This is a genomic window from Mesorhizobium sp. WSM4815 (assembly GCF_055811575.1).
The window spans coordinates 1-112516 of sequence record NZ_JBVVQS010000099.1 but is presented as its reverse complement, the minus strand read 5'-3'; the positions used below and the strand labels follow the sequence as shown (position 1 = coordinate 112516).

Below are 112516 nucleotides of genomic sequence, written 5' to 3'. Positions count from 1 at the left end.
CATCTTGCGCTCGGCCTTCGGCTTGCCTGCCAGCCGCATCGAAAAGGCGATGTTTTCGAACACCGTCATATGCGGGTAGAGCGCGTAGCTTTGGAAGACCATCGCGATGTCGCGGTCCTTGGGCGGCATGTCGACGACGTCGACTCCGCCGATCCGAAGGCTGCCGCTGGTGATGTCCTCCAATCCCGCGATCATTCGCAACGCGGTGGATTTGCCGCAGCCGGACGGCCCGACGAGAATCAAGAACTCGCCGTCCTCGACCGATAGGTTCAATTGGTCGATTGCGCGAAAATTGTTACCGTAGGTTTTGCAGATATTCTCAAGGATGACTTCTGCCATATTCCTCCCTCCGCAAGTATAAGCCGCTGATTTTTATAACCCTCCTCGGAGCATGTTCACCTGCGAAATATTTCATCGTATAGTTTCTAGCTATGTTCCAGTATTGACATGCGTTTTTTTCAATTCGACTGCTGACGGCGCGTTCGTCGATGCCAGGAGTTCCTTAACCTGGTCGTCGGTTGGAAGCGCCTCGCGCCCGCCACGGCCCGTTATCGAAAGGGCTGCCGCCGCGGCCGCGAATGCCACCCGGCCTGCGGTGCCGGCTCCGCGCGTCAACGCATGGGCATAGGCGCCATGAAAGCAGTCACCCGCACCGGTCGAGTCGACGACCACAATCCTGTGCGGGGGCAGGTGCCAGAGACCTGTCTCTTCACGCCCGCGATAGTACACGCCCCTGCCACCGTCGGTCAGAACCACTGCGGACCGCGACGGCAACCACAATGTATCGAGCATCTCGGCGGGCGATCGGCACCCCGTGGCAGTCCGCGCAAAGCCGAGTGGAAGAATGAGATGGTCGCAGAGCGCGATCAGCCGCTCCGTGGCTGGGCCGCTGCTCCATTCGATATCGCCGAGGATCGCAAGGCCGAGATCGCGAGCCCGAGCCACGACATCCAGGGACCGGATCGCGTAGCTATCGACGATCAGGACGGTTGCGCGGCTGAGGATGTCGTCCGGAAAATCCGGAGCGGTGCCCAGCATCGCATCGTCGTCATACGCGATGAACCGTTCCCCGTCCGAGCCGACGGTGATCCGCGAGCGTACCGGGCGCGCGTCGGGGTGGCGCGGCGCGAATGCGGTTTCAACACCGCTCGCAACGAGATCGCGCAGCACGGCGTCGTCCGCGGCACTGCCCAGCCATCCGGCGAACCCGGCGGTTCCGCCGAGTCGCACGACGGCGGCCAGCGCCGTCGCAACATTTCCCCCGAAAGCGCGGGCACTTTGCAGAACCTTCCCCTTGCCCGCCGACAACGGCTGATCGACGTAAACGATGTCGTCGATCGCAATAGCGCCGAAGCCGAGGATCGCGGGGACGGTGGGCATCGTTCAGGCACCTGCCTTCGCCAGGGCGTCTTGCGCCGAAAGGCCGTCATGGATGACGCCCCGAAAGGCAAGCGCTGCCTTCTCCGGATCGCCATGCCCCCAGAGATTGCGGCCTACCACGGCGCCGCGTGCGCCGGCACGGATGGCGTCCGCCGTCTGCTGAAGCGCGCCGAGCAGCGTATCGGTCTTCGGACCACCCGCGATCACAACCGGCACCGGGCAGGTCCGGACGGTCTCTCGGAACGACTCGAAATCGCCCGTGTAGCCGATCTTGATCACGTCGACGCCGGACTCGTAGCCGATGCGCGCCGCATAGGCGATCTCGTCGGGGGTGAAGACGATTTTTGCTCCGTCGGTGAAATCGCGAGGGTAGATATGCGCCACCACAGGCATGCCGTAGCGGGCCGCTGCATTCACCGAATCGGTCAGCCAGCGTATGTATTTGCCCTCGGTCGCGCCTCGCACCGGAATGGCCACGGCCAACGCATCGGCCCCCGCGCGCACCGCATCCTCGGGCGTTGCGATCAACTCGCTGATGCGATCGTCCGGAGTGAAGCAGCCCGCCTGAATCACCAGGGAAGCTTTGCCCGCATATTGCGGCCACAGATGGCGCGCGGTGCCAGGCTGGATGCTGACGTAGTCGGGTTTGCCCACCATGACGCGTGCGAGCGCACCCGGCAGATCGGCAAGGCCGCCTTTGCGCACGTCGCCATAGCCGACGAAGTGGTCGACCGCGCCGCCAAAAAGTTTCCCCGATGGATGCGAGAAGAGGCGCGCAAGACGCACCTTGGTTCCTAGGCTCATGAGTGCAAAATTCCCCAATCGTTTGATTTCAAAATCCTGGACCCAGTGTTTCCGAAAGAAACAAGAAATACAATCTTTCGAAAGCTTTCGAATTTGCATATTTTTGGTAAGCTGAGCCGAGGCCAGAGCGGTTGCTTGGCGCAGGGAAGGGCAGGGCAATGTTGTCGGAGCAGAGACGCCAATCGATTCTGGGTGAGGTGCAGCGCAGCGGACAGGTGCGCACGAAGGACCTGTCAGACGGGTTTGGCGTGTCGGAAGTCACGGTGCGCTCCGACCTCGAGATACTGGACCGCAAGGGACTGCTGACCAAGACCCGTGGAGGGGCGGTGACCCGGACCACCGATTCGACGACGGCCGCGTTCGCCCGGCGGATGCAAACGAACCTCGACGCAAAGAAGCGCATCGCCCGGGCGGCGCTAGACCTGTTCGAGGACAACCAATCGGTCATCTTCGACGGCGGCTCGACATTGATGCAGGTTGCCATGCAGTTACCGCCGCTCAGCAATGTCGTGGTCGCGGCCACGGCCATGAATATCGTGCAGCATCTTATGCATCGTCCCGGGCTCGACGTTCATATGATCGGCGGCCGGGTCTATCCCGACACGGTGAGCACGCTGATCACCGATGCCGATACGGCTCTCGGCGGCTTGGTAGCGCATCAGGTCTTTGTTGGAGCGCATGCGATAGACTCGTCACTGGATGTGGTCGACGTGAACGAAGACATGGCGCGAACGAAGCGAAAGCTCGTTCGCATGGCCCGGCGCGTTGTCCTCCTCGCCGATTCGAGCAAATGGGGCGTCAGCGGGACCTCCAAGGCATTTTCGCTGTCGGCCGTCGATGTGGTGATCACCGACGATGGCCTGCCCGGTCCAATACGCAGCCAGCTTGAGATGACCGGGGCCAGGGTGATCTATGCCTGAACCCATCTCGGTTCCTGACCGCGACGGAAAGATCCAATGCGCGCATGACGCACGGGATTCGCATCGGCTGTTGGCCGTTTTTTCATGTCAGTCATGTTCTCCTCCTCAAGGCTGGCGGCCTCCAATGTTGCGCCATCATTTTCGCATGTTCCATAATAATTTTACGCGCGTCAACATTTAAAATGCTGTAAAGCGGCTTTCGAATGTGATCCGTTGCTGGTGCAATGATTCAACCAGAGCGTTGCGACGTCGGGAGGTAGAGTGGAAAATGCCAGGAAAATCAGGAGCTAAGCTCGGCATCGGCGTTGTCGGGTGCGGCAATATCTCGATGACCTATTTGCGCAATGCGGCCCTGTTCGGCGAGGTCGAGCTACGCGCCTGCGCCGACATTTCGCCCGATATGGCTGTGCTGCGCGCCAAGGAATATGGCATCCGCGCGCTCGGCGTCGACGCGCTTTTGGCCGACCCGAACATCGACCTTGTCCTCAACTTGACCATACCGGCGGCGCATTTCGACGTTTCGCTGTCGGCGCTTTCGGCGGGAAAGCACGTCTTCACCGAAAAGCCGCTGGCGACCTCGGCCAAGGACGGCAGGCGGCTTGTCGCCGAGGCGGCGGAGCGCGGGCTGCTGCTGGGCTCGGCCCCGGACACCTTCCTTGGCGCCGCCGGACGGCGGGCACGCCGCTTCATGGACGAGGGTGCGATCGGCCGGCCGGTGACCGGCACCGCTTTCATGATGGGGCGCGGCATGGAGCACTGGCATCCCAATCCGCAATTCTACTATCAGCCCGGCGGCGGACCGGTCTTCGACATGGGTCCCTACTACCTGACGATGCTGGTCAATTTGCTCGGGCCGGTGGCCCGCGTGATGGCGATGGCGACGCGGGGCCAGGAGGAGCGGCTGATCACCGCCGAAGGCCCCTACCGGAACACCAGCTTCAAGGTCGGCACACCGACCAACATCCTGTCGCTGCTGGAGTTTCGCTCAGGCGCCACCGTCACCTTCGGCGCCTCGTGGGATGTCTTCAGGCACTCCAACCACCCGATCGAGCTGCATGGGACGGAAGGCTCGCTCAGGCTGCCCGATCCGGATACGTTCGGCGGCACCGTCTCGCTGTCGGAACGAGGGGCCGACTGGGCCGACTTCCACAGTGAGAGCGAACTCTATGGCGCGCGCAATTGGCCCTTCGCCGCGCCCGACCGCGCGAATTACCGCATGCTCGGCGTTGCCGATCTTTCGCGCGCGCTGACAACAGGAAGAAAGCCGCGGGCGTCCGGCGACCTTGCGCTTCATGTGCTGGAAATCATGGAGGCGATCCTCGCTTCGGGTGAGAGCCGCGAGTCCGTCGCCGTCAACGCAACGGTCGATCAGCCGCCGCTCTTCAAGGACGCCGAAGCGGCGAGCCTGCTCGCCCTGATATCGGAGGGCTTACGATGACGACATTGCTTTCACCCTTGCTCGATCCGGAGGCCCGGCATGTGCTCGACCTTGACCGGCAGGCGGCAGCCCCGCCATTCGAAGCCGGCACGCCTGAAGAGGCGCGCCGCGCCTATGAGGAGGGCTTTCCGGCACTCCAGGGCGAGCGCGAGCCGGTCGGCTCATTGACTGAGCGCACCATCACCGGACCCGGCGGCCCGTTGACGCTCAGAATCTATCGCGGACAGGGCGCGGTCGGGGCCGCTGCCCCGGCGCTGCTCTATCTGCATGGCGGCGGCTGGGTGATCGGCAATCTCGAGTCGCATGACGAGATCTGCCGCTGGCTTGCGAATATGGCGGCCTGCGTCGTCGTCTCTCCCGACTACCGGCTGGCGCCGGAACACAAATTTCCGGCGGCCATCGAAGATTGCCGCGCCGTACTTTCCTTCATGCAGGACGGCGCGGGCGATCTCGGCATCGACGCCGAACGGATCGCTGTCGCCGGCGACAGCGCCGGCGGCAATCTCGCTACCGTCCTTTGCCTGCTTGCGCGCGGCGACAAGAAGCCGCCGGCGGCGCAGCTGCTGTTCTATCCGAACACGGACGCCTCGCAGGCGGCGGACAGCTATCGCCGCTTTGCCGACGGTTATGGCCTGACTTCGGCGACCATGGCCTGGTTCCGCGACCACTATATCAACCATGCTGGCGATATTGATGACTGGCGCGTGTCGCCGCTCAAGGCCGCAAGCCTTGCCGGCGCAGCGCCGGCTTTTGTCGCAATCGCCGGCCATGATATCCTCGCCGACGAAGGCGAGGCCTACGCGAAGCGTCTGGAAGATGACGAGGTGCCGATCGTTCTGCGGCGCTGGCCCGGCCAGATCCACGGCTTCGTTTCGATGGGCCGCCATGGTCCGGCGGCGCGGCAAGCGGTCGGCGCGGCAGTTGCCGCATGGCGCGGCTTCGATCCTGTGTTTGGAAACGCTCAGGCCGACTGACGCATGACCAGCGTCGCGTCGAGACTGACCTTGGCTGCAACTGTCGCGTCGTCCTCGTCCAGCAAGGCCAGCAGCGTCTCGACGCTGCGTCCGGCCATGGAAGCGAAGTCCTGCGCCATGGTGGTGAGGGCAGGGCAGGTGTAGCGGCTCAGCGGATGGTCGTCATGGGCTGCGACCCGCAGGTCGCAATCGCCCTTGCGTCCGACCCTGCGGCCCTGCGAGTAGGCGGCAGCCATCACGCCGAAGGCGAGGCGGTCGTTGGCGCACAGAATGGTCTTGCCCGGCAGGCCGCCACGGACGAGCATCGCTTCCATCTGCTCATAGCCGATCCGTTCGAAATCCCAGCTGTAGTCATAAGGGGTGCCGATGAGCACCGGCTCATGCCCGAGCCGCTGCATGGCGCCGACATAGCTGTTCAGGCGCTCGCGCGAATTGTGGTTGACGTGCGGGATATCGAAATAGACCGGGGCATCGCCGGAGCGGCAGAGATAATCGACGATGGTCGAGACGCTCTGGCTGTTGTTATTGCCGACGAACGGCGTGTCGCCCTCAAGATAAGTGTCGAAATAGACGATCGGTATGGTCTGCGTCAGCTTCTCCAGCGTGCGCTGGTCTGAGCGCAGGCCGAGCGGCGCGATCAGCGCGCCGGAAACCTTTAGCGAAAGAATGGTTCGCGTCGCTTCCACTTCGAGCTCGCGCGAGCCGTGCGAGGAGATCACGATCGGCCAGTAGCCTTCGTCGCGCAGCCTGAGTTCGATTCGGCTGACCATTTCCGAATAGAAGGGATCGGCGAGCGTCGGCACGACAATACCGATGCTGCGGGTCCGCTTGCGGTTGAGGTTGCGTGCAAACAGATTGGGCTGGTAGTCGGACGAGCGCAGCGCCACTTCGATCCGCTGACGTGTCGCCGGCTTGACGCTGGTCGGATCGTCGAAATATTTCGACAGTGTCGGCCTGGAGACGCCGCAAGAGCGAGCAAAATCCTCCATCGTCTTGTGCGTCATCGACATCAAAGCCCTCGAATGCAAGGTGAAACTTTACAGTGAAATTGTGTAGTTTCCATGCGTAAATTTATTAATTGACGCGAAAAAGCACAAGCCGTATTCACTTGCAGTAGGCGAATTCGAGGGATTCCGCGAGATGAAGAAGCTGGTCGGTGCCGGCGAGATTCTGGTCGAGATCATGGCCGAGCGGATCGGCCAGAGCTTTCTCGAGCCTGGTCCGCTGCTCGGGCCCTACGCGTCAGGCGCGCCCGCGATCTTCATCGGCCAGGCGGCGGCGCTCGGCCAGCCGGCCGGCCTCATCGGCGCCGTCGGCGACGACGATTTCGGCAGGCTGAACATCGATCGGCTGCGGGCACTTGGCGCCGACGTGTCGGCGATCGCGGTTCACCCGGGCCATGCGACGGGCACGGCCTTCGTCACCTACCGGGCCGACGCCAGCCGGCATTTCGTCTTCAACATCCGCAACAGCGCCGCCGGCCTGATCGAGACAAACGCGGCGGCGACAAAGCTGCTCGCCGGTGCCGATCATGTCCATGTCATGGGCTCGTCGCTGTTTTCCGACCGCGCCATCGGGGTGGCGCTATCGGCGATCGAGACCGTCAAGGCCAAAGGCGGAACCGTGTCCTTCGATCCGAACATCCGCCGCGAGATCATGCAGGCATCCGGCATGCGCGCAGCACTCGACCAAGTGCTGGCGCGAGCCGATATCTTCCTGCCGAGCGGCGAGGAGCTCTTCCTGTTTTCGTCCGCCAGGGACGAGGAGGGTGCAGTCGACGAACTGCTGGCCCGTGGCCTGTCCTGCATCGTCCTGAAGAAAGGCGCCGCCGGCGCCGTTTATCATGATCATCACGGTGCGGTCGCCTCGTCCGGCTTTGCCGTCGACGAGGTCGATCCGACCGGTGCGGGCGACTGCTTCGGTGCTGCTTTCGTCTCGTTCTGGCTGCGCGGGGCGGCTCCTGCCGACGCGCTGCGGATCGCCAATGCCTGCGGTGCGCTTGCCGTCACCCGCAAGGGCCCGATGGAAGGCATTTTCCCGCTTGAAGCGGTCGAGGCCTTCATCGCCACGGGGAACACGCAGTGAGTGGCGCGACGCGAAGGTTTGCGAACATTGCGGCGAGGCGCGCCGCAGGCGAGAGAAGCGGCATCGCCTCGGTCTGCTCGGCGCATCCGCTGGTCATCGAGGCTGCCCTGCGCCATGGCGCGGCGCGGCGCGCGGATGTGCTGATCGAGGCCACCTGCAACCAGGTCAACCACGACGGCGGCTACACCGGGATGACACCTGCGGGGTTCCGCAGCTTCGTCGAGGCGCAAGCGCACAAAGTCGGCTTCCCCGTCGATCGCCTGATCCTCGGCGGCGATCATCTCGGGCCGAATCCCTGGAAGCACATGGCTGCCGCCGCCGCGATGAAGAAGGCTGCGGCGATGATCGATGCCTATGCGAGCGCCGGCTTCACCAAGATGCATCTGGATACGAGCATGGCCTGCGCCGACGATCCAGCCGTGCTTACCGATGAAACGATCGCCGCGCGCGCGGCTGAACTAGCTGAAATCGCCGAGGCGGCGGTCGAGCGGGCAGGCGGCGAAAAACCGGTTTACGTCATCGGCACCGAAGTGCCGGTGCCGGGCGGGGCGCTGGAGGCGCTCGACCACCTGCATGTGACGGCGCCGGGGAATGCCTTGCGGACCGTCGAGATCCACGCGCGAGCGTTTTCGCGCGCCGGCCTCGAAGCCGCATTTGACCGTGCGGTCGGTGTCGTCGTCCAGCCCGGCGTCGAATTCGGCAATACCGAGATCGTGCCCTATGCACCCGCCAAGGCGACTGAACTGGTAGCTGTGCTCGATCGTATGCCACAATTCGTTTTTGAGGCGCATTCGACCGACTACCAGCCGACTGAGGCGCTCAATGCTCTCGTTCACGACGGTTTTGCCATCCTCAAGGTCGGCCCCTGGCTGACCTTCGCGCTTCGCCAAGCGCTGTATGGGCTCAGCCATATCGCTGATATCCTCGCGCCGGACTTTTCGCGCGAAAGCCTGCCTGCCGCGATGGAACGCATCATGCTGGCGTCGTCGGACAATTGGCAGCAATACTATCCGGGCACGCCGGACGAGCAGCGCATGCAGCGGCATTTCTCGTTCAGCGACCGCATCCGCTATTATTGGCCGACGCCGGAGGCGCAGCGCGCAACACGGACGCTGCTGGACGTATTGGGCGAGAAGGATATACCCCGGCCGCTGATCAGCCAGTATCTGGGGCAACTCGACGCCGAGGTTGCCGCACGGCGGGTCAAGCCCCTCGCTCACGAGCTTCTGATCGGCAGCATCACCCGTGTCCTCGATATCTACGCGGACGCGACGGGACAGTAGGGATCGCGTTGCCGGAAAGACGGCAGCCGCCCAAATCCGCATCATATATTCGTCCGATGTCGACGCCGTGTTCGAAAAGCCCCTCCGCAATTTACAACTAACATGTTAGTGTGCTAGGAGTGCTGCACATCGACATCTGGAGAGAATAGTGGTCTCGCGCTTTGGTCTTTCGGTTGCTCTCGCCACGCCTTTCGATGCGTCCGGGCAAATCGCCATCCTTCCCATGGTCACGCAGGCCCAGGCTTGCCTTGGCGCCGGCTGCAGCAGCGCCACGCTCTTCGGCACCACCGGGGAAGGCGCCTCCGTGGGCACGGCGGAGCGGCGGATTGTTACCGAGGCCATGCTGGCCGCCGGCATCCCGGCACATCGGCTCGTTGCCGGCGTGCTGGTCGATGCGGCCGAAGACGCCGCCGAACAGGCGCGGCATGCCTTGCAGTGCGGCGTCCGCAACATCCTGCTGGCTCCGCCGAGCTACTTCAAGAATGTCGGCGAGGACGGGCTGTTCGGATGGTTTTCTGCCGTCTTCGCTGCGCTCGGGCCGCTGGCTCGCGGCATCCTCCTCTACAACATCCCCTCTGTCACCATGGTGCCGCTCCCGCTTACCCTGATCGGTCGGCTGTGTGCGGCCTTCCCCGGCGTGATCGCCGGTGTCAAGGATTCGGGTGGCGACTGGAGTTACAGCGAGGCGCTGCTAAGAGCCCATGGCGACATGGTGATCCTGATCGGCGACGAGCGGCACCTGGCCAGAAGCGTGCGCCAGGGCGGGCAGGGCGCCATTTCCGGCATGGCCAATTTCGTCACCGGCGAAATCCGCGCCATGGCCGAGGATGGGCGCGACGATGCCCGTGTCGAGAGCTTCGTGCTCGAATTGCTTAAATATTCGGTCATCCCGGCGGTGAAGGTCATGGTGGCGCGCAAAACCGGGGACGAGCGCTGGCTGGCGGTCCGTCCGCCGCTGGAGCCGATCGGTTCGCAGGGGCGGCAAGAGCTTGCTGCCGCCTACGACAGGCTGTTTGCGACAGAGCCGGCCTGACCGGCAAAGGGAAGCGCGCTGAAATGGACGACAGCAGCGAACCGGCAACCCTCAGGGAAAGAGCTTATGCCAGCTTCACGCGGCATTTGCTGGCCCGCGATCTCAAGCCGGGACAGTTCGTGTCGCAGCGCGAACTGGTTGCCTTTACCGGGCTGCCGCTAGGCGCCATCCGTGAGATCGTGCCGCGTCTCGAGGCCGAGGGGCTTTTGACGACCATCCCGCAGCGCGGCATGCAGATCGCCCATATCGACATCAACCTGATCCGCGAGGCCTTCCAGTTTCGCCTGTTCATGGAGCGTGAGGCGGTGGCGCTGTTCACCGTCAACGCCTCCGACGCCGTGCTCGCCGGCCTGCGGCGCGAACATGAGGACATGCTGGCTCAAGCCTTGTCGCAGACGCCGACGCCGGAAATGGAAGCCAAGGCCCAGAACATCGATTGGGCCATGCACGACACCTTCATCGATGCGCTGGGCAACGAGATCATCGCCAAGGCGTATCTGGTCAATTCGGTAAAGATCAGACTGATCCACCAGGAGCGTTTCCGCATCGATGGGCGCGTCGTGCCGGTGATGCAGGAGCACCTGACGGTGATCGAAGCGCTCGAGAGCCGCGATCCGCAAAAGGCGGTTGAGGCGATCAGCCGGCATATCGACAATGCGCGCCGGTTGGCGCTCCAGATCTGAGGACGTATGGTTCGCGGCTGCCGCGACACTATCCACAACGACAGCAACCCAAGGGAGGAAGAAATGTCGTCCAATCCGTTCAAGCCAACAAGAAGGCAAGTCCTTGCAGGAACCACGGCGCTCGCCGCCGCGGGCATGGCCGGCCTTCGCCCGAGCTTTTCCGCCAGCGTCGACTGGAAGCGCTTTGCCGGCACCACGCTCGACGTCAATCTGGTGAAAAGCCCGCGCAGCGACACCATCCTGAAATACATCGCCGAATTCGAGGAACTGACCGGCATCAAGGTCAATGCCGAGGCGACGCCGGAACAGCAGCAGCGGCAGAAGACGGTGATCGAGCTCAGCTCCGGCAGGCCGAGCTTCGATGTCGTGCATCTCAGCTATCACGTGCAGAAGCGCCAGTTCGAAAAGGGTGGCTGGCTGGCCGACATCGCCGGCTATCTCGCCGATCCGACGCTGACCGATCCCGGCCTGGTCGAAAGCGATTTCGCCGAGGCCGGCATGCTTTTCGCCAAGGACAACCAGGGCGTGCTGCGTTCGCTGCCGTTCTCGGTGGACTACTGGATCGTCTACTGGAACAAGGAGCTGTTCGAGGCCAAGGGCGTAAAGTACCCTGAATCATTCGAGCAGCTGGTGGCCGCCGCCGAAGCGCTGACCGATCCATCGACCAACACGTTCGGCTTCGTCGCCCGCGGCCTCAAGAATGCCAACACGCCGGTGTGGACGTCGCTGATGCTCGGCTACGACATGACGCCGCTCGACGACAAGGGAAAGCTGCGCACCGAAACGCCCGAGGCGATCGAGGCCGCTGCCCTCTACCAGAGGCTGATGACCAAGTCCGCCCCTCCGGGCGTCACCGGCTTCAATTGGGCGGAAGCGCAGTCCGCCTTCCTGCAAGGCAAGATCGGCATGTGGTTCGATGGCGTCGGTTTTGCCCCGCCGATGGAAAATCCCGAAAAGTCGCGCGTGGTCGGCAAGGTCGGCTACGGCGTCATGCCCAAGGGGCCCAAGGCGCATGCCTCCGGGACGTTTGGCGACGGCCTCGGCGTGACCGCCTCCAGTGAAAAGAAGGAGGCCGCCTATCTGTTCTGTCAGTGGGCGGTTTCCCCGGCGATGGGCGCGCGCCTGCTCCAGGCCGGCGCCGGCGTGCCGTTCCGCAAGTCGGTGCTGGAAGACCCAAAGGTGCGCGAAGGCGTCACCATGCCGGCAAGCTGGCTCGATGCGGTGGTTCAGTCCGGCAATATCAGCAGACTGGCGCTGCCGGTGATCATCCCTGTCACCGAGTTCCGCGACATCTACGGCGTGGCGTTGACCAACATGATTGCCGGTGCCGATCCTGCCGAAGAACTGAAGAAGGCCACCGCGCAGTTCCAGCCGGTTCTCGACAGGAGCGAGCAGGGCTGATGTCCGCCATCGCCCCTGAACGCACCGGGGTGACGACGCAAGCCATCGAAGGGAGCCAGACGATCCGGCTGGCTCCCAACTACTGGCCCTTCGTCGTTCCGGCGCTCGTTGTCGTTAGCGCCGTGATCGTCTTTCCCTGGGCGTTCACGCTCTGGATGAGCGTCAACCGCTGGACGCTCGGCCAGTCGCGGAGCTTTGCCGGGATGGAAAACTATCTCCGTCTGGCCAGCGACCCGCGATTCTGGGAATCGCTTGTTCATACATTGACCTACACCTCGCTGTCGGTGGCAGCGCCGATGTTGTTGGGCACCGTCGCCGCCCTGATCTTCGACGCCAGGTTTCCGCTGCGAGGCCTGCTGCGCGGCGTCTTCGTCATGCCGATGATGGCAACGCCGGTTGCCGTGGCGCTGGTCTGGACCATGATGTTCCATCCCCAGCTCGGTGTGCTCAACTACCTTCTGTCGCTGGTCGGCATCCCGGCGCAGGAATGGATATTCAACGCCAACACGGTCATCCCTTCGCTGGTCGCGGTCGAGACCTGGCAGTGGACGCCGCTGGTGATGCTGATCGTGCTGGGCGGGCTGGCCTCGGTGCCGCGCGAGCCGTTCGAGAGCGCCGAGATCGATGGCGCCAATGCCTGGCAGCAATTCCGCTACCTCACTTTGCCGATGATCGCGCCGTTCCTGATGATTGCGTTGATCATCCGCACGATCGATGCGCTGAAGAGCTTCGACATCATCTATGCGATGACCCAGGGCGGGCCGGGCACGGCGTCCGAAACCATCAACATCTATCTCTACAACACCGCCTTCTCCTATTACGACATCGGCTATGGCTCAGCCATGGCCGTGGTGTTCTTCATTGTCATCGTGGCGCTGTCCTTCATCCTCCTGATGCTGCGCCAGCGCTCGCAGTGGAACGACGCGGAGGGCAAATAGATGAGCTCACGATTGCTCAACCAGATCGGCCTGTTTTTCGCGGCACTGGTTATCGTCTCGCCGGCGATTCTTTTCTTTCTCTGGATGATCTCGCTTTCGCTGAAATTCGAGATCGACAACGGCGCCTATCCGCCGATCCTGATCCCCGAACGCTTCGCCTGGTCGAACTATGTAAAAGTGTTCGAGGAGAACAATTTCCTGCTCTATCTCTGGAATTCGGTTCTGGTCACCGGCACGGCGACACTGCTGGCGCTGCTGATCGGCGTACCGGCCGGCTATGGCATAGCGCGGCTCAAGGCCGAAAAATCGGCGGTCGTCATCATGATCGCCCGCATGACGCCGGGGCTGTCCTATCTCATCCCGCTGTTTCTGCTGTTCCAATGGATCGGGATACTCGGCACGCTCTGGCCGCAGATCATCATCCACCTGGTGGTGACGGTGCCGATCGTGGTCTGGGTGATGATCGGCTATTTCGAGACCACGCCGATGGAACTGGAAGAGGCGGCCAACATCGACGGGGCCAGCTCCTGGCAGGTGTTCCGGCTGGTCGCCCTGCCCATCGCCAAGCCGGGCATCGTTGTCGCCTTCATCCTGTCCGTCATCTTTTCGTGGAACAATTTCGTCTTTGGCGTGGTGCTCGCCAGCCGTGAGACGCGGACGCTGCCGGTCGCCGTCTACAACATGCTTTCCTATGAGCAGGTGAGCTGGGGGCCGCTCGCCGCCGCCGCACTGGTGGTGACGCTGCCGGTGCTGGTGCTGACCATGTTCGCGCAGAAGCAGATCGTCGCAGGACTGACCGCCGGCGCGGTTAAGGGCGGCTGAAGACGCATTCCAGCTCGACAACACTCTTCTCCCGGAGAAATCCAATGGCATCGGTAACCATCAACAACGTGCAGAAGGCTTTCGGAGCCACCAAGATCATTCACGACGTCAGTGTCGATATCGCCGACGGCGAATTCGTCATCCTGGTCGGCCCGTCGGGATGCGGAAAGTCGACGCTGCTGCGCATGATCGCCGGACTTGAAACGATCTCGGGCGGGAAGATCACCATTGGCGAACGCATGGTCAACAATCTGCGGGCGCGGGACCGCAACATCGCCATGGTGTTCCAGAATTACGCGCTCTATCCGCATATGACCGTGGCCGACAACATGGGCTTTGCCCTCAAGATCAAGAAAGCCGATCCTGCCGATACCGCTGGCCGCGTCAGGAATGCCGCCAGCATCCTTGGCCTGGAAAAGCTGCTAGAGCGCTATCCGCGTCAGCTCTCAGGCGGCCAGCGCCAGCGCGTCGCCATGGGCCGCGCCATCGTACGCGACCCGCAGGTCTTCCTGTTCGACGAGCCGCTCTCCAATCTCGACGCCAAGCTGCGCGTCCAGATGCGCGGCGAGATCAAGGCGCTGCACCAGCGGCTCGGCACCACAACCATCTACGTCACGCATGACCAGATCGAAGCCATGACGATGGCCGACAAGATCGTCGTGCTGCATGACGGCCTGGTCGAGCAGATCGGCGCGCCGCTCGACCTCTACGACCAGCCGGCCAACCTCTTCGTTGCCGGCTTTATCGGCTCGCCCGCCATGAATTTTATTGCCGGGCGCATCGAGGAAGGCGTGTTCCGCAGCGCCGGCGGGCTGATCCTGCCGCTGCCGGAAGGCGCCCGCCCGACCGACGCTGCAGGACGCGAACTTGTCTACGGCATCCGTCCCGAGCACATCCGCGCAACTGCCCAGGGCATGCCGGGCACGGTCACGCTTCTGGAAGCCACGGGTTCGGAAATCTTCGCCAAGGTCGACTGCGCCGGCGAGGAAATTGCCTGCCTGTTCCGCGAGCGGCTGCCGCTCAAGCAGGGCGCGGCGATAGGGATCGAAGTCGATCGCGCCTGCGCCCACCTGTTCGACGCGAAAACCGGTCGGCGTATGTGATGGCGTGGCCTGCGCGGCGGGTTCGCCGACGCGAAGACGATATTCACGCAAAAGCGCCGCAGTACCAATTGCGGCGCCTGTCGCCACACGCGTTTCCATCGACGTGCAACAACCGATGGTACTGGACAGAACGGTGTTGCGCGAACTATCGGCCGCTCGAGAGCCTTGTGAGAAGCGCGACCAGCTCCGACTGCCGATGCGTCTGCGTCTTCGCGAAGACCGATTTCAGCTGGTTGCGCCCGGTCTCATAGGAAACGCCAAGTTCGTCGGCTGCCGCTTCAACGCCGTGTCCCGCGCAAATCTTTCTCGCCAGCCTCGCTTCTGACGCTGTCAGCCTGAAGCAGGACTGCAGCACGGCTTCAGGAGGAGGAGGCCTCGCGTCAGGATCAATGAGCATGACGATTGCCTGGCACGGAGCGAGCGCGTTGTAGGAGACGTTCGGCAGTCGCAACGGATAGGCAAGGAGCGGCCGCCCTTGCAGTCTGGGCAGTGGCACGGGTGGCATCGATGCGGCCGTGTCCGGCGAACACAGCAGTGCTTTCAGCGATCGGTCGAGAGCATCTGTCGCGGTTCGGTCAAAGGAAACCAAACGCCGGCGCGTAATCTGCAGACCCCGCCCCAGAAGCCTTTCCGCCGGAGCGTTGGACCGGAGTACATTGCCACTTCTGTCCAACATGACGGCAGGCGTTTCGGTGGCGCTAAACGCATCCAGTGCCGCGTCGGCCCTCCCGAAACCTATTGCCCGCGCAACTGCGGCTACAGAGCCCAGCTGTCTTGAAAGGTCCGCCAGCTGTCTCATTTCGTCTGGCGTGAACGGACCCTGTTGGATCGACCTCTGCAGCGACAGTGCCCAGAAGTCGTCGCCTGCAGCGATCTTGACGGCCGCGCACCATCGCAGGCGGAAAGGCGCGAGGAATTCCTGGTAGTATGGATGCTTGGCGATATCGTCTGACGTCAGGAGGTCGAACTCCGAGGTGACCCCTTTCCGATCGAGGAAGTTGATGAGGCGATACCCGTCCCGGTCAATCCAACCATCGCGGACGTAGGTGTCGAGAGCCGGGGCCATGGTGCGGCTGCAAGGCACGAGTGGCAGATGTCCCTTTTATGTCGAAGAGCAGCGCTCCGGCGCTCCCGGTGGCCTTTTCTGCCACCTCCATCGCGGAATCCCAGCGTGATGGATCGAGGGCTGCCTCGGCAAAGGCAACACCGATCGCGTCAAAATCGAAAGCAGCGCCCACCGCCAGCCCCTTGGTAGGCACCTATCTAAACATACTGAATCTTGGATAGCGAGTCGGACCGCCTCGGGGCCGCCCGCGATCGTGATGCAGCTTGGCGGCGCTTGCTGCCAGGAGAATTAGTGTTTTTTGGGCGATGTTGAAGAGCGATGCCTGAACCGGAACGGCGACCTCATCTGCTTTGGCGACCTTATCGCCGCAGCCCGCTGCGTTACCGGCCCTCGCCACTGCTCCTCCGACGCGGCGGTGAACTGCGGGGCCTGCATTCGCCCAATGCACCCAGTCTTCAGCTTGCGTCTGGGGTTCGCCAGGAAATCGGCGACAACCTCCGATCCGCAAGGGTCGGAATCGATCACATCGTGCCCAATCCCGCGAAGCACGACGACCTGCCCAAAAGGAAGGCTTTTGGCCGCACGATATGCCCAGTGAGTCGGGGTTGCCGGATCATACTCGCCCGACAACAGCAGTGTCGGGATATCCAGGCGGCGGGGATGCTTTTGCGAAACCGTCATTCCCTGGGGAAACCAAAGCGGGCAAACCCAGGTATAGTCGGCCTCTCCGATCCACTTCGTCCAGTATTCGAGGTGCTTGTCAGGCAACTCGGATCTGTTGGTCTCAGAGCAAGTGACCGAAAAATCCATGCCCTGGGCAACCTCGGTATCGTCATGCTCAAAGATCATACCCGCAAGCGGTCTGAAATCGTTTTCGTATGTTTTCTCGACTAGCTTTGGAAGATCTTCGATAACGTAACGATCATATAGCAGCCCGAATATAAGCTCAAGAAAATCCGCGCCGGAGACATATCTGTACTGAGCGGGATCGTTTTCCCTGTCGTCGCTCCGCAAAAGCACCGGCTGTTTGTCCAGCTGCTTTACGATCGCTCGCACCGCGTTTCCCAGTCCGCGCATGCAATTTTTCGATTTTTGGCAATCTCGTTCCAGCAGGCGCAAAGAACGATCCAGATTTCGCTCATCTTCCTTGAGGTAGTCGATATCAAGGGGAAGAACGGAATCCAGAATGCTCGCCGAGACGCCCTCTGGATGCTCGTTCATCACTTCCAAGGCAACTCTTGTGCCGTAAGAGACCCCGTAGAGTACCCACTTCCTTATGCCAAGAGCCATGCGAACGTCGTTGACGTCTGCTGCATTTTCGGCGGTGTTGTAGGCGAAGAGGTCAATGCCCTTTGCTATCAGCCCGCTTCGGCACGCGACCACCTCATCTCTCATGAGCTTGTCAAAGCTGATTTCAGCATCGACGCTTAGCGAAATGGAGTTCCAATGATCGGCCTTGAAGTATCGCGAACAGCTCAGCCTGGGAATTGACTTTCCTATCCCTCGTTGGTCGACCACGACCACTCGGCGCCCGATCATCCAATTTTGATCACTTATGAACTGCCACCACGCCTCGATGTCTTCCCTGTCGCCAATATCGGTGGGCTGGCCAGGCCCGCCCGTGAGAAACACAATGGGCTCATGCCGCTCGCGGTCGGGTTCGAAGACCACCACCGATAGAGTGATTTCAGTCCCAGAAGCTTTTTTGCGGTTTTCAGGGACATTGAGAGTCCCGCACGTCATTCCACGGTCGCGCGGAACCTCGAACCAGCAATTCGTTTTCTTGAACTCTCCGGCATGGATATCCCCGCTCCACGCGCAAAAGAGAAGTACAGCTGAGGCGAGCTTAAGGAGTACTCGATCCAGATTGATGAACATACGTCGAAAAGAGGCGCGCATGTTGCCCTCCAGCATGAAGCAAGGCCTGAGGCATTCGCGCGCCACCCACTGAGCTTTGACATCAGCGCGGTCGTAGGAATGATCGTAGTTTCCCCCTGCCCCACCAATTGCCAAGTGCGATTTTGCTCGCAGCAAGCTACCCCTCATCGATAATAGAGTGGTTCCATGGGCCGCGCATGACCCATTTGGGTATAGGATCATGGCGACCGTGGCGTCAGGGCAGTTGTCACCGTTGCCGTACCCCTGAGCCTGTGGAGCGCGCCGACTTACTCCGTCGGGCCGCGGCAGCGATCCAGGACTATCGTGACGAGATCGCCATCGCATTCGGGTTGGCGCATGCCGACGAGATCGTCGGCAAGCACGCGATTGCGAATCCCACAATGCGCTTTGCCTGGAACGCTATCGCGACGGGCATAAGAGGAAGAAATGCCGCAGCGATGGAACGACCAACAATTATCGTGATCACAACCGTTTCACGTTAACCGTTAGGAAACGACAGGCTCGTTAAATGAGTCTCCCCAAGGGGCATAAATATGGCACTTCACCTTTCGGCGGATGCGATTCCTGTGGCGGCGGCCCCACAGAAGTATCTTTTTGGTCCAGTCGCTGACTTTCTCATGCTTGGCGGGAGCGCGTTGCTCATCCTGCCGGTCTTGTTTTTTGTCCCTCTTAAGTACGAAGGTTTCGTGGGCGCAACGATGTTGTTGCTGGCTCATCTGATAAACCATCCGCACTTTGCCCACTCGTATCAATTTTTCTATCGCAATTTCGGGCGGAAGGTGCGCGGAGACGGATATGACAAGAACCTTCAGGTCCGTTACATCTTCGCGGGCATTGTCGTCCCGCTGATCATGGGCGGTTTTTTTGCTTACGGTTCAATAGCGGGGAATGCGCGCCTGCTGGGGTATGCTGGCAATGCGATGGCCTTTTTTGTGGGCTGGCACTATGTCAAGCAAGGCTACGGCATGCTGATGGTGGACGCCGTATTGAAGCGCAGGTTCTTCAACGAGCAAGACAAGAAAGTGCTGCTGTTCAACGGCTATGCCGTATGGCTGTTCGCCTGGCTTCAGACAAACGCGGTGATCACCGAAAGGCAATTCTGGGGCTTGGACTACTACACATTTGCCGCCCCCTCATGGGTCACCAATATTGCCGTATTTGCCGCCGCTGCTTCCACGGCAGCCACGGTCGTGATGCTGATCAATCGCTGGCACAAGCATGGTGGCACGCTACCGTACAACGGCGTCGTCGCTTACGTCGTGTCTCTATACGCCTGGATTCTATTTGTGAGGATAAACCCGCTCTGGTTGCTTGTGGTGCCGGCGCTCCATTCGTTGCAGTACCTGGCGGTGGTCTGGCGTTATCAGACCAATGTAGAGCTCGACCGTTCAGATGCTGTTATAGAACCCGAATTCAAGGTCCTGTCTATTATTGGTCCGATGTATAGGTTGCGAGTGCTGGGCTTTATCATCATTGGTAGTGTTCTTGGGATTCTCGGTTTCTGGCTGGTCCCGATCGCGTTGTCTGCTTTGATTCCTTATAATAAAGAGGTGCTCGGCTCGTCGCTGTTCCTCTTCATAGCGTGGATATTCATCAACGTGCACCACTACTTTCTGGATAACGTTATGTGGCGACGAGGCAATCCAGAGGTATCAAAATATCTGTTCCGCTAGTCACTTGCCGCGGCAATCTTGTGATGGCCATAGATAGCCGGCCGGACCGCTCGCCACGCGGAGGCCAGCGTCGGAAAACGGTTCGGCCATACCTGCGTCAGCCGCTTGGTGGGCTTCAATAATGTTCGAGATAATCGATCTGAAAGCGATTCTGATCGTTTTTATGATCTTCGTTCCGCTGGAGCATCTGGTGCCGCTGCATGAGGGGCGACGGTACCTGCGACGGGCGTTCGTAACCGACCTCCTTCACCTGCTGGTGACCGGACTGCTGTTCAAGATCGGATTTCTGATCTTTGTCGGCGCCTGTATGATGGCCATCAATTCAGCCGTTCCGAGTATCATCGGCCAAACGGTGCGGGCGCAGCCCATATGGCTCCAGACGATCGAGGTGATCGTTATCTCGGACGTTGGTTTCTACGTCGCACACAGGACGCTCCACTCTGTGCCGTTCCTTTGGCGTTTTCACGCGATCCACCACAGCATCGGAGAACTGGACGCCCTGGCTGCCCACCGTGTTCATCCCCTCGACCAACTCTTCGTCAAGGCGACGTCGCTCCTACCGATCTACGCCCTCGGCTTTTCGGTCTGGCCAACCATCATCGCTGGGCTGATCTACCAATGGCAGGCGCTACTAATTCACTCGAACATCAGGATCGGGTTTGGGCCGTTCAAGTGGGTGGTCGCCTCACCGCTCTTTCATCATTGGCACCATGCTAACGAGCCAGCGGCCATCGACAAGAACTTCGCCGGCCAGCTTTCTATCATCGATGCGATATTCGGCACGATGTACATGCCCAAAGCGATGCCGACGAAATACGGGACCGACGAGCCGGTGCCAGATGCCTATTTGGGACAACTCGCCTATCCGTTCACCACGCCTAAAAGGCCCATCGCATCAGACTTGCAAATGGCGGAGCTGAATCATGACCAGTCGAATTGAAGACTTCGCCGGCCAGGCCGCGATCCTGGCTATTTTCTCGGCGCTGGTAGTGCTGGAAACAGGTACAATTGGCGGCATATTCAATGCGCGCGAGAGTCTCGAAGGATGGTCGCTAGTATTGATCTCTCGGATCGCTGCCTTAATCTTCATGGCTATGTCGCTCTTTTTCACGCTGGTGAGGCTGCCGGCCAAGGCCAGCGCGTCGGGCCTTGCACCGCGCATAGTCTCGATCGCGGGAACCTTTGTGATGTTCTTGCTGGTCGTACTCCCGGTCGGAACCGTTCCAACAGAAGTTCGACTGTTTGGAACCGCGATGATCGTGGTGGGCACGATCCTTTCAGCCTACTGCCTGCTTTGGCTTGGACGGTCATTTTCTATAATGGCGACAGCTCGAAAGCTCGTGATCGCCGGCCCCTATAGCATCGTCAGACACCCGCTTTATGTTGCGGAGGCGATCACAATCAGCGGTGTTATCATCGCCAACTGGTCGATCTCGTCGGTTGCGGTCGGTGCCTGCTGGTTTATGCTTCAGTTCCGGCGGGCCGTGAACGAAGAGCGCGTGCTGCGCGCCGCGTTCCCCGAATACCAGGAATACGAACGGCGAGTGCCAATGCTGCTACCATTTCGAGTGGTCAAGGCAGCCCGCTGATCGTTTCCGGCGCCACCTGGTTAGGATCGAGATAGAGTATCTTGTTGGGCAACGGCGTCAGGCCATATGCCGTGCGGAATTTCCCGTTGTGGCGCTTCTTTCGACGCTCGCCTGAGGACATGAGCTACAAGGCGTTCCCTTCTAGTTCTTCTGACGAATTGAAGCGTTGCGACCGGAACGGAAACAGGCGTAATGACGTAGCGTGTCTCGAAGCAGGGCGTGGTCCAGGAGCCAGGGGTTTGGCAAACTATTTGGTCTCGTCATCTGTTTTGTCTTCTTCCTGAGTGCACTGCACGTTGCGGATGAAAACGGTGTCTGGCTGGCACCAAGCGCACACCAGGCGCGCTACGACCACAACGTGTACAAAGTTCGCCATACAAAATCGCAGAAAAAAGTACGGCGATGGCTCCCTAAGTAATTGAAAACTATGGTGATCCCGACAGGAATCGAACCTGTGACCTACAGATTAGGAATCTGCCGCTCTATCCTACTGAGCTACGGGACCACGCGGCCCGACACATAACTGCTTCGGACCGTTTCGCCAAGAGGCAAGCTTGACGCAATCGGCCGGTCACGAGTGGACCGCAAAGATGAGCCGGAAATAGCGGAACTTCGGACCACCGCCGCGCTTTAGTGTGCCGAAGGAGAGACCCGCATGAGTGCCACGAAAGAGTTCTTCGAAACCTGGCTCCAGGAGAACGTCGGTAACCTGCCCGCGGAAAGCGAAGTGAGCGTGGCCGTCCTGGTTCAGCAATTCGAGCAGGATGCCGATGCGGCCGGCTATGGTCACGAGGTGCGCCAAGACGAGATCGGCGACATCGAAGAGGCCATTGAGAAAGCTCTGAACGGGGCCCGGACAGGCGAACAGCCGCGGGCTGACGATCCGGCCGAAGAGAGTGATCTGGCGCCCGTCATGGAGGCGCTGGAGGTCGACGACCCGAAGAGCGGGCCGTAGCGATCCCAGGCAACATCGGATGGCAGCCTACCAGCGGTTGCAGCTCTCCCCTTCCACCCTAAATGACCCGGCATGATGGATGCCAAACACATCACACTCGGCGTTGTGATCGGCGTGGCTATCGGTGTCGCATCGGACAATATCATTGCGGGTATCGGAATCGGTATCGCCCTGGGCATTGCCTTGGGTCTTGCGCGGAGGCGGTCCGGTCGGAAGTGACGATCGGAGCATCGCCACGTCCCGGGCCCGACCGCCTTGTAGCCATCCCAATCGCAGCGCACCCCTCGGATCAAGCCGCAGGGCGGTTTTATGGCCGATGCATCAGGTAGCCAGCGCCGTCTCCGCGAGTTTCACCCAATAGCTCATGCCGTGCGGGATGACCTCGTCGTTGAAGTCGTAGGCAGGGTTGTGGAGACCGGCGGTGTCGCCATTGCCGATGAAGATGAAGGCGCCCGGCCGCGCCTCCAGCATGTAGGAGAAATCCTCGCCGCCCATCACCGGCTGGATGGCGCGTTGCACCTGTGCCTCGCCGGCGATTTCAGCGGCGACATCGCTGGCAAAGACCGTCTCCTCCGGATGGTTGAAGGTGACGGGATAATTGGCTTTGTAATCGACCTCGATCGTTGCGCCGAAGGCCGCGCCCACGCCCTCACAGATGGCGCGCACACGCTGCTCAGCCTTCCTGGCGACCTCCTTCTTCAGCGTGCGCACGGTGCCTGCGATCTCGGCGCTCTCGGGAATGACATTGTAGGCGTCGCCGGCGTGGAATTTCGTCACCGACACCACGACAGCCTCGACCGGATCGGTGCTGCGCGAGGCGATCGTCTGCAGAGCGCCGACGAGCTGGCTGGTGATGACGATCGGGTCGATCGTGCCGTGCGGCATCGCCGCATGCCCGCCCTTGCCCTTGACCGTGATGGTGAATTCGGCTGTCGCCGCCATGATCGGGCCCGGCTTGATGGCGAATTGTCCGACCGGCAGGCCCGGCATGTTGTGCATGCCGAACACCTTGGAGATGCCGAAGCGCTCCATCATGCCGTCCTTGACCATCTCGTTGCCACCGCCGCCGCCTTCTTCGGCCGGCTGGAAGATCACTGCGACGGAGCCGGCGAAATTGCGCGTCTCGGCAAGGTATTTGGCGGCACCGAGCAGCATCGCGGTGTGGCCGTCATGGCCGCAGGCGTGCATCTTGCCCGGAATGGTCGAGGCGTAGGGTTTCCCGGTGATCTCGTTGAGCGGCAGCGCATCCATGTCGGCGCGCAGGCCGATGCTCGTGCCTTCGCCCAGGCGGCCGCGGATGATGCCGACGACACCGGTCTTGCCGAGGCCGGTCACCACGTCGTCGCAACCGAAGGCCTGCAGCTTCTCGGTGACGAAGGCGGCGGTCTTGAAGACGTCGAAATTCAGCTCTGGCGTCTGGTGCAGATGGCGGCGCCAGCCGGCGACCTCGTCTTGCATTTCGGCGGCGCGGTTCAGGATCGGCATGATGTTCCATCTCGCTGTTGGAGCAGACGGATTCAGCCTGCTGCTTTGCAATTGTGCCTGCTGTTTTAGAATTGTCATTCAGGCACTTTGCCATCTTGACGTCACATAGGCTAAATAGCACCGCAAGATAGTGATCCGGATAGAGGGACCGGATCACCATGCTGGCGATCGCGTAACAAATCTTACGGAGCCAGAGGCGACTGCGGCAAGAGGCGATTTCGGATTCCACCATGCGGTACAGGCGTTTCCTCAAATTGTTGCTCGCGGGCGCCGTGGCGCTTGCGGCGCTGGCCGGCCCGGCTCTCGCCAATCCGACGATCGTGTTCGACCTGGAGAATGGCAAGATCCTCCAGCACCAGGAGGCATTCAAGCGCTGGTATCCTGCCTCGCTGACCAAGCTGATGACCGCCTATGTGGCGTTTCGTGCGATTGCCGCCGGCGAGGTCCAGGTCGATTCGCCGATCAAGGTGACGAAGCGTTCCGCCAGCGAGCCGCCGAGCAAGATGGGCTTCAAGCCCGGCTCGGTCATGCGGCTCGATAACGCGCTGAAGATGATACTGGTAAAATCGGCCAACGACGTCGCCATGGCCGTCGGCGAGAACATCGCCGGTTCGCAGGCCGCTTTCGCCGAACGCATGAACGCCGAGGCGCGCCGGCTCGGCATGACCGGATCGCATTTCGTCAACCCGAACGGGCTGTTTTCGCCGGACCAGTATACGACTGCGCGCGATCTCGGCTTGCTGGTGATGGCGATCCGCACGGAATTTCCACAATATGCCCCATGGTTCTCGATCGAGGGCCTGGCCGTCGGCAAGAAGCAGATCCCGAATTACAATCTTCTGATCGGCCGCTATCCCGGCGCCGACGGCATGAAGACCGGTTTCGTCTGTCCCTCGGGCTTCAACATGATCGGCTCGGCAACACGCGACGGGCGCACGCTGGTGGCGGTGGTGCTTGGCGAGAAGTCGGCCATCACCCGCGCCGAGACCGTCGCCAGGCTGCTCGACCACGGCTTTGCCACGCCGACACCGGGCTGGCTGACGGTGGCCGCGCTGCCTTCCTATGGCGACACCACATCGATCAACAACCTGAATGACGAGATTTGCAGGAAGAAGCCGGCTAAGGAGCAGTCGGAAGCTCCCCCCGTCGGCGATAAGAATGCGGCAAAATCTCTCTATCGAAAAAAACTCGATCACGCGCCGACATTGGTCGCAGTCGGCCTTGGCGGCGCCACCGGGCCAATACCGAAAGCCATGCTCGATGCATCGGGCCAGGAATATGCCGACGTGCCGCTGCCGAGCTGGCGGCCCGACCTGCCGCCGCCGCCCGGCGCCGAGCCGGCAGTGATCGGTTCCGCCACTGCGGCCCAGGAGCCCGCCAAGGCGGTGAACTAGCCTGATGAGCAGCGGCTTTCCCATCGCCGTCTCGGTGCTGACCGGTTTTCTCGGCGCCGGCAAGACGACGCTGCTCAACCGGCTGCTCAGGGATCCCGCGCTCGCCGACACCGCGGTCATCATCAACGAGTTCGGCGAGGTGGCGATCGACCATCTCCTGGTCGAACAGGCCTCCGACGGGATCATCCAGCTTTCCGACGGCTGTCTCTGCTGCACGGTGCGCGGCGAACTGGTCGACACGCTGGCCGACCTCGTCGACCGGCTGCAGACCGGCCGCATCGCCAGGCTTGCCCGCGTCGTCATCGAAACCACCGGCCTCGCCGATCCGGCGCCGGTGCTGCAGTCGATCATGGCCCATCCGGCGCTGGTCGAAGCCTTCCGGCTCGACGGCGTCATCACGCTGGTCGACGCGGTCAACGGCGATGCGACGCTAAACGCCCATGTCGAGGCAGTGAAGCAGGCGGCGGTCGCCGACCGCATCGTGCTGACGAAAACCGATCTGGCCATCGATCCGCGCGACGTCGAGGCCTTGCGGGCGCGGCTGCGGCAGATCAATCCGGGTGCCGAACTGCTCGATGCGGCTGACAGAAGGACCGATGCAGCGGCGCTGTTCGATTGCGGCCTCTACAACCCAGCCACCAAGTCCGCCGACGTGCGGCGCTGGCTGGGCGAGGAAGCCGCCCATGATCACCACCACCACTATGGTGACCACGGCGACCATGACCACGATCATGACCATCGGCACGATTCCCGGGTGCGCTCCTACTCGCTCGTTCATGACGGGCCGGTGCCGTTTTCGGCGATCGAGATGTTCCTCGACCTGTTGCGATCAGCACATGGCGAGCGCCTGTTGCGCATGAAGGGCGTCATCGAATTGCTGGAAGACCCGTCACGGCCACTGGTCGTCCACGGCGTCCAGAAGATCCTGCATCCGCCGGCGCGGCTGCCGTCCTGGCCGGACGGCCAACGCGGCACAAGGCTGGTGCTGATCACGCTCGACATGCCGGAAGATTACGTCCGCCGGCTGTTTGCCGCCTTCACCAACCGGCCGTCGATCGACTCACCGGACCGCGCAGCGCTGGAAAACAACCCGCTGGCCATCGCCGGGCGGTAGGGTTCTCGTCTTGCAGACGTAGCGCTGCCCCTCACCTGCCTGCCGGCCCCCTCTCCCCGTATAGTGACGGGGAGAGGGGGCGCTCTCACCGACGCTTTCGCCAATCAGCAACATTGCAGAAAGAGCGCCAAGGTTGCGGCCAGCTTCTTTCCTCCCCGTTTACGGGGAGAAATGTCCGGCAGGACAATGAGGGGCAGCGCAGACAGAGCGAAATTGCTCTCAGCCGCCGCCGCGCTCGACCAGAAAGCGATGGCCGCCGGAAACCGCTGCCGTTTCGATCAATCGATGGCCGCTCTCGGCGCAGAAGGCGGGAATGTCGATGACGGCGAGGGGGTCAGTGGTTTCGAGCCATAGCCGGCTGCCCGGCCGCATTGTGGCCAACCGCTTTTTTGCCTTGAGCACGGGCAACGGGCAGTTCAGGCCTTTGAGGTCGTAGACAGGGGCGGGGGCGGGGCTGGTTGAGGGCCTGTCTTCCTGGGCCCCATCTCCGTGTTCAGGCATGAAGCTCAGCCGCCGAACATGCCGAGCAGCTTCTTCTTCAGCCTTGTCGTCCTGCTTTCACCGGCATTCGCCGCCTGCGTTGCGGCCGGGGCGGCATCGGGGGACGACGCGATTGTCGCGGTAGCGACAGGCGCTTCGGCAGCGGCCCTGGCCTCCTCCTCTTCGGCCAGCGAATTGATCCTGGCCGTTTGCTTTTCGGCCAGAGCCTGAGCCCTGGCCGCCTCTTTCGCGGCCTTGGCCGCTTCTATAGCGGCAAGCCTTTGCTCCTCGGCCTTCTGCTTGGCGGCCTTCTCCGCGTCGAGCGCGGCCATCTTGCGGCCCGCCGGCGAATCGATGCGGCCCATGCGCGCCGTCTCTGTCACCGAGCCGTCGGCGTTGAACGAAGGCGGATCGATCGGCACGCGTTCGCCACGGGCGCGTTTCTTCGACCACTCGGAAACGATGCTGGCTTCCTTGATCCCGCCGATGGTCGGCTTGGGCGCCGGCACGCTGGCCTTGACCGCGCCGCTGAAAGCCGCCTCGTAGGTGCTCTGGTAGGCATTGAAGGCGCTCTTCAGCGAATCCGGCTGCGTCGTCGCGGGGCAGGCGCCGGTCGGATCGAAGGTCTCGCCGTCAGGCGCGACCTGGTTGAAGACATAGCGCTTCTCGCAGACATCGACCTTCGGCGGCACTTTCGTGATCTCGAAATTGTCGTAGCCGACCTTCAGCATCTTCCAGAATTCGTAGTTCGGATCTTTGCGATAGCGCGCCATGTTGGCGGCGGTCATGCGGAACGGAAAGGCCTGGATCTGGAACTCGGTCTGCCCGCCCTGGAAAGCGTCGCGGCCGAAGGCGTAGATCTGCTCGATCTGCGCGTCGGTCATCGAATAACAGCCCGACGACGAGCAGGCGCCATGGACCATCAGATGGGAACCGGTGCGGCCATTGGCGCGGTCGTAGACGTTGGGATAGCCGATGTTGAAGGCAAGGTGGTAGCTCGACCGCGGATTCATCTGCGCCGGACGGACCGTATAGAAGCCCTCCGGCGCCTGGCGGTCGCCTTCGGTGTATTTGGGACCCAGCTTGCCCGACCATTTGCAGATGTCGTAGCTGGCGACCAAGTCATAGCGACCGTTGGTCTTGGCCTTCCAGATTTCGAGCTTGCCCTCTTCCTTGAAGATGCGGGCCATCACCGGCGAGGTGCGGGTCATGCCCTTGGCCTTCATGCTGGCCAGGATTTTTTCGGGCAACGGCTTGTTGGCGTGGGGGGCAAAATCCTTCATCGAAGAATCGTTGCAGCCAGCGACGCCTATCGCGGCAATCACAAGTGCGGTGCGGGCAAGCTTGGCAAACATGGCTATGTCTTTTCTTTCGGACCGCAGGCATCAGGGCAGACAGGCCCAACCCTAAGCCCGTTAACCTTGAAAATTCCTTACCGCAGCGCCGGGCCTTACGGCAATCCGATTGAAACGAGCGCAGCGGCATTTTTGTGGCGAAGGTGCTTAATCTCGCCACATTGCGGCGTCGAAACCGTCCGGCGGTCCGTCCGACTGAAATCGGCCGGCCTGAATCCTCTTGTTCGACCACGCCTTTTGCGAAAACCGGTACCCACTTTTTGCTGCGCTGAGCCTCGGTTCGGGATCATAGTCTAGAGGTTTCGCCCCATAGCCAGATATTTCTCGCGGCGCTGCTCACGAAAATCGGTGTTGGCGCCGGAGAATTCCTTCATCGTTTTGGCGATGAGATCGCCGGTGGCGGCAATCACCGTATCCGGGCCACGATGGGCGCCGCCGAGCGGTTCGGGAACGATGGCGTCGATGATCTTGAGCTCCAGCAGATCCTGAGCGGTGATCTTCATGTTGGTCGCCGCATCCTTCGAGCGGGTGGTGTCGCGCCACAGGATCGAGGCGGCGCCCTCCGGCGAGATCACCGAATAGATGGCGTGCTCGAGCATGTAGACGCGGTTGGCGGTGGCGATCGCGATGGCACCGCCCGAGCCGCCTTCGCCGATGACCACCGAGATCGACGGCACCTTCAGGCGAAGACAGGCCGAGGTCGAGCGGGCGATGGCTTCGGCCTGGCCGCGCTCCTCGGCATTGACGCCGGGATAGGCGCCGGCCGTGTCGACCAGCGTCAGCAACGGGATATTGAAGCGGTCGGCGAGTTCCATCAGCCGCACCGCCTTGCGATAGCCCTCCGGCCGCACCGAGCCGAAATTATGCCTCAGCCGGCTGGCCGTGTCCGAGCCCTTTTCCTGGCCGATGATCGCCACCGGCTCGCCGCGGAAGCGGGCGAAGCCGCCGACGATCGCCTGGTCCTCGCCGAAATTGCGATCACCGGCAAGCGGCGTGAAATCGTTGAACAGGCCCTTGATGTAGTCGACGCAATGCGGCCTGTCCGGATGGCGCGCCACCTGCACCTTCTGCCACGGGGTCAGTGCCTTATAAGTGTCGCGCAATGCGTCGCGCACGCGTTTCTCGAGCCGGCTGATCTCATCGCCGACATCGACCGCCTCGCCATTCTCGGCGAGCTTCTTCAACTCGAGGATCTTGCCTTCAAGATCGGCGACCGGCTTTTCGAAATCGAGGTAATTGTACATTCTTGAGCGGACCGATAAGCCGGGAGGCAATGACAAGCCGGGAGGCAAAGACTGGCGGAACCTGGGAAATAGAGGCTCCGGGCGGTGGAACGTCGTCCTCACATAGCGATATGACGCCTAGTCGGCAAGCGGATGATGATCGTTGACCAGCCGCACCAGCCGCTCCTCCAGAACATGTGTGTAAATCTGCGTCGTTGAAATATCGGCATGGCCAAGCAACTGCTGCACCGCCCTGAGATCGGCGCCGTTCTGCAGGAGATGACTGGCAAAAGCATGGCGCAGTACATGCGGCGATATTTTCGCCGAGGCGATGCCGGCCCGCGCGGCAAGGCCCTTCAGGTCGCGGGCGAAGACCTGCCTGGAGAGATAGCCGCTGTCGCTTGCCGCCGGAAACAGGAACGGGCTGTCTGCCAAAGCCGGCACCGTTGCCCGGGCAGCGAGCCAGGCCCGCATGGCCACGCGCGCCTTTGCCGATAGCGGCACCATGCGTTCCTTGTCACCCTTGCCGCGCACCATGAAGAAACGATCGTCGCGCAGCGCCACCGTCACCGGCAGGCCGACCAGTTCGGAAACCCGCAGGCCGGTGGCGTAGAGCACCTCGACCAGCGCATGCAGGCGCAGCGCCGCCAGGCCGTCGCCATCGTTCAGCGAGGCGCCAGCCGCCTCCTGCGCCGCACGGTCGATCAGCCGGCCGGTATCGGCCTCGCTCATCGTCTTCGGCAGCGGCCGGCCCTTCTTCGGACTGTCCAGGGTTCCGGTCGGGTCGTCGCCGCGCAGCCCCTCGGCGTAGAGGAACTTGAAGAACTGGCGCATCGCCGACAGCTTGCGTGCCTGCGAGGTGGCGGCAAAACCGCGTGCGGCTATATCGTCGAGATAGTTGCGGATATCGGTGGCGGCGGCACCAGCGAGCCCGCCGTCGATCTCCGCTGATGCGTCTTCGAGGTCGCGGCGATAGCTGGAAAGCGTGTTTTCGGCAGCGCCGCGCTCGGCGCTCATCATTTCCAGAAAGGCTTCAATGCGGGCCGCGCTGTTCATGTCTCTCAGTTTTTCTTGGGAATGAGCTTTTCGGGAGGGATGCGCACGCTCATTTCGGCCTTTCTCGGCTCGACGAACATCGCCAGAGCGAACATCGCGCCATAGACAATGCCGGCCAGAATCGTGAGCGTCACGACAAAGCGGAACAGTGTCGGCATCAATTCTCGCCCGTCTTGTTGTTCTGCGTTTCCAAACCCAGTGCCCTTATGAGACGCCAATCCGGCCAATTCAAGGGCGAAGCGCGGACGACGTGCGGCGGCGCCACGCTTGACGCAATCAGGCTTTTGATGTCGATACGCCGGCAAAGAGGGGTCTAAGCAGGCATTCGTGGGCTAGCCCGAAAATGCCTGCCTGGATTCTTTGGCTTGTCGCAGGTTCTGTCGCAAAACCTGGGATAGATTTGCGGAACCTGCTTAGAAACATCATGGTGTCATGAACGCGTTGCCAGCCAATCCTCCCGATGAGAGCCATGCCGCGCTGCTCGGCCGGCTGGGCAGCCGTTCCATTGTCTTTGTCGGCCTGATGGGCGCCGGCAAGACGGCGATCGGCCGCAAGGTGGCGGGGATGCTGGGACTGCCTTTCATGGACAGTGATCAGGAAATCGAAAGCGTGTCGCGGATGAGCGTCCCGGAACTGTTCGAACGCTATGGCGAGCCCGAGTTCCGGGCGCTGGAGCAGCGCGTCATCCTGCGCATATTGGAACACGGCCCGCAGGTGCTGTCGACGGGCGGGGGCGCCTTCATGAGCGCGCCGACGCGGGAGGCCATTGCCGGCCATGGCGTGTCGGTATGGCTGAAGGCCGAGATCGACCTGTTGATGGACCGCGTTTCCAAGAAGCAGAACCGGCCGCTCCTGAAAAGCGCCGATCCCCGTGCCGTGATCGAGCGGTTGATGGCCGAGCGCTATCCGGTCTACGCAACCGCCGATGTTACCGTGCCGACCCGCGACGATCGCAAGGAGGTCATCGCCGCCGAGGTGGTGAACGCGCTTTGCGGGTATTTCGGCGTGGCAGCCGCGACAGGCGAGGTGGGCTCGTGAAAAGCAACGCGACAGTCACCGTCGAAGTCGGGCTCGGCGATCGCGCCTATGACATATTGATCGGCTCCGGCCTGCTGTTGCGCGCCGGCACCGAGATTTCGCGCCGCCTGCCCGGCACGCGCGCCGCGGTGGTCACCGACGTCAATGTCGCCGCCGCCCACCTCGAGACGTTGAGGGCCGGCCTTGAAAAGGGCGGCATCCGGCCCGCCGTCATCACGCTGCCGGCGGGGGAAAAGACCAAGAGTTTCGCGCATCTCGAAGAGGTGGTGGACGGCGTGCTCGCCGCAAGACTGGAACGCGGCGATGTCGTCGTCGCGCTCGGTGGCGGTGTCATCGGCGATCTGGCCGGATTTGCCGCCGGCATCGTGCGCCGCGGCATGAATTTCGTGCAGATCCCGACCTCGCTGCTGGCGCAGGTCGACTCTTCCGTCGGCGGCAAGACCGGCATCAACAGTGCGCGTGGCAAGAACCTCGTCGGCGTCTTCCATCAGCCGAAACTGGTGCTGGCCGACACCGAAGTGCTCGACACGCTGCCGATACGGGAATTCCGCGCGGGTTATGCCGAACTCGCCAAATACGGGCTCATCGATCGCCCCGACTTCTTCGCCTGGCTGGAGGAAAACTGGGGCAAGGTGTTCGCCGGCGGCCCGCAGCGGGCCGAGGCCATCGCCGAGGCCTGCCGCGCTAAGGCCGATGTCGTCGGCCGCGACGAGTTCGAGACCGGCGACCGCGCGCTGCTCAATCTCGGCCACACGTTCGGCCACGCGCTCGAGGGCGCCACCCAATATGACAGCGCCCGTCTCGTCCACGGCGAGGGCGTCGCCATCGGCATGGCGCTGGCTTATCGCTTTTCGTCACGCCTCAACCTGGCAAGTCCCGACGATGCGGCGCGCGTCGAGGCGCATCTTCGCGCCGTTGGCCTGCCCTGGCGCATGGCCGATATTCCGGGTGAATTGCCTGACGCCGAAGCGCTGCTTGCCTTCATCACCCAGGACAAGAAGGTGTCGCGCGGCGCGCTGACCTTCATCCTGACGCGCGGCATCGGCCAGGCCTTCATCGCCAAGGACGTGCCGGCGTCGGAAGTGCTGTCGTTTCTGAGGGAGAACCATCCGGGTCAGCAGGACAGCCGACCGGGTCAGCCGAGAGGCCGACCGGGTCAGCAGAACAGCCGACCGGGATGAGCGAGGCCGGCTGGATTGTCGCTGCTGTCCTTGCCGGGCTCGGCCTGCTCGCCTGTGTCTTTCGCGCGCGCCTGCTCGCTGCATTCGGCTATGAACTGCAGCGCATCGAGCCGCAGCATTCGAACCATGACGAATCGCGCAGCGCCGTCGACGATTTTCGACGCGACGGCCAGGTGGTGCGCGAGGGTCGCGCCCGCATCGGCCGCCTGTCCGATCTCGACGAGCTCGAAGTGTCCGATGTCATGGTCCACCGCACCAACATGCGCTCGGTCAATGCCGACAATGGGCCGGAGGCAGTGGTGCGCGAGATCCTGCAGAGCCCGCATACCCGCATGCCCTTGTGGAAGGGCTCGCTCGACAACATCGTCGGCGTGCTGCACGCCAAGGACCTGCTGCGTGCGCTGAACGATGTCGGCAACGACTTTTCCAAGATCGACGTGATGAAGATCGCTTCAAAACCGTGGTTCGTGCCCGATACCACGACGCTGCAGGAACAGCTCAACGCCTTCCTGCGGCGCAAGGCGCATTTCGCTATCGTCGTCGACGAGTATGGCGAGGTCGAGGGGCTGGTGACGCTGGAGGACATCATCGAGGAGATCGTCGGCGAGATCGCCGACGAGCACGATATCGACATGCAGGGCGTCAAGCAGGAAGCCGACGGCTCCGTCGTCGTCGACGGCACTGTGTCGATCCGCGACCTGAACCGGGCGCTCGACTGGGACCTGCCGGACGAAGAAGCCACCACCATTGCCGGTCTCGTCATTCACGAGACGCAATTGATCCCGGACGAGAAGCAGGCTTTCACCTTTCACGGCAAGCGCTTCGTCGTCATGAAGCGCGACAAGAACCGGATTGCAAGGCTGAGGATCAGGCCGGCCGGCGAGATTTAGTTCTGATAGGTTCTTTCGCGGCTAATCAATCCTGGACGCTCGCCGCGCCGGCGTGCACTTTCGACCGGGCTGTCTGGAGGTGACGGTGATCGATCGGCGAACCCTGCTTTTGATGTCGATGGCTTTGTTGACGGCCAGCGCTTCGGCGGCGTCGCGCCGGCTTTCGCCATCTCCGCAAACTATCGACTACGGTCCGGCCAGGCTCGATATCTACGCGCGCGCCGGCGCCAACTCCCTGCCTGTGATCGTTTTCATCCATGGCGGTGCCTGGCGAGCCGGCAATCGCACCAACGTCGACGTCAAGCCGGACTTCCTGCTCGACAATGGCTTCTGCTTCGTCTCGATCGACTACCGGATGCTGCCTGAGGCTGATGTCGCCACCCAGGCCAACGATGTCGAGCAGGCCTATCGCTACGTGCGCGCCAACATCGCCGGATACGGCGGCGATCCGAACCGGATTGCGGTGATGGGCCATTCGGCCGGCAGCCATCTCGCCGCACTGACCGGGCTGCGCGGCGGTCTGCCCGGCGTCGCGGCGCTGGTTCTGAACGATACCAGGGCTTATGACCTCGAGGCGCTTGCGAGGAGCGGCGGCATGACACGGGCCTATGCAAAGGCCTTTCCCGACCCGGCGCAGTGGCGAACGCTGTCGCCTGCCACCCATGTCGGGAGCCGCAAACATCCGGCGACCTTCATCGCCTATTCGCGCGCAGCGGGTCGTGCGGCAGCCTCATGGGCCTTCGCCGAGCGCCTGCGGGCGACTGGAACGGAGGTGACACTGTTCGATGGCAGCGCCTATTCGCACATGTCGATCAATCGCGATTTCGGCGACGAAGGCGACGCGTTGACCCGTGCGGTGATGATTTTCCTGAAGGCAGCGCTCGGATAGAGCGGTTCATCGTTTCACGGAAACGCCGAACCGCTCTATCTCTTTGTTTTTGCGCAACTCCCTAGGGAAAGCGCTATGCGCTTTTCCCGGGAAAACCGTTTCACACTTTTCCTGGAATTGCTCTGAGGTCTACCACCTGGTCTTTTCGTCCGGCGCGGCCGGCTCGATCGCCAGCGCATGGACACCAGCCTTCAATTCGTCGGCCAGCAATGCGTTGACCGCGCGGTGGCGCTCGATGCGACTCATGCCGGCAAAGGCTGAGGAGACGATGCGGACGCGGAAATGCGTCTCACCGGTGCCGTCATAGGTGCCGTGATGATCGGAGTCCTGATGGTGATGGCCGGCATGGAGATGGCTTTCGTTGATGATGACCAGCCGCTCCGGCAAAAACGCCTTCTTCAACTTGCCTTCCATCGTCGACTGTATGGACATTCGTACTTCCCTTCACCACATATGGCTGGCGCATGACCCCCGAAAATCGGTGTCGTTTGCGCGTCCGGAAGGACGCGCGGCGCCGCCGTCGCGACAAAATTCGCCGATCGCCCGCTTTATGCCGCGATTCAGCGGTTAGGGCGATCATCGCGAAAATGTCAATTCTTGTTTCGCACCGGCGAACAGCCCATAAATGGGTGAGATGAAACCGTACCCCAAATATTTCGAGAAAATCCGCATCCGCCCGGAGAAGGATGCGGAGCTGAAGTCTCGTTCGCCGATCTGCCAGTGGGACGGTTGCAAGGAGGCCGGCACCCATCGGGCGCCGGTCGGGCGCATGAAGGAGGGCGAGTATTTTCAGTTCTGCTTCGATCATGTGCGCGAGTACAACAAGGGCTTCAATTATTTCTCCGGTGTCCCCGATACCGAGATCGCCCGCTTCCAGAAGGAAGCGATGACCGGCCACCGGCCGACATGGAAGATGGGCGTCAACGGCGCCTCGACGCGCTCCTCGCCCGATTTCGCCCAGCAGCGTTCCGGCCGCGCCGGCTACTACAACCGCATGCGCGATCCGTTCGACCTGTTCAAAGGCCCAAAAGATCCGCGCGAGGCGCGTGAGCGCAAGGCCAAGCCGCTTGAGGCCAAGGCGCTGGAAACGCTTGGCCTTGATACAAAGGCGACTGGCAAGGACATAAAGGCGCGTTATAAGGAACTGGTGAAACGCCACCATCCGGATGCGAATGGCGGCGACAGAGGTTCGGAAGACCGGTTCCGCGATGTGCTCCAGGCCTATCGCGTGCTCAAGCAGGCAGGATTGTGCTGAGCGACCTCCGTGTCGTTTTCCAACTTTCATAAGGTTGGAAAAGGCTCTAAGACCGCCCCCGGACAAAATCGATTGCCGGCGAAATCAGGCGCTTCGCCCGTGGAGACGTTGATAAAGATGAACAAGGTCGATCGCGACATCGCCAACCTGCCCGACACCACCGTGCCGGTGAAGGAGAAATTCGGCTTCGAGTCCAAGATGGTGGTGCCGGCCTATTCCGTGACGAGCGAGCATGTGCCCGACATCGATCCGGACTATCTGTTCGACAAGAACACAACGATGGCGATCCTCGCAGGCTTTGCCTACAACCGCCGCGTCATGGTGTCGGGCTATCACGGCACCGGCAAGTCGACGCATATCGAGCAGGTCGCCGCCCGCCTCAACTGGCCTATGGTGCGTGTCAATCTCGACAGTCATGTCAGCCGCATCGACCTCGTCGGCAAGGACGCCATCGTCGTCAAGGAAGGGCTGCAGATCACCGAATTCCGCGACGGCATCCTGCCCTGGGCCTACCAGCACAATGTCGCGCTGTGCTTCGACGAGTACGATGCCGGCCGTCCGGACGTGATGTTCGTCATCCAGCGCGTGCTGGAATCGTCGGGACGGCTGACGCTGCTCGACCAGAGCCGGGTCATCCGCCCGCATCCGGCGTTCCGGCTGTTCTCGACCGCCAACACCGTCGGTCTCGGCGATACCACCGGCCTCTATCACGGCACCCAGCAGATCAATCAGGCGCAGATGGACCGCTGGTCGATCGTCACCACGCTGAACTATCTGCCGCACGACAATGAGGTGAACATCGTGCTGGCCAAGGCCAAGCACTATCGCGATGCCAAGGGCAAGGAGATCGTCAGCAAGATGGTGCGTGTCGCCGATATGACGCGTTCGGCCTTCATCAATGGCGACCTGTCGACCGTCATGAGCCCGCGCACGGTCATCACCTGGGCCGAGAATGCCGAGATCTTCGGCGATATCGGCATGGCGTTCAGGCTGACCTTCCTCAACAAGTGCGACGAGCTGGAACGCTCGCTGGTCGCCGAGTTCTACCAGCGCGCCTTCGGCCAGGACCTGCCGGAGAGCGCCGCCAACGTGGTCCTGGGCTAAGCATGGCTCGATTCCGATTTTCGGGGTCATGCTCCAAGGAATGATCGATGGCGGGTCCAGGCGACAACACGCGCAACAAGTCGAAGACGGGGTCTGAAGCCGACAGCTTCAAGCGCGCCGTCACCGTCTGCATGCGCGCGATTGCCGGCGACAAGGACCTCGAAGTCGGTTTCGCCAAGGATCGGCCGGCGCTCGCCGGCAGCCGCGCCCGGCTGCCTGAACTGCCGAAGAAAGCCTCGAAGGCCGACATCGCCATCACCCGCGGGCTCGGCGATTCCATGGCGCTGAAGCGCGCCTGCCACGACACGCGCATCCACACCAGGCTGGCGCCGGAGGGCAAACAGGCCCGCGCCATCTACGATGCGGTCGAGCAGGCCCGCGTCGAGGCGATCGGCTCCCGCGCCATGCAGGGTGTCGCCGACAATATCGGCTCGATGCTCGAGGACAAATACGCCAGGGCCAACCTCATCGATGTCAAGGACAAGGCCGATGCGCCGATCGAGGAGGCGCTGGCCCTGATGGTGCGCGAAAAGCTGACCGGCCGCACTGTCCCGAAGAGCGGCGAGCGGCTGGTCGACCTCTGGCGCCCTTGGGTCGAGGAGAAGGCAAGTGCCGATCTCGACGGACTGTCGGCAAAGCTCGACGACCAGCAGGCCTTCGCCCGCGTCGTGCGCGAGATGCTGGCTTCCATGGAAATGGCCGAGGAACTCGGTGACGACCAGGAGACCGAAGACTCAGAAGACAATGACGAAAACCAGCCGCAAGGCGAGGAGCAGAGCGAGGAGGGCGGCGAGGACGATTCCGGCTCCGAGCAGTCGCAGTCAGACGACACTGAGGCGTCGTCCGACGACGAGCAATCGGCCGAGACCGAGGCATCCGATGCTACCGCCGACGACCTGTCCGACGATGACGACGCCGATGCCGAGACGCCCGGCGAGGCGCGCCGCAACGACAATCCCTTCACCAATCTGTCGAAGGAGATCGACTACAAGATCTTCACCACCGCCTTCGACGAGACGGTGGGTGCGGAGGATCTGTGCGAAGAGGAAGAGCTGGATCGGCTGCGCGCCTTCCTCGACAAGCAGCTTGCCAACCTGTCCGGCGTCGTCGGCCGGCTGGCCAACCGGCTGCAGCGCCGCCTGATGGCGCAGCAGAACCGGTCCTGGGATTTCGATCTCGAAGAGGGATATCTCGACCCGGCGCGGCTGGTGCGCGTCGTCATCGACCCGATGCAGCCGTTGTCCTTCAAGCAGGAGCGCGACACCAAATTCCGCGACACGGTGGTGACGCTGGTGCTCGACAATTCGGGCTCGATGCGCGGCCGGCCGATCACCGTCGCCGCCACCTGCGCCGACATTCTGGCGCGCACGCTGGAACGCTGCGGCGTCTCGGTCGAGATCCTCGGCTTCACCACCCGCGCCTGGAAGGGCGGGCAGGCACGCGAGAAATGGCTGAAGGAAGGCAAGCCGCCCAATCCTGGGCGGCTCAACGATCTGCGCCACATCATCTACAAATCCGCCGACCATCCGTGGCGGCGGGCGCGGCGCAATCTCGGCCTGATGATGCGCGAGGGCCTGCTCAAGGAAAACATCGACGGCGAGGCGCTGCTGTGGGCGCACAACCGCCTGATCGCCCGGCCGGAGCAGCGCAAGATCCTGATGATGATCTCGGACGGCGCGCCGGTCGACGATTCGACGCTGTCGGTCAATCCGGGCAACTATCTCGAGCGGCATCTTCGCGCCGTCATCGAACTGATCGAGACGCGCTCGCCGGTCGAGCTCCTGGCCATCGGCATCGGCCACGACGTTACCCGTTACTATCGCCGCGCCGTCACCATCGTCGATGCCGAGGAACTGGCCGGCGCCATGACCGAGCAACTGGCCTCGCTGTTTGGCGAGGAAAGCATGCGCGACACGCGACGCGGCGGCATGCGGCGCGCCGGATGATTTTTTCGCGGGGCGGCTTTCGGCAGACGCTTTTCGCCGCCACAGCCCTGTTCGTTGCCGGCATCGCCTTGTCGGCTCCCATCGCTGCCGGCACCGTTGCGGTCGAGCCGATCGAAATCTCGGCACGGCTGATAGACCGGTTTCATATCGGCGGTGACGAAAAGCGGTTCGGCCCGCTCGAATTCGTCGGCGGGCTGGAAATGACCTCGCCGTCACGCGATTTCGGCGCGCTGTCGGCGTTTCGTTTCCGCAAGCCCGGCAGTGATTTCATCGGCGTCGCCGACACCGGTTTCTGGTTCTTCGGCACCGTCACCCATGATGCCGACAAGCGCCCATCCGGCATCCGGAATTTCCGTATGCAGCAGATGGCCGACGAGGCGGGCCAGCTGATCGCCGAGAAATGGGAGGTCGACGCCGAAGGCCTTGCGCTCAAGGACGGCATTGCCACAGTCGGCTTCGAGCGCGATCACCGCATTGCACAGTTCAAGATCGAACCGGGCGACATGAAGCCGCCGTTCAGGCAGCTCGACTTCCTGATTCCAGCCTGGGAGCTTCGCCGCAATCGCGGCTTTGAGACCGTCACCCACGCCAATCCTGACGGCCAGCACCAAGGCGGGCTGGTCGTGGTCTCGGAAAAGAGCCTCGACAAGGCAGGCAACATCTATGCGGCCGTTATCGAAGGGCCGCACAAGGGCGTCTTCACCGTCAAGCGCAACGGCAATTTCGACATTGCCGACGGCGCCTTCCTGCCGGACGGCGACCTCTTGCTTTTGGAGCGCAGCTTTTCGATGGCCGGCGGCGTCAAGATGCGGCTGCGGCGCATCTATGGCGAAAGCGTCGAGAAGGGCGCGGTTGCCGACGGGCCGGTGCTGATGGAAGCCGACATGGGGTACCAGATCGACAATATGGAAGGGCTCGACGTCTGGACCCGCGACGACGGCGCGCTGATGGTGTCGCTGGTCTCGGACGACAACCACTCGATGCTACAGCGTAATCTGTATCTGGAATTTGTGCTGCACGAGGATTGAGAGGCGGTCGGCAAAGGACGGCCGATAACAAGCTACAGCTTGGCGCCGGTTGCGGCAGGCCGGGGTCCGTTGCTCGCGATCCAGATGATTTGGCGTGCCCCGCGCTTGCCATTGGCTCGCACCTTGGCCTCCTCGACCGCGAAGCCCGCCTGCTTGAGCCGGCGGGTAAAGCCGCTGTCGGGTCCCTGCGACCAGACCGCCAGCACGCCGCCGGGCTTGAGCGCTGCTCTCGCGCTGATCAGCCCGGCTACGCTGTAAAGGGCATCGTTGGCCCTGTGGACGATCCCTTCCGGCCCATTGTCGACGTCGAGCAGGATGGCATCCCAAGCCGAGGCTTCCGATCGTATGATCTGCCCGACATCCGCCTCGCGAATGGTCACGCGCGGATCGTCGAGACAGCCGCCGAACAGCGAGGCCATCGGGCCGCGCGCCCACGCCACCACGGCGGGCACCAACTCGGCGACAACGATGCCGGCATCGGCGCCAAGCTCGGCAATCGCGGCGCGCAGCGTGAAACCCATGCCCAGCCCGCCGATCAGGATTTTCGGCTGCCTGCGGCCGGCAATCCTTTGGCAGGACAGCCTCGCCAGCGCTTCCTCAGAACCGCTCAGGCGGCTGTTCATCAGCTCGTTCGAGCCGAGCATGATCGAGAATTCGGCGCCGCGTTGTTTCAGGCGCAGCGCGTGGTCGCCGTCAGGCGTTTTCGCGGTATCGAGTTGGACCCATGGGATCATGCTCGAGAACCTGTGGGCATGATCTTTTCTCTATGCCGCCAGTGCCGGCTGGCTCCAGCGGGCGGCAAGCAGCCGGTAGGGGATCAGCGCCACCACGGCTATGATCAGCTTCACGCCGAGGTCGCCGAGCGCCCATGACACCCAGCGCATGGCCTCGACCGGCAGCACGCCCATCAGCGGCGCGGTTTCGAGCGCAAAGCCATCGTTCGGGCCAGCGAAGGCAAAAGCCGCCGAAAAGGCGATCGTGAAGAACACCGCGGTGTCGAATACCGAGCCCACCAGCGTGCCGACGATCGGCGCCCGCCACCAGCTCTGCCGGCGCAACCGGTTGAACACGGTCACGTCGAGCAGCTGCGCGATCAGGAACGCGGTGCCGGAAGCCGCCGCAATGCGCACCAGCCGGTCGGCAGCCGTCTCGAATTCGATCAGGCCGTAGCGGAACAGCAAGGGCGGGATGACTACCGAGCAGATCACTGCCGCCGTGAAGCCGACAAACACGATCCGGTGCGCCACAGCCGGGCCGTAGCGGCGATTGGCAAGGTCGGTGACCAGGAAGGAGAACGGGTAGGTGAAGGCGCCCCAGGTCAGAATGTCGGCCAGCGACAGGCCGCCGATTGCACCCTGCAGCGGGAACTGCACGAGGACGTTCGACGCCACCACGACAAGCGCCATGGCCGCAACAAAGGGCAGATATCGGGAGAAAAAGCTCATTTTTTTATCCTGGGTAATGGAACCAGCGGGGTGTCATGCCGAGTTCGGACGACACTCCATTGCTGTTTGGCCATCGGATTTCTCCGAAAACCGCTTCGCACTTTTCGGTCCGATGCCGAAGGCGGTTGCCTGAAAAATTAAGCGGCCGGCTGTTCGGCGAGCTTCTTGGCGATCTGCTTCTTCAGCAGCCGCGCGCGCTGCGACAGCTCCTTGGCGTCGGCCTTGGCCAGGAACGCATCAAGGCCGCCGCGATGCTCGACCGAACGCAGCGCGTTGGCCGAAATGCGCAGGCGCACATTCTGGTTCAACGCTTCCGAGATCAGCGTCACATTGACGAGATTGGGCAGGAAGCGACGCTTGCTCTTGTTGTTGGCGTGGCTCACATTGTTGCCGGACATGACTGCCTTGGCAGTGAGTTCGCAGGTGCGGGACATGGTTCTAAACCTTCAGTTCTCGGTCTGGCCAAACATTCAACCCGCGCCGGGTGGCGCGCGGTTTCGGTCAGGCGGCCTTATGGAAAAAGTTGGCGTTCCATAGTTGCATTTCGGCGATGCGTCAAGCTCTGGCTTGCGCCCGGGTGTGACGACGTCTTTCACATAAAGGCCGAAATTCAGTCTATAAGCGGTCGCACAAGGAGATGCCAGGCTGGAGTTGCGCGCTTCTGCTGAAATCGAGGATCGATCCCGCCATGCTTCGTTCGTCTCATGCTCTCCTTGCATCGCTCGCCGTGGCGCTGCCGACGCCAATTTCTGCCGCCACGCAACAATCCTTCAAGGGCGAGTATACGGTTTCGGTCCACGGCTTCTCGGTGGCCAAGGCAAGCTTTTCCAGCAGTTACGAAGGCGATACCTATTCGATCGAAGGCAGCGTCTCCAGCGCCGGCCTCGCCACAATATTCGACGACACGCGTGGCACGGTCTCGTCGAAGGGCAAGATTTTGGGCAAGCAATTGCAGCCGCAGGCGTTCCGCGCCGACTACAAATCGGGCGACAAGGCATCGATGATCGATATCCAGTTCGCCAACGGCACTGTTACCGCGACCAAGGTCGTGCCTGCGCCGAAGAAGCGCAATTCCAAGAAATGGATACCGCTGGCCGCCAGCCATCTCGCCTCGGTGCTCGATCCGATGGCCGCCACCGTCATCCATGCCGATAGTCTCGACAAGGTCTGCGGGCGCACGGTGAAGCTCTATGACGGCGAGATGCGCGCCGATCTGACGCTGACCTACGAGTCGAAAGGCTCGACCTCGGTGCGCGGCTACGAGGGCGATACCGTCACTTGCCGGCTGGATTTTGAGCCGGTGGCGGGTTATCGCAAGAACCGCAAATCCCTGGATTACCTGAGAAAGCGCAGCCGCATCATGGTGACCTTTGCACCGGTCGGCCAAACCGGCGTATATGCGCCGATCCACGCCACGGTCGGCACGAAAATCGGCACCCTTACCGTCAGCGCGGAGCGGTTCGAAGCGACAGATTAGGCGCGATCGCGCGCCGCCGGAGACGGACATGGGGCGCGCAACACTGATCGGCTTCTCGGCGGTCGCCATGTGGGCGCTGCTGGCGCTGCTTACGGACGCTTCCGGCGCGGTGCCGCCATTCCTGCTCTCGGCGATCACCTTCACGATCGGCACCGGCGTCGGGCTCGTCGCGCGGCTGTTCATGCCGGCCACCTCCGGGAGCGAGAGAATACCGCCGCAAGTGTGGCTGATCGGCATTGCCGGCCTGTTCGGCTATCACTTCTTCTATTTCACTGCGCTGCGCAACGCGCCGGCGGTGGAGGCGAGCCTCATCGCCTATCTGTGGCCGCTGCTGATCGTGCTCGGATCGGCGCTGATGCCGGGCGAGCGGCTGGCCTGGAACCATGTCGTCGGCGCACTGCTCGGCCTTGCCGGCACTTTTCTGATCGTCACCAAGGGCGGCGGGATTGCCTTCGACGCGCGCTATGCCTTCGGCTATGCAATGGCCGGCGTCTGCGCCGTGCTGTGGTCGTCCTATTCGCTGTTGTCGCGCCGCTTTCCTTCGGTGCCGACCAGCATCGTCACCTGGTTCTGTGCGGCCACGGCAGCGCTTTCGCTTGTCTGTCATCTGATGCTGGAAGAGACGGTGCTGCCTGTCGGCGCCGGCCAGTGGCTGGCCGTGCTCGGCCTCGGCCTGATGCCGGTGGGCGCGGCCTTCTACGCCTGGGATATCGGCGTCAAGCGCGGCAACATCCAGGTGCTGGGCGCGGCAAGCTATGCCGCGCCGCTGCTGTCGACGCTGGTGCTGATATCAGCCGGCTTCGCCGAGCCGTCCCTGCGCATCCTCGCCGCCTGCGTGCTGATCACCGGCGGCGCAGCGCTTGCGGCGAAATCGCTGTTCTTGCGCAAGAGGGCTGCGAGCGAGGCAGGGGCGTGATGCCGTTTCCCGGCGGCATCGACGCCGACGCCAATGCGACGCTGCTGTTTTCGCTGGCCGCCGCGGTGATCTACGCCTTCACCATCGACATGCCGCCGAAGCTTGCGCGTTCCGCGGTCAAGACGCTGGCCGTGGCGATGCTTGCTGTGCTGGCATCGCTGCAGGGCGGCCCGTGGCTGCTCATCGCTGCGCTGGCGCTCAGTGCTATCGGCGACGCATTGCTGTCGCGCGACGGTGAAAAGGCTTTTGTCGGCGGGCTGGCCAGTTTTCTCGTGGCGCATGGGCTTTACATCGCGCTGTTCCTGCGCTCCGGCGAGGGGGCCGGGCTGCTCTCGGCCGAGCCGTGGCGCGCGGCGATTGCCGTGGCAATGGCCGTGTTGGCGCTCGCCATGCTTTTTGCGCTCTGGCGCCGTGTCGGCCCCGCCCTGCGCCTTCCCATCAGCGTCTATATCGCGACAATTTTTGCCATGGGCATTTCGGCCCTCACTCTGGACAATTTCTGGGTCGTCGGCGGCGCCGTGCTGTTCATGGCGTCCGACGGGCTGCTCGCCGCGGAAAAGTTCCTGTTGAGCGCCATCTCGCCGCACCGTATCTGGACACGCCACGCGGTCTGGGTGCTGTATTATGCCGCCCAGCTGGCGATCACGATGGGTTTCCTGCTGGGCTAGGACCCCAGCCCGGTCCGGCCAACTCGAAGGCGGCGAAATCGAAGCCCGGCGCCACGGTGCAGCCGGCCAGCGTCCACTCGCCCAGGCTGCGCGCCGACTGCCACCAGCCTGCCGGCACAACGATCTGCGGCCGCTCGCCCGCCGCCAATGCCGTGCCGAGCACCTGCTCGATCACCGGCCCGTTTTCCCGATGCATCGACAGTGCCAGCGGGGCGCCGGCATAGAAATGCCAGACCTCGGAGGCGTCCTTGACGCGGTGCCAGGCCGACACTTGCTCCTGCTCCAAAAGGAAATAGATCGCGGTCGAATGGCCGCGAGCGCCTTCCGCGCCATCGCGAAAGGTCTCGGCATACCAGCCGCCTTCCGGATGCGGTTTCAGGCCGAGCGCCGCGATGATTTCGGCGGAACTGGTCATTTTCCCCAGAACTTCATGGATGCCAGACCATCAACGGTGCTCAGAAATTGTCCTTGCGCTTGCGAATTTCGGCGAACACTTCGGCGTCGGAGGCGTTCTCCATGCCGAAATGCTTGCGGATTGCCGGATCGTGCCAGCGCAGGAACGGATTGGTCGACAGTTCCTCACCGATCGTGGTCGGCAGCGTCGGCTTGCCGTCGGCGCGCAGTGCTTCGATTTTCGCGGCGCGCTCCTTCAATGCCGAATTGGTCGGGTCGACGGTCAGCGCGAAGCGGGCGTTGGAAAGCGTGTATTCATGGCCGCAATAGACGACCGTCTCGGCCGGAAGCGCCGCGAGCTTCTTCAACGAATCGTACATCACCGGCGGCTTGCATTCGAACAGCCGGCCGCAGCCGAGTGCGAACAGCGTGTCGGCGGTGAACGCCACTTTCGACGCCGGCAGATGATAGGAGACATGGCCCGCCGTGTGGCCGGGCGTGGCGATCACGTCGATCCTCTCCTCGCCCAGGTGGATGACCGAACCCTGTTCGACGGTTTCGTCGATGCCGGGGATTTTTGCCTTTTCCGCTTCCGGTCCGACGATGCGCAGCTTGAAGCGCTCCTTCAGCGCCAGGTTGGCCTCGACATGGTCGACATGGTGATGGGTGGTCAGGATCATCGTCGGCGTCCAGCCGGTACGCTCGATCGCGGCCAGGATCGACGCCTCCTCGGGCGCGTCGATGATCGCGGTCTGGCCGCTTTTCGGGTCATGCACCAGCACACCGAAATTGTCGCTGCGGCACATGAATTGTTCGATTTCAACCGGCATCGCATCTCTCCACGAGAGCGCCGCGCGTCCAGTTGGACGCACAAAGGACGCTTCTGACACTTTTTACCTGCTGCATCGTGTCTTCCGAAATCGAAACCGATTTCTGGCCGATGCAGCAGTCGCCGCAGACATAGGGCGCTTGCCCGCGGATGTCATCCGTCTTTGTAGAACTGGGCGCCTTTGTTGAACTTGGACAGCATCGAAGATAGCGTGCCGCGCATGCATTCCGATATCGTCGACCTTCGCTCGTTTTATTCGACCACGCTCGGGCGATTGGCCGAACGCTCGATCACCATGGCGTTGTCCTCGATATGGGCTGTCGTGCCCAATGAGCGCCTGGTCGGCCTCGGCTACACCTTGCCATGGCTGGAGCGGTTCGGCACCGATGCCGAACGAGTCTTTGCCTTCATGCCGGCGACGCAAGGCGCGGTGGTCTGGCCGGCCACCGGGCCAACCGCGACCGCGCTGGTCTTCGATGAGGAATTGCCGTTGGTCGATGCCTCCATCGACCGCATGCTGCTCGTCCATTCACTCGAACATGCCGAGAACCCGCGCGAGACGCTGAACGAAATCTGGCGGGTGCTGTCGCCCGCAGGCCGCGTCGTCATCGTCGTGCCCAACCGGCGCGGTGTCTGGGCGCGTTTCGAGCATACGCCGTTCGGCAGCGGCCGGCCTTTCTCGCGCGGCCAGCTCACCGAATTGCTGCGCGAAGCGAATTTCACGCCCGCGGCCTGGTCCGACGCCCTGTTCTTCCCGCCATCGCGGCGACGCTTCATGATGCGGTTCCACAATGTGCTGGAGCGCGCCGGCCGCAGGTTCTGGCCGATCTTTTCCGGCGTCATCGTCGTCGAGGCGCAGAAGCGGCTCTATCAGGGTGTGCCGGTCGTCCAGCGCGCCTCTCGCCGCGTCTTCGTGCCGGTTTTCTCGCCGCATGGCGCCACAAGGCTCGGCCGGATATCGCCGAGCGGGAAGGCGCCGTCGCCGGGCCGCCGATGACGTTTTCGTGATCGGAATCACGCTTTTTCCCACCTATCTGTCGTGGGCGGGTTTGCTACCCGATTGAGTGGACTTGCTCACCGGTTTCAGCACCGCTTGCGAAGGGTCTTCATCAATGGCTGATCATCCGGATTTCGAGGCCAGCGCCAAGCCGATTGCCGCGTCGGTCGAAGCCAGCAGCCTGCGCGACCAACTGGCGACAATCAGGCTGGCGCTGGCGAAGTCGCCGATCCGCAAACAACTGCTCTGGGCCTGCCTCGGCATCGTCGCCGTCATTGTGGCAACCTCGATCGGGCAGGTTCTGCTCAATCGCTGGAACGAGCCCTTTTACGACGCGCTGGCTCGGCGCGACATGCAGGGTTTCCTGCACCAGCTTCTGGTGTTTTCCGCCATCGCCGGCGGGCTTGTGGTGCTCAATGTCGGCCAGACCTGGCTCGACCAGACGATCCGGCTGAAGCTGCGTGAGGCGTTGACCGTCGATCTGATCGGTGAATGGATGCGGCCGGCGCGGGCTTTCCGGCTCGCCAACGCCGGCGCCATCGGCGTCAACCCCGACCAGCGCCTGCAGCAGGATGCCGGGCATCTCTCCGATCTTTCGACAGGTCTCGGCATAGGACTATTGCAGTCGTTGATTCTGCTTGTTTCGTTCGTCGGCGTACTTTGGTCGCTGTCTTCCGGCTTCGTCTTCCATATCGGCGGCTATTCGCTGGCGATTCCGGGCTACATGGTGTGGGCCGCAATCCTCTATGCAGGCACCGCCTCCTGGCTGAGCTGGCTGGTCGGACGGCCGCTCATCCGCTTCAACACCGACCGCTATACGCGCGAGGCGGAGCTGCGCTCCTCGGTGGTCCGCGTCAACGAGAATGTCGATGCCATCGCGCTTGCGCACGGCGAGGCCGACGCGCGACGGCGGCTTGAGCTCGACCTCGGCACGGTGCTGGGCGCGATGCGGCGCATCTACAGCGCCCAGATCAATCTTTCCTGGGTGACCGACACCTATGGCTGGATCACTGTCGTCGCGCCGATCCTCGTCGCCGCGCCGGTCTATTTCGCCGGTGACATCAGCTTCGGCGGGCTGATGATGGCTGTCGGCGCCTTCAACCAGGTGCATTCCTCGTTGCGCTGGTTCATCAACAATATCGGCGGCATCGCCGATTGGCGCGCCACGCTGATGCGCGTCGCCGATTTCCGCATCGCGCTTGCTGAAACGGATGTGCTCCACCACAGCGAGAGGCGCATCGAGTTCGGCGAAAATCCGGACGGCAGGCTGACATTCGACAAGCTCGAAATTGCGTCGCGGGATGGATGCACCAAGCTCGCCGAGCCCCATGTCGAGATCCGTGCCGGCGAGCGCGTCATGATCACCGGAGATCCGCGCGCCGGCAAGACGCTGTTCTTCCGCGCCATTGCCGGTCTGTGGCCGTGGGGAAGCGGGCGGATCGGCATGCCGGCCGGAGAGGTGCCGGCCTTCGTTCCCCGAAAATCCTATTTCCCGCTCGGCACGCTGCGCGAGGTGCTCGACCACGCCGATGCCGCGGTCAGCGACGCCGAGATCTCGGCGGTGCTTGCCGAGGTCGGTCTCGGGCGGCTGTCATCCTCGCTCGACCGGTCGGCGCGCTGGGAGCGCGAATTGAGCGATGACGAGCAGCGCCTGCTTGCCTTTGCCCGGCTGGTCTTGCGGCAGCCGAAATGGGTGATCATCGATGAGGCTTTGGACACGTTCGACGGCGCGACGCTGCGGCGGGTGCTGTCGATGCTGGAGGCGCGTCTTGCCGACGCCGCGATCCTCAATATCGGCCGTGGCCAGCAGAATATTGAATTCTTCCCGCGCTCATTGGCGATCGTGAAAGATTTCGAGCGACCGGCTCTCAAGCCAGTCCGCGTCAGGGCCGGCGCGATCGAACCACCCCCGGCCGTCGCCAAAGCCCACCAACAGGCATAGCCGGCCGTAAGCTTTATTTTGCCGTGATCGCGGCGAAAGATTGCCGGCATCGTTCGGAAGCCTGCGGCGTTGGATTCATGCGACACGCTTTGAGTCTTTGCTTCGATGCTTGTCGTTACCCCAAAACCGCTGCGCGCTTTTGGGCGACCTGCGTCAGCCTGCTTGCCTGCCTTGCCCGTGCCCAGGCAGCACCTTTGGCCGCGCCTGCCGACACCATTGCCGTGGACGTCGAACTGGTGCTGGCGGTCGACATCTCGCACTCGATGGACGAAAAGGAATTCGCCCTGCAGCGCGCCGGCTATGTCAAGGCACTGCGCCACCCCGACTTCATCAATGCGGTGCGTTCGGGCGTGAACGGCCGCATTGCGCTGGCCTATTTCGAATGGGCAGGCACCGTCCGCGACGACGCCGTCATTGCCTGGCAGGTCATCGACGATGCCGAGAGCGCCGAGGTATTCGCCGGCAAGATCGAGGCGCGCCCGTTCAGGAGCTTTCGCGGCACCTCGATTTCCAGTGCGCTCGCCTTCGGCGCCAAGCTTTTGGATGGAGCCGCCTTCGACGCGACGCGCAGCGTCATCGACATCTCAGGCGATGGCCCCAACAATATCGGGATGCCCGTCGCCACGACACGCGACGCCGCGATAGCAAAGGGCATCGTCATCAATGGCCTGCCGATCCTGATCAGCCCGTCGCCCAGCTTCAGCCATCTCGACCAATACTATGCCGAGTGCGTCACAGGCGGGCCAGGCTCCTTCGTGCTGCCGGTCTATGCCGCTTCGGAATTCGTGACCGCCATACGCCGCAAGCTGGTCCTCGAGGTCAGCGGTGTTGCCGATCCTAATGCCGGTCCCGGGGCCGATCCCGGATCCGTCCCGGTCGATGCGGCAGCACCGGTCGACTGTTTGCAAGGCGAGCGCGGTCGGCGGTTTTTCTCCGATCCGTATTTTCCGGAACTTGATCGCTAGACCTCGATCAGTCCCAGATGTCTCCGGACTCGGGCCGGCTGGCCGAAGCGACGGGTCGCCGTTATCTCTTCAGCAGGAACACCGCCTGCTGGCCAAAGAAATTCCAGAACCACCAAGGCATCGACAGGCCGATTTTCTGGCCATTGGCGTCGAGCGCGGTTGCCTTTTCCACCGTTGCGCCGAGCTCTTCGCAGAGATTGACGAAGTCGCGGATGGTGCAGAAATGGATGTTGGGCGTGTCGTACCAGGAATAGGGCAGGTCCTTGGTCACCGGCATCCGCCCTTCGACGAACAGCGAAAGGCGTACCCGCCAGTGGCCGAAATTGGGGAAGGAGACGATGGCGTGCTTGCCGATCCTGAGCAACTCGTCAAGCACCAGCTTCGGGTTGCGGGTCGCCTGCAAGGTCTGCGACAGGACGACGAAATCAAAACCCTTGTCGGGATAGAATTTGAGGTCCTTGTCGGCGTCGCCCTGGATGACGGACAGGCCGCGCGCCACGCATTCGTTGACGCCGCGCTGCGACAGTTCCATCCCACGGCCGTCGACCTGCTTCGTTGCCTGCAGCAATTCGAGCAGCAGGCCATCACCGGAGCCGACGTCCAGCACCCGCGACTGCGGCGGGATGAGATCGGCGACGACTTCGAGGTCGACGCGCTGGGCGTGGTTGACACTCATGATCGTGCCTCTTGCCTGGCGCATGACCTTGATCCGAAAAGCCTGCAAACTTCAGGCGTCATGCGCTGCTGCCTGGCGCAAGATGCCGGTTCGAAAAGGCTGTAATCTTTGGGGGTCATGCGCTGAGCCCCCTGGCGCGGGCCGCCGACGCGATGAAGCCGTTGATGGCCGCGAACAGCTCCGGCTCGTCGAGCAGGAAGGCGTCGTGGCCGCGATCGGTCTCGATCTCGACGAAAGACACCGAGGCGCCGGCCGCGTTCAGCGCATGAACGACCGAGCGGCTCTCCTCGGTCGGGAACAGCCAGTCGCTGGTGAAGGAGACCAGGCAGAAACGGGTCTTGGTGCCGGCAAAGGCGTCGGCGAGCCGGCCGCCATGGTCGGCGGCAAGGTCGAAATAGTCCATCGCCCTGGTCATGTAGAGATAGGAGTTGGCGTCGAAGCGGTCGACGAAGGTCATGCCCTGATGGCGCAGATAGCTCTCTATCTGGAAATCGGCGTCGAAACCGAAGGTGAGTGCTTCACGATCCTGCAGGTTGCGGCCAAACTTCCGGTGCAGGGCCGCCTCCGACAGATAGGTGATGTGAGCGGCCATCCGCGCCACGGCCAGCCCCTTTTCTGGACGCTTGCCCTGCTCGAAATATTTGCCGCCATGCCAGTCGGGATCTGCCATCACCGCCTGCCGGCCGACCTCATGGAAGGCGATGTTCTGCGAGGAATGACGCGCGCCGGTGGCGATCGGCAGCGCCGAGAAAACGCGCTCCGGATAGCTCGACGCCCATTGCAGCACCTGCATGCCGCCCATCGAGCCGCCGAGCACCGAGAACAGTTTTTCGATGCCGAAATGGTCGACCAGCATCAACTGCGCCCGCACCATGTCGCGGATGGTGATGATCGGCAGGTCGAGCCCGTACGGCTTGCCGGTGGCGGGATTGGTCGAAGCGGGGCCGGTCGAGCCGAGGCAGCCGCCGATGACGTTCGAGCAGATGACGAAGAAGCGGCTGGTGTCGATGATCTTGCCGGGGCCGATGAGCACTTCCCACCAGCCCGGCTTGCCGGTCACCGGATTGGTGCTGGCGACATGCTGGTCGCCAGTCAGCGCATGGCAGACGAGGATGGCGTTGGAGCGGGCGTCGTTGAGCGTGCCGTAGGTCTTGTAGGCGATCTGGAACGGCGACAGCAGTGTGCCGGCATCGAGCTTGAGCGGCTTGTCGGCGCCGAAACGCAACACCGGGCTCGACGGCTCGTCGGCCTCGTTGTTGGTTCTTTTCGTGCGCAGCGCGACCATCGCATCCTCTTACATTAACCCATCGTGTTTTCCGAAAGTCGATTGCGATTTTCGGCTCGATGCGACTGTCCGGCCGGCTGCGGACAACAAAAAAACCGGCATTGCCTTCGCAAAGCCGGTTACAGGATGCAAACGGCCCTTTAGCGAGTTGTTTAACGTGGCTGCAAGCCGACCGGCCAAATCACCACGGGATTTCGCCTTTCTTTAGGACCGGCGCGCCTCGGCGTCAACGGCCAGTCACGCACCGATCATTGCCGCCTCTCGACATTCCAGGCCACGGCTTGTATTTCCGCGGCGGCTTCCAGTGTGGCGGATCTGAAATTCGCATCGCGTTGGAGCAGCGGAAGCGTTCTCGACGGATTTTTGCAATATGAACCAGGCATCGGATCAGGCACGTCCAACGCCCCGCGCGGGGATCATGGACATCGAAGCCTATGTGCCGGGCAAAAGCACGGCGCCGGCCGGCGTTGCCAAGGTCCACAAATTGTCGTCGAACGAGAACCCGCTCGGCCCCTCGCCGAAGGCGATAGAAGCCGCGCGCGACGTTGCGGCCAAGCTCGGCATATATCCCGACGGCACCGCCAGGCGCCTGCGGGAGGCGATCGCCGAGGTGCATGGCCTCAATCCGGCGAACATCGTCTGTTCCAATGGTTCCGACGAGATTCTGGGCCTGCTTGCGCAGACCTATCTCGCGCCCGGCGACGAGGCTGTGATCACCGAACACGGCTTCATGGTCTACAAGATCTACATCCAGTCGGCAGGTGCTGTCCCGGTCTCGGTCAAGGAAACCAATGAGCGTGCCGACCTCGATGCGATCCTCGCTGCGGTGACGCCGCGTACCAGGATCATTTTCCTCGCCAATCCCAACAACCCGACCGGTACCTATTTGCCGTTCCAGGAGGTGCGCCGCCTGCATGCCAGCCTGCCTCGAAACGTGCTACTGGTGCTTGATGCAGCCTATGCCGAATATGTCCGCCGCAACGACTATGAAGCCGGCGTCGAACTGGTGGCTGGCGCGGAAAACGTGGTCATGACCCGTACCTTCTCCAAGCTCGGCCTCGGCGGCGCGCGGATCGGCTGGATGTACGCGCCGATGCATGTCATCGATGCGATCAATCGGGTGCGGGGTCCCTTCAACGTCAACGCGACCGCGATCGAGGCCGGAATTGCCGCGATCCGCGACCGTGCCCATGTCGAGCGCAGCGTGGCGCATAACGAGACCTGGCTGACCTGGGTGAGCGAGGAGTTGACCAGGCTCGGACTGCGGGTGACGCCGAGCGTCGGCAATTTCGTCCTCATCCACTTTCCCGAGGACAAAAAACATTCGGCGGCAGCTGCGGACGATTACCTCTGTGCGCGCGGCTACATATTGCGGCGCGTTTCCGGCTACGGCTTCCCGAATGCGTTGCGCATGAGCATCGGCACCGAAGAGGCCAATCGCGGCGTTGTCGCCGCCCTCGCGACATTTCTGAAAAGCTAGAACACCATGACATCACCGATGTTCGCAAAGATCGCGCTGGTCGGCATCGGCCTGATCGGCTCGTCGCTGGCCCGCGTAATCCATCGCGAAGGCCTTGCCGGTCATGTCGCCATCTCGACGCGCAGCGAAACGACGCTGGCGCGGGCGAAACAACTCGGCCTCGGCTCCTTCTACACGTCGGATGCGAAAGAGGCGGTCGGCGATGCCGACCTGGTCATCGTTTCGGTGCCGGTCGGTTCTTCGGGCGAGGTCGCCGAGGAAATCGCACCGGCGCTGAAGCAGGGCGCAATCCTCACCGATGTCGGCTCGACCAAGGCGTCGGTCATCGCGCAGATGCAGCCGCATGTGCCTGCCGGCGTGCATTTCATCCCCGGCCATCCACTGGCCGGCACTGAAAAATCGGGCCCGGACGCCGGCTTTGCCGAATTGTTCGAAAACCGCTGGTGCATCTTCACGCCGCTACCCGGCACCGATCCCGAGGCGCTGGAAAGGCTCTCGGAATTCTGGCGCCGCTGCGGCTCCAACATCGACACGATGGATCCCCAGCATCACGACATGACATTGGCCATCGTCTCGCACCTGCCGCACATCATCGCCTATAACATCGTCGGCACCGCGGACGATCTGGAGTCGGTGACCAAGTCCGAGGTCATAAAATATTCGGCCTCCGGCTTTCGCGACTTCACGCGCCTTGCCGCGTCCGATCCGACGATGTGGCGGGACGTCTGCCTGCACAACAAGGATGCCATCCTCGAAATGCTGGCGCGGTTCTCGGAGGATCTGGCCTCGCTGCAGCGGGCGATCCGCTGGGGCGACGGCGAAAAGCTGTTCGACCTGTTCACCCGCACCCGCGCCGTGCGCCGCTCGATCATCGAGGCTGGCCAGGACATCGACGTGCCGGACTTTGGCCGGCAGGCAGTCGAGCATCCGGCCAAGGGATAGAGCATCGGACCCGTACCGGTTTTAGGTGAAATCCGATGCTCAAGCAAAAGAGCGGCGGTACCATCCGATTTGAAGGCCGCCTCGCGCTCAATCCGGCCAGTGAGCCGCCATCATCGCCAGTGTCTCGGCCCTGTCCGGCGCGCCCAGCCTGCCGCCGAAGCGCAGGCATTTGAGCGCGGCGGCGGCGCTGGCAAAGCGCAATGTCCGTTCGATCGGCATGGCCTCGGCCAGCCCGACGGCAAAGGCGCCGTGAAACACGTCGCCGGCGGCAAGCGTATCCACTGCCTTGATCCTTGGCGCCGCGACGTGGCGCACCGACGCCAACGAGCGGTCGAACCACCAGCTTCCCGCTGCGCCGCCGGTCACCGCCACGAATGCATCGGTGCGTCTGGCCAGCGCTTCACAGGCCGCCGGCGGGCCTTGCTCCTCACCGCAGAGGATGAACGCCGCCGGCTCCGACGCGACGACATGCGAGGCGAGCGGAAACAGCCGTTCCAGCACGGCCCGTGGCGCGGTGTCGGCGTCAAGTATGGCTGGACGGCCGATTGCGCGCGCCGCCGTCAGGGCCAGAGCTGCCGCGCCCGGCCAGCGCACGTCGACCAGGACGGCATCGAATGCGGTGAGATCTTTTGTGGGGAGCGCTTCGGGGTCGGCCTGGGCGAGCTTGTCATAGAACGGAACGATAATGCGCTCGCCATGCGTGTCGACCAGGATGGCCGACAGCGCCGACCGCGCGCCGGCGACGCGCCGGACAAAGCTGCAATCGACGCCTTCGGCCTCAATGCCGGCGACCAGCTGATCGCCGACGAGGTCGTCTCCCGCGCTCGCCCACAGCGATACCTCCGCGCCGAGGCGGCGTGCGGCGCAGGCCGCGCTCGAAGCCATGCCCGAGGCGATCTGGACGCCGTCGGACGCGATGAACTTGCCCTGACGCGCCGGAAGCGTGTCGACGCGAAGGATCGTATCGAGCGTCAGCGCGCCAACACACAGGAGCTTCACCGGGCGGTTCATCCATCTTCCTGTTTGACCATGGTCTTTCCGAACTGGAGGTTCGCAATCGTCGCCTAATCGACCGGCTTGATCCTGCCCAGCGGTATAAAACCGAGCGAGGCCTTGCCCTTGACGATCTTGAGCGGCATCGACGGTTCGTTGCCAAGCAGCGCCAGCCCGGCAAAGCCAGTTTTGATCTGGCTCTTCTGCTCGGGAATGGCCTTGCCGAGGATTTCCGCCACCGCCTTCGGATCGCTGAGCTTGATCATCAAATCGGCGTCGATCAGCCCGTCGGCATCGACCGAAACCGGTCCGGAAACGGTGACGCGCGCGTTCCCCGACGACAGATCGAGCTTGCCGATATCCACCGCCCGGCCGCGCAGGCTCTCTGTTTGTGTCTTGATCAGCGCCACGCCGTTCTTCAGCGTCACGTCGCCGCCGCCGTCGAGCGGCGGCAGCACGCGGCCATCGATCGCGCCCGGATCGATTTCGAGGTCGGTAAAACTCCCGGTATAGTCGATGTCCTGGCCGTTCGGACGCAATTCTCCGGCCGCTGTCCCAGCGCTGAACAGCTCGACCGGGTCTGTGCCATCGGCCGGATCGGTCTGGGCTGACAGAGCCTCTGCCTCCAGTGAAACGCGCCGGGGCAGCGGCCAGGACAGTTTGACGTTCGCTCGCAGATCGTCCCAGTCGATCCACAGCGGCGCCATCCCCGGCACGGAGGTCCTGAGCGGCCCCCGCAGGTCGGCGCCAGGTGACAGGATCTGGGTAATGTGCGTGACTGCTTTGAGGCTGCCGAGCGAGGCGGCGACGTTCCTGTTGTCGTCCTGATAAGCCAGGCTGTCGCAGGAAACGGCGAAGCTTGAGGGGTAGCCGCTGACCGTGAGATTGGCGCAGTCCGCCTCGATGCCACTGCCGTTGAGTTCGGCCACCGCTATGTCGGCTTCGCTCTTGACCTTGTCTGCCAGGTAGAACCAGCCGGCACTGTAGAGGCCGAACAGCACGACGATGAAAACGCCGAGCCAGAACAGCCGGCGGAGAAAATTCGGCGGGCGTTCGTCATTTGACGTCATGCTGCGGCTCTCGTTGGCGCGTGTTGCAGAGGTGTCGTTTCCGGCAAGATCGGGTAGACGAAGACGGATTGAAAAAACACCGATTCCAGTGCGGTGCTGCAACCAGGCTTGGCGATATGGGCGATTTTTGGGTTTTTGGCTACGGCTCGCTGATCTGGCGGCCGGGATTTGCGCATGTCGAGACGCGGCGGGCCCGCCTCCATGGCTACCGCCGCTCGCTGTGCGTCTACTCCTTCGTGCATCGCGGCACGCGCGAACGGCCCGGCCTGGTGCTCGGCCTCGACCGTGGCGGCTCCTGCATCGGGCTGGCTTTCCGCGTCCCCGGCGATCTGCGCAACGAGGTCATCACCTATCTGCGCGAACGCGAACTGGTCACCAATGTCTATCTCGAGCGCATGCTTAGCATTCGCCTCGACAAGGGGGACACGCGTGAGGCCGACAAGGGTGGGGGCGACACAGACGGAGGCGAGACGGTCGAGGCTGTCGCCTATGTCGTCGACCGTACCCACGAGCAATATGCCGGTGCGCTCGATGCGGCCGATGCGGCGAGCGTCGTTCGCGGCGCCGTCGGCCAGTCGGGAAAGAATGAGGACTACGTGTCCAGCACGCTGGAGCACCTCGAGGCGCTGGGGATCCGCGACCATTGGCTGGCAGAGGTGGCGAAACGGATCGCGCCTTTGTGAAGCGCTGGTCGGTGGAAAAGTCGGCCGGCCCTTTGACGTCGGTGCGGCCCGCCATAGGTTAAGCCGGTCACGGGGCTTTTCGCCCGCTTCTTTCCATTCCCCACGGAGATCAGTCTTGGAGAAACGTCGTCTCGGTCAAACCGACCTGTCCATCGCGCCGCTGGTTCTGGGTGGCAACGTCTTCGGCTGGACCGCCGACGAGAAAACCTCTTTCGACCTGCTCGACCGGTTCGTCGGCGCCGGCCTCAACGCCATCGACACCGCCGATGCCTATTCGCGCTGGGTTCCCGGCAACAAGGGCGGCGAATCCGAAACGATCATCGGCAAATGGATGAAAAGCCGCGGCAATCGCGACAAGGTTGTGGTGATCACCAAGGTCGGGTCGGACATGGGGCAGGGCAGGAAAGACCTCTCCGCGGCCTATATCGAAAAGGCCATCGATGCGTCGCTGAAGCGGCTGCAGACCGATGTCGTGGATCTCTATCTGTCGCACTGGCCGGACCCGGCCACCCCTTACGAGGAAACGCTCGGCGCCTATCAGAAGCTGCTCGACAAGGGCAAGATCCGCCACGTCGGCGCCTCCAATCTCGATGCCGGCCAGATGCGCGCCGCGCTCGACGTGGCAAGCTTGCGGGGCCTGCCGCGCTATTCGGTGCTGCAGCCGGAATACAATCTCTACGATCGCGCCTCTTTCGATGGACCGCTGCGCGATCTGTGCATGGCCGAGGATATCGGCGTCATCACCTATTTCAGCCTCGCCAAGGGGTTTTTGAGCGGCAAGTACCGCAGCCAGGCCGATCTCGGTAAAAGCGCGCGTGGCGACGACGTGAAGAACTATCTCAACACGCGCGGCATGCGCATCCTGGCGGCACTCGACGCGGTGTCGGCGCGTCACGCGGCCAAGCCGGCGGAAGTGGCGCTCGCCTGGGTGATTGCGCGGCCCGGCGTCACCGCGCCGATCGCCAGTGCCACGACATTGGATCAGGTAGACAGCCTCGTCCGCGCCGCATCATTGGAGTTCGGTCCGGACGATATCGTCGAGCTCGACAGCACGAGTGCTTAGACGCCAGCGCGAAGCGGTGGCTTTATCAAACAGCAGCCAAGAACCGGGCGCGGCCTGCGCCGGAAAGGCTCGCTGCACGATCGTTCAAGACGCCTGCTATGCCCTGCCATACCATTGCCGGCATCGCGCCTGGATACTGGTATACAGATGGCCGAACAGGTCTTTTCCCATCCGGAACTATGGCAGCAATTGCTCGCGCTTGTGCTGGCATCGGCGGTCGTGATGGGCAGTCCGGGCCCGGCGACGATAAGCGTCACCGCCGTCGGCGCCGCCTTCGGCCTGCGCGATTCGCTCCGCTATGCCTCGGGTATCATTCTTGGTACGGTCGCCGTGCTTTTGGTCGTGGCGACGGGCATTACGGCCATGCTCACCTCTGTGCCGACGCTCACACCGCTCCTGGCGGTGGCATCCGCAGCCTACATCCTCTACCTCGCCTTCAAGATAGCAACGGCCCCGCCTCTGGCAGCGCGCAGCGGCGGGGCGGCACGTCCCACATTCCTCGGCGGGTTTCTGCTGGCGGTCGCCAACCCGAAAGCCTATGTGGCGATTGCCGCCGTATTTGCCGGCACGTCGTCCGCCGGTGAGCTCGATGCAGGGCTCAGGTTGGCGATCCTCGCTTCGATGATCGTCGCCATCCATGTCCTGTGGCTTCTCGCCGGGGCAGCGTTTGCGCGCTTCCTGCGCAAGCCGCTGGCCTCGCGGATCATCAATCTGACGTTCGCGGCAACACTGGTGTTGACCACGGCGCTGGCTGTGATTCCCTAGGGGACAGTGCCGCAAGCTTAGATGGTTCAGGTCGGGGTATCGGAGCCAAGTTCCCCCAGCCGCTTTACCGCCGTCGGCGGCATTGGCGGCGGGTTTGGCGCCTGGGACGCCTCGATGAGCAGCTGGTCGCAGGCGGCTTCCGTCTCGCCGATCAGCCGTTCCATGAATTCTTCCTTGCCCAAACCCGCCGGGATCGGCGGTAGGAAGCGGGCCTTGATCGTGCCGGGATAGCGCAGGAATTTCCGCCGCGGCCAATAGAGGCCGGCGACATGGGCGACCGGCACCACCGGAATGCCAAGCTGGATATAGAGCTCGACGATGCCGTATTTATAGGCCGGCTCGTCGCCCGGCGCCCGGCGCGTGCCCTCGGGATAGATGATCAGCTGGCGGGGATTGCGCGCCAGCTCCTGCCTGGTCGCGGCGACCACCGCTTTCAGCGCCTTCGAGCGGCTGCCGCGGTCGACCGGGATCATGCGCATTTTCAGGATGTACCAGCCGAAGAACGGGATCCAGGTCAGTTCCCGCTTCAGGATGTAGATCGGATCCTGCAGGAACGGGAAAAAGGCGATCGCGTCCCAGAAGGACTGATGCTTCGGCGCCAGGATGAAGGAACCCTCGGGCAGGTTTTCCTGGCCGGTGATCTCACTTTTGGTGCCGGCGATCTTGTCATAGAGCCACATGCTGGTGTGTGACCAGAATTTCGGCACGAACCAGGCACGGTGGCGCGGAGACAGGAAATAGTACGGGGTCCAGAGGATCATCTGGACGATCAGATTGACGTAGAAGACGAAGTTGAACGCCAGCGAGCGGACATAAAGCATGCAGGAAGAGCCCGATGAGGAGGTGTGCGTTGGTTACACCAAGCGCGGGCAAAAAGGAAACGGTGCGATGGCCCGTTCGTCAGGCCTGCCACGTCTCTTGCAGCAGCCGTTTCTTCAGGCGTGGGGCGGCGAAATCGAGGAACGCACGCAGTTTCACCGGCAGCAGACCCTGGCCGGCATGCACGAGGCTGACCGGCCATGGCTGCGGCTCGAATGCCTCCAGCACGGTGCGGAGGGTGCCCGACCGCACTGCAGCTGCGATCTGGTAGGAAAGCACCCTCGTCAACCCGATGCCGGCAATCGCGGCATCGATCGCCGCTTCCGCGGTGTTGACCCGAAGCCGTGAGCGGATCGGAACGGTGAGTTCGGTCTTGCCCGTGGCAAAAGTCCATGCGGCGGGAGCGGTGAGCCCCTCGAAGGTGACGCAGTCGTGTGCCGCGAGGTCTTTCGGCGTCCGCGGCGTGCCATGCTCGGCCAGATAGGCAGGGCTCGCGCAAACAACGCGCCGAATCGAGCCGATGCGGGTGGCCACCAGGCTGGAGTCGGGAAGCTGGCCGATGCGGATGGCGAGATCGATGTGCTCCTCGGTCAACTGGGTTATCCGGTCCGCGAGCATCAGCCGAATAGCCACGTCGGGGTAGGCAGCGAGAAAGCCGGTGACGACCGGCAGCACATGCAGGCGGCCAAAGACGATCGGTGCGGTGATGATCAGTTCACCCGTCGGCGCGCTGTATTCGCCGGCGGCGATCCGCTCGGCCTCGCCGACCTCGTCGAGAATGCGATGGCAGGCAGCGAGGTAGGCGTGACCTGCGTCGGTCAGCGTCAGCTGCCGCGTCGAGCGGTTCAGAAGACGCGTCTTCAGATGCCGCTCCAGGTCGGAGACCTTGCGGCTGACCGTTGCAAGCGGGATGCCGAAACGGCGCCCGGCGGCCGAAAGGCTGCCGGCCTCCACCGCGGCGACGAAAAGTGACATGGCCTCGAGGCGATCCATACTTCTCCCGGAAATTGGAAGGTTTGTTTGCATTAATGCCATCTGCATCCGGAAGATGGAAGGCGTTATCTCTTCGCTGGCTCTGGCTCGCAGCTCTGCTTCAAAGGAGGCCTTCCATGAATGCTCACGTCTTCACCAGCGATGTCGCCTTTACGCCAACCGTCAAGGCGATCCAGGCCCGCAAAGGCTCACGCGAGGCCTATGCCCGCGTCGAGGAGCGCGGCAGTTGGCAGGCTGATATCACGCCCGATCTCGCCGCCTTCATCGAGGCGCAGACCAGCGTCTTCCTGTCGACGGCCAATGGTGAGGGCCAGCCCTACATCCAGCATCGCGGCGGGCCGGCCGGCTTCCTCAAGGTGCTCGACGCGCGGACGATCGGCTTCGCCGATTTCTCCGGCAACAGGCAATTCATCACCCAGGGCAATCTGGACGACAACCCGCGTGCTTTCCTGTTCCTGATCGACTATGCGCATCGGCAGCGCATCAAGATCTGGGGCAGCGCGCGGGTCGTCGAGCAGGACGCCGAACTGATGGCGAAGCTGATGCCGGAAGGCTATAAGGCGCGCCCGGAGCAGATCATCCTGTTCACGGTTTCGGCCTGGGATTCCAATTGCCCGCAGCACATTCCACAGCGTTTCGAAGCGGCCGATGTAGCGGCGGCGCTGGCTGAGCGGGACAAGCGTATCGAACGTCTCGAACACGAGATCGCGCGACTGCGCAGCGTCTCAAGCGCCACGCTCAAGGAATGATAGCGCTGCCGGTTCCAGATCGGCTCAGTTCGGCGCAACAGCCTCGGCCAGCGCGATGCCGGTTGGCGTTGGCTTGACCGGCACGATGCCACGCGCCAGCGCCAGCAGATATTTGTTGTATTCGGTGAACAGCACGCGCAAGGCTCTCGGCTTGGTCAGCCAGCCGCCATTGCCAAGATTGCTGTTGACCACTGGATAGGGCTCGAGCTTGGCCTTGTGGAGCAGCCGGCCCATTTCCAGCAGGCTGCGCGGCATGTGATAGTTGTTGGTGACGAGGATCACGGTGCCATAGGCGTGGTCTTCCACCCACTTGGCACTTTCCTCGGCATTGCCGATCGTGTCGAGCGCGGCACGGTCGATGTCGACGCAGCAGGAAAACAATTCCTTGTCGCCGCGGGTCGCGACCTGAAGCTGGCGGCGGCTGGCGGAAGGATGCACGCCGCTGATCAGCAGCCGCTCGCCCTTGCCGGACGCCAGCAGACCCATGGCCGCGTCGAGACGCGAATGGCCGCCGGTCAGCACGATGATGGCATCGGCCCTTGCCGGATTGGCGGGCGTCGCGAGACGGCTGACGGTGCTGGCGAACCAGCCAAAGCCGCCGGCAAACAACGTTGCCAGCACGAGCAGAAAGAAAGCTGAGATGCGTAGCGCGCTCGCCAATCGGCCGGGCTTGACGCGCTCGCTTGAACGCGTGATCACCAAGGGCAACTGTCCAGCCATTCCGGTCGAGTCGCGCGCGTCCATCGTCCTTATCGTTAACTCCGAAATACGGCGTTTAGTAGGTCGGAAAGCACAAATTTCGTTACGCTAATTCTCTATTCGTGATCACCCTGCGTCCGGATGGCGGACATCGATGTCGCTGAGATAGGTGACGACGGTGACATGGGAGGTTGCCGCCGTCAGCGCACCGATGACCAGCACCATGAGAACAACGCCGAGATAGCCCGCCGAACCGATGGCGAAATTGCCGAACAGGGCGGTCGCCTGATCGGCCTGCGGCGTCGCCATATTTCGCGACGACCACCACGAGAAGACGATGAAGACGAACACCGCCGCCGCACCCCCGGCGGCGGCGCCCTTCATGCCGGTGACGAGAAAGTGGTGGCGGAATTCGCGAGCGATAAAGCGCGCTTCGGCGCCGACGAAATGCAGCACCTCGATGATGTGGCCGTTGCCGGCCATGGCGCCGCGCGTCGCGAACACCACGGTCAGCACGGTTGCCGCCAGCATCAGCGCCAACACGGCGATGCCGATGGTCACCGTGGTGCGGGCCATGGCGACCAGCCGGTCGACCCAGGTGCGATGGTCGTCAAGCGAGGCACTGGGCAGTTTCGGCGTGATCGCGGCGCGCATTGCGGCGAAATCGGGAGGGTTGGTCTCGTCTATGGTGACGATGATCAGACGCGGCACCGGCAGCTCGTCGATGTTGAGACCCGAACCCAGCCAGGGTTCCAAAAGCCGCGCCGTGGCATCGCGGTCGACGATCCTGGCGCTCTTCACGCCAGGAAATTCGCCGGCGATCTGCGAAGCCTGGGCAAGGGCTGCCTCGATGTCGAGGCCGTCCATCGGCTTGATCTGGATCGTCGCCTCGCGTGAGATCTGGTTCTGCCAGACAGAGGCGGTGTCACGCACCAGCGTCACCGCGCCGAAAGTCAGGCAGGAGAGGAACGTCATGATGGCAATGACCAGGACCAGCGCCCGGCCGGCGATGTTCTGCGCCGGCACGATCGGCGCCATCTTGCGCTGAACGCGCTGCGTCCCGGCCCTCTCAGCGTGTTGGTCTTCGACATGGCGAGCGGACAGGTCAGTCATAGATATCCAGCCTTCCGCCGGACAGGATCATGCGGCGTGCGTCGACCTGTTCCATCAGGCCGAGGTCGTGCGTTGCGATCACCACGGCGGTGCCCAGCCGGTTGAGTTCGATGAACAGCCGCAACAGGCGTCGCGCCAGCGGCGGGTCGACATTCCCGGTCGGCTCATCGGCAAGCAGGATTTCGGGCTGCTCGATCAGCGCCCTGGCGATTGCGGCGCGCTGCTTCTCGCCACCCGACAGCACCGGCGGCAGCACATGCATGCGCTCGCCAAGGCCGACCCATTTCAAGAGCTCGGTCACATCGGTGCGGTAGCTGGCCTCCTCGCGCCCGCGCACGCGCAGCGGCAAGGCCACATTCTCATAGGTCGTCATGTGGTCGAGCAGGCGAAAGTCCTGGAACACCACGCCGATGCGCCGCCGCAGATGCGGCAGCTCGGCGCGCGAGATGCGCGAGCGGTCTTTGCCGAAGATGGTGATCAGCCCACGCGTCGGCTTGAGCGACATGAACAAAAGCCGCAGCAGCGTCGTCTTGCCGGCGCCCGAAGGGCCGCTCAGGAACTGGAAGGAGCGCTCCGGTATGTGCAAGGAAATGTCGCGGAGAATTTCCGGACCCATGCCATAGCGGAGGCCGACATTTTCGAAGCGGATCACGTTCGACGACCTGAAACTTGCGGCGGCGACGAGGCAGCCTTCTCTGAGAAAAGACCATCGGCCGGCATGGTTAACCGGCGGTTAATTTTGGGGTTTTTTGGGCGCGTCACAAGGGGTTTCCGGGGGAAACGTTAACCATTTCCGTTTACGCATAAGAAACGAAGAGCGAACAAGTGCGAAGTGCTGGGGCCGCGATGGCTGACGATCGAACCGCGCGCCCGGTTTCCGGCGAAATCATGACCGATACGGCCGCAAATCCTGCGCCGGAACGCATCATGCGTGATCCGGCCGGTGACATCGTCGACGCCGACTACGAGGTGCTGCCGCGTTTAACCGCCAGCACGGGCGTTTCACCGCCGCTTTTGCGCGTGATCACCACGCCCTCGATCAAAGGCATGGACATGCTGCGCAAGCCGGTAGCGGCGATGGAACGGCTGCGGGCGTCGCGCGGCGGGCCGATCTTCTGGATCGCCGGCCTCAGTGCCGCGTTTGCAGCCTTCTGGATCTCGGGCGGGCACGCGCTGGTGCGCCAGACGCCGCTTCTTCTGGCGGCGCGACAAGCGGGCGCTGCCCTGACCATTTCAGGCGTTACGTCGCGTATCGATGCGTCCGGGCCGCAACCTGTCCTGTTCGTCGGTGGCGAGGCCGCGAATGACGGCGCCAGCCCGTCGCCATTGCCACCGCTGGAAGTCCGGGTCACCGGCAATGACAGGCGCACAACCCGTTATAGGCTGGCGACATTTAACCGTTCGCTGGCGCCCGGCGAAAGATTTGGCTTTTCCAGCCGGCTCGACATGCCTAGAAACGGGGTCAAGACCGTCTCGGTCACCTTCGCCAATTAGCGGCGATCATTTCTGGAAGGGCAGCCAATGCCAATCGTGCGCGGCAAGGATATCGAGGTCCTGTTTTCGGCGTCGGCGATTGCCCGCCGCAATTTGGAGCTCGCCAAAGAGATCGCCGGGCACGATTATCACGACCTTCTGGTGATTTCGGTGCTGAAGGGATCGTTCATCTTCGCCGCCGACCTCATCCGCGCCATGCACGATGTCGGCCTGTCGCCCGAGGTCGAGTTCATCTTCATCTCCAGCTACGGTGCCGGCACCACCAGCGGCGAGGTGAGGGTGCTGCGCGACATCGACAATGAGGTCGCCGGCCGAGACGTGCTGTTGATCGACGACATCCTCGAATCCGGCAAGACGCTGTCCTTCACCCGCGACCTGATGCTGTCGCGCGGCGCCAAAAGCTGCGCCATCGCCGTGCTGCTCGACAAGCGCATGCGCCGCCAGACCACGCTCAACGCCGACTATGTCGGCTTCGACTGCCCCGACTATTTCGTCGTCGGCTACGGCATGGATGTGGCCCACGCCTTTCGCGAACTGCCGTTTGTCGGCGTCGTAAAGGGCGACGCCTAGATTTATCTTCGATGCGGTTGCGGTTCAGGAAAAGTCAACTTTTCCACGCCAACATTCGGCTATGGCAAAGCTCCTGATCGTTGAGGACGATGAGTCCGTCCGCACCCTCGCCGCTCGCGCGCTCGAACGCGTCGGGCATATGATCGACATCGCCGCCGACGGCGCGCAGGGGCTTGCCCTGATCCGCGCTGCACGTGGCGGCTACGACCTTGTCGTCTCGGATATCCGGATGCCGGAGATGGACGGCATCCAAATGGCCAAGGCGGCTGCATCGCTTTTCCCGGCGATGAAGATCTTGCTGATGACCGGCTATGCCGACCAGCGCGAGCGCGCCGAGGAATTGAACGGCGTCATTGTGGACGTCGTGCAGAAGCCGTTCACGCTGGCCGAAATCCGCGCGCGCGTCGAACAGGCGCTCGCCTGTTTTGCTTAAGATTCCGCGCGGTCAGGCCGGATCGCAGGTCGCTGCGATTGCCGGCGCGCTGCTCCGGCGCCGGCTGGCGTTGAGCGCGAACAGACCGGCGCCGATGATGAGGGCGGCGCCGATGACGGTGGTCGATCGCGGCACTTCGGCAAAGAACAGGAAGCCCCACAGCGGCGACCAGATGATGCCGGTGTATTCGAAGGTGGCGACGCCGTTGGCCGGCGCCAGCCGGTAGGCCTGCGACAACAAGATCATCCCGGCCGAAGCCACGACGCCGCAGGCGGCCATCGTCAGGAAGTCGATTGACGTCGGCCAGATCCATGGCCTGACCAGGAATTCTAGGCTCGGATGCGTGGCATGAGCTATTCCTGACAGCCAGAACAGCCCGGCGACCGCCGCAGCGCCCAGGAGATAGACGCCGTTTTGATAGAACGCCATGACCGTGGATGATTCGGTGTCGCCGATCTTGCGGGCCATCAACTGCGAAAAACCGTACAGCACCGCCGAGGCCAGCGACAGCAGCGCCGCCCAGTCGAACAGCCCGGCGCCGGGTCGCAGCATCACCAGCACGCCGAGCATGCCGACCATGACGGTGACCAGCGTCTGCCCCGCTACCCGTTCGCCGAGATAGGGGCCGGCAAGCGCCATGATGAACAGCGGTGCCATGAAATAGAGCGCCACCGCGTCGGCAAGCGGCAGGGCGGCGATCGCCAGGTAGTAGAGCGTGTAGGAGGTGAACAGGATCAAGGCGCGCATCGTCAGCATGCGAAACCGCTTCGAAAAGATCGCCCTGAGCCCGACATCGGCATGAACCAGCAGGAGAAGAATGGGCAGGGCGACGATCGAGCGGATCGCCATCACCTCGGTCACCGGATAGGTGCCCGATACGGCCTTGATCAGCGGATCCTGGAGCGAGAACACCAGAACGCCGAGGCAAAGGCTTGCCATGCCGAGGACGATCCGGTTCTGCATGGCGTTCGACGGCTCCTTGCGTGCGCGGCCCGAGAGCCGGGCCCGCGTAACTTTGTTTTATGCATATCGCCCAAAACCGCTTCGCACCCTCGGGTCAGGCCCAGGGTCAGGCCCGAGGAGATGCTTTTGGGCGACCTGCATCAAAAAGAACCCGCCACCATTTCGGGCAGCGGGTACGAGTGAGGACTTTTTTGGTCCGCAGCCGATTTCGCAGCCGCATATCCAATGGGTGAAGCGACTATTATCCGCCGTTTGACATGTTGCAAACGAATTGGAATGATGCCAGCAATCAGATTTTCTTATGGCGGACAAATGAAGCCCACGCTCGACAGCGATCTGCTGCGCACCTTCGTCGCGGTCGCCGACGCCGGCAATTTCACCAAGGCTGCGGTGCAGGCCGGCCGTACCCAGTCGGCGGTTTCGATGCAGATGAAGAAGCTCGAAGATATGGTCGGCGACAGCCTGTTCGAGCGCGGCTCGCGGGGTGTGGCGCTGACGCGCCGCGGCGGCGAACTCATCGTCAACGCCCGCCGCATCGTGTCGCTGCTGGACGAGACGGCGGCATCGATGGTCGCGGCGCCGCTTGGCGGACCGGTGCGCATCGGCATTCCGGAGGAATATGGCCACGCGATCCTGTCGCGCGCGCTCGGCGCCTTTGCCAAGCGCCATCCTCAGGTCGACATCACCGTCCGTTACGCGCATTCCGGTGCGCAGATCGCGACGCTCGCCGCCGGCGAGCTCGATCTGGCGGTGGTGTTCGAATGGCAGGACCTCTCCGGCGGTGAAGTGCTGATGCATGATCCGACCGTGTGGGTGACGTCGGAGCTGCACCATATGCATGAGGAGCGGCCGGTGCCGATCGCGCTCTACAATCGCGCCGGCTGGTGCAAGGATTTTGCGATAAAGTCGCTGGAACAGCGTGGTCTCGCCTATCGTGTCGCCTACACAAGCGATACCAATGGCGGCCTGCGGCTTGCCGTCACCTCCGGGCTGGCGATTGCGCCGATCTCGCGCAGCAACATCCCGGCCGGCTGCCGCGAGCTTACCGCCGCCGATGGATTCGGCGACATCGATTCCTCGAATGTGGTGCTGCGGCGCAATCCGAACGCTTCCGGCGAGGCCATCGTCAGCATGGAAGAGGCGATCCGCGAGGCGTTCACCAACCGTTAGAGCAGGCCGGCTTTACTTCAACTCCAGCAGCCGCTCCAGATAGCTGCGCTCGATATCGGGGCTGAGCGCGTTGCCGAGCCGCTTGCGGATCGCGTCGAGGATCTGGCGGGCGCGCTGCACGTCGATCTCGTCCGGCACCTTCACCGAATCGCCGAAATCTGGACCCTCGGTGGCGCGTGGCCGGCCGAGCGGATCGCGGTCGGCATTCTGCTGGCGGCCGCCGCGCTGGCCTTCGCCCTCGTCGCCCTGCATGGCCTGCAATTGCTTCATCATGTCCTTGGCGCCCTTGCGCAACGCTTCCAGCGCGCGGCCCTGGTGACCGACCGCCTGATCGCCATCGCTGTCGCCAAGCGCCTGTTCGGCATCGCCCATAGATTTGCCGGCCTCGCCAAATCCCTCATTGGGCTCGAGCCCCATGCCTTCGAGACCCTTTCTCAACTGGTCGAGCTCACTTTGCAGTTTGCCCTGGCCTTCCTGCAACTGCTTCAGCGCGTCGGCGAATTCCTCCGGCGTCATCGGCTTCGGCCGGCCGAGCGGATCGCGGTCCTCGCCTGGGCCGGGCTGCTCGCCCTGTTCGCCCATTTGGCCCTGCTCGCCGTTCTCGCCGAGCTGCTCGTCTCGGTTCTGCCCACGCTGTTGTTGGCCGCGCTGCATCTGGTCCATGCGGAAGGTTTCGTTCATCATCTCCTGCTGGCGCCGCATGATCTCGCCGAGCTTGTCCATCTGCTGGCGCATTTCGCTGTTCTGCTGGCCGCCCTGCTGCTGACGTCCGGCCTGCAGGTTGTTCATCATGTCCTGCAATTGCGAAAGCAATTCCTGCGCGCTGTCGCGATCGCCGGACTTCGCCAGATTCTCGATCTGGTCCATCATCCGTTCGATATCACTCTGGCGCAGCTCCTGGCCGTTCTGCTGCATCTGCGGCGCGTTCGGATTCTGCTGCGCACGCTGGGCGAATTCCTGCAGGAATTGGTTCATCGCCTCGCGCAGTTCCTTCATCGCCTTGTCGATTTCCTCGTCGCTGGCGCCGTTCTTGATCGCGTCCTGCAACGCCTGCTGCGCCTGGCGCAGCCGCCGCTCGGCGTCCGAAAGATTGCCTTCCTCGATGCCGAGCGCGATCTCCCAGAGATAGGCGACCTCGTCGCGCAATTTGTCGTCGTTGTCGGCCATCTTCAGCCGGGTGCGGGCGCTCATGACGGCGAGGTAGTGCGCCATATTGTCGAACGTGTCTTCGGGCCTGAGCGTGATCGCATCCATCAGGTCGAGCACGTGGCTCTTGGCGTTGGCGTCGAGCGCCAGCGCGCGGCGCTGCTCGATCACGGCCCTGGCCAGCGGATTGGAGAATGGCCGCTCCGGCATCACCAGGATCCTGGTTTCGCTGGTTGCGGTATGGCCGGCATCGTCGGTGGCGACAAGCCTGAGCTTGATGTCGCTGCCGGCCCAGACATGCTCGGTCAGGTCCTTCGTGGTCTTGGCGGCATTCCCCTTGACGCCGCGGCGCGGCAGCGTCAGCGGCATTTCGGGCGGGCCATAGAGCGGATGCGCATTCGGCGCCGGTGGGTCGGCCAATACGAAATCCGCCTTGGCGGAGGCCGCGCCATAGTCGTCGTCGATCTGGTAGTTGAGCTCGAAGGAGCCGTTGACGGCACGTTTCGGCTCGCCGACGAAGCGGATTTGTGGCGGCTTGTCCGGGATCACCGCGAAGGCCCAGCTGCCGAGTTCGTCGCCGTCCGAGTTCAGCGTCAGCGTGCCGTTGGCGGTCAGCTTGCCGGTGAACTGGCGCACCGTGGAGGCCGCCGGCTTGGCCGCAGGCGACTTGCCCGCAGCCGACTGGGCCGCGTCGGCCTGCTGACCGGCCGGCTCGATGGTGCGGGCGTTGCCGTCGGCGTCGGCATAGCTCAGCGTTTCCTCGCCCGAGCCGCCGGTGACGCGCAGCGACACATCGCTGCCCTCCGGAACGGTGAAGGTGGACGGCGCCTGATTGCCATTGCTGGCAAGGGCCGGGTTGGCGAGGGCTGGGGAAGTGAGGAAGACCGGTGCCCTGCCGGTGTAGGCTGGCGGCGTCACCCAGGCGTCGATGCGCGGCGGCACGGCATCGCGCGCCGCGTGGGCACTGAACCCGTCTGCTATGCGGCCGCCCGACGGCCCGAACGAGAAGGCGAAAGCGGTCACCAACACAAGCGCCGCCACGGCGCGCAGCCCCCACGGGTCGCGCTCCGGCACCCGGGTACGCGGCAGATCGCCACCGAGGTTGCCGAGTTTTTCGGCCATGCGTTTCTGGTGCTCGCGCCACAGCGCTTGCGAAAAAATGCTCTCCCTGCCGCTCGGCCGGTCCGTCTGCACCAGCACCGGGCTGTGCAGCAAGAGGTTGGCCGCCTCGATGCGCCGATCGATCTCGGCACTGGACGGCACCCGGAAGAAACGCAGGGGATAGAGCGCGGCAAGGGCTGCGATGGCGAACACAGCCACAAGACCGATACGCGCCATGTCGGGAAGCAGAAGGAAGAGGCCGAGCCACGAGACGCTGAGGAACAGGCTGGCGACGATGACGAGCGGAAGCAGCAACGGCCAGCCACGCTCGACCGTCATCGAGACCCGCGTCGCCAGCCGGCTCACGGCAAGGCGCCCGGCCAGGCTGCGATCGCTGGTGAAGGTGGGTCGTTGCGTCATCGGCCCTTCCTGTTCGGGCGGGATAACCCGAACCTCACAAATCTATCGCACCGGCCCGAAAATCGGATGCGAAGGACTCAACGTCTTAGATGCACGTCGCTCCAAACATACCAAGAAACACGGCGAAGGCGAGGCAGTTCCCTAAAACGTGAACAGGACTGCCCCCGCTATCGTCAGAATTTAGCCGGATTGGCGTTTGCGCCGCAGACCAGCACGGCGACCCGCTCGCCCGCAGCCGGCACGTAGCGGCCGGACAGGAGCGCCGCGAAGGCCGCGGCGCCGCCCGGCTCGGAGATGATTCGCACCCGGTCCCAAAGCGCCGCCTGCGCGGCGATGATCTCGTCGTCGCTGACCAGTATGGAACGCTCGACGAAGGCCTCGGCGATCGGAAACATCATTTCGCCGACGCGCTTCGGCGCCAGCGAATCGGCGGCGATGCCCTCAGTCGGCGCATCGACGGGCCGGCCGGCCTCGAAGGCGCGATGAAGCGTCGGCGCGCCCTCCGGCTCGACGGCGATGATCCTGATGCGGCCGGCAAACCAGGCGGCGATGCCGCCGATCAGGCCGCCGCCGCCTACGGCGACCAGCAGCGTGTCGAGTTCAGGCAGATCGGTCTCGATCTCGAGGCCGAGTGTGCCTTGCCCGATCAGCGTTTGCTCCTGGTTGAACGCATGGATCTGCAGCGCGCCGGACCTTTCGGCAAAGTCTTCGCTAGCGGCCAGCGCTTCGGCATAGCGTGCGCCACCGACGACCAATTCGGCGCCATAGCCGCGGATGCGTTCCAGCTTGGCCGGCGGGCTGACTTCGGGAACGAAGATAGTTGCCTTGTGGCCAAGCCGCATGGCGGCGTAGGCGACCGCGGCACCATGATTGCCGCCCGATGCCGCGACGACGCCAGCCTCGGGAACCGGCCGCTCGAGAAGATTGGTGAAGGCGCCGCGCGCCTTGAACGAGCCGGAATGCTGCAGGCATTCGAGCTTCAGGTCGACGCTAAGAGGCGGGCGGCCGAAATCGGCCATGTCGACGCGCAGCACCGGCGTGTGGCGCACGAATGGCCGGATGCGCGGCTCCATTGCGGCGATGCGTTTGCGGGTGATGCTATTGCCGTTCAGCATGGTCTGCTCCCAAGGGTTGACATCACTCAGTAACTTAGCAAAATGGCTAAATGCAAGAGATTGATGTCTTCAAGGCGATCGCCAACGAGCGCAGGCTGCAAATCCTCGATTGGCTGAAGGATCCGCGCGCGCATTTTCCGCCGCAGACCGATGGCGATCTGGTCGAGGACGGCGTCTGCGCGCTGCTGATTGCGGAAAAGCTTGGCATCACCCAGGCGACGCTCAGCGAGCATATGCGGGTGCTGACCCAGGCCGGGCTTCTGCGCAGCAAACGCATCAAGCAATGGACATTCTATCGCCGCCACGAGGGCAGGATCGCCGAGACCAGGGCGCTGATTCAGCACCGGCTGTAGCGGTCGAGGTTTGCGCCGGCGGCGGAATGATCGCTCACGCCGCCGCCTGTGCTCAGTCGAGATCGGCAGCTTTGCGCAATGCCGCATTCATACGTGTCTGCCAGCCTGCCCCGCTTTTCTTGAAGCTCTCAACGATGTCAGGGTCCAGCCTCAACAATATTGCGACCTTGGGCTGCTCTGAGCGAGGCCTCCCGCGCTTTGCTGCCAGGTTTGGCTGCGCGTCAGGATCAGTTCGAGCCGCTGCGGTGATTGCTGCGTCTTCTTCGACCGTCATTTCATCAAGAGCGGCCTTAGCCCGCCTCAATAGAGCTGCCTTTGACGGCTCACCGAACCTCAGGCCGCCACTTTTAGTAGCCGGTTTCGATGTATTCGACATAGCTCCTGATCTCCTCTTTGGTGGCGCGCCGGAGGGAAATGACCCGGATGTTTCCGCTGCGCGGTGCGTAAACGATCTGGTGTATCTTGGTGTCGATGAAGCCGATCCCCACGAACCTTTCCTCGCTATAATCTTCACTCGCATCTTCAAAGATCATTGCGTTGTCGAAATCGAAAATCTCGGCAAGCTCGAACGACACGCCATGCTTGGCTTTGTTCTTCCTCGCCTTTTCGTTGTCCCACTCAAACCTCATCGCCAACAGCGCCTATCGGCATTTTCGTATATACATAAAATTCGTCTCTTGCAAGCTTTTTGTATATACAGAAAATATTTGCGAGGGCGCCGCATGACCGCTGCCGCTCCGGTCGTGGAGGGTGCTTTCGACCCTGCCATGTCGATTGGACGCGTTCGCCATTTTCCTCGAGACGCGTTCGCATCCCGCCCTCGCAAATCGTCGCGCCGCCAAAGAAGCCGAAATTGAACTTGACGCCGTCCCTGCGGGTCGCGCGCCGCAATTACGCAAGCCAATCGGGCAGCGAATCCAGGCCGATCAGCTCGTCATAGGTCTGGCGCCGGCGCACGACATGGAAACGGTCGCCGTCGACCAGCACTTCAGGCACCAACAGGCGGGTGTTGTAGGTGCCGGCCTGCACCGCGCCATAGGCGCCGGCGGTGGCGACGGCGATCAGGTCGCCGGCCTTCAGCCGCGGCAGGTCGCGGTCGAGGCCGAGATAATCGCCGGTCTCGCAGACCGGGCCGACCACGTCGACCGTCATGCGCGGCGCCGCGGCCGGCTGCTGCACCACCGGCTTGATGTCATGGAAGGCATCATAGAGCGTCGGCCGGATCAGATCGTTCATCGCGGCGTCGACGACCAGGAAATTCTTGGCGTCGCCCTCCTTCACGAAGATCACCTGGGAGACCAGGATGCCGGCATTGCCGACGATAAGCCGGCCCGGCTCGAACATCACCTTCAGCCCGAGCTTGGCGACGTGCTTCTTGACGATCTGAGCATAAGCGTCCGGCAGGGGAGGCGGGCTGTTGTCGACGCGGTAGGGAATGCCGAGGCCGCCGCCGAGGTCGATATGCTCGATGGCGTGCCCGTCGGCGCGCAGCACGCCGACCAACTCCACCAGCAGCGCAAAGGCGTCGTCGAAGGGCTGCAACTCGGTGATCTGGCTGCCGATATGAGTGTCGATGCCGGTGACCTTGATGCCAGGCAGCTCAGCTGCGCGGGCATAGACCTTTCGCGCCTTCTGCCAGGGAATGCCGAACTTGTTCTCGGCCCTGCCGGTGGAGATCTTCTTGTGGGTCTTGGCGTCGACATCCGGATTGATGCGCAGCGAGATCGGCGCCACCTTGCCCAGCGCCGCGGCGCGGGCTGACAGCAATTCCAGTTCCGGCTCGGATTCGACGTTGAAGCACAAAATGCCGGCCGAGAGTGCAAGGTCCATTTCGCGCGCGGTCTTGCCGACGCCGGAAAACAGGATCTTGTTGGCCGGAATGCCGGCGGCCAGCGCGCGGCGCAGTTCGCCTTCCGAGACCACGTCGGCGCCGGCACCGAGTTTTGCCAAGATTTTTAGCACAGCCTGGTTGGAATTCGACTTCATGGCGTAGCAGACCAGCGCGTCGAGCCCGGCAAAGGCCTGCGCAAACACGCGGAAATGCCTGGTCAGCGTCGCCGTCGAATAGCAATAGAACGGCGTGCCGATGCTTGCGGCGATTTCTGATATCGCCACGTCCTCGGCATGCAGCACGCCGTCGCGGTAGTCGAAATGGTTCACGAGAGTGGTTCCGGAAGTTGGAGCACGACGAGATCGGCCGATCTCATCGGCTCTAGATCAACGGATCGAGAATGAACTTCTTGTCCTCGACGGGTTTTTCCGGATCCGGCGGCACGGGCTGCTCGGCCTTTTGTGCGTCCTTGCGCGCCTGCACGGCCGCCTCATAGGGCGTATCGAGCCCGGCTTTCCTGCCGCAGGCCGTTACGGTTGTCAGCGCCGCCAGCAGCGTCAGCGTCACCAAAATCCTGCTTGCGGTCATCGATCCATCCGTCCGAAACTTTTGCCCGCCGCTTTTAGCCGAGTTTTGCTGGCATTGCACCCCGGCATCACGCCTTGGCGATGTGCTTTTTCCAGTAGCGAATCTGCCTCCTCACTTCCGATGGCGCGGTGCCGCCGAAGCTCGTGCGGCTCTTCACCGAGTTTTGCACGGCAAGCACCGAAAACACGTCCGCCGTGATGCCGGGGTGAATGGACTGCAAGTCTTCCAGCGGCAGCCTGTCGAGCCCGATCTTCCTTGCTTCGGCCAGCGCTACGGCGCGGCCGGTGACGTGGTGCGCCTCGCGGAACGGCAGACCGAGGCTGCGCACCAGCCAGTCGGCGAGATCGGTCGCGGTCGCATAGCCTGACCCGGCGGCCTTCTTCATGGCGGCGGCATTCACCGTCATGTCGCGCACCATGCCGGTCATCGCCGCCAGCATCAGGTCGAGCGTCTCGGCGGCGTCGAACACGGACTCCTTGTCTTCCTGCATGTCCTTGCCGTAGGTCAGCGGCATGCCCTTCATCACAGTCAGCAGGCCGACCAGATGGCCGGTGACGCGGCCGGTCTTGCCGCGCACCAGCTCGGCGGCGTCGGGGTTCTTCTTCTGCGGCATGATAGAGGAGCCGGTGGAGAATGAGTCCGACAGCCTGACGAAGCCGAATTGCGGCGTCGACCAGATGATGATTTCTTCGGCCAGCCGCGACAGATGCGTCGCGCAGATCGCCGCCAGCCCCAAAAACTCGAGCGCGAAATCGCGGTCCGAAACGCTGTCGAGGGAATTGCGCATCGGCTCACGGAAGCCGAGCGCCCTGGCCGTCTGGTGCCGGTCGATCGGAAAGCTGGTGCCGGCAAGCGCGGCCGCACCGAGCGGGCTTTCGTCCATCCGTTCGATAGCGTCGCGAACACGCGACAGGTCGCGCGAGAACATCTCGACATAGGCCATGCAGTGATGGCCGAAGGTTACCGGCTGAGCCGCCTGCATGTGGGTGAAGCCCGGCATCACCGTTGCCGCATGCTCCTCGGCCCGCTCCAGGAACGCCATGATCAGGCCCTTCAGCGCCTCGGCGACGCGAAAGCACTCGTCCTTGACCCATAGCCTGAGATCGACCGCCACCTGGTCGTTGCGCGAACGGGCGGTATGCAGGCGGCCGGCAGCCGGGCCGATCAGCTCGGCAAGGCGGGCCTCGACATTCATGTGGATGTCTTCCAGCCTGGTCGAGAACTCGAACGTGCCGGCTTCGATCTCTGCCAGGATCGTGTTCAGCCCGTGAGCGATTTTTTCTTGATCGGCCGCCGAAATAATGCCGGTTTGCGCCAGCATCTCGCTGTGGGCGATCGAGCCTCTGATATCCTGCGCGTAGAGTTTGCGGTCGAACGAGATCGACGCGTTGATCGCTTCCATGATCGCGGCCGGACCCGAGGCAAAACGTCCGCCCCACATCTGGTTGCTGGCCTTCTTGTCGCTCATCGCTATAACCCGTGCTCCGGAGCAGTTTTAAAAAATGGCAGACGGCAATCGATTTTTCCCGGCCCCGCGCCTCATCCTCGCCGCTTTGGTGGCAGGCGTGCTGGCCGGCGCGGTCGCGGTATATGTCAGCGAAAGCGGTTCTGGCAACAACGCCCCCGCTCAAGTCGCGGTTGGCGACAGCAAGGACGATGTCGCCTGCGCCGCCAAGGCCGACCGCGCCAAGACGGTCGCAGCGGCTGCCACCGGCCAGGTTGCAGCACTTTTGCCGGCCGATCCGCCGCAATCGCTGAACGGCCTTGCCTTCAACAGCCCCGACGGCAAGCCGATGACGCTCGCCGACCATGCCGGCAAGACGGTGCTGCTCAATCTGTGGGCGACATGGTGCGCGCCCTGCCGCGCCGAAATGCCGGCGCTCGACGCGCTGCAGAACGAAATGGGCAGCGATGCCTTCGAGGTCGTCGCGGTCAATGTCGATGCCGGCGACGACAGCAAGCCGAAGAAGTTCCTCGAGGAGACCGGCGTCAAGGCGCTCGGCTACTACCGCGATTCGACGATGGCGCTGTTCAACGATCTCAAGACACGCGGCCTGGCGCTCGGCCTGCCGGTCACCATGCTCATCGACGGTGAAGGCTGCCTGATTGCCCACATGAACGGCCCGGCAGAATGGTCGAGCCCCGACGCCAGGCGGCTGGTCGAGACGGCGCTCGGCAAGTCGGACTAATGCATGTTGCGCAAAGTGCGACGCGCTTTTAGGCGCCGGCGATTATTGCCGGTTTGTTCGTAAGCCGGCTTGGCAATTCCTTTCCGCCGGCTCCTATTCGGAAGCGTGCGCTACTTTAAGTGGAAATCAAGTTCATCGGCCTGCAACAAAACCGTTGTCCAATTGTCACGGGCGGCACATATTGGCTTTTGCGAGAGTGCCCCTTTCGCCAATGACAAACGGGAGATGAAACATGAAGTTCTTCGGCTTCGCGGCCGGTGTTGCCGCCACCTTGACCCTGCTTTCCACCACCTCCGCCTTCGCCGTCACGCAGATCAGCTGGTGGCACGCCATGACCGGCGCCAACGCCGAGGTCGTCGGCAAGATCTCCAAGGATTTCAACGCCAGCCAGAGCGACTATGAACTGGTTCCGGTGTTCAAGGGCACCTATCCGGAGACGCTGAACGCCGGCATCGCCGCTTTCCGCGCTGGCCAGGCGCCCGACATCCTCCAGGTGTTCGACGTCGGCACCGGCGTGATGATGGCGGCCGAGGGTGCGATCAAGCCGGTGGCCGAGGTGATGACCGGTGCCGGGATGACCTTCGACAAGAGCCAGTATCTGCCCGGCATCGTCGGCTATTATTCGAAGCCGGACGGCACCATGCTGTCCTTCCCCTACAATTCCTCCTCGCCGATCCTTTACTACAACAAGGACATCTTCCAGAAGGCTGGCCTTGACGTGAACAACCCGCCGAAGACCTGGAACGAGGTGTGGGAAGCTGCCAAGAAGATCAAGACGAGCGGCGCCGCCCCTTGTGGCTATACCTCGACCTGGCTGACCTGGATCCACCTGGAGAATTTCGCGGCGTGGAATGATGTGTCGTGGGCGACCCAGCAGAACGGTCTGGCCGGCGGTGATGTCGAACTCAAGATCAACGCGCCGATTTTCGTCAACCACTTCCAGGCGCTTGCAGACCTCGCCAAGGACGGCACATTCAAATATGGCGGGCGTACCTCTGAAGCCAAGCAGATCTTCCTCGCCGGCGAATGCGGCATCTTCACCGAATCGTCGGGCGGCCTCGGCGACATCGTCAAGTCCGGCATGAACTATGGCATCGGCCAGCTTCCCTACGACAGCGACGCCAAGGGCGCACCGCAGAACACCACGCCGGGCGGCGCCAGCCTGTGGGTGTTCGGCGCCAAGTCGGACGAGCAATACAAGGGCGTTGCGGCATTCTTCGCCTACCTGTCCAAGACCGATGTGCAGGAATATCTGCACCAGAAGTCGGGATACCTGCCGGTGACGCTCGCTGCCTACGAGGCGACCAAGAAATCGGGCTTCTATGACAAGAACCCCGGCCGTGAGACACCCATCCTGCAGATGACGGGCAAGGCGCCGACCGACAACTCGAAGGGGGTGCGCCTGCCGAACCTGCCGCAAGTGCGCGATATCCAGAACGAGGAGTTCGAGAAGATGCTGGCCGGCCAGCAAACCGCTCAGCAGGCGCTCGACAACGCGGTCGCGCGCGGCAACGCCGCAATCAAGGAAGCGCTGGAGAACTGACGAGATTATCTCGGTTGGTGTCGGTTTGAATATCGCCCACGCGAGCTCGCGTGGGCGTCCCCGAGGTAGCGAAGGAAATCAGCCTGTCTCCACGCGTCGTCTTTCCCAACAAGATCCTGCCCTACCTGCTGGTGGCGCCACAACTCGCCATAACACTAGTTTTCTTCTACTGGCCGGCCGGTCAGGCGCTTTACCAGTCGATGCTCAGACAGGATCCGTTCGGGCTGAGGACCAGGTTCGTCTGGTTTGCCAATTTCCGCAAGGTGCTGGCCGATCCGGCCTACCTCAACTCGATCCAGGTCACCGTGGTGTTCTCGCTTGCGACCGCGATCGTCGCGATGTGCGTGGCCCTTTTGCTTGCGGTCATGGCCGAGAAGGCGGTGCGCGGCAAAGGCCTCTACCGCACGCTGTTGATATGGCCTTATGCCGTGGCGCCGGCGATTGCCGGCATGCTGTGGCTTTTTCTGTTCAATCCTTCGATCGGCTCGTTGGCGTATTTGCTGAGAAGCCTCGGCATCGCATGGGATCCGCTGCTCAACGGAACCCACGCCATGATCCTGCTGGTGTCGGCGGCTGCCTGGAAGCAGATCAGCTACAATTTCCTGTTCTTCGTAGCCGGTCTGCAGGCAGTGCCGAAAACGCTGATCGAAGCGGCGGCCATGGACGGCGCCGGCGAGACCAAGCGCTTCTGGACCATCGTCTTCCCGCTGCTCGCGCCGACCACCTTTTTCCTGCTGGTCGTCAACACCGTCTATGCCCTGTTCGACACGTTCGGCATCGTTCATGCCGTCACCGGCGGCGGGCCGGGCAAGGCGACCGAAACCCTGGTCTACAAGGTCTACAATGACGGCTTCGTCAATCTGATCCTGGGCGACTCGGCGGCGCAGTCGGTCATCCTGATGGCGATCGTCATTGCGCTCACCGCTATCCAGTTCCGCTACGTGGAACGCAAAGTCCACTACGGCTGAGGGCAGCGATGATCGGCCAGTCCCCGCTCCGCACCTTCATCGCCCATGCCGTGCTTATCCTCGGCATATTGATCGTGGCTTTCCCGATCTACTACACGTTCGTTGCCTCGACACACACGTTGCAAACCATCCTCAGGCCGCCGCTGCCGCTCTTGCCCGGCGGCCAGCTCTGGAACAACTACAGCGAGGCGCTGTTCGGCGGCATTGGCCGCATCGGCGGTGTCAGCGTCGGCCAACTGCTCCTCAACACCACGATCATGGCGCTCGGCGTTGCGGTGGGAAAGATCTGCATCTCGATCCTGTCGGCCTACGCGATCGTTTTCTTCCGCTTTCCCCTGCGCATGACCTTCTTCTGGCTGATCTTCATCACCTTGATGCTTCCCGTCGAGGTGCGCATCCTGCCGACCTATAAGGTGATGGTCGATCTCGGCATGATCGACACCTATGCCGGCCTGATCATCCCGCTGATCGCCTCGGCCACCGCGACGCTGCTGTTCCGCCAGTTCTTCATGACCATACCGGGCGAATTGGTCGAGGCGGCGCGCGTCGACGGCGCCGGGCCATGGCGCTTCTTCTTCGATATCCTGTTGCCATTGTCGCGCACCAACATCGCGGCGCTGTTCGTCATCCTCTTCATCTATGGCTGGACGCAGTATCTTTGGCCGCTGCTGGTCACCAACAGCAACGACATGAACACCATCGTCATCGCGTTGAGAAAGATGGTTTCCTTTGCCGATGCCGATACCGAATGGCACCTGGTCATGGTCACCGCGATGCTGGCCATCGTGCCGCCGATCCTGGTGGTGGTGCTGATGCAACGCTGGTTCGTGCGCGGCCTGGTCGAATCCGAAAAGTGAGAAGCTGATGGCGACCGTCGATCTGAAGGATGTGAAGAAGGTCTATCCGAGCGGCGTCGAAGCCGTGAAGGGCGTCTCCATCGCCATTCCCGACAAGGAGCTTTGCGTGCTGGTCGGCCCCTCCGGCTGCGGCAAGTCCACGCTGCTGAGGATGATCGCCGGTTTGGAGACCATTTCCGCCGGTACGGTCGCCATCGACGGCAAGGTGGTCAACGCCATCGGACCGACCGAGCGCGACATCGCCATGGTGTTCCAGAACTACGCGCTTTACCCGCATATGAAAGTCTATGACAACATGGCCTATGGCCTGCGCAATCGCGGCACGCCGAAGGACGAGATCGACAGCAGGGTGCGTTCGACCGCCAAGGTGCTGGAGCTTTCGGCGCTGCTCGACCGGCGGCCGCGCGAGCTTTCCGGCGGTCAACGCCAGCGTGTCGCCATGGGCCGCGCCATCGTGCGCAATCCGAAAGTCTTCCTGTTCGACGAGCCGCTCAGCAATCTCGATGCCAAATTGCGCGGGCAGATGCGGGTCGAGATCAAGAACTTGCAGCGTACGCTCGGCGTCACCTCGGTCTATGTCACTCACGACCAGCTCGAGGCGATGACGCTGGCCGACATCCTTGTTGTCATGAACGCCGGGCTGGTCGAGCAAACGGGCGCGCCGCTCGACATCTACGAAAAGCCGGCGTCGATCTTCGTCGCTTCCTTCATCGGCGCGCCGCCGATGAACCTCCTGGCGCTGACCGGAAGTTCCTCAGGCCCGATACTGGCTGACGGCACCGCGATCGGCTTTGCGGCTCCCGGAACACAAGCCGTGACGCTGGGGTTTCGCCCTGAAGATGCCGACGTCGCCTTCGATGCGGAGGCGCTGCCCGGTGCGCTCGTCCTGCCGGCGACAGTCGAAGCGGTCGAGCCGGTCGGGGCCGAAAGCTTTCTTCACTGCGCCGCAGCCGGCAGCCGTATCATCGTGCGCGTCTCAGGGCGCGCCACCGCAGCGCCCGGCGACCAGTTGCGTGTCGTGGCCATTGCCGAAAAGCTGCACTGGTTCGATCAGGCCGGCAAGCGGGTCGATTGAAGCCGGCCTGTCGGCCTGATCGGCGCGCTACCCGAGCGTTCAGGCAAACACATGCGCCTTGCCCGACACCGTCAGCCGGACGATCTCGCCAACCGTCGGTGTGTCCATGCCCGGCTTGCGCAGGACCAGTGGCGTGTTGCCGATCGCGGCTGCGTCCGGCGGATCGGGACTGTTCAAGAGCCGCACCGCGATGGTGCACATCGAGCCGGCGAATTCGGACTCCGTGACTTCGCCGAACAGCATGTCCGGCGTGCCCGACATGCCTTCGCGCGATGTCCGTTTCAAAAGCACCTGTTCCGGCCGCAGCATGATGCGGACGAGATCGCGCCGCTCGGTGCTGTCGACGGCGATGCGGCCGAGCGGCGAGCTGGCGAAGCCGTCCGCGATCCTGGCCGGCAGGATGATGGCGTCGCCGAGGAATTCGGCGACCATCCGGTCCTTCGGCTTGAGATAAAGCTCGCGCGGCGTGCCGACCTGCGAGAATTTGCCGTCGCGCATCACCGCGACCTGGCTGGCAAAGGACAGCGCCTCGGCCTGGTCGTGCGTGACCAGGATCGTGGTGATGCCGGCGGCCTCCAGAAGCTCGGCCACCGCCTTGCGCATCGAGGCGCGCAGGCCGGTGTCGAGCGCCGAGAACGGTTCGTCGAGTAGCATCAGCCGCGGCTTCATGGCCATGGCGCGGGCCAGCGCCACACGCTGCTGCTGGCCGCCTGAGAGCTCGTGCGGCCGCCGCTTCAGGATCGCCTTGTCGAGCCCGACGATATAGGCGAGTTCGGCGATACGCTCGCTGCGCTTGTCCTGGTGATGCCGCATGCCGAAACCGATATTGGCGGCGATGCTCAGATGCGGGAACAGGGCGCCGTCCTGCGCCACCACGCCGATGCCGCGCCGATATGCCGGCACGGCAGCGCCGCCATTGGCCAGCACCTCGCCGTCGAGCACGATGCGACCCTGGTCCGGCGCCTCAAAACCGGCGATCAACCGCAGCAGGGTCGTCTTGCCGCAGCCGGACGGCCCGACGATCGCCGTGCGGCTGCCGCTGGCCACGCTGAGGTCGACGCCGGCCAGTGCGGCCACCGGGCCGTAGTGCTTGTGCACATCGGTGAGTTCGAGGAAGCTCATCGCCCGGCCATCCGCTTCGACTGGACGTAGAGCAGCCAGGTCAGCGGCAGCGACATCGCCACCATGATGAGCGCGTAAGGTGCGGCGGACGCATAGTCGATCTCGCCGCTGTGGGCCCAGAACGCCATCGCCAGCGTGCGGGTGCCGTTGGGCGCCAGCATCTGCGTGGCGGTCAATTCGTTCATGATGCCGAGCGCCACCAGCGCCATGCCCGCCGCGGCACCCGGCGCCGACAGGCGGATCGTCGTCGACCACAGCGCCCTGAGCGGTGGCCGGCCGAGACTGGCGGCGGCGCGTTCGAGCTCGACCGGCGCCTGCGCGATCGACGCCCGCAGGCTGATCAGGGCGCGCGGCAGGAACATCAGCGCATAGGCTACGAGGATCGTGAACAGGGTCTGATAGAGCGGCAGGGCGATGCGCACCGTGATGGTGACCAGCGCCAGCGCCACGACGACGCCGGGGAGCGATCCGACGATGTAGTTGCAGCCCTCCAGGAGGCGCTGCAGCGGCCCCGGTGCCCGGATCGAAATCCACGCCATCGGCATGGCGGCGATAGTGGCAAGCAGGGCGCCGGCGAGCGCCAGGAACAGGGTCTGGCCGAGCGCCAGGCCGATCTCATCGAGGCGCCAGACATCGGCGCCGCCGGCCACAAGCCAGCGGCCGATGGTGACGAACGGCACGCCGAGTGCCAGCAGCGTGGTGACGACCGGCAGCAGCAGGCAGGGGATGGTGGCGCGGCCGAGCCTTGTGCGTTGCTGCTGCCGCGCGGCGCCCGGGCCGACGCGGGCATAGCGCTCCTCGCCGCGCACCAGCACTTCGATCCCGAGCAGCACGAAACAGCATGTCACCAGCACCGCAGCCAGCATGTTGGCGGCGGGGCCGTTGAAGGTCGACTGGAACTGGTCGACGATCGCCGTGGTGAAGGTATCGAAGCGGATGAACACGTAGAGGCCGTACTCGGCCAGGAGATGCAGGCCGACCAGCAGCGAGCCGCCGCAAACGGCGAGCCTGAGCTGCGGCAGCACGACCCGCCGGAACACGCGCCATGGCCCGAGGCCGACGGCTGCCGCGGCGTCTTCGAGAGCAGGATCGAGCCGGCGCAAGGCTGCCGCCACCGGCAGATAGAGGAACGGGAAATAGGCGACGACGGAAACCAGGACGCCGGCCCACAGCCCGTGCAGTCCCGGCACCAGGGTAATCCAGGCGTAGCTGTGGACGAAGGCGGGGATGGCGAGCGGCGCCACCGACAGCCAGGCCCACAGCCGGGCACCGGGAAGGCTGCTGCGTTCGGTCAGCCAGGCCAGCGCCACCGAGAGCACGATGCAGATCGGTACCGCCAGCACCACCAAAAGCAGGGTGTTGACCAGCAGCTCGCCGACGCGCGGCCGGAAGACCAGTGCCGATACGGTGTCCCAGCCAGTCTGCACGGCAATCCAGATGATGAAGGCGAGCGGCAGCAGCGAGAACAGTGAGACCAGGATGGCGGCGAGCGAAATCCAGGATATCGGCCGCCGGCGCCTCCAATGCACAGCCACCATGCCGGTCGGCAAGCCTGAACGTGCAAGGTCGGCCGCAGGCAGCATCAGCTCAGACGCCGAGCCGTTGCCGCCCGCTGGCGGAAACGATCGCAGAGCCGCAAACACGGCCAAAAACGCAGCTTGTCGTCATGGACGAATGCCACCTCGAAAAACAGAGCGCTCCTGCGGAAGCGAATTCCCGCAGGAGCGCAGTCGGCTGCCGTTTTAGGACGAACGCGAACTAAAGCAAGCCGGCTGCCGTCATCATGTCGGTCACCTTCCTGGAGTTCAGCGTCGTCGCGTCGACCTTCGGCGCCTGCAGATCGGCCAGCGGCACCAGCGCCGGATTGGACTCCGCACCCTTGCCAACCGCGTATTCAAAGGAATTGCCGGTCTTCAGCACGTCCTGACCACTCTTGCCGGTCACCCATTTCAGGAAGGCTTGGGCTTCCTTTGGGTGCTTGCTGGAGGCCAGCACGCCCCCGCCGGAAACCGAGACGAAGGCGCCCGGGTCCTGGTTCTTGAAATAGTGCAGCCCGACGTTGCTGCTGTTCTCGCCGGTCTTGGCCTGGTCGCCGTAGTAATAATAGTGATAGATCACGCCGCCATCGACCTCGCCGGCATTGACCGCCTTCATCACCGTGCTGTTGCCTTTGTAGGCGGTGAAGTTCGCCTTCATCGCCTTCAGCCAGTCGGCCGTTGCGGCCTCACCCCTAAGCTGCAAAAGCGCGCTGACGATCGCCTGGAAATCGGCGCCGGACGGCGAAGCCGCCCAGCGTCCCTTCCAGCTCGGATCGGCGAGCTCAAGCAGCGACTTGGGCAACTGCTCGGCGGTCAGCCTGGTCTTGTTGTAAGCAAAGACGGTGCTGCGCGCGGCGATGCCCATCCACTTGCCGCTGGCCGGCTGGTACTCCTTGGGAATCTGCGCCAGCGTGTCGGCGTCGACTGGCGCGAACAGGCCGGCTGATTCTACCAGCACCATCGCGGGCGAGTTTTCCGTCAGGAACACGTCGGCCGGCGAGGCGGCGCCTTCGGCAACGATCTGGTTGGAAAAATCGCTGTCGCCGCCGTGGCGAACGGTGACCTTGATGCCGGTTTCCTTGGTGAAACCTTCCACCCAGGCATTGGTCAGGCTCTCATGCTGGGCATTGTAGACGACGATGCCGCTGTCCTGGGCCATAACCGGGCTGGCGACCAGGCTGATCGCAAGTGCTGTGGCTCCGGCAAGGACGGAAAGAGCATGTTTCATGGCCGTCATCCCGCTTGATCTCGATGGTCTTTGATTAGCATGGCTGCACTATCAATTCCTGATCGGTGTAGTCAAGATTGGTGAGCTGCGTAATCGGGCGCCGGAGGTGAAACCTTCGTGATATTCCTTACTTTGGCTTGGACATTATTTCGCCGGCCACGTAACAAATCAGCGCCGAGGTGCGAATTATCGGGGAGTGAACTCTTGTGACCGGCAAGGACGAGGCCGAGCTTTCCCGGCTGATGCGGGCCGCGATCGCCGGAGATGAAAGGGCCTACGCCGACTTTCTGCGCCGGACGGCTGCCCTCGTTCGCGGCTTCATCAGGCGCAAGATCGTTCAGGGCGGGGTCGATCCCGAGGATGTCGTGCAGGAAACCTTGCTGGCCATTCATGTGAAGCGGCATACCTGGCGCCAGGATTTACCTGTGCTGCCCTGGGTCTACGCCATAGCGCGCTTCAAGCTGATCGACGCCTTTCGACGGCGCGGGCGGCGCATCGAGATCGAGATCGACGAGATCGCCGAGACCTTCGCCGAACCGGAGGCCGAAACGGTCAGCGAGCGCGACATCAATCGGGCCCTGGACGGCCTGCCGCCGGCGCAGCGTTCGGTGGTTTCGTCGGTGTCGGTCGAAGGCCGTTCCATCGGCGAGACGGCAGTGAGGTTCGGCATCAGCGAGACGGCGGTGCGCGTGTCGTTGCATCGCGGTCTCGCAGCCATCGCCAAACGGTTCGGGGCCAGAGGGTTCGGGGCCAGAGGGTTCAGGCGGGAATGACATGAGGACCGACGATCTCATCAAGGCGCTCGACGCCGATGCCCGCAGCACGGCGATGCCGCTTGGCGCGGCCTGGTGGATAGGCGCAGGTGCGGCTACGCTGATCGCGGCGGTCATGTTCTGGCTGGCGGTCGGCCCACGCACCGACATCGCCACCGCCATGTATACGACGCGTTTCGTTGCCAAGTTTGTGTTCACGATGGCTCTGGCGGCCAGCGCCTTCGCCTTGATCCGCGCCCTGTCGACGCCCGGTGCAGCAACGGGCAGGGCGGCGGCCTGGATGATTGCCGCACCACTGCTGGTGGCCGTGGCGGTCGGTCTGGAACTCCTTTCGGTGCCTGCGGCCGACTGGGGCAGGCGGCTGGTCGGCAGCAACATGCTTATCTGCCTGACCTTCATTCCGCTGATCGGCATCGGTCCGCTTGCCGTCTTCCTGGCGGTGCTGCGCTATGGCGCCCCGACGCGGCCGGTGCTTGCCGGAGCCGTGGCGGGCCTGCTCGCCGGCGGGCTGGCGGCAACCTTCTATGCCGCACACTGCTTCGACGATTCGCCGCTTTTCGTCGCCACCTGGTACACGATCGCGATTGCCATCCTCGCCGCGCTCGGAGCGCTCGGCGGGCGGCTTTTCGTGCGCTGGTAGACCGTCGCTACCGGAGACGCCCTTGACCCGAATGCGACACGGACACGTCAGATTCTGAATCGCCACTCTGTAATTTGTGCTCTGTCATACTTTTGATAGTATGCCCTGTCAGCGAAGGTGACAGATCGTATACGAGCCGAGTTGATGTTCCGAAGGCGGGGACTGGCTCGCGCCTTCCGATCGGCAGGTGGTTGATGGACGACGGCGTCGAGACCCGTCACGAGCGGCGCGTACTAACCGCCCTCTGCTATGATCTCGTAGACTCCACCGAGTTGCTCGGCCTGCTCGGCATCGAAGATTTTGAGGAACTTATCTTGGCGTTTCAAATGGCCGCCAGGGAAGCGATCGTATCGTGTTCCGGAACCGTGAGGGTCGAGGTCGGCGACGGCGGTGTCGCTGTGTTCCCAGTCGATCTGGGTGCGAAGGATGCGGCGTCGCTGGCGATCAGCGCCGGACTTGAGATCGTCACTGCGTGCAAGCTTCTTGCCGCGGAGAAAGGGAGGAGCGACCTGCATGTAAGGGTCGGCGTGGCGACCTCGATGACGCTAATCCTGAAGGGCGACACCGCTATAGCGCAGGACACGGTAACCGGCCCTGCATTTGCGCTGGCAGCAAGGCTGCAGGCAATCGCCCGGCCAGATACCGTCGTCGTGTGCAACGAGACGCGCAATCTGACACGGCGCTCACATGTATTTAGCTTCTGCGGTTCTCACGTCATCAAAGGCTTCGCGCAAGCCGAGCAGGTCTGGCAGGCGCTGAGCCACAAGCGGGGGGTAGACCGTTTCTTCGCGTTCGGACGCCTCACCAGCCCGTTGATCGACCGCACGGGTGAGGCCGAACTGATACATGAATGTTGGAATGAAGCCGTCTCGGGACGTGGCCAGGTCATCGTGATCGAGGGCGAAGCCGGCATTGGCAAGTCGCGCATCCTGCACGAAGCGCGCCGGCGAGCGCGCTTCCAACGCAACAGGTTGCTCCTCTTTCAATGTATGCCAGGCGACTCGCGTTCGACGCTGTATCCACTGCGGCAGGCGATGCTGGGCAATTTCGACGACGGAGAGCGTGCACTCACCCGTGCACTTGTAACCGAGTTGTTCGCCGCACATGGCGTTCACGACGGCGAAGTCGTCGACATCTTTTCTTTTCTGCTCGGCGTGGAAGGCGCGAGGTCCGGTTTCCATGAGATGGATCCGGAAGCGATCCGGGAGAAGGCCGGTTGGGCTGCGCGCCATGCGTTACAAGCAACGTGCGCCAGTGGCCCAGTGATCTTGATCGTTGAAGATATTCACTGGATCGACCTGACATCGAAGCAACTGCTGGGTGAACTTGCAAAGCTGGTTCCCAGTTGCCCCGTCCTCTTGATCGCAACGACGAGGCCGGGATCTGGCGACTGGCTGGATGAAAAAAGCAAGCATGTCCTGCTCGCTCCCCTTGAGCATGCCGACACCTTGCAGGCAATCGCAACGATGTGGCCTCAAGGCAAGCGAGCGCCTGCGCCTGAGCTGATAGAGTTGGTCGAGCGCGTCACCGGCGGTGTACCTCTGTTCATCGAGGAGGTTTGCCAATGGATGGCGGAGAATACCGCTAGTGGTACGGAGCAGCTGCCACAGGGCGTTTCGCTCGGCCGCGCGGCGGTGTTGGAAACAGTGTTAGATGCCCGGCTGGAGCCTCTCGGCCGCGCCCGCGAGGTGGCGCGCGCGGCCGCCGTCGCCGGCAACAGATTCAGCCTGGACTTGCTGTCGGAGCTCTTGCCGGAATTTGACCTGGGCACAATCTCTGCGGCGCTCGATGCCCTGGCCGAGGCCGGCTTCGTACGCGTCAGGCACGCATCGGCAACAGTGTACGCGTTTCGGCACGCGCTAATTCAAGAGACGATCTATAACGGAACACTGCGGAAACGGCGGCAGACTCTGCATCAGCGTCTTTACGCGGTGGCTAGCGGCAACCGCAGCCTCGTTGGCTGGCTAACAACAGCAGCCCTTGCCGATCATGCCGAGCGAGGAGGCCTGCTGGACGAAGCGATCGGCGAGTTTGTCAATGCCGGCATGGAAAGCTCGTCCCGCTCGGCCGCGGCTGAAGCAAGGCAGCTGCTCGAGCATGCCATTGCGCTTTGCGGGCGGGTTTCTGACCATGACAAGCGGGATGCGCTGCGGCTCTCGGCGATGGTGGCGCTCGGGCCGATACTGACCGCCGTCGAAGGGCCAAATTCCGAGCACGCCCGCAGGCTCTATGACGACGGCGTAAAGATCGCACGGCGTCGGCCGATAGCGGAGCGCGCCAAGTGGTTCCCGATCTATTGGGGTTGGTGGTTCACTGGTTCGGTCGTTGATGGCGAGCGAGCGCAGGCCGTCGTCAGTGATCTAAAGGAGGTTAGCGACCCCGAGATTCAGCTTCAGGCTAGGCACTGCTTGTGGGCAGTCGATTTCAATCGCGGAGACCATGGTGGATGCATAGCCGCGATCGATGCTGGATTGCCGCTCTATGACGTGGGCCAGGGGCACACGAATGCCACGCGTTTTGGGGGGCACGACGCGCGCGTGTGCGGCTTGGCGCATCGGGCACTGTCGCTGTGGTTCTCGGGACGTGCAACGAGCGCTCTCCGCTCCATGTCGGAGGCCCGCCGCTGGGCGCAGCAGACTGGCCATGTCAGCAGCATCGCGCATGCCTGTATCAACGACGCGATGCTGAGTTGCTATCGCCGCGACTTCGCTTCGTTGCGTGACGTGATTGAGGATCTGCGACAACTGACCACGCTTCATCACCTGCCTTCGCTAGTTGTCTCGGCACAAATCTTCGACGGCTGGTGCGACGGCAACGCTGGCCAACTTGAGCGAGGCAAGGACAAGATGCGTGAGGGCCTCGGCCTGCATGGACAAGTGCAGACACCGGAGGACGAGCCCGTCTATTGCGGCATGCTGGCGGAACTTCTCGCGCGCTCGGGTGAGATCAGTCAGGCGCTTGCGCTGCTTCATTCGGCGGTGGCGCAGGCCGAGACGGGTGGCAGCCGATACTGGCTGGCGGAACTACACCGGCGAATTGCACAACTTCTCGTCCTTGACAGGGCGGCAGCCGGCCGGGCGGCAGCTGCCCTTGAGAAGAGCCTCAATACTGCAGCCGAGCAAAATGCCGTGCCCATCCTCATCGCGGCCTACGAGACGCTCAGCGCGTCAAATCTCTCGCCCGTACTGCTTCAGCGCTACAACGACCGTGTCGAAGCGGCAAGGAGGTTGGTTGAGCCCGGCGAACCGCTGATCGTGAACCCTGAGCCGGAACTGCGGGCCAGCCGATAGTGGAACAATATGAGCGCGTTGGTCCTCCGGCAGACGAAGCGCTGACCTATCTGATGTCGATGCGACAAGCGTTGGGCATCACCCGTATTGCGGACATTACCGGCCTGGACCGTGTCGGCATTCCGGTCGTGCAGGCAACGAGGCCGTTCTCGTTTTCAAATGCGGTCGCGCAGGGAAAGGGCGCAAGCCTAGCTTGCGCTGCGATATCGGCCATTTTGGAATCCGCTGAGAGCTTTTTCGCCGAGCGCATCGAACATCTTGATGCAGCTTACGCTTCGGCCAAGTTACTCGAGATACCCTACGAGCGATTTGAGACGTGGCTGCGAAAGCCCGCACCTGCGGATTGGCGCGGCCGAGAAATCGCTTGGGTAGAGGCGGAGAACCTGCTGGGCGGCGGCCGCGACTTCGTTCCGCTGGAATTGGTGCACACGGCCTATCTCGTACCGCCCAGCCCCTATGATGGAATTTTCACGCCAACGACAACCGGACTGGCGGCCGCGCTTGATGAAACAGACGCTATCACACACGGTATATTGGAATGCGTCGAACGCGATGCGATCGCCCGCGCTCTCAAGACGCATGGATTTCTGCAACACCAGCGAATCGATCCAGCGACCATCGATGACGCAAGGGTCTTGGCTCTATTGGATGAACTTGCACGAAAGGACATGATCGTCGGCCTTTGGCTTGCACCGTCGCCTGTCGGCCTGCCTGTCATTTGGTGCCATCTGATGGAGAGCAATCCTCGCGAGACGGCATTGCTCCATCTGCCAGCCGATGGCTCGGCCGCTGCATTCGATCTGGCGGCAGCTGCCGTGCAAGCGATCCATGAGGCGGCGCAGGCGCGGCTTGCGGCGATCTCGGGTGCGCGCGATGACGTGACCCGGGCGTCTTATCCGAAATATCCCGACTGGCAGCTTATCGAGGCGCACCGCCAGCTGATTACCGGCGGCCGCAAGGACGTGAGCTTCGCCCGCCAGCCTGCCTATCGAGCGGCTGGCGGGCAGACCTTGCGTGGCAGCCTTCTCGCAAGACTGGCAGAAAGCGGAATCAGCGCCGTGTATCTGATCCGCCTCAACACCAGCCCTTGGAACCGACTGTCGGCCGTCAGGATAGTTATCCCCCACTTGTACCCTTTGGTGGGGTGACCGGGATGCGACCTCGGCTCGTTTTCACCGGCCCCACGCTATCGCATCCAGAGGCACAGCAGGTGGCCGACGTGATCTGCCTGGCGCCAGCGGCGCAAGGCTCGATCATAGCCGCGGTGCAGCGTTATGACCCGGCTGCAATTGTCATCATAGACGGCACTTTCCAGGCTGAGCCGGCAGTGAGGCACAAGGAGATACTGTGGGCGATCAGCCAGGCCATCCCGGTGATTGGTGCTGGAAGCATGGGAGCCTTGCGAGCCGCCGAGCTTTACCCATACATGCACGGCGTTGGCCTTATCTATCGATGGTACCGCCGCTTTGCTTTCCTGCCTGATGACGCAGTGGCAGTGCTGCACGGGCCGAAGGAGGTGAATTTTTCGCCGCTGACGCACGCTTTGGTTGATTTGCGAATGACCGTCCGCGCCGCCTGGAGGCGGAACCTGATCTCCACCGATTTGTCAGGAAAGCTTGAGAATGCGGCCCGGAACCTCAATTTTCGGGAACGTACGCTGTCGCGAATGGTCCGCGAGGCACTACCGGAAGCCGGTGACCATGATATCGAAGCCTGCCGGCAAATTCTCGCAGGAGCTGTCGTTCAGCAAAAGAAACGCGACGCACTGTCAGCTCTGCAACTTATACGTGAAAACGCATTGGTGCCGGCGGAATTGAAGAATTTCAGAATGACGATCGCGTTCGTCCAAGATTTGGAGGACGCCGGCTTGGCAACCTGACGACAGGGCTGCCGGTGATACTTGGTGCAATTTACGAAGTACAGGCCTCGTGCTAGTGTCGTAGACTATGAGAGGGGCTGCGCAGTTGAACGCGCTTGATGACGCCGGTCGGGCGGGGATGTCGGCCGGAACACGCTTCCTGCTATACCCACAAGCGCCTCACCTTTCTGGGTACGAGAAACCCGAGGCGGTCTGGATTTCAACATCGCCCGGTTTGATCCATCCGGGCCCGGAGGATCATCGCATATACGTGCGTGATCCCGTGCTGGACAAGCAGCCGTACGAGTATCCCTACCTGCCGCCCTTCGTTGGCGCGTATTTCCCACCAGCCGAACCCGGATTTGACGGTCATTTCGACCACCTCTCTCTTCAGTCGCGCCAGTTCCTGGCAGCGCATGCGTTTGCGGCTGCGAGCCGGGTGCTGGACATCTGGGAAAGCTATCTGGGCAAGCCGATTGTCTGGTACTTCGCCGAAACATACGAGCGGCTTGAGATCATTCCCTGGCTTGACTGGGAGAATGCGCAATCTGGGTATGGCTATCTGGAGCTTGGCCGCGAGCGTGGAGCCGACGGGCGCGGCCATCCGTACGCCCTCAACTTCGACGTGATCGCGCATGAAGTGGGTCACTCCATACTCTTTTCTCTCTTCGGAGTGCCCACGGAAGGCCTGCAGGACGGCGACTTCGGGCCGTTCCACGAAGCCAGCGCCGATCTCATTTCGCTGCTTTCGTTCCTGCATTTCGACAGCGGGATGGATCGATTGTTACGGCACAGCCAGGCAAACCTGCTCGTCCTCAACGAGCTCAACCGCATCGCCGAGCTGACGGGCGACCGCCAAATCCGCCTTGCCAGCAACTCGCGCAAGATGCCCGAAGTGACCGAAGAGATTCATGACAGGTCTCGCCCATTCACGGGAGCGGTGTTCGATACCCTGGTCGATCTCTACCACGCCGGCCTGGTGCGACAGGGTCTGGCCGACGAGCGCCTGCTTCGCTTCGAAATCAGGCAGGTTGGCGAAGCCGACATGCGGCAGATCTCCAACTTCACGGGCGATGCATTCCGGGCCCGTCCGTTCCTTTTCAAGACCGAGCTAATCAAGGCGCGCGACGATGTCGCGCTGGCGCTCGCGCGCGCGTGGACGCGCCTCGATGCCGATCATCTCACATTCGCAGCCGCAGCCTCCACCATCATCGAAGTGTCCGACCGCATCCGCCCGGCAATAGCGGTAAGCTTCGAGGAGAACTTCAGGTGGCGAGAAATTTTATGAATCAACAGCTGATAGAGGAGCAAGGAAATGAGTGCCGACTGTCATAAGCCTACATTGACTTTCCCAGAGGGTGCGTACAACGCGACTCAAGTCAGACTCTATGGCATCAGACAGCGAAGTTTCGTCCTTAGCGTGGACACTCCGAAGAAAACAACGCGTGGAAAAATTGTAAACACCGTAGAAATGATAGACGACGACCCAAAGGCAAAACTAGCTGCTGCCGAAGTACAAAAGCTAAGAAAAGGGGGCGCAAAAGAAGAGGCTATATACAGAGCTATCTCTTATGAAGAAAGATTACACAGCGCGTTCCAATCTAGGATAGTCATAGATCTAAAGAAACCAGGACGATATGTTGATATTTGGGCTATATCTTACAATGATGATGAACCAATTTCCTGTGGAATTATAGTGGGGTATTCATACGAAGGTCAATGCTACGATCTTCCGAAGCCAAAGATTATGCTAATACCGGCAATTCCTGACATTATACCTGACGATGACTGCGGATATCACAATAAGCCAGATGACATGTACATGTTGTGGATCGTGGACAAGCTTGATGAGTGCGTCGAGTTCGAAATGAACCAGGGGTTCGTCGAACAGATCGTTCTCGAAGCCAATCTGCCGGGTAAGCGCTCGCCCACGATGTATGCTTCCCGGATGATGATGGGGCACCGCGGGGGGAGACTTGGCGACTGATCGACGCGAGTGCGCGCAAGACCGATCGCGCGTTGTGGTCGGCTAGCCCAAGCTCGGCTTGCAGGGCTGTCGTCCAAATCCAACCGGCCTAATGGCGATCATTCACCGCTGTAACTCAGCCTGCTGGACCGCTACTCCATCCGGCTTCGACGGTCCGCGAGCAACGGCAAGGATCGGGCCGAGATGCGGTTTTCGATCCGCGGCCAGGAAGCTGTCGACGGACAGCCACATGGTCTTCACTCAGCGCCACCGCGCGCGCGTTGGCTCGTATCGCCCGTCAGCGCGTCGGAACTGGATGCTCGCCGCGATAGTCGTAGAAGCCGCGTCCGGTCTTGCGGCCGAGCCAGCCGGCCTCGACATATTTCACCAGCAGCGGGCAGGGGCGGTATTTCGAATCCGACAGGCCGTCATGCAGCACCTGCATGATCGACAGGCAGGTGTCGAGGCCGATGAAATCGGCAAGCTGCAGCGGTCCCATCGGATGGTTGGCGCCGAGCCGCATGGCGGTGTCGATCGCGTCGACCGAGCCGACGCCTTCATAGAGCGTGTAGATCGCCTCGTTGATCATCGGCAGCAGGATGCGGTTGACGATGAAGGCTGGAAAATCCTCTGAGACGGTGATCGTCTTCTCGAGATGGTTCACATAGGCCTTTGCAGCTTCGAAGGTCTGGTCCTCGGTGGCAATGCCGCGCACCAGTTCGACCAGCTTCATGACCGGAACCGGATTCATGAAATGGATGCCGATGAAACGCTCCGGCCTGTCGGTCTGCGCGGCCAGACGCGTGATCGAGATCGATGAGGTGTTCGTCGCCAGGATGGCTTCCGGATTGAGCTGCGGGCAGAGCTGGGCGTAGATCTTGCGCTTGACCGTCTCGTCCTCGGTCGCTGCCTCGATCACCAGGTCGGCACCGGCAAGGTCGGCCATGGTCGGTGCTGACGAAATGCGCGCCATCGCCTCGTTGCGCAGCTTTTCCTCGAGCTTGCCGGAGCCGACCTGGCGGGCCATGTTGCCGCTGATCGTGGCGATGCCCTTTTCGATGCGCTCGGGCGAGATGTCGTAAACCAGCACCTTATAGCCCGCCAGCGCGGACACATGGGCGATGCCGCCGCCCATCTGGCCTGCCCCGATGATGCCGATCGTCTCGATTTTGTTCATTACACCGATCCCGTCAAATGGCCTTTGCGGCCTGCTTTTTGTGCGGTGCAAACTAAAAGGGCGGGGCGACTTCGTCTACCCCGCCCTTCACAATTTAATACGCTTTGGCAGAAGGCGTCAAAGCGCCTTTTGCAGTTCCGGCAGAATGACGAAAAGGTCGCCGACGAGGCCGTAGTCGGCGACCTGGAAGATCGGCGCCTCCTCGTCCTTGTTGATGGCGACGATGACCTTCGAATCCTTCATGCCGGCAAGATGCTGGATGGCGCCGGAGATGCCGACGGCGATGTAGAGATCGGGTGCGACCACCTTGCCGGTCTGGCCGACCTGCCAGTCGTTCGGCGCATAGCCGGCATCGACTGCGGCACGAGAGGCGCCGACGGCGGCGCCGAGCTTGTCGGCGATCGGCAGGATGACTTCCTGGAATTTTTCCGAGGAGCCCAGCGCGCGGCCGCCCGAGATGATGATCCTGGCCGAAGTCAGCTCCGGACGGTCGGTCTCGGAAAGCTTGTTCTCGACGAAGCTCGACAGGCCGGGATTGACTGCTGCCTGAACCGTCTCGACCGGGGCTGAACCGCCCTCGGGTGCAGCCTGGAAGGAGGCGGTGCGCACGGTGATCACCTTCTTGGCGTCGCTCGACTGCACCGTCTGGATGGCGTTGCCGGCATAGATCGGCCGCTTGAAGGTGTCGGACGAGACAATCTCGATGATCTCCGACACCTGCGCGACATCGAGCAGGGCCGCCACGCGCGGCGCGACATTCTTGCCCGCCGAAGTCGCCGGCGCGACGATCGTGTCATAGGCATCGGCCATGCCGACGACGAGCGCCGCCAGCGGTTCGGCGAGACGCTCGGTGAGCTCGTCGGCTTCGGCAAGCAGCACCTTGCTCACGCCCTTGAGCTTGGCGGCGGCGTCCGCTGCCGGCTTGGCGCCGTTGCCCGCGACCAGCACATGCACGTCGGAGCCGATCTGCAGTGCCGCCGAAAGCGCCTTGGCGGTCTGGTCGGAAAGCGTCGCATTGTCGTGTTCGGCAATCAGAAGAATTGTCATCTTTTTGTCCCTTCCCAGCCCTACAGCACGCCGGCTTCGTTCTTGAGCTTGTCGACCAGTTCGGCGACGCTCTTGACCTTGACGCCCGCCTTGCGACCGCCCGGCTCCTCGGTCTTGATCACCTTCAGCCGCGGCTTGACGTCGGCGCCGTAATCGGCGGGAGATTTCTCGTCGAGCGGCTTCTTCTTGGCCTTCATGATGTTGGGCAGCGAGGCATAGCGCGGCTGGTTGAGGCGAAGATCCGCGGTGACAATCGCCGGCATCTTCAGCGCCACCGTCTGCAGGCCGCCGTCGACCTCGCGCGTCACATTGGCCTTGTCACCATCGATGACGACCTTGGAAGCAAAAGTGCCTTGCGCCCAGCCGAGAAGTGCGGCCAGCATCTGGCCGGTCTGGTTCGAATCGTCGTCGATCGCCTGCTTGCCGAGAATGACGAGACCGGGCTTTTCCGCCTCGACCACGCCCTTCAGCACCTTGGCGACACCCAGCGGCTCGGTCTGCTCGTCGGTCTTGACCAGGATGGCGCGGTCGGCGCCCATGGCGAGCGCGGTGCGCAAGGTTTCCTGCGCCTGCTGCGGCCCGATCGAGACAACGATGATCTCCTCCGCCTTGCCGGCCTCCTTCAGCCGGATCGCCTCTTCGACCGCGATCTCGTCGAACGGGTTCATCGCCATCTTGACGTTGGCGAGTTCCACCGCCGAACCGTCAGCCTTCACACGAACCTTCACATTCGCATCCACAACCCGCTTCACGGGCACAAGGATCTTCATTTGCCTGTCACCTCTTTCACGATAGCCACCTCTTTCAAGATAGTCACCTTTTTCAAGATAATCGGCGCGCTATAGCAGTGTGCGCCTCTTCAGAGTTGTCGAAAGCCGACATTCCGGACGGAATTCTGGTCTCCGACCGTCTAAAGCGCGTCGCATTTGGCCGACCTCACGCGACGCGCTTCAGGTTGTGTGTTCCATGCATGCCGTTATCGCAAAACCGCTGCACAGTTTTCGCGACATGCATTGGTGTGGGAACGCTTCCGTAGTTGCGGCGACCCCGCACGTCAATATCCGGGGCGCGCCCAAATCATCCGCGCCGCACTCAAATCGGTTCAGTCCGGAAAATCGGGTCAGTCCGGACTGGAGGCGCTTGCCCGTCCCCAGCGCGGCGCCGGCTGCGCCGGCAGCGGCTCGCCTGGCGCCGGCTCTGCGGCAACAGGCATTTGGCCGGCGACCACCACTGCCTCTTCGTCCGCACCGGCAAGCAGCGGTACGGCACGGTTGCGCAAGACGAGCACCAGCACGGCCCCGGCGATGATGCCGCCGACATGGCAGGCCCAGGAAATCTGATCCTCGCCACCGGCGGCGAACATCACGATCTGGAACAGGATCCACAGGATGAGCGGGATGAAGGCCGGGATGCGCAGCGGAATGCGGGCGAAGGCCAGCACCCATACCTTTACCCTGGGATAGAGGATCAGATAGGCGGCGACCACGCCGGCAATGGCGCCTGAGGCGCCGATCAGCGGAACCTGCGAGTCCCACGCGATCAGGCCCTGGAAGAAGGCGCCGGCGATGGCGCAGAGCAGGTAGAAGGCGAGAAAGCGGATATGACCGAGCGCGTCCTCGACATTGTCGCCGAACACCCACAGGAACAGCATGTTGCCGCCGAGGTGGAAAATATCGGCATGCAGGAAGGAATAGGTGACGTAGCTCAGGCTCTCCGGGATGACGACAAACTGCGGAGCCAGTTCGGCGCTGTCGTGGACGACTGACGGGATGAAGCCGAGGCCCAGAACAGCGGCATTGGTGAACTGCTCGCCGCCAAGCGCGGTGGCGAAGTAGGTGAGCGTATTGAACGCGATCAGGCCGATCGTGACATATTGCTGCTTGATGTGGCGCAGCCGGTTGGTGTCATAAAGCGGGATGAACATCGGACCCCCTCCCGCCTTGGCAGATTCAGCGGTTCTTGCCGGGAATCCATAGCACGTCGGCGTTTCCATTGTCATTGACCGCGCGTGCGGCGACGAACAGAAAGTCCGATACGCGGTTGATGTATCTTATCGCCTCGCGGTTGACATGCTCGCCTGGGTTTTGCGTCAAAGCCACCATGATGCGCTCGGCCCGCCGCGCCACCGTGCGGGCAAGGTGAAGGGCCGCCGCCGCCGGCGTGCCGCCGTTGAGCACGAAGGATTTGAGCGGCTGCAAATCCTTGTTGAGCAGGTCGATGTCCTTTTCGACGCGGTCGGTCTGCACAGCGGTGATGCGCAGCGGCGCATAGCCGAGCGGCTTGCCGTCGTCCGGCACCGCCAGATCGGCGCCGAGGTCGAAAAGGTCGTTCTGGATGCGGCCGAGCATAGCGTCGATCGCCGGATATGTTGCTGCGGTGTGGATGCGGGCCATGCCGATGCAGGCATTGGCTTCGTCGATCGTGCCATAGGCGTCGATGCGCAGATCGGATTTCAGCCGCCGCTCACCGGTGCCGAGGCCGGTGGTGCCGTCGTCGCCGGTACGGGTGTAGATCTTGTTGAGCTTGACCACGCTCTGCCTCCCGAAATCGCCACCCGCGTCACTTGCGGGTGAAATACACCGCCAGCATGATCAGCACCAATGCCACGAACTGCAGCAGCACGCGCGTCTGCATCAGCTTGTTGGAGGTCATGCCGGAGCCGCCGCGCATCATATTGATGAGGCCGCGGATCAGCACGATCACCACGGCGACCATGACGAGAACAGCGAGGATGTTGAAGACGGTTGCCATAGTGTGTTTTCCAGTCGATTGCGTTCAGGCGCGTTTGGCAAGCAGGCGGTAGAGCATTGATGCCGGCAGGATGCGTTTGAGGATAACGCCGATCCTGGCCGGCACCGTTACCACATAATGCGGACGCGGGCGCCGCGACAGAAGCGCATGGCGCAAGGCCGCATGAACCACCTCCGGCCCGGGCTTCAGCCGTGACGTGCTGCCGCCGGCCTGCAGCCGTTGCAGCTGCGCCTCGTAAGCGAGGCGGTGCACGGAATTCTCGCGGTCGATATTCCTGAGAAACCACACAAGGCCGTTGCTGGCGATCTTCGATGTCACTGGCCCCGGCTCGATCAGCGAGACATGGATGCCGCTGCCCTGGAGTTCCTGATGCATGCACAGCATCAGCCCTTCGATCGCGTGCTTCGACGCCGAATAGGCGCCGCGAAAGGGCAGCGGCGCCAAGCCGAGGATCGAGGAGCAGTGGACAAGACGGCCATGGCCCTGGCGCCGCATCACCGGCACGACACGGCGGGTGAGGTCATGCCAGCCGAAGACATTCGCCTCGAATTGCTCCCTGAGCGCTGCGACCGGCAGATCCTCGACGGCGCCGGGCTGGGCGTAGGCGCCGTTGTTGAACAGGGCATCGACCCGGCCGCCGGTCCGCTCCAGCACCGACGCCACCAGCGTCTCGATGGATCCCGGTTCGCGATAATCCAGATAGAAAGCCTCGATGCCGTCGGCCTCGAGGGCGGCGATGTCCTCCGGCTTGCGTGCCGTCGCGAACACCCGCCAGCCTTCCGCCTTCAGCGCCCGGGTGCAATAGGCGCCTATCCCGGAAGAAGCTCCGGTGACGATGATGGTGCGCAACTCTTCTCCAGGAGGAAGCGTGCTTTGACCTAGGCTTGCCATTTGCCGCAATCCCTTCCCATATTCGCGGCGTCGAGACAATCGAAGGGAACGCGGTTCTTGTTGCGGAAGATCGTAGCCCTCAAGCGCGTGCTCTATGACGCGTTCGGCCATTTCGATGCAGACGATGGCTGGGCAATGGCCAGTCATCTGGCGATCACGGCGCTGATGGCGCTATTCCCTTTTCTGATTTTCGCCACGACGCTGGCCAGCTTCCTCGGCGCACAGGCTTTTGCCGACACCGCCGTGCATATCGTCTTCGACACCTGGCCCGAGCAGATCGCCGAGCCGATCGCGCGCGAGGTGCTCAACGTGCTCACCGTGCAGCGCACCGACCTGTTGACCTATGGCGTGCTGCTTGCCGCCTTCTTCGCCTCGAACGGCATCGAGGCGCTACGCACCTCGCTCAACCGCGCCTACCGCGTTTCCGAAACGCGCGGCATCATCTACCGCCGGGTACAGAGCATCGCCTTCGTGCTGATCGCCACGGCAGGTTTTCTGGCGATCAGCGTGCTTCTGGTGTTTGCGCCGTTGCTGGCGCGGCTGGCCGAGGCCAATTTCGAATGGGTAAAACCCTATATGGGAACGATCACGCTGTGGCGTTACATCATCGCCTCGGTCGTCATCGTCGGCGGGCTGTTCGCGGTGCATTACTGGCTGCCTGCGGGCAAGCGCCGCTTCGTCTCGATCATACCGGGCATCATCTTCACGCTGATTGCCTGGCTAATCGGGTCGACCATCTTCGCCGCCTATCTCGACCGTTTCTCGTCCTATGTGACGACCTATGCCGGCCTTGCCTCGATCATGGTCGCGGTCGTCTTCCTCTATATGGTCTCGGCGATCTTCATTCTCGGCGGTGAACTCAATGCCGCGATCAGCCGCTATCTGGAGGCACGCGCGCGCGTTGGCTGATTCTTGTTTTGAGCATGATCTTTGCCGAAACCGGTTCCCACTTTTTGGGATCATGCTTTGGTTGGCTGAGCGGTTGCCAGCCCGACGCCGAACGTCGCGATCGCCATGCCGACGATCTGGACCAGGTTCAACTGTTCGCCGAACAACAGCCAGGCGATGACCGCGGTGACGGCCGGGACCAGATAGAACAGCGAAGCGACTTTCGACATCTCGCCGTCGCGGATCATTACCATCAACAGGAAGATGGCGCCGATCGACAGCACCAGCACCAGCCATGCCATGGCGAAGATCAACTCGCCATTGACGATGACGGTTCGCGTCTCGAAAGCGAGCGAGGCCAAAGCCATCACCGATGCACCGCCGACATATTGCCAAGTGGTGGCCGCCACGAGATCGCCGCCGGAGGCGAAGCGCTTCTGCCAGATCGTGCCGGCGCTCATGCCAAGCACCGAGACAAGCGAGGCGGCCAGCGTCTCGGCCGTCACGCCGCCGCCGAGCGTTCCGAGCTTCGGCCAAAGCACGATGACCACGCCGGCAAGTCCGACAGTGAGGCCGACCCAATGGCGCGGCAGGATCGCCTCGCCGAGAAATCGGCCGGCCATCACTGCGGTGATCAGCGGCTGCAGCCCGACGATCAAGGCCGATAACCCGGCCGGCATGCCCCTGTGGATGGCCCAGAACACGCCGCCGAGATAGACGCCATGCATCAGGATGCCGGCGCCGGTCGCGTGAAACGCCTCCTTGCGCGTCGCTCGCCTGGAGCCGAGTGCTGCCATCAAGGTGGCCAACAGCACGGCGGCCAGCACGAAACGAGCGGCCAGGAAGGTGAAAGGCTCGGCCCACGGCATGGCATAACGCGCGCCGATGAAGCCGGTCGCCCACAGGACGACAAAGGAGGCGGGGATGAACCGCTTGATGCTGCGCATTTTTGAAAGGCTGCCGCGTGCTCGGTGAGGGGTTTTGTACGGGACTGCTGTAATGCGGTTCAACCCGGCTAGCAAAACCAAACGGTTGATCCATAGGCTCATCCGAGTTGAAGGATGCGCTCTGGGTCAGGGAGGATCAAAAACGCTGCTGCGGTGCAGAACCTTTGATAGCGGAGGGACAGCGCCCCCCTCTGTCCTGCCGGACATCTCCCCCACAAGGGGGGAGATCGGCAGCTTCGCGGACAGCGTCCTTTTTTGCACGGTTGGTGGTTGGCGAAATCAGTGATGAAGTCCGATCTCCCCTCAAGTGGGGGAGATGTCCGGCAGGACAGAGGGGGGCGCGAAGGATCGCTACAGAGCGCTTTTATTTTGAGCCGTTCGCTGCCGGTCGCTGCCCTGTCAAAAACGACCGTGTCTGGGACTAAATCCCAACCAGCCGCCGGACGTCTTCCGGTGATGCGCCGGCCTCGCGCAAGGCGGCAAGGCCGGTATCGGCAAAACTCTTCGACAGCTTTCGTCCGTCCGGGCCCAGGACCAGACGATGGTGGAAGTAGCCTGATTGCGGCAGGCCGAGGAGTTCCTGGAGCAGGCGCTGCACGCCGGTGGCGGAATAGAGGTCCTGGCCGCGCACCACATGGCTGACGCCTTGCAGCGCGTCGTCGACGACGACGGCGAGATGATAGCTTGTCGGGATTTCACGGCGCGCCACGATCACGTCGCCCCAGTCCTGCGGCCGGGCTTCTATCGTGCGTGTCGCGGAAAGGCTTTCATCGGAAAATTCCAGCCATGACAGACCCGTGCCGACGCGCGCCACCGCAGCATCGACGTCGAGCCGCCAGGCGAAGGGCACATTCTCCGCCATCCGTTGCTGGCGTTCCTTGATAGTCAGCGCCTTGTCGACGGCGGGATAGAGCGGCACCCCGTCCGGGTCGCGCGGCCAGTCGCGGCCGCGCCTTTCGCGGTCGGCAATGAAGGCGCGGATTTCGCCACGGCTCATGAAGGCCGGGTAGACGAGTTCCTCGCTGATCAGCCGATCGAGCACCGTCTGATAGTCCGAAAAATGCTCGGACTGACGGCGCACCGGTTGTTCCCAGCCAAGCCCGAGCCATTCCAGGTCGCGAAAAATACCGGCCTCGAATTCCGGCGTGCAGCGCGTCGTATCGATGTCCTCGATGCGCAGCAACAGCCGCCCGCCGGTTGCGCTGGCCAACTTTTGATTGAGCAGCGCCGAATAGGCATGGCCGAGATGCAGTTCGCCATTCGGGCTCGGCGCGAAGCGGAATGTCAGGAGTGTCATCGTTCGGCGGCAATCGGGTTGTGCGGCGCTTTCGCCAGTTGCTACTTTGCGCCTGATTACATCTGCCACTTTGCGCCGGGAACAAGCAGACATGCAACGCATCGCCACGCTCGACGACGTCTCGCAAGGGCTCGACGCGCTCTGCCTGCTCGACCCGCGCCTGGAAAAGGTGCGCGGCATGGCCGGCGAGGTGCCGCTTCGGCTGTCCGAGCCGGGGTTCAGAAGCCTTGCCTCGATCATCGTCTCGCAGCAGGTATCCCGCGCCAGCGCCGACGCCATCTTCGAGCGGCTGACAAAACTCGTCGATCCGCTGACGCCGCAAGCCATCCTTGCCGCTGACGAAGCCATCTTTCGCGAAGCCGGACTGTCGCGGCCGAAACAGCGCGGGCTGATCGCCGTCGCCCAGGCGGTGGTCGATGGGCTCGACCTCGATCATCTCTGTTTGCTCGACGCCGCGGAGGCGATCGCGGCGATGACCAAGGTGTCAGGCATCGGTCCGTGGACGGCGGAAGTCTATCTTCTGTTCGCCGCCGGCCACCCCGACGTCTTCCCGGCACGCGACGTTGCCCTGCAGAGCGCGGTTGGCCACGCGCTCGGCATCGACCCGCGCCCGCCCGAGAAAACGCTGATCAAGCTCGCCGAATCATGGAGCCCGTGGCGCGGTGTCGCATCACGGCTTTTTTGGGCGTATTATCGTGAAACCCGGGGCAGGGACGCCGCGCCGCCTGGCTGAATCCGTAAAAAAGCATGAAAATCATGCATTTTTAGCGCTGCGATTGATCGACAAGCCGCTTCACATCCCTGTCATGTCAGGCTTACAGTATCCGCGCCGACAGGCTACAGCGCCGCGCATCCAGTTGGATGCGCAAAGGACGCTGTAGGACTTTTTGAAGCTGCGCATGATCCCTTCCGAAAATCGAACCGATTTCGGGGTCATGCGCTGAACCAAGGAGGTCAATGACGTGACGGTTGCCGTATCTCCGGATGGGCTTCCAGCACTGGTGCTGAACGCGGATTACCGTCCGCTCAGCTATTATCCCCTGTCGCTCTGGTCGTGGCAGGACGCCATCAAGGCGGTGTTCCTCGAGCGGGTCAACATCGTCGCCGAATACGAGCACGCGGTGTCGTCGCCGACCTTCTCGATGAAGCTGCCGAGCGTCGTCAGCCTGAAAGCTTATGTGAAGCCATCGCGGCATCCGGCCTTCACCCGCTTCAACGTCTTCCTGCGCGACCGTTTCCAGTGCCAGTATTGCGGCACGCCGGAGGACCTGACCTTCGACCATGTCGTTCCCCGCCATCGCGGCGGCGCGACGACGTGGGAGAATGTCGTCGCCGCCTGCTCGCCCTGCAATCTGAGAAAGGGCGGCATGATGCCGGCGCACGCCAAGATGTGGCCGCTGCAGAAACCTTTTCAGCCGACGGTGCACGACCTGCACAACAATGGCCGCTTGTTCCCGCCCAACCATCTGCATGAAAGCTGGATGGATTATCTCTACTGGGATGTCGAGTTGGAGCCGTAGGGTCGGCGTCAAACATTGAGGCTGCTTGGCCGCCGCATGTACAAGATCACGATCGAGTGCCTTGACGTGGCGCCGGGTTCAGGTCCGCAAGCTGCCATCGACATAGAGCAAGAGTTTCGCATCCATCGGACTTGGCACGAGCGGCCTAGCTGCACTTACGCCAATGGGAAACTTCTACTAATCGCACGAAATGACTTCGACGCCGACGGCATGGCCCTGCTCGACGAATTCTGGGACTGTCTGGCCGCATATCTGGGAGTGCACGGACCGATGCACATCCTTAGTGTCGAGCAGGTCTGAGGCAGCCCGAACCTGTTTGCTCAGTCGCGGGCAAAGGCGCCGCGGAAGGCGATGACGGCCAGGACAAAACTGGCGATGGCGTTCCAGCCGGCCAGCGACAGGCCAAGGATGCGCACGGCCGCCTTGTCGCAGGAGGGCGGGACGAATTGGTCGAGCGCATCGAGCACGCCCTTGCCGCCGGTATCGACCGGACCGGCAGCCGCTGCACAGTCGGTCGGCCCCGGCCACCACGCCCATTCGACACCGGAGTGATAGACGCCGAGATAGACGCCGTAGACCATCAGCAGGCCGCCGACGGCCAACAGGCCGCGTGTCAGCCACGCGGGGGCGCGCAATGTCGACGCAGCCGCCGCCAGCAGCATCAGCGGCACGCCGATGTAATAGGGGGTGCGTTGCTCCAGGCAGAGCTTGCAGGGGATGTAGCCGCCGAGATGCTGGAAGGCCAGCGCCGAACCGACGGTGGCGGCCATGGTGGCGGCGAGGAACAACGCCGTCCGCATGCGCTGGCGTCCAGGGTCGGCATTCACGGTCGCTGTCATCGATCTGCCGTTCGCCTTCTTGTTGAGCATGATCTTTTCCGAAAGCCGGCGCCCACTTTTTGCTACGCTGACCTTCGGTTCGGGATCATGCTCTAAAACGCGTATTTGACGACGATATAGAGCGAAATCAGGGCAGCGGCGCCAGCGCCGGCGATCATGCCGAGGCGTTTTTCGATGAACTCGCGGATCGGCTCGCCGTAGCGGCGCAGCAGCCAGGCGAGGAACAGGAAGCGGGCGCCGCGCGCCACGATCGCCAGCACGATGAACAGCAGCAAAGGCGTGCCGATGACGCCGGACAGGATCGTCACCACCTTGATCGGCGGCAGATGGGCGAGGCCGGAGGTGATCAGCATCAGGACGATGAATCCGGTGCCCGCCGAGACGCGCAGTGTCTCGAAGTCGTCATACTTGCCGTAGAATTCAAGGATCGGCCGCGCCACCGAGTCATAGGCGTAGTGGCCGATGTACCAGCCGGCTATGCCACCCAGAACGGAGGCCAGCGTGGCGACCAGCGCGTAGCGATAGGCGCGATCCGGCCGTGACAGCGCCATCGGCAGATAGAGCACGTCGGCCGGCACGAGAAATACCGAGCTTTCGACGAAAGCGATGAAGGCCAGCCACCATTCGGCGGATTTCTTCGCCGCCAGCGACAAGGTCCAGTCGTAAAGTCCGCGAAGCATCGGCACTCCTGATGCACGTCGCCCAAAATGCGCAGCGCCTTTGGGACAACAATGCATAAAAACCAAGACCAAAAGCGCGCCAGATGAATCTCTCCAGAAGCGACGCGCTTCAATGCGCTGCCTGTCTAGAAAGATTTTTCGCGCCGCACAATGGCCGTAGCTTCACGAAATCGAAAGGCCGCGGCCGAGCGAAAGCCGAATGCCCGGAATTGGCCACCCCGAATTGGCCAGTTGACGAACAGCCCTCCAACCGTATAGTCCGCGCCCATCCAGGCCACCCGGCCTGAGCCCCTATGGCGGAATTGGTAGACGCGCTCGACTCAAAATCGAGTTCCGCAAGGAGTGCTGGTTCGATCCCGGCTAGGGGCACCATTTTCTACCCGAGACACCTTGAAAGCTCGGTGGGAGGTTATCCCAGGCGCATCTGGGATAACCCCAATTGAGGCCGGGCCATTGCGTAGACTAAGTCGCCATTACATCGGCCCCGGCACCATCTTGGTCGGCTGCTCCGGCATCGGAAACGCGTAGTTGTCGCATTTCACGTCGGGGTTCGTCGGGCTGAACATTCCAAGCGGGTTGTCTTTGAACAGCCAGACGTGAAGATCGTAGTGGTAGAACTCCACCGGAATAAGCGGATAATGCCCCTCCATCGGCCCCTGGAAAGTCTGTCCAAACAGTTTCGGCGGCTCCTTGGTGTCGGGCGTCAGCGGAACAAGCCATTCCACGGCCACCAGGCGCAAGCCGCCGTCGACCGGCTCATAGATAAGGACATTGGGGCGCGTCGGATCTGGTGTCGGGCTGACGCTCGCGACGTTGACGAAATGAATGCCCATCGCGCCCTTCGGGTAATCCATAGCTCCAGCCACTTTTTCGCCGCTGTAATAAACGCATCCGACCGTCGACAGGTAGAGGTCGCGAATGGCGGCCTTGTAGTCTTCGTACTTCGAAAGCGATTGTTTCAGGGCATCGATCTCGACCTTGCCGGGCTCGGCGGCCTGACCTGCGGCCGCAGTCAGGCAGGCACCGATGAGGCCGGTCAAAGCGAGAATACTGCGACGCCTGAAGTGAATTGTTTTCGTCATGCATTCCTCCCAGATTTTTGTTCTGGCCGTGCAGGACCGAGGCGGCAATGATGCTGGTTGCGCGGCCGAGATTGTCGCCGATGCTAATCCTTTCCGCTGGTTGGGAGAATTAACCCTGATGACCTAGGCCTTCGACACAGTTCTTCGACTGAGTCTGAAAGGGACTGTGGACGGTCGCTGCCGTCCGGCCTGCAGCTGCCAATTTCCAGCGCTGGTGATTAGCGTAAGCCCCTGCGCCTTCGTCATTCCCAGGCCGGAGCAATGAGCGAAGCGACGCGGCGGCGCGGTAGATCAGGCGATGGTCCTGGATGATGCGCCGCGACCACCAGCCGGCGCTGCCCCTCTCTGCCTTCTCCCCTTGTGGGGCCCGAAGGGCGGGCGAGGCCCGTGACTCGTTCCGGGCGGTGGATTGGCGCGCAGCGTCAAGACGGTTCTGGACGGAGCGCTGTTGGGTGCCACTGGAGCACCCCCTCATCCGACCTCGCTTCGCGAGGCCACTTTCTCCCACCACAAGGGGAGAAGGGGAGCCGCACTTTCCCCTACCGCCGTCCCAGCAAGCTCTTCACCCGGTTGCGCAGCAGGCGCGCCATGTTGCGGGTTTCGCGGTAGAGGTGGATCTGCGACGCCGCCTGGCGGGCGAGGCGGTCGGCGTCCGGCGTGAGGCCGAGGACCAGCGTGCCGATCGGCCGGCGCTCCGTCCATAGCCGGCTCATCACCGGATGGTCGGGCACGGCGCAGGAATCGGTCATCATGATGTTGGGATCGTCGAGATGCTGCCTGGTCACCTCGATCATCAGCAGCGTTCCCGGCGAATAGGCGGCGAGCGTCTCGTCATAGGCCGTCTTCCAGGTGTAGGCGACGCCGGCCTCGACGAAGACGACCAGGCAAGCGATGGTGCGGTCATCGAGCGTCAGTGAATGGATGCGGCACAGGTCCCGTTCGGCCAGCCGGTGCACGGCCTCGCGGGCAAAGGCGGCGCGATAGCGGTCGATGGCCATGGCGGTGCGCTCGCGGCCTTTCCAGCCGGCGGCCTCGAGCGTCAAAAAACGCTCGATGGCGTGGCGGATGTTTTCCGGTCCGCGCGCCACCTGATGCTCCAGCCTGCCCAGGTCGGCGAGGCGGCGTTTTAGGCGGCGGAACTCGCGATAATGGTGCGAGCGCAGCGAGGCCTTCAGATACTCATCGCCGTCGATCTCGCTTTCGAGCATCGGCCGTTCGGCCTTGCCGGTGGTGACCAGCGTCAGGCCACGCGTCTCGGCGACGGTGGCCAGCAGGCTGGCCACCGGGCCGTCGAGCCGGATGTCGGGCAGCACGAAGACTTTCGGCAGTTTGAGATGCGGCCGCGACAGCATCGCGAAAAAATCCTCGATGACGCCGACGGGATCGTCGCGGTCGACCAGCGGCGTGCCGATCGGCCCGAACGGGCTCGACCATGTGCGCATCACCCGCACGCCGAGCGGCGTCGCCGGCCGCTCCACCGAGAACGGCACCAGCAAGCGCAGCCGGTTGCGGTATTCGTCGCCGTCGCGGATGACCGCCAGCCGCACCTCGCGGTCTTCCAGTCGCGGCATGGCGGGTGCCAGGAAGCGCGGGTTGAAGAACACGTTGGTCTCGATCGTGCGGGCGCAGAGATAGTCGAGTTCCTCGACCAGGTCGAAGCCGGCGGAGGCGGCGTAAATTGCCAGTTTGCGCTGGGGCCGGCCGTTGGCCAACAATTCGATATGGGCGGGATCGGCTTCGCGGGCGAGCCCGGCGAGGCCCGACACCAGGGCGCCGGCCGGGCCGCCGCTGGTTTCCTCGAGCAACGGGATGGCAGCCATCACGCGGCTCCTTTGGCGGCTACGAAAATGACCATGACGATGCCGAGCCTGCGCCAGACCGTGAAGGACAGCGCGCCGGCCTCGAAGATCATCGCGAAGGCGGTGGCCATCGCCGCGCCCCACAGGCCGAAAAGCGGGATCAGCACCAGATTTAGGCCGATGTTGAGGGCAAGCGTCATGGCGTAGACGGCGGCGCAGATATTCTGGTTGCCGCTCATGGTGAGCAGGCTTTCGCAGGGGCCGACGGCGGCGCGGGCGACGACGCCGAAGACCAGCAGGAACAACAGCGGGTAGCCGGCAACGAATTCAGGCCCGAACAAGCTCAGCATCGGCTCGCCCAGCACCAGCACCAGCAGCGCCATCAACAGCGATGGCCAGAACGTCCACGACACGGTTTCGCGGGCGAAGGCGGCGAGCTTTTCGGGCTCGCCATGGGTGAATTGCGCGTAGCGCTGGGCAACGCCCGCCTTGACCGCAAAATAGACGAAATGCACCAGCGCCAGCGTCTTGACCGTGGCGAAATAGACGGCGACGTCGTTAGGATTCATATAGGCGCCGACCATCAGCACGTCGGCATTGGTGAGCAGGAAGAAGAAGCCTTCGACCAGGAAGATCGGCAGCGACACCAGGAACCATTGCGCGAAATGCAGCTTCCTCGGCCCGGCTGGAATTTTTTTGCCGATGCGCGCAGTGATGCCGATGAGCTGGCCGAGCGTGGTGGCATAGGTGGCGGCGATCGAGGCGAAAATCGCCGTCCTGGCATCGGGCGCAAAGCCGACCAGAAGCATCAGCACCATCAGCGCCAGGATCAGCACCGGCCGCACAAGATAGGTCGGCGCCAGCGCAAACAGCGCCCACGAGTTGGCCCGCGCCAGCCCCTGCAACAGGTCGGACATGGCGATCATCGGCATGCAGATGAGGCCGAGAATGAATGGCACGACATAGTAGTTCTCGATAAAGGGCGAGAGCAGCCAGACGCCGAGCGCACCCAGCCCGGCGATCGCCGTCGAGGCAACCATCACGAACAGGCGGCTGGTCAGCACGATGCCGCGCAGTTCGGCCAGCATGTTGCGCTCGCGATATTCGGGAATGAAGCGGATGATCGAGGTGTGGAAGCCGAGGCAGGCGAGATTGCCGACGATGACCATCGTCACCCAGACAAGGACAAAAATGCCATACTCGAACGAGCCCATCCAGCGCGCCATCAGCACCTGGCTGACGAAAGCGATGACGGCGCTGACGATGCGGATGGAAAAGGCTATCAGCGACATGCGGCTGGCTTCGCCGCGCTCGTCGGCGGTGAACAGCACGGCATCGATGCGGCCAAGCAGCGGCTTTGCGCGCAGCGCAAGGCGCTGCGGCAGAAACCGCCCGGCTGTCGTCGCCGCGGAAAAGCGCACCCTGATCACACTCCGTTTTCGGCTTCTTTTCGGGTCTGGGTGTAGTCAAAACACATTAAGAAACGGTTGGGTGGGTCACCGTTCGCGGCAGAACGCGACGAAACGACAGGCCAGCTGATGGAAAGAAATAAGAGCTGAAGGCCCATTTCCGGTGTCGACGGGACAGCGCCCCCCTCTCGCCAGCCGGCCATCCCCCACGGGTGGGGAGATTGGCTAATCGTGGGCGTTGGCGTCGCCCCTCATCCGCCCTTCGGGCACCCAGGCCCTTCGCTGTCGCTACGGGCGTTCGTCGTTCGGAAAGCCAAGCAATTGGCTTTCCGTCCGCTTCGCGGACCACTTCTCACCCCCGTGAACGGGGGAGAAGGGAAGTGGGTGCTTACGCGAACGCCCCATGGCAATGCTTGTACTTTTTCCCTGACCCGCACGGGCAGGCCTCGTTGCGGCCGACCTTGCCCCAGGTGGCGGGGTTTTGCGGGTCGCGGTTTTCGGGGGCAACGGCGGCGTGGGTCTCCTGGCGAACCAGAAGACCGGTCTCGCCGCCGTCAAAATCGTCCTCGCCGGTGGTGCCGTCGAGATGACTGCCGAACATGTCGGGCGCCTCGGGCGGCGGCGCTTCGGCGGCTTGGCGGACCAGTTCGACGCGCATCAATTGCGCGGTGACGGCCTGGCGAAGATTGCCCAGCATTGCCTGGAACAGCTCGAACGCCTCGCCCTTGTATTCCTGCAGCGGATCGCGCTGGGCGTAGCCGCGGAAGCCGACGACCGAGCGCAGGTGGTCGAGGTTGACGATGTGCTCGCGCCACAGATGGTCGAGCGTCTGCAGCACCACGGAGCGCTCGACATAGGCCATCACGTCGGGGCCGAAGCGCTCTGCACGCTCCTTGGCAGCGGTCTCGGCGGCCTGGCTGATGCGCTCGCGGATGTCGTCCTCGGCAATGCCCTCTTCCTTGACCCAGTCTTCGATGGGCAGGTCGAGATTGAGGAATTCGGCGACCTCGGCCTTGAGGCCGGCGACGTTCCACTGCTCGGCATAGGCGTTTTCGGGAATGGCCTTGGCGACGACCTCCTCGATGACGCCCTCGCGCATTTCGGCGATGGTCTCGGACAGGCCTTCACCGTCCATCAGCTCGAGGCGCTGCTCGAACACCACCTTGCGCTGGTCGTTCGAGACGTCGTCATATTTCAGCAGGTTCTTGCGGATGTCGAAGTTGCGCGCCTCGACCTTCTTCTGCGCCTTTTCCAGCGCCTTGTTGATCCAGGGGTGGATGATCGCCTCGTCTTCCTTGAGGCCAAGCTTCTGCAGCATGCCGTCCATGCGCTCGGAGCCGAAGATGCGCATCAGATCGTCCTGCAGCGACAGGAAGAATTTTGAGCGCCCGGGATCGCCCTGGCGGCCTGAGCGGCCGCGCAACTGGTTGTCGATGCGGCGCGATTCATGGCGTTCGGTGGCGAGCACGTAGAGGCCGCCGGCGGCGAGCGCCTTCTCCTTCAGCCGGGCGACGTCGTCGCGGATTGCCTTTTCCCTGGCGTCGCGCTCGGGGCCGGCCGGCATGTCGCCAAGCTCCTCGGCGATGCGCATGTCGGCATTGCCGCCGAGCTGGATGTCGGTGCCGCGGCCGGCCATGTTGGTGGCAATGGTAATGGCGCCGGGTTTACCCGCCTGGGCGACGATCGCCGCCTCACGCTCATGGTGGCGGGCGTTCAGCACCTCGAAATCGGCAAAACCTTCCTTGCGCAGGCGTGCGGCCAGCAGCTCGGATTTCTCGATCGAGGTGGTGCCGACCAAGGTAGGCTGGCCTTTTTCGCGGGCTTCCTTGATCTCCCTGACGATCGCCTTGTACTTCTCCTCGACGGTCCGGTAGACCTCGTCGTCCTCGTCAATACGGATGACCGGCAGATTGGTCGGGATCTCGGTGACGTCGAGATTGTAGATGTTGGCGAATTCCTCGGCCTCGGTCAGCGCCGTGCCGGTCATGCCGGCGAGCTTCTTGTAGAGGCGGAAATAGTTCTGGAAGGTGACGGAGGCGAGCGTCTGGTTCTCCGGCTGGATCGCCACATGCTCCTTGGCCTCGAGCGCCTGGTGCAGGCCTTCCGAATAGCGGCGGCCCGGCATCATGCGGCCGGTGAATTCGTCGATGATGACGATCTCGCCGTTGCGCACGATGTAGTCCTTGTCCTTCTGGAACAGCTGGTGCGCCTTGAGCGCATTGTTGACGTGGTGGACGATGGCGACGTTCTCGACGTCGTAGAGCGACTCGCCCTTGAGCAGGCCGGCGTCGCGCAAAAGGTTTTCCAGCTTCTCGGTGCCCTCCTCGGTGAAGATCGAGGTCTTCTGCTTCTCGTCGATCTCATAGTCGGCCGGCTCGAGCTTCAGCATGAAGGCGTCGATGGTATTGTACATTTCCGAGCGGTCCTCGAGCGGACCGGAAATGATCAGCGGCGTGCGCGCCTCGTCGACCAGGATGGAATCGACCTCGTCGACGATCGCGTAGCTGTGGCCGCGCTGCACCATCTGGGCGCGCTCGTATTTCATGTTGTCGCGCAGATAGTCGAAGCCGAGCTCGTTGTTGGTGGCGTAGGTGACGTCGGCGGCATAGGCGGCGTGGCGTTCCTCGTCGGACAGGCCATGGACGATGACGCCGACGGTAAGGCCGAGGAATTTGTAGACGCGGCCCATCCATTCGGAGTCGCGTGTGGCAAGATAGTCGTTGACGGTGACGACATGGACGCCTTTGCCGGCGAGCGCGTTGAGATAGACGGGCAGCGTGGCGACCAGCGTCTTGCCCTCGCCGGTGCGCATCTCGGCGATGCCGCCATTATGCAGCACCATGCCGCCGATCAGCTGCACGTCGAACGGGCGCATGCCGAGCACGCGGCGCGCCGCCTCGCGCACGGTGGCGAAGGCCGGCACCAGGAGATCGTCGAGACTGGCGCCGTTGGCGACGTCCTGGCGGAATTTTTCCGTGCGGGCCGTCAGTTCGGCGTCGGAGAGCGCCCGCATCTCGTTTTCCATGGCGTTGATCGCTTCGACGCGCGGTCGGGTCGACTTGACCCGGCGATCGTTGGAGGAGCCGAAAACCTTACGGGCGAGACCGCCAAAACTGACCATTCAATGGTCCTTTCGATAGCATTCCAAGTCGTTGCGACGGGTGCCGGCCGGCCCCATCAAATCCACGTGAAACGCGGACAAACGCAAAAAGCGCCCGGAAAACGGTTCTGGACGCAAAGTCGTTGGACAGATAAGAGGGGGCTCAAACGATGTCAACGGCGCGCTGGCCCTGACGACCGTGCCAAATTCCGCCACAATCCGGCTGGTCTGGAAGCCATCCCGCCCTAGCTATCCCCCATTGGAGTTAATTGTATGTCCTTATTGTTCCACCGCGCGTCGCTCGCCAGCCTTGGCCTGGCATTCGGGCTGACGGCGCTGTCGCTGTCGCCAGCGATGGCGCAGGACACCGCGCCCGCCCAACCAGCCCCCGCCCAGCCGGTCTCTTATAAAA

The 112516-nt window shown here is 62.9% G+C and carries 111 protein-coding genes, 2 tRNA genes and 1 riboswitch (1 of these 114 cut by a window edge); of the genes, 60 read left to right on the top strand and 53 right to left on the bottom strand.

The window, feature by feature from the left end; genetic code table 11:
• From AC0L2B_RS23705 to AC0L2B_RS23695, 3 genes are all read right to left on the bottom strand, one after another.
• On the bottom strand, positions 1–339 hold the 5' end (the start) of the coding sequence (locus tag AC0L2B_RS23705) for an ABC transporter ATP-binding protein (RefSeq protein WP_473747044.1). The gene continues 807 nt to the left of window position 1, outside the view; the window shows 339 of its 1146 coding nt (coding positions 1–339); its start codon is at positions 337–339; its stop codon lies off the left edge, out of view.
• Positions 340–429: 90 nt separating this feature from the next.
• Positions 430–1380, bottom strand: coding sequence for a PfkB family carbohydrate kinase (locus AC0L2B_RS23700; protein ID WP_473747042.1), 951 nt, complete (start codon positions 1378–1380; stop codon positions 430–432).
• Positions 1381–1383: 3 nt separating this feature from the next.
• Entirely contained in the window at positions 1384–2184 is an 801-nt protein-coding gene (locus tag AC0L2B_RS23695; protein ID WP_023797149.1) for a beta/alpha barrel domain-containing protein, read from the bottom strand.
• Between the two features lie 158 nt (positions 2185–2342).
• Here AC0L2B_RS23695 and AC0L2B_RS23690 point away from each other — a divergent pair, with 158 nt between their 5' ends.
• The 3 genes from AC0L2B_RS23690 (at position 2343) to AC0L2B_RS23680 (ending at position 5516) form a co-directional block, all read left to right on the top strand.
• Entirely contained in the window at positions 2343–3104 is a 762-nt protein-coding gene (locus tag AC0L2B_RS23690) for a DeoR/GlpR family DNA-binding transcription regulator (protein ID WP_473747040.1), read from the top strand.
• Positions 3105–3372: 268 nt separating this feature from the next.
• On the top strand, positions 3373–4542 hold the full coding sequence (locus tag AC0L2B_RS23685) for a Gfo/Idh/MocA family protein (protein WP_473747038.1): 1170 nt from the start codon (positions 3373–3375) through the stop codon (positions 4540–4542).
• A complete protein-coding gene (locus AC0L2B_RS23680; protein WP_473747036.1) occupies positions 4539–5516 on the top strand; it encodes an alpha/beta hydrolase in 978 nt (325 codons plus the stop codon). The genes AC0L2B_RS23685 and AC0L2B_RS23680 overlap by 4 nt, the downstream gene beginning before the upstream one ends.
• Here the strand turns inward: AC0L2B_RS23680 and AC0L2B_RS23675 are convergent.
• Positions 5504–6529: a LacI family DNA-binding transcriptional regulator gene (locus AC0L2B_RS23675; RefSeq protein ID WP_473747238.1), complete on the bottom strand. Its 1026-nt coding sequence runs from the start codon at positions 6527–6529 to the stop codon at positions 5504–5506. The two genes, AC0L2B_RS23680 and AC0L2B_RS23675, sit on opposite strands and share 13 nt — an antisense overlap.
• A 127-nt stretch (positions 6530–6656) precedes the next feature.
• Here AC0L2B_RS23675 and AC0L2B_RS23670 point away from each other — a divergent pair, with 127 nt between their 5' ends.
• The 8 genes from AC0L2B_RS23670 (at position 6657) to AC0L2B_RS23635 (ending at position 14864) form a co-directional block, all read left to right on the top strand.
• A complete protein-coding gene (locus tag AC0L2B_RS23670; RefSeq protein WP_473747034.1) occupies positions 6657–7601 on the top strand; it encodes a sugar kinase in 945 nt (314 codons plus the stop codon).
• Positions 7598–8884 (top strand): D-tagatose-bisphosphate aldolase, class II, non-catalytic subunit, encoded by a 1287-nt coding sequence (locus AC0L2B_RS23665; RefSeq protein ID WP_473747032.1) that lies wholly within the window; start codon positions 7598–7600, stop codon positions 8882–8884. The genes AC0L2B_RS23670 and AC0L2B_RS23665 overlap by 4 nt, the downstream gene beginning before the upstream one ends.
• Positions 8885–9032: 148 nt before the next feature.
• Complete coding sequence (locus AC0L2B_RS23660) at positions 9033–9917, top strand: dihydrodipicolinate synthase family protein (RefSeq protein ID WP_473747031.1); 885 nt, start codon at positions 9033–9035, stop codon at positions 9915–9917.
• Positions 9918–9940: 23 nt separating this feature from the next.
• Positions 9941–10600 (top strand): GntR family transcriptional regulator, encoded by a 660-nt coding sequence (locus AC0L2B_RS23655; RefSeq protein ID WP_473515431.1) that lies wholly within the window; start codon positions 9941–9943, stop codon positions 10598–10600.
• A gap of 63 nt (positions 10601–10663) precedes the next feature.
• Positions 10664–12001: an ABC transporter substrate-binding protein gene (locus AC0L2B_RS23650; protein ID WP_473747030.1), complete on the top strand. Its 1338-nt coding sequence runs from the start codon at positions 10664–10666 to the stop codon at positions 11999–12001.
• Entirely contained in the window at positions 12001–12939 is a 939-nt protein-coding gene (locus AC0L2B_RS23645; protein ID WP_287066539.1) for a carbohydrate ABC transporter permease, read from the top strand. Before AC0L2B_RS23650 ends, AC0L2B_RS23645 begins: the two co-directional genes overlap by 1 nt.
• Positions 12940–13761 carry a carbohydrate ABC transporter permease gene (locus AC0L2B_RS23640; RefSeq protein WP_023797160.1) on the top strand — a complete coding sequence of 274 codons (822 nt, stop codon included), beginning with the start codon at positions 12940–12942 and terminating at the stop codon, positions 13759–13761.
• Between the two features lie 44 nt (positions 13762–13805).
• The gene (locus AC0L2B_RS23635; RefSeq protein WP_287235656.1) at positions 13806–14864 is read left to right on the top strand and encodes an ABC transporter ATP-binding protein; all 1059 of its coding nucleotides are present in this window, start codon (positions 13806–13808) and stop codon (positions 14862–14864) included.
• Positions 14865–16218: 1354 nt separating this feature from the next.
• Here the strand turns inward: AC0L2B_RS23635 and AC0L2B_RS23630 are convergent.
• Complete coding sequence (locus AC0L2B_RS23630) at positions 16219–17964, bottom strand: alpha/beta hydrolase (protein ID WP_473747028.1); 1746 nt, start codon at positions 17962–17964, stop codon at positions 16219–16221.
• Positions 17965–18362: 398 nt separating this feature from the next.
• Between AC0L2B_RS23630 and AC0L2B_RS23625 the strand changes: the two genes are divergently transcribed.
• From AC0L2B_RS23625 to AC0L2B_RS23615, 3 genes are all read left to right on the top strand, one after another.
• Positions 18363–19502, top strand: a complete 1140-nt coding sequence (locus AC0L2B_RS23625) for a hypothetical protein (RefSeq protein ID WP_473747026.1) — start codon at positions 18363–18365, stop codon at positions 19500–19502.
• 121 nt (positions 19503–19623) lie between these two features.
• On the top strand, positions 19624–20442 hold the full coding sequence (locus AC0L2B_RS23620) for a sterol desaturase family protein (RefSeq protein ID WP_473747025.1): 819 nt from the start codon (positions 19624–19626) through the stop codon (positions 20440–20442).
• A complete protein-coding gene (locus AC0L2B_RS23615) occupies positions 20426–21091 on the top strand; it encodes a methyltransferase family protein (protein WP_473512103.1) in 666 nt (221 codons plus the stop codon). The genes AC0L2B_RS23620 and AC0L2B_RS23615 overlap by 17 nt, the downstream gene beginning before the upstream one ends.
• A gap of 428 nt (positions 21092–21519) precedes the next feature.
• Here the strand turns inward: AC0L2B_RS23615 and AC0L2B_RS23610 are convergent.
• A tRNA-Arg gene (locus AC0L2B_RS23610) sits at positions 21520–21596 on the bottom strand.
• A 150-nt stretch (positions 21597–21746) separates the two neighbouring features.
• Here AC0L2B_RS23610 and AC0L2B_RS23605 point away from each other — a divergent pair.
• Together AC0L2B_RS23605 and AC0L2B_RS23600 are read left to right on the top strand one after the other, a co-directional pair.
• Complete coding sequence (locus AC0L2B_RS23605) at positions 21747–22046, top strand: hypothetical protein (RefSeq protein ID WP_473747023.1); 300 nt, start codon at positions 21747–21749, stop codon at positions 22044–22046.
• Positions 22047–22118: 72 nt separating this feature from the next.
• Positions 22119–22265 (top strand): glycine zipper domain-containing protein, encoded by a 147-nt coding sequence (locus tag AC0L2B_RS23600; RefSeq protein WP_236368745.1) that lies wholly within the window; start codon positions 22119–22121, stop codon positions 22263–22265.
• Positions 22266–22367: 102 nt separating this feature from the next.
• Here the strand turns inward: AC0L2B_RS23600 and AC0L2B_RS23595 are convergent, their stop codons facing one another.
• The gene (locus AC0L2B_RS23595; protein ID WP_473747021.1) at positions 22368–23531 is read right to left on the bottom strand and encodes a M20 aminoacylase family protein; all 1164 of its coding nucleotides are present in this window, start codon (positions 23529–23531) and stop codon (positions 22368–22370) included.
• A 230-nt stretch (positions 23532–23761) separates the two neighbouring features.
• Between AC0L2B_RS23595 and AC0L2B_RS23590 the strand changes: the two genes are divergently transcribed.
• Together AC0L2B_RS23590 and AC0L2B_RS23585 are read left to right on the top strand one after the other, a co-directional pair.
• Positions 23762–24925 (top strand): D-alanyl-D-alanine carboxypeptidase family protein, encoded by a 1164-nt coding sequence (locus AC0L2B_RS23590; protein WP_473747020.1) that lies wholly within the window; start codon positions 23762–23764, stop codon positions 24923–24925.
• A gap of 4 nt (positions 24926–24929) precedes the next feature.
• Entirely contained in the window at positions 24930–26039 is a 1110-nt protein-coding gene (locus tag AC0L2B_RS23585; RefSeq protein WP_473747018.1) for a CobW family GTP-binding protein, read from the top strand.
• Between the two features lie 219 nt (positions 26040–26258).
• On the opposite strand, the gene AC0L2B_RS23580 is transcribed toward AC0L2B_RS23585, so the two are convergent.
• The 5 genes from AC0L2B_RS23580 to AC0L2B_RS23560 all read right to left on the bottom strand — a co-directional run bounded on the left by AC0L2B_RS23580 (position 26259) and on the right by AC0L2B_RS23560 (position 30311).
• Positions 26259–26540: a sulfurtransferase TusA family protein gene (locus tag AC0L2B_RS23580; RefSeq protein WP_473747017.1), complete on the bottom strand. Its 282-nt coding sequence runs from the start codon at positions 26538–26540 to the stop codon at positions 26259–26261.
• Positions 26541–26545: 5 nt separating this feature from the next.
• Positions 26546–27874, bottom strand: coding sequence for a L,D-transpeptidase family protein (locus tag AC0L2B_RS23575; protein ID WP_128168754.1), 1329 nt, complete (start codon positions 27872–27874; stop codon positions 26546–26548).
• Positions 27875–28167: 293 nt separating this feature from the next.
• Positions 28168–29118, bottom strand: a complete 951-nt coding sequence (locus AC0L2B_RS23570; protein WP_287235647.1) for an acetyl-CoA carboxylase carboxyltransferase subunit alpha — start codon at positions 29116–29118, stop codon at positions 28168–28170.
• Between the two features lie 117 nt (positions 29119–29235).
• Positions 29236–30153 carry a site-specific tyrosine recombinase XerD gene (locus tag AC0L2B_RS23565; protein ID WP_473521030.1) on the bottom strand — a complete coding sequence of 306 codons (918 nt, stop codon included), beginning with the start codon at positions 30151–30153 and terminating at the stop codon, positions 29236–29238.
• Positions 30154–30158: 5 nt separating this feature from the next.
• Positions 30159–30311: a histidine kinase gene (locus AC0L2B_RS23560; RefSeq protein WP_091593135.1), complete on the bottom strand. Its 153-nt coding sequence runs from the start codon at positions 30309–30311 to the stop codon at positions 30159–30161.
• A 274-nt stretch (positions 30312–30585) separates the two neighbouring features.
• Between AC0L2B_RS23560 and AC0L2B_RS23555 the strand changes: the two genes are divergently transcribed.
• The 4 genes from AC0L2B_RS23555 to AC0L2B_RS23540 all read left to right on the top strand — a co-directional run bounded on the left by AC0L2B_RS23555 (position 30586) and on the right by AC0L2B_RS23540 (position 34151).
• A complete protein-coding gene (locus tag AC0L2B_RS23555; RefSeq protein ID WP_027153418.1) occupies positions 30586–31191 on the top strand; it encodes a shikimate kinase in 606 nt (201 codons plus the stop codon).
• Complete coding sequence (gene aroB, locus AC0L2B_RS23550) at positions 31188–32372, top strand: 3-dehydroquinate synthase (protein WP_473747016.1); 1185 nt, start codon at positions 31188–31190, stop codon at positions 32370–32372. The genes AC0L2B_RS23555 and aroB overlap by 4 nt, the downstream gene beginning before the upstream one ends.
• Complete coding sequence (locus tag AC0L2B_RS23545; RefSeq protein WP_091593130.1) at positions 32369–33262, top strand: HlyC/CorC family transporter; 894 nt, start codon at positions 32369–32371, stop codon at positions 33260–33262. The genes aroB and AC0L2B_RS23545 overlap by 4 nt, the downstream gene beginning before the upstream one ends.
• An 85-nt stretch (positions 33263–33347) precedes the next feature.
• The gene (locus AC0L2B_RS23540; protein WP_473747015.1) at positions 33348–34151 is read left to right on the top strand and encodes an alpha/beta hydrolase; all 804 of its coding nucleotides are present in this window, start codon (positions 33348–33350) and stop codon (positions 34149–34151) included.
• A 129-nt stretch (positions 34152–34280) separates the two neighbouring features.
• Here AC0L2B_RS23540 and AC0L2B_RS23535 read toward each other — a convergent pair whose 3' ends face one another.
• On the bottom strand, positions 34281–34583 hold the full coding sequence (locus AC0L2B_RS23535) for a BolA family protein (RefSeq protein ID WP_091593128.1): 303 nt from the start codon (positions 34581–34583) through the stop codon (positions 34281–34283).
• A gap of 193 nt (positions 34584–34776) precedes the next feature.
• Here AC0L2B_RS23535 and AC0L2B_RS23530 point away from each other — a divergent pair, with 193 nt between their 5' ends.
• The 4 genes from AC0L2B_RS23530 (at position 34777) to AC0L2B_RS23515 (ending at position 39484) form a co-directional block, all read left to right on the top strand.
• Complete coding sequence (locus AC0L2B_RS23530) at positions 34777–35406, top strand: J domain-containing protein (protein ID WP_036262308.1); 630 nt, start codon at positions 34777–34779, stop codon at positions 35404–35406.
• A 117-nt stretch (positions 35407–35523) separates the two neighbouring features.
• Entirely contained in the window at positions 35524–36510 is a 987-nt protein-coding gene (gene cobS, locus AC0L2B_RS23525) for a cobaltochelatase subunit CobS (protein ID WP_128246076.1), read from the top strand.
• A 47-nt stretch (positions 36511–36557) separates the two neighbouring features.
• Positions 36558–38456, top strand: coding sequence for a cobaltochelatase subunit CobT (cobT, locus tag AC0L2B_RS23520; RefSeq protein ID WP_473747014.1), 1899 nt, complete (start codon positions 36558–36560; stop codon positions 38454–38456).
• Positions 38453–39484, top strand: a complete 1032-nt coding sequence (locus AC0L2B_RS23515) for an esterase-like activity of phytase family protein (protein ID WP_473747013.1) — start codon at positions 38453–38455, stop codon at positions 39482–39484. The genes cobT and AC0L2B_RS23515 overlap by 4 nt, the downstream gene beginning before the upstream one ends.
• A gap of 32 nt (positions 39485–39516) precedes the next feature.
• On the opposite strand, the gene AC0L2B_RS23510 is transcribed toward AC0L2B_RS23515, so the two are convergent.
• From AC0L2B_RS23510 to rpmB, 3 genes are all read right to left on the bottom strand, one after another.
• Positions 39517–40218 carry a spermidine synthase gene (locus tag AC0L2B_RS23510; RefSeq protein ID WP_473747012.1) on the bottom strand — a complete coding sequence of 234 codons (702 nt, stop codon included), beginning with the start codon at positions 40216–40218 and terminating at the stop codon, positions 39517–39519.
• Between the two features lie 30 nt (positions 40219–40248).
• Complete coding sequence (locus AC0L2B_RS23505) at positions 40249–40929, bottom strand: queuosine precursor transporter (RefSeq protein ID WP_473747011.1); 681 nt, start codon at positions 40927–40929, stop codon at positions 40249–40251.
• Positions 40930–41066: 137 nt separating this feature from the next.
• Positions 41067–41363, bottom strand: a complete 297-nt coding sequence (gene rpmB / locus AC0L2B_RS23500) for a 50S ribosomal protein L28 (RefSeq protein ID WP_023797188.1) — start codon at positions 41361–41363, stop codon at positions 41067–41069.
• A 254-nt stretch (positions 41364–41617) separates the two neighbouring features.
• Here rpmB and AC0L2B_RS23495 point away from each other — a divergent pair, with 254 nt between their 5' ends.
• The 3 genes from AC0L2B_RS23495 to AC0L2B_RS23485 are packed head-to-tail and all read left to right on the top strand — an operon-like array spanning position 41618 to position 43990.
• Positions 41618–42406 carry a DUF3108 domain-containing protein gene (locus AC0L2B_RS23495; RefSeq protein ID WP_473747009.1) on the top strand — a complete coding sequence of 263 codons (789 nt, stop codon included), beginning with the start codon at positions 41618–41620 and terminating at the stop codon, positions 42404–42406.
• Positions 42407–42434: 28 nt separating this feature from the next.
• Positions 42435–43322: an aromatic amino acid exporter YddG gene (gene yddG / locus AC0L2B_RS23490; protein WP_473747008.1), complete on the top strand. Its 888-nt coding sequence runs from the start codon at positions 42435–42437 to the stop codon at positions 43320–43322.
• The gene (locus tag AC0L2B_RS23485; protein ID WP_473747006.1) at positions 43322–43990 is read left to right on the top strand and encodes a lysoplasmalogenase family protein; all 669 of its coding nucleotides are present in this window, start codon (positions 43322–43324) and stop codon (positions 43988–43990) included. Before yddG ends, AC0L2B_RS23485 begins: the two co-directional genes overlap by 1 nt.
• Here AC0L2B_RS23485 and AC0L2B_RS23480 read toward each other — a convergent pair.
• Both AC0L2B_RS23480 and gloB read right to left on the bottom strand, forming a co-directional pair.
• Complete coding sequence (locus AC0L2B_RS23480) at positions 43965–44405, bottom strand: cupin domain-containing protein (RefSeq protein WP_473747005.1); 441 nt, start codon at positions 44403–44405, stop codon at positions 43965–43967. The genes AC0L2B_RS23485 and AC0L2B_RS23480 overlap by 26 nt on opposite strands.
• 40 nt (positions 44406–44445) lie before the next feature.
• Positions 44446–45213: a hydroxyacylglutathione hydrolase gene (gloB, locus tag AC0L2B_RS23475; RefSeq protein WP_473747004.1), complete on the bottom strand. Its 768-nt coding sequence runs from the start codon at positions 45211–45213 to the stop codon at positions 44446–44448.
• 219 nt (positions 45214–45432) lie between these two features.
• On the opposite strand from gloB, the gene AC0L2B_RS23470 reads away from it, so the two are divergent.
• The 3 genes from AC0L2B_RS23470 (at position 45433) to AC0L2B_RS23460 (ending at position 49116) form a co-directional block, all read left to right on the top strand.
• Positions 45433–46209, top strand: coding sequence for a class I SAM-dependent methyltransferase (locus tag AC0L2B_RS23470; RefSeq protein ID WP_091593108.1), 777 nt, complete (start codon positions 45433–45435; stop codon positions 46207–46209).
• Between the two features lie 115 nt (positions 46210–46324).
• Positions 46325–48151 carry an ABC transporter ATP-binding protein/permease gene (locus AC0L2B_RS23465; RefSeq protein ID WP_473747003.1) on the top strand — a complete coding sequence of 609 codons (1827 nt, stop codon included), beginning with the start codon at positions 46325–46327 and terminating at the stop codon, positions 48149–48151.
• Between the two features lie 194 nt (positions 48152–48345).
• Positions 48346–49116, top strand: coding sequence for a DUF1194 domain-containing protein (locus tag AC0L2B_RS23460; RefSeq protein WP_473747002.1), 771 nt, complete (start codon positions 48346–48348; stop codon positions 49114–49116).
• 61 nt (positions 49117–49177) lie between these two features.
• Here the strand turns inward: AC0L2B_RS23460 and metW are convergent, their stop codons facing one another.
• Both metW and metX read right to left on the bottom strand, forming a co-directional pair.
• Positions 49178–49792, bottom strand: coding sequence for a methionine biosynthesis protein MetW (metW, locus tag AC0L2B_RS23455; protein ID WP_023797197.1), 615 nt, complete (start codon positions 49790–49792; stop codon positions 49178–49180).
• 115 nt (positions 49793–49907) lie between these two features.
• A complete protein-coding gene (gene metX / locus AC0L2B_RS23450) occupies positions 49908–51077 on the bottom strand; it encodes a homoserine O-acetyltransferase MetX (RefSeq protein WP_077372941.1) in 1170 nt (389 codons plus the stop codon).
• A 120-nt stretch (positions 51078–51197) separates the two neighbouring features.
• Positions 51198–51275: riboswitch (SAM riboswitch) on the bottom strand.
• A gap of 172 nt (positions 51276–51447) precedes the next feature.
• Here metX and hisC point away from each other — a divergent pair.
• Together hisC and AC0L2B_RS23440 are read left to right on the top strand one after the other, a co-directional pair.
• On the top strand, positions 51448–52557 hold the full coding sequence (gene hisC, locus AC0L2B_RS23445; RefSeq protein ID WP_473747001.1) for a histidinol-phosphate transaminase: 1110 nt from the start codon (positions 51448–51450) through the stop codon (positions 52555–52557).
• Between the two features lie 6 nt (positions 52558–52563).
• Positions 52564–53499 carry a prephenate/arogenate dehydrogenase family protein gene (locus AC0L2B_RS23440; protein ID WP_473747000.1) on the top strand — a complete coding sequence of 312 codons (936 nt, stop codon included), beginning with the start codon at positions 52564–52566 and terminating at the stop codon, positions 53497–53499.
• Positions 53500–53586: 87 nt separating this feature from the next.
• Here AC0L2B_RS23440 and AC0L2B_RS23435 read toward each other — a convergent pair whose 3' ends face one another.
• Together AC0L2B_RS23435 and AC0L2B_RS23430 are read right to left on the bottom strand one after the other, a co-directional pair.
• Positions 53587–54510: a sugar kinase gene (locus tag AC0L2B_RS23435; protein ID WP_473746999.1), complete on the bottom strand. Its 924-nt coding sequence runs from the start codon at positions 54508–54510 to the stop codon at positions 53587–53589.
• Between the two features lie 53 nt (positions 54511–54563).
• Positions 54564–55562 (bottom strand): DUF2125 domain-containing protein, encoded by a 999-nt coding sequence (locus AC0L2B_RS23430; RefSeq protein ID WP_473746998.1) that lies wholly within the window; start codon positions 55560–55562, stop codon positions 54564–54566.
• A 116-nt stretch (positions 55563–55678) separates the two neighbouring features.
• Here AC0L2B_RS23430 and AC0L2B_RS23425 point away from each other — a divergent pair, with 116 nt between their 5' ends.
• The 3 genes from AC0L2B_RS23425 (at position 55679) to AC0L2B_RS23415 (ending at position 58073) form a co-directional block, all read left to right on the top strand.
• Positions 55679–56245 (top strand): gamma-glutamylcyclotransferase, encoded by a 567-nt coding sequence (locus AC0L2B_RS23425; RefSeq protein ID WP_473747236.1) that lies wholly within the window; start codon positions 55679–55681, stop codon positions 56243–56245.
• A gap of 115 nt (positions 56246–56360) precedes the next feature.
• Complete coding sequence (locus AC0L2B_RS23420) at positions 56361–57308, top strand: aldo/keto reductase (RefSeq protein ID WP_473746996.1); 948 nt, start codon at positions 56361–56363, stop codon at positions 57306–57308.
• 147 nt (positions 57309–57455) lie between these two features.
• Positions 57456–58073 (top strand): LysE family translocator, encoded by a 618-nt coding sequence (locus tag AC0L2B_RS23415; protein WP_473746995.1) that lies wholly within the window; start codon positions 57456–57458, stop codon positions 58071–58073.
• A gap of 26 nt (positions 58074–58099) precedes the next feature.
• Here AC0L2B_RS23415 and AC0L2B_RS23410 read toward each other — a convergent pair whose 3' ends face one another.
• Together AC0L2B_RS23410 and AC0L2B_RS23405 are read right to left on the bottom strand one after the other, a co-directional pair.
• Positions 58100–58894: a lysophospholipid acyltransferase family protein gene (locus AC0L2B_RS23410; protein ID WP_473585308.1), complete on the bottom strand. Its 795-nt coding sequence runs from the start codon at positions 58892–58894 to the stop codon at positions 58100–58102.
• 79 nt (positions 58895–58973) lie between these two features.
• Positions 58974–59885, bottom strand: a complete 912-nt coding sequence (locus AC0L2B_RS23405; protein WP_473746994.1) for a LysR family transcriptional regulator — start codon at positions 59883–59885, stop codon at positions 58974–58976.
• Positions 59886–60001: 116 nt separating this feature from the next.
• On the opposite strand from AC0L2B_RS23405, the gene AC0L2B_RS23400 reads away from it, so the two are divergent.
• The gene (locus tag AC0L2B_RS23400; RefSeq protein ID WP_473746993.1) at positions 60002–60634 is read left to right on the top strand and encodes a pyridoxamine 5'-phosphate oxidase family protein; all 633 of its coding nucleotides are present in this window, start codon (positions 60002–60004) and stop codon (positions 60632–60634) included.
• Between the two features lie 24 nt (positions 60635–60658).
• Here AC0L2B_RS23400 and AC0L2B_RS23395 read toward each other — a convergent pair whose 3' ends face one another.
• The 3 genes from AC0L2B_RS23395 to ftsE all read right to left on the bottom strand — a co-directional run bounded on the left by AC0L2B_RS23395 (position 60659) and on the right by ftsE (position 63098).
• On the bottom strand, positions 60659–61378 hold the full coding sequence (locus tag AC0L2B_RS23395) for a YdcF family protein (protein ID WP_287176034.1): 720 nt from the start codon (positions 61376–61378) through the stop codon (positions 60659–60661).
• Positions 61379–61459: 81 nt separating this feature from the next.
• On the bottom strand, positions 61460–62446 hold the full coding sequence (locus tag AC0L2B_RS23390) for a cell division protein FtsX (protein ID WP_473746992.1): 987 nt from the start codon (positions 62444–62446) through the stop codon (positions 61460–61462).
• Positions 62439–63098: a cell division ATP-binding protein FtsE gene (gene ftsE, locus AC0L2B_RS23385; RefSeq protein WP_023797212.1), complete on the bottom strand. Its 660-nt coding sequence runs from the start codon at positions 63096–63098 to the stop codon at positions 62439–62441. The genes AC0L2B_RS23390 and ftsE overlap by 8 nt, the downstream gene beginning before the upstream one ends.
• A 194-nt stretch (positions 63099–63292) precedes the next feature.
• On the opposite strand from ftsE, the gene AC0L2B_RS23380 reads away from it, so the two are divergent.
• The 3 genes from AC0L2B_RS23380 to AC0L2B_RS23370 all read left to right on the top strand — a co-directional run bounded on the left by AC0L2B_RS23380 (position 63293) and on the right by AC0L2B_RS23370 (position 64943).
• Positions 63293–63940, top strand: coding sequence for a hypothetical protein (locus tag AC0L2B_RS23380; RefSeq protein ID WP_473746991.1), 648 nt, complete (start codon positions 63293–63295; stop codon positions 63938–63940).
• A 27-nt stretch (positions 63941–63967) separates the two neighbouring features.
• Positions 63968–64510: a hypoxanthine phosphoribosyltransferase gene (hpt, locus tag AC0L2B_RS23375; protein WP_023797214.1), complete on the top strand. Its 543-nt coding sequence runs from the start codon at positions 63968–63970 to the stop codon at positions 64508–64510.
• Between the two features lie 61 nt (positions 64511–64571).
• On the top strand, positions 64572–64943 hold the full coding sequence (locus tag AC0L2B_RS23370) for a response regulator (RefSeq protein ID WP_473746990.1): 372 nt from the start codon (positions 64572–64574) through the stop codon (positions 64941–64943).
• 12 nt (positions 64944–64955) lie between these two features.
• On the opposite strand, the gene AC0L2B_RS23365 is transcribed toward AC0L2B_RS23370, so the two are convergent.
• Positions 64956–65906 carry a DMT family transporter gene (locus AC0L2B_RS23365; protein WP_473746989.1) on the bottom strand — a complete coding sequence of 317 codons (951 nt, stop codon included), beginning with the start codon at positions 65904–65906 and terminating at the stop codon, positions 64956–64958.
• 312 nt (positions 65907–66218) lie between these two features.
• Here AC0L2B_RS23365 and AC0L2B_RS23360 point away from each other — a divergent pair, with 312 nt between their 5' ends.
• Positions 66219–67076, top strand: coding sequence for a LysR family transcriptional regulator (locus tag AC0L2B_RS23360; RefSeq protein ID WP_473746988.1), 858 nt, complete (start codon positions 66219–66221; stop codon positions 67074–67076).
• 12 nt (positions 67077–67088) lie between these two features.
• On the opposite strand, the gene AC0L2B_RS23355 is transcribed toward AC0L2B_RS23360, so the two are convergent.
• Positions 67089–69743, bottom strand: a complete 2655-nt coding sequence (locus AC0L2B_RS23355; RefSeq protein ID WP_473746987.1) for a TIGR02302 family protein — start codon at positions 69741–69743, stop codon at positions 67089–67091.
• A 173-nt stretch (positions 69744–69916) separates the two neighbouring features.
• Positions 69917–70858 carry a threonine/serine dehydratase gene (locus AC0L2B_RS23350; RefSeq protein ID WP_473746986.1) on the bottom strand — a complete coding sequence of 314 codons (942 nt, stop codon included), beginning with the start codon at positions 70856–70858 and terminating at the stop codon, positions 69917–69919.
• Between the two features lie 50 nt (positions 70859–70908).
• Here AC0L2B_RS23350 and AC0L2B_RS23345 point away from each other — a divergent pair, with 50 nt between their 5' ends.
• Positions 70909–71211: an ArsR/SmtB family transcription factor gene (locus tag AC0L2B_RS23345; protein WP_287195276.1), complete on the top strand. Its 303-nt coding sequence runs from the start codon at positions 70909–70911 to the stop codon at positions 71209–71211.
• Between the two features lie 52 nt (positions 71212–71263).
• Here the strand turns inward: AC0L2B_RS23345 and AC0L2B_RS23340 are convergent, their stop codons facing one another.
• The 5 genes from AC0L2B_RS23340 to argH all read right to left on the bottom strand — a co-directional run bounded on the left by AC0L2B_RS23340 (position 71264) and on the right by argH (position 75098).
• A complete protein-coding gene (locus AC0L2B_RS23340) occupies positions 71264–71587 on the bottom strand; it encodes a BrnA antitoxin family protein (protein ID WP_473746985.1) in 324 nt (107 codons plus the stop codon).
• Positions 71559–71840, bottom strand: coding sequence for a BrnT family toxin (locus tag AC0L2B_RS23335; RefSeq protein ID WP_473746984.1), 282 nt, complete (start codon positions 71838–71840; stop codon positions 71559–71561). The genes AC0L2B_RS23340 and AC0L2B_RS23335 overlap by 29 nt, the downstream gene beginning before the upstream one ends.
• 262 nt (positions 71841–72102) lie before the next feature.
• Positions 72103–73371 (bottom strand): diaminopimelate decarboxylase, encoded by a 1269-nt coding sequence (lysA, locus tag AC0L2B_RS23330; protein ID WP_473746983.1) that lies wholly within the window; start codon positions 73369–73371, stop codon positions 72103–72105.
• Between the two features lie 52 nt (positions 73372–73423).
• Positions 73424–73630, bottom strand: a complete 207-nt coding sequence (locus AC0L2B_RS23325; RefSeq protein WP_473746982.1) for a hypothetical protein — start codon at positions 73628–73630, stop codon at positions 73424–73426.
• 67 nt (positions 73631–73697) lie between these two features.
• Positions 73698–75098: an argininosuccinate lyase gene (gene argH, locus AC0L2B_RS23320; RefSeq protein ID WP_473746981.1), complete on the bottom strand. Its 1401-nt coding sequence runs from the start codon at positions 75096–75098 to the stop codon at positions 73698–73700.
• 34 nt (positions 75099–75132) lie between these two features.
• Here argH and tlpA point away from each other — a divergent pair, with 34 nt between their 5' ends.
• From tlpA to AC0L2B_RS23295, 5 genes are all read left to right on the top strand, one after another.
• A complete protein-coding gene (gene tlpA, locus AC0L2B_RS23315; RefSeq protein WP_473746980.1) occupies positions 75133–75819 on the top strand; it encodes a thiol:disulfide interchange protein TlpA in 687 nt (228 codons plus the stop codon).
• Between the two features lie 232 nt (positions 75820–76051).
• Positions 76052–77362 carry a sn-glycerol-3-phosphate ABC transporter substrate-binding protein UgpB gene (gene ugpB / locus AC0L2B_RS23310; RefSeq protein ID WP_128168716.1) on the top strand — a complete coding sequence of 437 codons (1311 nt, stop codon included), beginning with the start codon at positions 76052–76054 and terminating at the stop codon, positions 77360–77362.
• A gap of 83 nt (positions 77363–77445) precedes the next feature.
• Positions 77446–78330 carry a sn-glycerol-3-phosphate ABC transporter permease UgpA gene (gene ugpA / locus AC0L2B_RS23305; RefSeq protein ID WP_236369059.1) on the top strand — a complete coding sequence of 295 codons (885 nt, stop codon included), beginning with the start codon at positions 77446–77448 and terminating at the stop codon, positions 78328–78330.
• 8 nt (positions 78331–78338) lie between these two features.
• A complete protein-coding gene (gene ugpE, locus AC0L2B_RS23300) occupies positions 78339–79187 on the top strand; it encodes a sn-glycerol-3-phosphate ABC transporter permease UgpE (protein WP_023797226.1) in 849 nt (282 codons plus the stop codon).
• 7 nt (positions 79188–79194) lie between these two features.
• Positions 79195–80262 (top strand): sn-glycerol-3-phosphate import ATP-binding protein UgpC, encoded by a 1068-nt coding sequence (locus AC0L2B_RS23295; protein WP_473746977.1) that lies wholly within the window; start codon positions 79195–79197, stop codon positions 80260–80262.
• Between the two features lie 39 nt (positions 80263–80301).
• On the opposite strand, the gene AC0L2B_RS23290 is transcribed toward AC0L2B_RS23295, so the two are convergent.
• From AC0L2B_RS23290 to AC0L2B_RS23280, 3 genes are all read right to left on the bottom strand, one after another.
• A complete protein-coding gene (locus tag AC0L2B_RS23290; RefSeq protein WP_091593054.1) occupies positions 80302–81384 on the bottom strand; it encodes an ABC transporter ATP-binding protein in 1083 nt (360 codons plus the stop codon).
• Positions 81381–82967: an ABC transporter permease gene (locus AC0L2B_RS23285; RefSeq protein WP_473746976.1), complete on the bottom strand. Its 1587-nt coding sequence runs from the start codon at positions 82965–82967 to the stop codon at positions 81381–81383. Before AC0L2B_RS23285 ends, AC0L2B_RS23290 begins: the two co-directional genes overlap by 4 nt.
• 175 nt (positions 82968–83142) lie before the next feature.
• The gene (locus AC0L2B_RS23280; protein WP_473746974.1) at positions 83143–84150 is read right to left on the bottom strand and encodes an iron ABC transporter substrate-binding protein; all 1008 of its coding nucleotides are present in this window, start codon (positions 84148–84150) and stop codon (positions 83143–83145) included.
• A gap of 206 nt (positions 84151–84356) precedes the next feature.
• Between AC0L2B_RS23280 and AC0L2B_RS23275 the strand changes: the two genes are divergently transcribed.
• From AC0L2B_RS23275 to AC0L2B_RS23245, 7 genes are all read left to right on the top strand, one after another.
• A complete protein-coding gene (locus AC0L2B_RS23275) occupies positions 84357–84923 on the top strand; it encodes a sigma-70 family RNA polymerase sigma factor (RefSeq protein WP_473512159.1) in 567 nt (188 codons plus the stop codon).
• Position 84924: 1 nt separating this feature from the next.
• Positions 84925–85563 carry an NrsF family protein gene (locus AC0L2B_RS23270; protein WP_473746973.1) on the top strand — a complete coding sequence of 213 codons (639 nt, stop codon included), beginning with the start codon at positions 84925–84927 and terminating at the stop codon, positions 85561–85563.
• 194 nt (positions 85564–85757) lie between these two features.
• Positions 85758–88853, top strand: a complete 3096-nt coding sequence (locus AC0L2B_RS23265; RefSeq protein WP_473746972.1) for an ATP-binding protein — start codon at positions 85758–85760, stop codon at positions 88851–88853.
• Positions 88853–90001, top strand: coding sequence for a YcaO-like family protein (locus AC0L2B_RS23260; protein ID WP_473746971.1), 1149 nt, complete (start codon positions 88853–88855; stop codon positions 89999–90001). Before AC0L2B_RS23265 ends, AC0L2B_RS23260 begins: the two co-directional genes overlap by 1 nt.
• Positions 90002–90006: 5 nt before the next feature.
• Positions 90007–90732 (top strand): TfuA-like protein, encoded by a 726-nt coding sequence (locus AC0L2B_RS23255; RefSeq protein ID WP_473746970.1) that lies wholly within the window; start codon positions 90007–90009, stop codon positions 90730–90732.
• 85 nt (positions 90733–90817) lie between these two features.
• Entirely contained in the window at positions 90818–91999 is a 1182-nt protein-coding gene (locus AC0L2B_RS23250) for a gluzincin family metallopeptidase (protein ID WP_473746969.1), read from the top strand.
• A gap of 27 nt (positions 92000–92026) precedes the next feature.
• Positions 92027–92698 carry a hypothetical protein gene (locus AC0L2B_RS23245; RefSeq protein ID WP_473746968.1) on the top strand — a complete coding sequence of 224 codons (672 nt, stop codon included), beginning with the start codon at positions 92027–92029 and terminating at the stop codon, positions 92696–92698.
• Positions 92699–92975: 277 nt separating this feature from the next.
• On the opposite strand, the gene AC0L2B_RS23240 is transcribed toward AC0L2B_RS23245, so the two are convergent.
• From AC0L2B_RS23240 to AC0L2B_RS23210, 7 genes are all read right to left on the bottom strand, one after another.
• Positions 92976–93854 carry a 3-hydroxybutyryl-CoA dehydrogenase gene (locus AC0L2B_RS23240; protein ID WP_023797239.1) on the bottom strand — a complete coding sequence of 293 codons (879 nt, stop codon included), beginning with the start codon at positions 93852–93854 and terminating at the stop codon, positions 92976–92978.
• Between the two features lie 117 nt (positions 93855–93971).
• A complete protein-coding gene (locus tag AC0L2B_RS23235; protein ID WP_473746966.1) occupies positions 93972–94901 on the bottom strand; it encodes an electron transfer flavoprotein subunit alpha/FixB family protein in 930 nt (309 codons plus the stop codon).
• 20 nt (positions 94902–94921) lie between these two features.
• Entirely contained in the window at positions 94922–95671 is a 750-nt protein-coding gene (locus tag AC0L2B_RS23230; protein ID WP_473746965.1) for an electron transfer flavoprotein subunit beta/FixA family protein, read from the bottom strand.
• A 350-nt stretch (positions 95672–96021) separates the two neighbouring features.
• Complete coding sequence (locus AC0L2B_RS23225; protein WP_473746964.1) at positions 96022–96825, bottom strand: rhomboid family intramembrane serine protease; 804 nt, start codon at positions 96823–96825, stop codon at positions 96022–96024.
• Between the two features lie 25 nt (positions 96826–96850).
• Complete coding sequence (locus tag AC0L2B_RS23220; RefSeq protein WP_473746963.1) at positions 96851–97432, bottom strand: cob(I)yrinic acid a,c-diamide adenosyltransferase; 582 nt, start codon at positions 97430–97432, stop codon at positions 96851–96853.
• 28 nt (positions 97433–97460) lie between these two features.
• Entirely contained in the window at positions 97461–97652 is a 192-nt protein-coding gene (locus AC0L2B_RS23215; RefSeq protein WP_023797244.1) for a twin transmembrane helix small protein, read from the bottom strand.
• A gap of 24 nt (positions 97653–97676) precedes the next feature.
• On the bottom strand, positions 97677–98543 hold the full coding sequence (locus AC0L2B_RS23210) for an SDR family oxidoreductase (protein WP_473746962.1): 867 nt from the start codon (positions 98541–98543) through the stop codon (positions 97677–97679).
• A 57-nt stretch (positions 98544–98600) separates the two neighbouring features.
• Between AC0L2B_RS23210 and AC0L2B_RS23205 the strand changes: the two genes are divergently transcribed.
• Positions 98601–99452 carry a YihY/virulence factor BrkB family protein gene (locus AC0L2B_RS23205; RefSeq protein ID WP_031254136.1) on the top strand — a complete coding sequence of 284 codons (852 nt, stop codon included), beginning with the start codon at positions 98601–98603 and terminating at the stop codon, positions 99450–99452.
• 50 nt (positions 99453–99502) lie between these two features.
• On the opposite strand, the gene AC0L2B_RS23200 is transcribed toward AC0L2B_RS23205, so the two are convergent.
• Positions 99503–100378 (bottom strand): DMT family transporter, encoded by an 876-nt coding sequence (locus AC0L2B_RS23200; RefSeq protein ID WP_473746961.1) that lies wholly within the window; start codon positions 100376–100378, stop codon positions 99503–99505.
• Between the two features lie 421 nt (positions 100379–100799).
• Positions 100800–101675: a tRNA glutamyl-Q(34) synthetase GluQRS gene (gluQRS, locus tag AC0L2B_RS23195; protein WP_473746960.1), complete on the bottom strand. Its 876-nt coding sequence runs from the start codon at positions 101673–101675 to the stop codon at positions 100800–100802.
• Positions 101676–101766: 91 nt separating this feature from the next.
• On the opposite strand from gluQRS, the gene AC0L2B_RS23190 reads away from it, so the two are divergent.
• The 3 genes from AC0L2B_RS23190 (at position 101767) to AC0L2B_RS23180 (ending at position 103495) form a co-directional block, all read left to right on the top strand.
• Complete coding sequence (locus AC0L2B_RS23190) at positions 101767–102408, top strand: DNA-3-methyladenine glycosylase family protein (protein WP_473746959.1); 642 nt, start codon at positions 101767–101769, stop codon at positions 102406–102408.
• 229 nt (positions 102409–102637) lie between these two features.
• Positions 102638–103195, top strand: coding sequence for an HNH endonuclease (locus tag AC0L2B_RS23185; protein ID WP_023797250.1), 558 nt, complete (start codon positions 102638–102640; stop codon positions 103193–103195).
• A 36-nt stretch (positions 103196–103231) separates the two neighbouring features.
• Entirely contained in the window at positions 103232–103495 is a 264-nt protein-coding gene (locus AC0L2B_RS23180) for a hypothetical protein (protein ID WP_473520984.1), read from the top strand.
• A 20-nt stretch (positions 103496–103515) separates the two neighbouring features.
• On the opposite strand, the gene AC0L2B_RS23175 is transcribed toward AC0L2B_RS23180, so the two are convergent.
• Both AC0L2B_RS23175 and AC0L2B_RS23170 read right to left on the bottom strand, forming a co-directional pair.
• The gene (locus AC0L2B_RS23175; protein ID WP_473521085.1) at positions 103516–104034 is read right to left on the bottom strand and encodes a disulfide bond formation protein B; all 519 of its coding nucleotides are present in this window, start codon (positions 104032–104034) and stop codon (positions 103516–103518) included.
• A 92-nt stretch (positions 104035–104126) separates the two neighbouring features.
• Complete coding sequence (locus tag AC0L2B_RS23170; RefSeq protein WP_091600122.1) at positions 104127–104714, bottom strand: YqaA family protein; 588 nt, start codon at positions 104712–104714, stop codon at positions 104127–104129.
• 287 nt (positions 104715–105001) lie between these two features.
• On the opposite strand from AC0L2B_RS23170, the gene AC0L2B_RS23165 reads away from it, so the two are divergent.
• Positions 105002–105086: transfer RNA gene (locus tag AC0L2B_RS23165), tRNA-Leu, on the top strand.
• 101 nt (positions 105087–105187) lie between these two features.
• Here the strand turns inward: AC0L2B_RS23165 and AC0L2B_RS23160 are convergent.
• The 4 genes from AC0L2B_RS23160 to secA form a co-directional block, all read right to left on the bottom strand.
• Positions 105188–105796: a hypothetical protein gene (locus AC0L2B_RS23160; protein ID WP_027153358.1), complete on the bottom strand. Its 609-nt coding sequence runs from the start codon at positions 105794–105796 to the stop codon at positions 105188–105190.
• Positions 105797–106335: 539 nt separating this feature from the next.
• Positions 106336–107616 carry a GNAT family N-acetyltransferase gene (locus AC0L2B_RS23155; RefSeq protein ID WP_128181665.1) on the bottom strand — a complete coding sequence of 427 codons (1281 nt, stop codon included), beginning with the start codon at positions 107614–107616 and terminating at the stop codon, positions 106336–106338.
• On the bottom strand, positions 107616–109016 hold the full coding sequence (locus tag AC0L2B_RS23150) for a lipopolysaccharide biosynthesis protein (RefSeq protein WP_128181663.1): 1401 nt from the start codon (positions 109014–109016) through the stop codon (positions 107616–107618). The genes AC0L2B_RS23155 and AC0L2B_RS23150 overlap by 1 nt, the downstream gene beginning before the upstream one ends.
• 376 nt (positions 109017–109392) lie before the next feature.
• On the bottom strand, positions 109393–112125 hold the full coding sequence (gene secA, locus AC0L2B_RS23145) for a preprotein translocase subunit SecA (RefSeq protein ID WP_473746958.1): 2733 nt from the start codon (positions 112123–112125) through the stop codon (positions 109393–109395).
• Positions 112126–112516: the final 391 nt, after the last annotated feature.

Coding starts and splice junctions, on each gene's coding strand:
- AC0L2B_RS23560 (WP_091593135.1), bottom strand. CDS start 30,311: ATGCCGACACTGTTCCGCTTTGTCGTGACGCTCACGATTCTGGCCGGC.
- AC0L2B_RS23285 (WP_473746976.1), bottom strand. CDS start 82,967: ATGCTGCCTGCGGCCGACCTTGCACGTTCAGGCTTGCCGACCGGCATG.
- AC0L2B_RS23645 (WP_287066539.1), top strand. CDS start 12,001: ATGTCCGCCATCGCCCCTGAACGCACCGGGGTGACGACGCAAGCCATC.
- AC0L2B_RS23595 (WP_473747021.1), bottom strand. CDS start 23,531: ATGCCGATCCTGAACCGCGCCGCCGAAATGCAAGACGAGGTCGCCGGC.
- gloB (WP_473747004.1), bottom strand. CDS start 45,213: ATGCCGGTTGAAATCGAACAATTCATGTGCCGCAGCGACAATTTCGGT.
- AC0L2B_RS23360 (WP_473746988.1), top strand. CDS start 66,219: ATGAAGCCCACGCTCGACAGCGATCTGCTGCGCACCTTCGTCGCGGTC.
- AC0L2B_RS23600 (WP_236368745.1), top strand. CDS start 22,119: ATGATGGATGCCAAACACATCACACTCGGCGTTGTGATCGGCGTGGCT.
- AC0L2B_RS23580 (WP_473747017.1), bottom strand. CDS start 26,540: ATGCCTGAACACGGAGATGGGGCCCAGGAAGACAGGCCCTCAACCAGC.
- AC0L2B_RS23400 (WP_473746993.1), top strand. CDS start 60,002: ATGAATGCTCACGTCTTCACCAGCGATGTCGCCTTTACGCCAACCGTC.
- AC0L2B_RS23615 (WP_473512103.1), top strand. CDS start 20,426: ATGACCAGTCGAATTGAAGACTTCGCCGGCCAGGCCGCGATCCTGGCT.
- AC0L2B_RS23670 (WP_473747034.1), top strand. CDS start 6,657: ATGAAGAAGCTGGTCGGTGCCGGCGAGATTCTGGTCGAGATCATGGCC.
- AC0L2B_RS23470 (WP_091593108.1), top strand. CDS start 45,433: ATGCATTCCGATATCGTCGACCTTCGCTCGTTTTATTCGACCACGCTC.
- AC0L2B_RS23605 (WP_473747023.1), top strand. CDS start 21,747: ATGAGTGCCACGAAAGAGTTCTTCGAAACCTGGCTCCAGGAGAACGTC.
- AC0L2B_RS23535 (WP_091593128.1), bottom strand. CDS start 34,583: ATGTCCATACAGTCGACGATGGAAGGCAAGTTGAAGAAGGCGTTTTTG.
- AC0L2B_RS23425 (WP_473747236.1), top strand. CDS start 55,679: ATGGGCGATTTTTGGGTTTTTGGCTACGGCTCGCTGATCTGGCGGCCG.
- AC0L2B_RS23370 (WP_473746990.1), top strand. CDS start 64,572: ATGGCAAAGCTCCTGATCGTTGAGGACGATGAGTCCGTCCGCACCCTC.
- AC0L2B_RS23160 (WP_027153358.1), bottom strand. CDS start 105,796: ATGACGAAAACAATTCACTTCAGGCGTCGCAGTATTCTCGCTTTGACC.
- AC0L2B_RS23175 (WP_473521085.1), bottom strand. CDS start 104,034: ATGACAGCGACCGTGAATGCCGACCCTGGACGCCAGCGCATGCGGACG.
- AC0L2B_RS23295 (WP_473746977.1), top strand. CDS start 79,195: ATGGCGACCGTCGATCTGAAGGATGTGAAGAAGGTCTATCCGAGCGGC.
- ugpE (WP_023797226.1), top strand. CDS start 78,339: ATGATCGGCCAGTCCCCGCTCCGCACCTTCATCGCCCATGCCGTGCTT.
- AC0L2B_RS23625 (WP_473747026.1), top strand. CDS start 18,363: ATGGCACTTCACCTTTCGGCGGATGCGATTCCTGTGGCGGCGGCCCCA.
- AC0L2B_RS23515 (WP_473747013.1), top strand. CDS start 38,453: ATGATTTTTTCGCGGGGCGGCTTTCGGCAGACGCTTTTCGCCGCCACA.
- AC0L2B_RS23280 (WP_473746974.1), bottom strand. CDS start 84,150: ATGAAACATGCTCTTTCCGTCCTTGCCGGAGCCACAGCACTTGCGATC.
- AC0L2B_RS23415 (WP_473746995.1), top strand. CDS start 57,456: ATGGCCGAACAGGTCTTTTCCCATCCGGAACTATGGCAGCAATTGCTC.
- AC0L2B_RS23245 (WP_473746968.1), top strand. CDS start 92,027: ATGAGTGCCGACTGTCATAAGCCTACATTGACTTTCCCAGAGGGTGCG.
- AC0L2B_RS23215 (WP_023797244.1), bottom strand. CDS start 97,652: ATGGCAACCGTCTTCAACATCCTCGCTGTTCTCGTCATGGTCGCCGTG.
- AC0L2B_RS23635 (WP_287235656.1), top strand. CDS start 13,806: ATGGCATCGGTAACCATCAACAACGTGCAGAAGGCTTTCGGAGCCACC.
- AC0L2B_RS23290 (WP_091593054.1), bottom strand. CDS start 81,384: ATGAGCTTCCTCGAACTCACCGATGTGCACAAGCACTACGGCCCGGTG.
- AC0L2B_RS23200 (WP_473746961.1), bottom strand. CDS start 100,378: ATGCGCAGCATCAAGCGGTTCATCCCCGCCTCCTTTGTCGTCCTGTGG.
- AC0L2B_RS23155 (WP_128181665.1), bottom strand. CDS start 107,616: ATGGCTGCCATCCCGTTGCTCGAGGAAACCAGCGGCGGCCCGGCCGGC.
- AC0L2B_RS23485 (WP_473747006.1), top strand. CDS start 43,322: ATGCCGTTTCCCGGCGGCATCGACGCCGACGCCAATGCGACGCTGCTG.
- AC0L2B_RS23325 (WP_473746982.1), bottom strand. CDS start 73,630: ATGACCGCAAGCAGGATTTTGGTGACGCTGACGCTGCTGGCGGCGCTG.
- AC0L2B_RS23350 (WP_473746986.1), bottom strand. CDS start 70,858: ATGCTGAACGGCAATAGCATCACCCGCAAACGCATCGCCGCAATGGAG.
- gluQRS (WP_473746960.1), bottom strand. CDS start 101,675: ATGACACTCCTGACATTCCGCTTCGCGCCGAGCCCGAATGGCGAACTG.
- AC0L2B_RS23695 (WP_023797149.1), bottom strand. CDS start 2,184: ATGAGCCTAGGAACCAAGGTGCGTCTTGCGCGCCTCTTCTCGCATCCA.
- AC0L2B_RS23265 (WP_473746972.1), top strand. CDS start 85,758: ATGGACGACGGCGTCGAGACCCGTCACGAGCGGCGCGTACTAACCGCC.
- yddG (WP_473747008.1), top strand. CDS start 42,435: ATGGGGCGCGCAACACTGATCGGCTTCTCGGCGGTCGCCATGTGGGCG.
- AC0L2B_RS23235 (WP_473746966.1), bottom strand. CDS start 94,901: ATGACAATTCTTCTGATTGCCGAACACGACAATGCGACGCTTTCCGAC.
- hisC (WP_473747001.1), top strand. CDS start 51,448: ATGAACCAGGCATCGGATCAGGCACGTCCAACGCCCCGCGCGGGGATC.
- AC0L2B_RS23640 (WP_023797160.1), top strand. CDS start 12,940: ATGAGCTCACGATTGCTCAACCAGATCGGCCTGTTTTTCGCGGCACTG.
- AC0L2B_RS23530 (WP_036262308.1), top strand. CDS start 34,777: ATGGGTGAGATGAAACCGTACCCCAAATATTTCGAGAAAATCCGCATC.
- AC0L2B_RS23395 (WP_287176034.1), bottom strand. CDS start 61,378: ATGGACGCGCGCGACTCGACCGGAATGGCTGGACAGTTGCCCTTGGTG.
- AC0L2B_RS23410 (WP_473585308.1), bottom strand. CDS start 58,894: ATGCTTTATGTCCGCTCGCTGGCGTTCAACTTCGTCTTCTACGTCAAT.
- AC0L2B_RS23685 (WP_473747038.1), top strand. CDS start 3,373: ATGCCAGGAAAATCAGGAGCTAAGCTCGGCATCGGCGTTGTCGGGTGC.
- AC0L2B_RS23510 (WP_473747012.1), bottom strand. CDS start 40,218: ATGATCCCATGGGTCCAACTCGATACCGCGAAAACGCCTGACGGCGAC.
- AC0L2B_RS23690 (WP_473747040.1), top strand. CDS start 2,343: ATGTTGTCGGAGCAGAGACGCCAATCGATTCTGGGTGAGGTGCAGCGC.
- AC0L2B_RS23440 (WP_473747000.1), top strand. CDS start 52,564: ATGACATCACCGATGTTCGCAAAGATCGCGCTGGTCGGCATCGGCCTG.
- AC0L2B_RS23210 (WP_473746962.1), bottom strand. CDS start 98,543: ATGGCAAGCCTAGGTCAAAGCACGCTTCCTCCTGGAGAAGAGTTGCGC.
- metW (WP_023797197.1), bottom strand. CDS start 49,792: ATGAGTGTCAACCACGCCCAGCGCGTCGACCTCGAAGTCGTCGCCGAT.
- metX (WP_077372941.1), bottom strand. CDS start 51,077: ATGGTCGCGCTGCGCACGAAAAGAACCAACAACGAGGCCGACGAGCCG.
- AC0L2B_RS23345 (WP_287195276.1), top strand. CDS start 70,909: ATGCAAGAGATTGATGTCTTCAAGGCGATCGCCAACGAGCGCAGGCTG.
- AC0L2B_RS23240 (WP_023797239.1), bottom strand. CDS start 93,854: ATGAACAAAATCGAGACGATCGGCATCATCGGGGCAGGCCAGATGGGC.
- AC0L2B_RS23255 (WP_473746970.1), top strand. CDS start 90,007: ATGCGACCTCGGCTCGTTTTCACCGGCCCCACGCTATCGCATCCAGAG.
- secA (WP_473746958.1), bottom strand. CDS start 112,125: ATGGTCAGTTTTGGCGGTCTCGCCCGTAAGGTTTTCGGCTCCTCCAAC.
- AC0L2B_RS23585 (WP_473747018.1), top strand. CDS start 24,930: ATGAGCAGCGGCTTTCCCATCGCCGTCTCGGTGCTGACCGGTTTTCTC.
- rpmB (WP_023797188.1), bottom strand. CDS start 41,363: ATGTCCCGCACCTGCGAACTCACTGCCAAGGCAGTCATGTCCGGCAAC.
- AC0L2B_RS23390 (WP_473746992.1), bottom strand. CDS start 62,446: ATGACTGACCTGTCCGCTCGCCATGTCGAAGACCAACACGCTGAGAGG.
- AC0L2B_RS23565 (WP_473521030.1), bottom strand. CDS start 30,153: ATGAACAGCGCGGCCCGCATTGAAGCCTTTCTGGAAATGATGAGCGCC.
- AC0L2B_RS23435 (WP_473746999.1), bottom strand. CDS start 54,510: ATGAACCGCCCGGTGAAGCTCCTGTGTGTTGGCGCGCTGACGCTCGAT.
- cobS (WP_128246076.1), top strand. CDS start 35,524: ATGAACAAGGTCGATCGCGACATCGCCAACCTGCCCGACACCACCGTG.
- AC0L2B_RS23495 (WP_473747009.1), top strand. CDS start 41,618: ATGCTTCGTTCGTCTCATGCTCTCCTTGCATCGCTCGCCGTGGCGCTG.
- AC0L2B_RS23340 (WP_473746985.1), bottom strand. CDS start 71,587: ATGTCGAATACATCGAAACCGGCTACTAAAAGTGGCGGCCTGAGGTTC.
- AC0L2B_RS23545 (WP_091593130.1), top strand. CDS start 32,369: ATGAGCGAGGCCGGCTGGATTGTCGCTGCTGTCCTTGCCGGGCTCGGC.
- AC0L2B_RS23480 (WP_473747005.1), bottom strand. CDS start 44,405: ATGACCAGTTCCGCCGAAATCATCGCGGCGCTCGGCCTGAAACCGCAT.
- AC0L2B_RS23655 (WP_473515431.1), top strand. CDS start 9,941: ATGGACGACAGCAGCGAACCGGCAACCCTCAGGGAAAGAGCTTATGCC.
- AC0L2B_RS23555 (WP_027153418.1), top strand. CDS start 30,586: ATGAACGCGTTGCCAGCCAATCCTCCCGATGAGAGCCATGCCGCGCTG.
- AC0L2B_RS23225 (WP_473746964.1), bottom strand. CDS start 96,825: ATGTTCATCCCGCTTTATGACACCAACCGGCTGCGCCACATCAAGCAG.
- ugpB (WP_128168716.1), top strand. CDS start 76,052: ATGAAGTTCTTCGGCTTCGCGGCCGGTGTTGCCGCCACCTTGACCCTG.
- AC0L2B_RS23170 (WP_091600122.1), bottom strand. CDS start 104,714: ATGCTTCGCGGACTTTACGACTGGACCTTGTCGCTGGCGGCGAAGAAA.
- AC0L2B_RS23230 (WP_473746965.1), bottom strand. CDS start 95,671: ATGAAGATCCTTGTGCCCGTGAAGCGGGTTGTGGATGCGAATGTGAAG.
- AC0L2B_RS23365 (WP_473746989.1), bottom strand. CDS start 65,906: ATGCAGAACCGGATCGTCCTCGGCATGGCAAGCCTTTGCCTCGGCGTT.
- AC0L2B_RS23380 (WP_473746991.1), top strand. CDS start 63,293: ATGGCTGACGATCGAACCGCGCGCCCGGTTTCCGGCGAAATCATGACC.
- hpt (WP_023797214.1), top strand. CDS start 63,968: ATGCCAATCGTGCGCGGCAAGGATATCGAGGTCCTGTTTTCGGCGTCG.
- AC0L2B_RS23620 (WP_473747025.1), top strand. CDS start 19,624: ATGTTCGAGATAATCGATCTGAAAGCGATTCTGATCGTTTTTATGATC.
- AC0L2B_RS23335 (WP_473746984.1), bottom strand. CDS start 71,840: ATGAGGTTTGAGTGGGACAACGAAAAGGCGAGGAAGAACAAAGCCAAG.
- tlpA (WP_473746980.1), top strand. CDS start 75,133: ATGGCAGACGGCAATCGATTTTTCCCGGCCCCGCGCCTCATCCTCGCC.
- AC0L2B_RS23270 (WP_473746973.1), top strand. CDS start 84,925: ATGAGGACCGACGATCTCATCAAGGCGCTCGACGCCGATGCCCGCAGC.
- AC0L2B_RS23180 (WP_473520984.1), top strand. CDS start 103,232: ATGTACAAGATCACGATCGAGTGCCTTGACGTGGCGCCGGGTTCAGGT.
- AC0L2B_RS23570 (WP_287235647.1), bottom strand. CDS start 29,118: ATGTACAATTACCTCGATTTCGAAAAGCCGGTCGCCGATCTTGAAGGC.
- cobT (WP_473747014.1), top strand. CDS start 36,558: ATGGCGGGTCCAGGCGACAACACGCGCAACAAGTCGAAGACGGGGTCT.
- AC0L2B_RS23405 (WP_473746994.1), bottom strand. CDS start 59,885: ATGGATCGCCTCGAGGCCATGTCACTTTTCGTCGCCGCGGTGGAGGCC.
- AC0L2B_RS23680 (WP_473747036.1), top strand. CDS start 4,539: ATGACGACATTGCTTTCACCCTTGCTCGATCCGGAGGCCCGGCATGTG.
- AC0L2B_RS23700 (WP_473747042.1), bottom strand. CDS start 1,380: ATGCCCACCGTCCCCGCGATCCTCGGCTTCGGCGCTATTGCGATCGAC.
- AC0L2B_RS23505 (WP_473747011.1), bottom strand. CDS start 40,929: ATGAGCTTTTTCTCCCGATATCTGCCCTTTGTTGCGGCCATGGCGCTT.
- AC0L2B_RS23590 (WP_473747020.1), top strand. CDS start 23,762: ATGCGGTACAGGCGTTTCCTCAAATTGTTGCTCGCGGGCGCCGTGGCG.
- AC0L2B_RS23355 (WP_473746987.1), bottom strand. CDS start 69,743: ATGACGCAACGACCCACCTTCACCAGCGATCGCAGCCTGGCCGGGCGC.
- AC0L2B_RS23650 (WP_473747030.1), top strand. CDS start 10,664: ATGTCGTCCAATCCGTTCAAGCCAACAAGAAGGCAAGTCCTTGCAGGA.
- AC0L2B_RS23190 (WP_473746959.1), top strand. CDS start 101,767: ATGCAACGCATCGCCACGCTCGACGACGTCTCGCAAGGGCTCGACGCG.
- AC0L2B_RS23575 (WP_128168754.1), bottom strand. CDS start 27,874: ATGTTTGCCAAGCTTGCCCGCACCGCACTTGTGATTGCCGCGATAGGC.
- AC0L2B_RS23430 (WP_473746998.1), bottom strand. CDS start 55,562: ATGACGTCAAATGACGAACGCCCGCCGAATTTTCTCCGCCGGCTGTTC.
- AC0L2B_RS23465 (WP_473747003.1), top strand. CDS start 46,325: ATGGCTGATCATCCGGATTTCGAGGCCAGCGCCAAGCCGATTGCCGCG.
- argH (WP_473746981.1), bottom strand. CDS start 75,098: ATGAGCGACAAGAAGGCCAGCAACCAGATGTGGGGCGGACGTTTTGCC.